This is a genomic window from Streptomyces sp. NPDC003284, assembly GCF_053589675.1.
Genome location: NZ_JBSFSI010000005.1, coordinates 456,677 through 538,543, shown reverse-complemented (window position 1 = coordinate 538,543; position 81,867 = coordinate 456,677). Strand labels below are relative to the sequence as shown.

The 81,867-nt window shown below is 72.8% G+C and carries 82 protein-coding genes, 1 rRNA gene and 2 pseudogenes (1 of these 85 running past the window's edge); 47 read left to right on the top strand and 38 right to left on the bottom strand.

Annotation, left to right across the window (positions count from 1 at the left end):
- Together rrf and ACWDYF_RS14835 are read left to right on the top strand one after the other, a co-directional pair.
- Window positions 1-101 (top strand): 5S ribosomal RNA (gene rrf, locus ACWDYF_RS14840); the annotation flags it as partial.
- 68 nt (window positions 102-169) lie between these two features.
- Window positions 170-748, top strand: coding sequence for a GNAT family N-acetyltransferase (locus ACWDYF_RS14835; RefSeq protein ID WP_389463291.1), 579 nt, complete (start codon window positions 170-172; stop codon window positions 746-748).
- 12 nt (window positions 749-760) lie between these two features.
- On the opposite strand, the gene ACWDYF_RS14830 is transcribed toward ACWDYF_RS14835, so the two are convergent.
- From ACWDYF_RS14830 to ACWDYF_RS14805, 6 genes are all read right to left on the bottom strand, one after another.
- Window positions 761-2,269 carry a type IV secretory system conjugative DNA transfer family protein gene (locus ACWDYF_RS14830; RefSeq protein ID WP_389463289.1) on the bottom strand — a complete coding sequence of 503 codons (1,509 nt, stop codon included), beginning with the start codon at window positions 2,267-2,269 and terminating at the stop codon, window positions 761-763.
- 28 nt (window positions 2,270-2,297) lie between these two features.
- Entirely contained in the window at window positions 2,298-3,725 is a 1,428-nt protein-coding gene (locus ACWDYF_RS14825; RefSeq protein WP_018568828.1) for an ATP-binding protein, read from the bottom strand.
- Between the two features lie 14 nt (window positions 3,726-3,739).
- Complete coding sequence (locus tag ACWDYF_RS14820; RefSeq protein ID WP_018568827.1) at window positions 3,740-5,299, bottom strand: SCO6880 family protein; 1,560 nt, start codon at window positions 5,297-5,299, stop codon at window positions 3,740-3,742.
- Complete coding sequence (locus ACWDYF_RS14815; protein ID WP_389463284.1) at window positions 5,296-6,639, bottom strand: hypothetical protein; 1,344 nt, start codon at window positions 6,637-6,639, stop codon at window positions 5,296-5,298. Before ACWDYF_RS14815 ends, ACWDYF_RS14820 begins: the two co-directional genes overlap by 4 nt.
- Window positions 6,629-7,483 (bottom strand): hypothetical protein, encoded by an 855-nt coding sequence (locus tag ACWDYF_RS14810; RefSeq protein ID WP_389463283.1) that lies wholly within the window; start codon window positions 7,481-7,483, stop codon window positions 6,629-6,631. Before ACWDYF_RS14810 ends, ACWDYF_RS14815 begins: the two co-directional genes overlap by 11 nt.
- Window positions 7,484-7,737: 254 nt before the next feature.
- Window positions 7,738-8,046 carry a hypothetical protein gene (locus tag ACWDYF_RS14805; protein WP_014673544.1) on the bottom strand — a complete coding sequence of 103 codons (309 nt, stop codon included), beginning with the start codon at window positions 8,044-8,046 and terminating at the stop codon, window positions 7,738-7,740.
- Window positions 8,047-8,516: 470 nt separating this feature from the next.
- On the opposite strand from ACWDYF_RS14805, the gene ACWDYF_RS14800 reads away from it, so the two are divergent.
- From ACWDYF_RS14800 to ACWDYF_RS14790, 3 genes are all read left to right on the top strand, one after another.
- Window positions 8,517-9,314, top strand: a complete 798-nt coding sequence (locus ACWDYF_RS14800; protein ID WP_389463281.1) for a trypsin-like serine peptidase — start codon at window positions 8,517-8,519, stop codon at window positions 9,312-9,314.
- Between the two features lie 228 nt (window positions 9,315-9,542).
- Window positions 9,543-10,544 (top strand): C40 family peptidase, encoded by a 1,002-nt coding sequence (locus ACWDYF_RS14795; protein ID WP_381737158.1) that lies wholly within the window; start codon window positions 9,543-9,545, stop codon window positions 10,542-10,544.
- A 252-nt stretch (window positions 10,545-10,796) separates the two neighbouring features.
- Window positions 10,797-11,501, top strand: a complete 705-nt coding sequence (locus ACWDYF_RS14790) for a phosphatase PAP2 family protein (RefSeq protein WP_018568822.1) — start codon at window positions 10,797-10,799, stop codon at window positions 11,499-11,501.
- A 53-nt stretch (window positions 11,502-11,554) separates the two neighbouring features.
- On the opposite strand, the gene ACWDYF_RS14785 is transcribed toward ACWDYF_RS14790, so the two are convergent.
- Entirely contained in the window at window positions 11,555-13,138 is a 1,584-nt protein-coding gene (locus tag ACWDYF_RS14785) for an FAD-binding oxidoreductase (RefSeq protein WP_389463276.1), read from the bottom strand.
- A gap of 489 nt (window positions 13,139-13,627) precedes the next feature.
- Here ACWDYF_RS14785 and pstS point away from each other — a divergent pair, with 489 nt between their 5' ends.
- The 4 genes from pstS (at window position 13,628) to pstB (ending at window position 17,774) form a co-directional block, all read left to right on the top strand.
- Window positions 13,628-14,755, top strand: a complete 1,128-nt coding sequence (gene pstS, locus ACWDYF_RS14780; RefSeq protein ID WP_381737162.1) for a phosphate ABC transporter substrate-binding protein PstS — start codon at window positions 13,628-13,630, stop codon at window positions 14,753-14,755.
- 103 nt (window positions 14,756-14,858) lie between these two features.
- Entirely contained in the window at window positions 14,859-15,872 is a 1,014-nt protein-coding gene (gene pstC / locus ACWDYF_RS14775) for a phosphate ABC transporter permease subunit PstC (RefSeq protein WP_381737163.1), read from the top strand.
- Window positions 15,869-16,921, top strand: coding sequence for a phosphate ABC transporter permease PstA (pstA, locus tag ACWDYF_RS14770; protein ID WP_389463273.1), 1,053 nt, complete (start codon window positions 15,869-15,871; stop codon window positions 16,919-16,921). The genes pstC and pstA overlap by 4 nt, the downstream gene beginning before the upstream one ends.
- Window positions 16,922-16,997: 76 nt before the next feature.
- A complete protein-coding gene (gene pstB / locus ACWDYF_RS14765; protein ID WP_018568816.1) occupies window positions 16,998-17,774 on the top strand; it encodes a phosphate ABC transporter ATP-binding protein PstB in 777 nt (258 codons plus the stop codon).
- A gap of 123 nt (window positions 17,775-17,897) precedes the next feature.
- Here pstB and ACWDYF_RS14760 read toward each other — a convergent pair whose 3' ends face one another.
- Window positions 17,898-18,896 carry an inorganic phosphate transporter gene (locus ACWDYF_RS14760; protein WP_018568815.1) on the bottom strand — a complete coding sequence of 333 codons (999 nt, stop codon included), beginning with the start codon at window positions 18,894-18,896 and terminating at the stop codon, window positions 17,898-17,900.
- A 7-nt stretch (window positions 18,897-18,903) separates the two neighbouring features.
- Window positions 18,904-19,524, bottom strand: coding sequence for a DUF47 domain-containing protein (locus tag ACWDYF_RS14755; RefSeq protein ID WP_026252685.1), 621 nt, complete (start codon window positions 19,522-19,524; stop codon window positions 18,904-18,906).
- Window positions 19,525-19,775: 251 nt separating this feature from the next.
- Here ACWDYF_RS14755 and ACWDYF_RS14750 point away from each other — a divergent pair, with 251 nt between their 5' ends.
- Window positions 19,776-20,150, top strand: coding sequence for a metal-sensitive transcriptional regulator (locus ACWDYF_RS14750; protein ID WP_018568813.1), 375 nt, complete (start codon window positions 19,776-19,778; stop codon window positions 20,148-20,150).
- Window positions 20,151-20,191: 41 nt separating this feature from the next.
- On the opposite strand, the gene ACWDYF_RS14745 is transcribed toward ACWDYF_RS14750, so the two are convergent.
- Complete coding sequence (locus ACWDYF_RS14745; RefSeq protein ID WP_018568812.1) at window positions 20,192-20,368, bottom strand: hypothetical protein; 177 nt, start codon at window positions 20,366-20,368, stop codon at window positions 20,192-20,194.
- A gap of 136 nt (window positions 20,369-20,504) precedes the next feature.
- A complete protein-coding gene (locus ACWDYF_RS14740; RefSeq protein ID WP_389463264.1) occupies window positions 20,505-21,338 on the bottom strand; it encodes a hypothetical protein in 834 nt (277 codons plus the stop codon).
- A 141-nt stretch (window positions 21,339-21,479) separates the two neighbouring features.
- On the opposite strand from ACWDYF_RS14740, the gene ACWDYF_RS14735 reads away from it, so the two are divergent.
- Complete coding sequence (locus ACWDYF_RS14735) at window positions 21,480-21,638, top strand: hypothetical protein (RefSeq protein WP_199790778.1); 159 nt, start codon at window positions 21,480-21,482, stop codon at window positions 21,636-21,638.
- 46 nt (window positions 21,639-21,684) lie between these two features.
- Here the strand turns inward: ACWDYF_RS14735 and ACWDYF_RS14730 are convergent, their stop codons facing one another.
- From ACWDYF_RS14730 to ACWDYF_RS14720, 3 genes are read right to left on the bottom strand one after another with little or no spacing between them, the layout of a single operon-like run.
- Window positions 21,685-22,128 (bottom strand): NUDIX hydrolase, encoded by a 444-nt coding sequence (locus tag ACWDYF_RS14730; protein WP_018568809.1) that lies wholly within the window; start codon window positions 22,126-22,128, stop codon window positions 21,685-21,687.
- Between the two features lie 14 nt (window positions 22,129-22,142).
- Window positions 22,143-23,426, bottom strand: a complete 1,284-nt coding sequence (locus ACWDYF_RS14725; protein ID WP_389463262.1) for a CHAD domain-containing protein — start codon at window positions 23,424-23,426, stop codon at window positions 22,143-22,145.
- Window positions 23,407-25,770, bottom strand: coding sequence for an RNA degradosome polyphosphate kinase (locus tag ACWDYF_RS14720; protein WP_389463260.1), 2,364 nt, complete (start codon window positions 25,768-25,770; stop codon window positions 23,407-23,409). The genes ACWDYF_RS14725 and ACWDYF_RS14720 overlap by 20 nt, the downstream gene beginning before the upstream one ends.
- Window positions 25,771-26,875: 1,105 nt before the next feature.
- Here ACWDYF_RS14720 and ACWDYF_RS14715 point away from each other — a divergent pair.
- The 5 genes from ACWDYF_RS14715 (at window position 26,876) to ACWDYF_RS14695 (ending at window position 31,568) form a co-directional block, all read left to right on the top strand.
- Entirely contained in the window at window positions 26,876-27,427 is a 552-nt protein-coding gene (locus ACWDYF_RS14715; protein WP_389463258.1) for an RNA polymerase sigma factor, read from the top strand.
- A complete protein-coding gene (locus ACWDYF_RS14710; RefSeq protein ID WP_389463256.1) occupies window positions 27,424-28,311 on the top strand; it encodes a zf-HC2 domain-containing protein in 888 nt (295 codons plus the stop codon). Before ACWDYF_RS14715 ends, ACWDYF_RS14710 begins: the two co-directional genes overlap by 4 nt.
- Before the next feature lie 106 nt (window positions 28,312-28,417).
- The gene (locus ACWDYF_RS14705) at window positions 28,418-29,278 is read left to right on the top strand and encodes an ATP-binding cassette domain-containing protein (protein ID WP_037895686.1); all 861 of its coding nucleotides are present in this window, start codon (window positions 28,418-28,420) and stop codon (window positions 29,276-29,278) included.
- Window positions 29,278-30,858, top strand: coding sequence for an ABC transporter permease (locus ACWDYF_RS14700; RefSeq protein ID WP_389463254.1), 1,581 nt, complete (start codon window positions 29,278-29,280; stop codon window positions 30,856-30,858). The genes ACWDYF_RS14705 and ACWDYF_RS14700 overlap by 1 nt, the downstream gene beginning before the upstream one ends.
- Window positions 30,846-31,568: an ABC transporter gene (locus ACWDYF_RS14695; RefSeq protein ID WP_389463252.1), complete on the top strand. Its 723-nt coding sequence runs from the start codon at window positions 30,846-30,848 to the stop codon at window positions 31,566-31,568. The genes ACWDYF_RS14700 and ACWDYF_RS14695 overlap by 13 nt, the downstream gene beginning before the upstream one ends.
- On the opposite strand, the gene mshD is transcribed toward ACWDYF_RS14695, so the two are convergent.
- The 8 genes from mshD to ACWDYF_RS14655 form a co-directional block, all read right to left on the bottom strand.
- Window positions 31,546-32,466 carry a mycothiol synthase gene (gene mshD, locus ACWDYF_RS14690; RefSeq protein ID WP_389463250.1) on the bottom strand — a complete coding sequence of 307 codons (921 nt, stop codon included), beginning with the start codon at window positions 32,464-32,466 and terminating at the stop codon, window positions 31,546-31,548. The genes ACWDYF_RS14695 and mshD overlap by 23 nt on opposite strands.
- A 63-nt stretch (window positions 32,467-32,529) precedes the next feature.
- A complete protein-coding gene (locus tag ACWDYF_RS14685) occupies window positions 32,530-34,317 on the bottom strand; it encodes an immunity 49 family protein (protein ID WP_389463248.1) in 1,788 nt (595 codons plus the stop codon).
- Window positions 34,318-34,405: 88 nt separating this feature from the next.
- Window positions 34,406-35,860, bottom strand: coding sequence for a HAMP domain-containing sensor histidine kinase (locus ACWDYF_RS14680; protein ID WP_389463246.1), 1,455 nt, complete (start codon window positions 35,858-35,860; stop codon window positions 34,406-34,408).
- The gene (locus tag ACWDYF_RS14675; protein WP_018568797.1) at window positions 35,857-36,606 is read right to left on the bottom strand and encodes a response regulator transcription factor; all 750 of its coding nucleotides are present in this window, start codon (window positions 36,604-36,606) and stop codon (window positions 35,857-35,859) included. Before ACWDYF_RS14675 ends, ACWDYF_RS14680 begins: the two co-directional genes overlap by 4 nt.
- A gap of 132 nt (window positions 36,607-36,738) precedes the next feature.
- Window positions 36,739-36,978 (bottom strand): hypothetical protein, encoded by a 240-nt coding sequence (locus ACWDYF_RS14670; protein WP_355479457.1) that lies wholly within the window; start codon window positions 36,976-36,978, stop codon window positions 36,739-36,741.
- Between the two features lie 113 nt (window positions 36,979-37,091).
- Window positions 37,092-38,273, bottom strand: a complete 1,182-nt coding sequence (locus ACWDYF_RS14665) for a S1C family serine protease (RefSeq protein WP_389463244.1) — start codon at window positions 38,271-38,273, stop codon at window positions 37,092-37,094.
- A 135-nt stretch (window positions 38,274-38,408) separates the two neighbouring features.
- On the bottom strand, window positions 38,409-39,431 hold the full coding sequence (locus ACWDYF_RS14660) for a LacI family DNA-binding transcriptional regulator (protein WP_078510108.1): 1,023 nt from the start codon (window positions 39,429-39,431) through the stop codon (window positions 38,409-38,411).
- Between the two features lie 117 nt (window positions 39,432-39,548).
- A complete protein-coding gene (locus tag ACWDYF_RS14655) occupies window positions 39,549-40,334 on the bottom strand; it encodes a response regulator transcription factor (RefSeq protein ID WP_389463242.1) in 786 nt (261 codons plus the stop codon).
- A 238-nt stretch (window positions 40,335-40,572) separates the two neighbouring features.
- Between ACWDYF_RS14655 and ACWDYF_RS14650 the strand changes: the two genes are divergently transcribed.
- From ACWDYF_RS14650 to ACWDYF_RS14615, 8 genes are all read left to right on the top strand, one after another.
- Window positions 40,573-41,538, top strand: a complete 966-nt coding sequence (locus ACWDYF_RS14650; RefSeq protein ID WP_389463241.1) for an alpha/beta hydrolase — start codon at window positions 40,573-40,575, stop codon at window positions 41,536-41,538.
- A gap of 46 nt (window positions 41,539-41,584) precedes the next feature.
- On the top strand, window positions 41,585-41,839 hold the full coding sequence (locus ACWDYF_RS14645; RefSeq protein WP_389463239.1) for a MoaD/ThiS family protein: 255 nt from the start codon (window positions 41,585-41,587) through the stop codon (window positions 41,837-41,839).
- Between the two features lie 3 nt (window positions 41,840-41,842).
- The gene (locus ACWDYF_RS14640) at window positions 41,843-43,186 is read left to right on the top strand and encodes a hypothetical protein (RefSeq protein ID WP_389463237.1); all 1,344 of its coding nucleotides are present in this window, start codon (window positions 41,843-41,845) and stop codon (window positions 43,184-43,186) included.
- Between the two features lie 189 nt (window positions 43,187-43,375).
- Complete coding sequence (locus tag ACWDYF_RS14635) at window positions 43,376-44,101, top strand: LmeA family phospholipid-binding protein (RefSeq protein WP_389463235.1); 726 nt, start codon at window positions 43,376-43,378, stop codon at window positions 44,099-44,101.
- Between the two features lie 187 nt (window positions 44,102-44,288).
- Window positions 44,289-44,369 (top strand): Ms5788A family Cys-rich leader peptide, encoded by an 81-nt coding sequence (locus ACWDYF_RS14630; protein WP_350751515.1) that lies wholly within the window; start codon window positions 44,289-44,291, stop codon window positions 44,367-44,369.
- A 129-nt stretch (window positions 44,370-44,498) separates the two neighbouring features.
- Window positions 44,499-45,344 (top strand): sulfurtransferase, encoded by an 846-nt coding sequence (locus tag ACWDYF_RS14625; protein ID WP_389463233.1) that lies wholly within the window; start codon window positions 44,499-44,501, stop codon window positions 45,342-45,344.
- A 42-nt stretch (window positions 45,345-45,386) separates the two neighbouring features.
- Window positions 45,387-45,674, top strand: a complete 288-nt coding sequence (locus tag ACWDYF_RS14620) for a DUF1416 domain-containing protein (protein WP_004986406.1) — start codon at window positions 45,387-45,389, stop codon at window positions 45,672-45,674.
- A gap of 97 nt (window positions 45,675-45,771) precedes the next feature.
- Window positions 45,772-46,029 carry a DUF3099 domain-containing protein gene (locus ACWDYF_RS14615; protein ID WP_026252680.1) on the top strand — a complete coding sequence of 86 codons (258 nt, stop codon included), beginning with the start codon at window positions 45,772-45,774 and terminating at the stop codon, window positions 46,027-46,029.
- 53 nt (window positions 46,030-46,082) lie between these two features.
- On the opposite strand, the gene ACWDYF_RS14610 is transcribed toward ACWDYF_RS14615, so the two are convergent.
- A complete protein-coding gene (locus ACWDYF_RS14610; RefSeq protein ID WP_381737190.1) occupies window positions 46,083-46,445 on the bottom strand; it encodes a DsrE family protein in 363 nt (120 codons plus the stop codon).
- A 101-nt stretch (window positions 46,446-46,546) separates the two neighbouring features.
- On the opposite strand from ACWDYF_RS14610, the gene ACWDYF_RS14605 reads away from it, so the two are divergent.
- The 6 genes from ACWDYF_RS14605 to ygfZ all read left to right on the top strand — a co-directional run bounded on the left by ACWDYF_RS14605 (window position 46,547) and on the right by ygfZ (window position 51,374).
- Window positions 46,547-47,305 (top strand): hypothetical protein, encoded by a 759-nt coding sequence (locus ACWDYF_RS14605; RefSeq protein WP_389463231.1) that lies wholly within the window; start codon window positions 46,547-46,549, stop codon window positions 47,303-47,305.
- Window positions 47,302-48,144, top strand: a complete 843-nt coding sequence (locus ACWDYF_RS14600; RefSeq protein ID WP_389463229.1) for a hypothetical protein — start codon at window positions 47,302-47,304, stop codon at window positions 48,142-48,144. The genes ACWDYF_RS14605 and ACWDYF_RS14600 overlap by 4 nt, the downstream gene beginning before the upstream one ends.
- Entirely contained in the window at window positions 48,141-49,127 is a 987-nt protein-coding gene (locus tag ACWDYF_RS14595; RefSeq protein ID WP_389463228.1) for a hypothetical protein, read from the top strand. Before ACWDYF_RS14600 ends, ACWDYF_RS14595 begins: the two co-directional genes overlap by 4 nt.
- A gap of 226 nt (window positions 49,128-49,353) precedes the next feature.
- On the top strand, window positions 49,354-49,929 hold the full coding sequence (locus tag ACWDYF_RS14590) for an FABP family protein (RefSeq protein ID WP_381737196.1): 576 nt from the start codon (window positions 49,354-49,356) through the stop codon (window positions 49,927-49,929).
- Window positions 49,930-49,960: 31 nt separating this feature from the next.
- Window positions 49,961-50,398 carry a Fur family transcriptional regulator gene (locus ACWDYF_RS14585; RefSeq protein WP_018568780.1) on the top strand — a complete coding sequence of 146 codons (438 nt, stop codon included), beginning with the start codon at window positions 49,961-49,963 and terminating at the stop codon, window positions 50,396-50,398.
- A 10-nt stretch (window positions 50,399-50,408) separates the two neighbouring features.
- Complete coding sequence (gene ygfZ, locus ACWDYF_RS14580) at window positions 50,409-51,374, top strand: CAF17-like 4Fe-4S cluster assembly/insertion protein YgfZ (protein WP_381737197.1); 966 nt, start codon at window positions 50,409-50,411, stop codon at window positions 51,372-51,374.
- An 18-nt stretch (window positions 51,375-51,392) separates the two neighbouring features.
- On the opposite strand, the gene dtd is transcribed toward ygfZ, so the two are convergent.
- Complete coding sequence (gene dtd, locus ACWDYF_RS14575; RefSeq protein WP_381737198.1) at window positions 51,393-51,818, bottom strand: D-aminoacyl-tRNA deacylase; 426 nt, start codon at window positions 51,816-51,818, stop codon at window positions 51,393-51,395.
- A gap of 149 nt (window positions 51,819-51,967) precedes the next feature.
- Between dtd and ACWDYF_RS14570 the strand changes: the two genes are divergently transcribed.
- The 3 genes from ACWDYF_RS14570 to ACWDYF_RS14560 all read left to right on the top strand — a co-directional run bounded on the left by ACWDYF_RS14570 (window position 51,968) and on the right by ACWDYF_RS14560 (window position 55,275).
- Window positions 51,968-52,654, top strand: a complete 687-nt coding sequence (locus tag ACWDYF_RS14570; protein ID WP_381737199.1) for an RsiG family protein — start codon at window positions 51,968-51,970, stop codon at window positions 52,652-52,654.
- Window positions 52,655-52,747: 93 nt separating this feature from the next.
- Window positions 52,748-54,013 (top strand): GNAT family N-acetyltransferase, encoded by a 1,266-nt coding sequence (locus ACWDYF_RS14565; protein WP_389463224.1) that lies wholly within the window; start codon window positions 52,748-52,750, stop codon window positions 54,011-54,013.
- 347 nt (window positions 54,014-54,360) lie between these two features.
- The gene (locus tag ACWDYF_RS14560; protein WP_389463223.1) at window positions 54,361-55,275 is read left to right on the top strand and encodes a winged helix-turn-helix domain-containing protein; all 915 of its coding nucleotides are present in this window, start codon (window positions 54,361-54,363) and stop codon (window positions 55,273-55,275) included.
- Window positions 55,276-55,293: 18 nt separating this feature from the next.
- Here ACWDYF_RS14560 and ACWDYF_RS14555 read toward each other — a convergent pair whose 3' ends face one another.
- Window positions 55,294-55,482 carry a hypothetical protein gene (locus ACWDYF_RS14555; protein ID WP_381737202.1) on the bottom strand — a complete coding sequence of 63 codons (189 nt, stop codon included), beginning with the start codon at window positions 55,480-55,482 and terminating at the stop codon, window positions 55,294-55,296.
- Between the two features lie 150 nt (window positions 55,483-55,632).
- On the opposite strand from ACWDYF_RS14555, the gene ACWDYF_RS14550 reads away from it, so the two are divergent.
- From ACWDYF_RS14550 to ACWDYF_RS14540, 3 genes are all read left to right on the top strand, one after another.
- On the top strand, window positions 55,633-56,511 hold the full coding sequence (locus ACWDYF_RS14550; RefSeq protein ID WP_381737204.1) for a FadR/GntR family transcriptional regulator: 879 nt from the start codon (window positions 55,633-55,635) through the stop codon (window positions 56,509-56,511).
- Complete coding sequence (locus ACWDYF_RS14545; protein ID WP_381737206.1) at window positions 56,511-57,230, top strand: HAD family hydrolase; 720 nt, start codon at window positions 56,511-56,513, stop codon at window positions 57,228-57,230. Before ACWDYF_RS14550 ends, ACWDYF_RS14545 begins: the two co-directional genes overlap by 1 nt.
- 213 nt (window positions 57,231-57,443) lie before the next feature.
- Window positions 57,444-58,625, top strand: coding sequence for a phosphotransferase (locus ACWDYF_RS14540; RefSeq protein WP_389463221.1), 1,182 nt, complete (start codon window positions 57,444-57,446; stop codon window positions 58,623-58,625).
- Here ACWDYF_RS14540 and ACWDYF_RS14535 read toward each other — a convergent pair.
- Window positions 58,559-59,431: a nitroreductase/quinone reductase family protein gene (locus tag ACWDYF_RS14535; RefSeq protein WP_381737209.1), complete on the bottom strand. Its 873-nt coding sequence runs from the start codon at window positions 59,429-59,431 to the stop codon at window positions 58,559-58,561. The two genes, ACWDYF_RS14540 and ACWDYF_RS14535, sit on opposite strands and share 67 nt — an antisense overlap.
- A 254-nt stretch (window positions 59,432-59,685) precedes the next feature.
- Here ACWDYF_RS14535 and ACWDYF_RS14530 point away from each other — a divergent pair, with 254 nt between their 5' ends.
- From ACWDYF_RS14530 to ACWDYF_RS14515, 4 genes are all read left to right on the top strand, one after another.
- Complete coding sequence (locus ACWDYF_RS14530; protein ID WP_389463219.1) at window positions 59,686-60,333, top strand: RraA family protein; 648 nt, start codon at window positions 59,686-59,688, stop codon at window positions 60,331-60,333.
- A 98-nt stretch (window positions 60,334-60,431) separates the two neighbouring features.
- Window positions 60,432-60,908, top strand: a complete 477-nt coding sequence (locus ACWDYF_RS14525) for a helix-turn-helix domain-containing protein (protein ID WP_381737211.1) — start codon at window positions 60,432-60,434, stop codon at window positions 60,906-60,908.
- Window positions 60,909-60,988: 80 nt separating this feature from the next.
- Complete coding sequence (locus tag ACWDYF_RS14520) at window positions 60,989-61,690, top strand: hypothetical protein (protein WP_018568767.1); 702 nt, start codon at window positions 60,989-60,991, stop codon at window positions 61,688-61,690.
- A 112-nt stretch (window positions 61,691-61,802) separates the two neighbouring features.
- Window positions 61,803-62,156: a DUF2516 family protein gene (locus ACWDYF_RS14515; RefSeq protein ID WP_037873825.1), complete on the top strand. Its 354-nt coding sequence runs from the start codon at window positions 61,803-61,805 to the stop codon at window positions 62,154-62,156.
- A gap of 86 nt (window positions 62,157-62,242) precedes the next feature.
- Here ACWDYF_RS14515 and ACWDYF_RS14510 read toward each other — a convergent pair whose 3' ends face one another.
- From ACWDYF_RS14510 to ACWDYF_RS14500, 3 genes are all read right to left on the bottom strand, one after another.
- Entirely contained in the window at window positions 62,243-63,505 is a 1,263-nt protein-coding gene (locus ACWDYF_RS14510) for a PP2C family protein-serine/threonine phosphatase (protein WP_381737213.1), read from the bottom strand.
- A gap of 654 nt (window positions 63,506-64,159) precedes the next feature.
- Window positions 64,160-65,284 (bottom strand): C40 family peptidase, encoded by a 1,125-nt coding sequence (locus tag ACWDYF_RS14505; protein WP_389463215.1) that lies wholly within the window; start codon window positions 65,282-65,284, stop codon window positions 64,160-64,162.
- 297 nt (window positions 65,285-65,581) lie between these two features.
- Window positions 65,582-66,331: a class I SAM-dependent methyltransferase gene (locus tag ACWDYF_RS14500; RefSeq protein ID WP_389463331.1), complete on the bottom strand. Its 750-nt coding sequence runs from the start codon at window positions 66,329-66,331 to the stop codon at window positions 65,582-65,584.
- Between the two features lie 419 nt (window positions 66,332-66,750).
- On the opposite strand from ACWDYF_RS14500, the gene mshA reads away from it, so the two are divergent.
- Both mshA and ACWDYF_RS14490 read left to right on the top strand, forming a co-directional pair.
- Complete coding sequence (mshA, locus tag ACWDYF_RS14495) at window positions 66,751-68,088, top strand: D-inositol-3-phosphate glycosyltransferase (RefSeq protein ID WP_018568762.1); 1,338 nt, start codon at window positions 66,751-66,753, stop codon at window positions 68,086-68,088.
- On the top strand, window positions 68,081-68,710 hold the full coding sequence (locus tag ACWDYF_RS14490) for a type III secretion system chaperone family protein (protein ID WP_389463214.1): 630 nt from the start codon (window positions 68,081-68,083) through the stop codon (window positions 68,708-68,710). Before mshA ends, ACWDYF_RS14490 begins: the two co-directional genes overlap by 8 nt.
- Here the strand turns inward: ACWDYF_RS14490 and ACWDYF_RS14485 are convergent.
- Window positions 68,664-69,431, bottom strand: coding sequence for a helix-turn-helix transcriptional regulator (locus ACWDYF_RS14485; RefSeq protein ID WP_389463329.1), 768 nt, complete (start codon window positions 69,429-69,431; stop codon window positions 68,664-68,666). The two genes, ACWDYF_RS14490 and ACWDYF_RS14485, sit on opposite strands and share 47 nt — an antisense overlap.
- 176 nt (window positions 69,432-69,607) lie before the next feature.
- Here ACWDYF_RS14485 and ACWDYF_RS14480 point away from each other — a divergent pair, with 176 nt between their 5' ends.
- Window positions 69,608-70,093 (top strand): DUF2000 family protein, encoded by a 486-nt coding sequence (locus tag ACWDYF_RS14480; RefSeq protein WP_389463212.1) that lies wholly within the window; start codon window positions 69,608-69,610, stop codon window positions 70,091-70,093.
- A 67-nt stretch (window positions 70,094-70,160) separates the two neighbouring features.
- Here ACWDYF_RS14480 and ACWDYF_RS14475 read toward each other — a convergent pair whose 3' ends face one another.
- Window positions 70,161-71,534 (bottom strand): MDR family MFS transporter, encoded by a 1,374-nt coding sequence (locus ACWDYF_RS14475; RefSeq protein ID WP_389463211.1) that lies wholly within the window; start codon window positions 71,532-71,534, stop codon window positions 70,161-70,163.
- Window positions 71,535-71,753: 219 nt separating this feature from the next.
- On the opposite strand from ACWDYF_RS14475, the gene ACWDYF_RS14470 reads away from it, so the two are divergent.
- Window positions 71,754-72,515: a phosphoglyceromutase gene (locus ACWDYF_RS14470; protein ID WP_381737224.1), complete on the top strand. Its 762-nt coding sequence runs from the start codon at window positions 71,754-71,756 to the stop codon at window positions 72,513-72,515.
- A gap of 148 nt (window positions 72,516-72,663) precedes the next feature.
- Here ACWDYF_RS14470 and ACWDYF_RS14465 read toward each other — a convergent pair.
- Window positions 72,664-73,461, bottom strand: a pseudogene (locus tag ACWDYF_RS14465) (PP2C family protein-serine/threonine phosphatase); the annotation flags it as partial.
- 318 nt (window positions 73,462-73,779) lie between these two features.
- Window positions 73,780-74,520: pseudogene (locus ACWDYF_RS14460) on the bottom strand (serine/threonine-protein kinase); the annotation flags it as partial.
- A gap of 653 nt (window positions 74,521-75,173) precedes the next feature.
- Between ACWDYF_RS14460 and ACWDYF_RS14455 the strand changes: the two are divergent.
- The gene (locus ACWDYF_RS14455; protein ID WP_389463210.1) at window positions 75,174-75,593 is read left to right on the top strand and encodes a DUF6578 domain-containing protein; all 420 of its coding nucleotides are present in this window, start codon (window positions 75,174-75,176) and stop codon (window positions 75,591-75,593) included.
- An 858-nt stretch (window positions 75,594-76,451) separates the two neighbouring features.
- On the opposite strand, the gene ACWDYF_RS14450 is transcribed toward ACWDYF_RS14455, so the two are convergent.
- Window positions 76,452-76,592 carry a hypothetical protein gene (locus ACWDYF_RS14450; protein ID WP_389463209.1) on the bottom strand — a complete coding sequence of 47 codons (141 nt, stop codon included), beginning with the start codon at window positions 76,590-76,592 and terminating at the stop codon, window positions 76,452-76,454.
- 367 nt (window positions 76,593-76,959) lie between these two features.
- On the opposite strand from ACWDYF_RS14450, the gene ACWDYF_RS14445 reads away from it, so the two are divergent.
- Window positions 76,960-77,241 carry a hypothetical protein gene (locus ACWDYF_RS14445; protein ID WP_389463208.1) on the top strand — a complete coding sequence of 94 codons (282 nt, stop codon included), beginning with the start codon at window positions 76,960-76,962 and terminating at the stop codon, window positions 77,239-77,241.
- Window positions 77,242-77,260: 19 nt separating this feature from the next.
- On the opposite strand, the gene ACWDYF_RS14440 is transcribed toward ACWDYF_RS14445, so the two are convergent.
- Entirely contained in the window at window positions 77,261-78,496 is a 1,236-nt protein-coding gene (locus tag ACWDYF_RS14440; RefSeq protein ID WP_389463206.1) for a helix-turn-helix domain-containing protein, read from the bottom strand.
- Complete coding sequence (locus ACWDYF_RS14435) at window positions 78,486-78,800, bottom strand: putative quinol monooxygenase (protein ID WP_389463204.1); 315 nt, start codon at window positions 78,798-78,800, stop codon at window positions 78,486-78,488. Before ACWDYF_RS14435 ends, ACWDYF_RS14440 begins: the two co-directional genes overlap by 11 nt.
- 211 nt (window positions 78,801-79,011) lie before the next feature.
- Here ACWDYF_RS14435 and ACWDYF_RS14430 point away from each other — a divergent pair, with 211 nt between their 5' ends.
- A complete protein-coding gene (locus ACWDYF_RS14430) occupies window positions 79,012-79,443 on the top strand; it encodes an ATP-binding protein (protein WP_451584281.1) in 432 nt (143 codons plus the stop codon).
- A gap of 273 nt (window positions 79,444-79,716) precedes the next feature.
- Here the strand turns inward: ACWDYF_RS14430 and ACWDYF_RS14425 are convergent, their stop codons facing one another.
- Both ACWDYF_RS14425 and ACWDYF_RS14420 read right to left on the bottom strand, forming a co-directional pair.
- Window positions 79,717-80,274: an SMI1/KNR4 family protein gene (locus tag ACWDYF_RS14425; RefSeq protein WP_389463201.1), complete on the bottom strand. Its 558-nt coding sequence runs from the start codon at window positions 80,272-80,274 to the stop codon at window positions 79,717-79,719.
- Window positions 80,275-80,293: 19 nt separating this feature from the next.
- Window positions 80,294-81,867 carry the 3' portion of an ATP-binding cassette domain-containing protein gene (locus ACWDYF_RS14420; protein WP_389463199.1) on the bottom strand. It continues 853 nt past the right edge of the window, so 1,574 of the gene's 2,427 nt are visible here — the last part of the coding sequence; the start codon falls outside the window, past its right edge; it ends in the stop codon at window positions 80,294-80,296.

Below are 81,867 nucleotides of genomic sequence, written 5' to 3'. Positions count from 1 at the left end.
TGAGGGAAACGCCCGGTTACATTCCGAACCCGGAAGCTAAGCCTCACAGCGCCGATGGTACTGCAGGGGGGACCCTGTGGGAGAGTAGGACACCGCCGAACAATCATTCAGAAAAGGCCCACACCTCACGGTGTGGGCCTTTTCTTTTGTCTGCATTACCGTAGGCCCCATGAGCACCTCCGACAGGGTCGACAAGCACGACGAGAAGTACCTGGTCCGCGCCATACGCGCCGACGAGTGGCCGGCCGTGAAGGCATTGCGGCTGGAGGCGCTCCAGGACCCGGTGGCGCACCTCGCCTTCCTGGAGACGTACGAGGAGGCCGTGGAGCGGCCCGACTCGTTCTGGCGGGAGCGGGCGGCCGGGGCCGCCGAAGGGTCCACCGAAGTACGGCAGTTCATCGCCGAGGCACCGGACGGGACCTGGGTCGGATCGGTCACCCTGCTCATGGAGGAGGCCGGTACGACCGACTGGGCCGGGTTCCCGATCGAGCGGCGCCAGGGACATCTCGTGGGCGTGTACGTACGGCCCGAGCACCGGGGGTGCGGGCTCACGGAGGTGCTGTTCGACGAGGCGCTGCGCTGGGCCTGGGAGATCGGTGCGGAGCGGGTGCGGCTGATCGTCCACGAGGAGAACGGCCGGGCCCAGCGCTTCTACCGCAGGGTCGGCTTCCTGCCGACCGGCCGGACGGTCCCGCTGGCCTCCGCGCCCGACGCGAACGAGCTGGAGTATGTCCTCGAACGCCCCTGAAGCACCGTGAGGTCAGGCCGGGAGTTCGTCGTGCGGCCAGCGGGCGCGGGCCTGTTCGCGGGAGCGGATGAGGGCCAGCGTCGGCAGGCCGCGGTCGGCGCCGCGGGCCAGCAGCTCGGGGAGCTGGGGCAGCGGGGCGACGGCCGCCACGTCGTCGAGGACGAGCGTGAGTGGTGGGTCGAGCCGACCGGAGGATGACCGTTCGGCCATGCGCCGGCCGCGCTCGACCACGCTTGCGGCGAGTGCCGTGAGGAGGGGCATGGCACCCGGGTTGGTACGAGGATCCTCGATGGATTCCCCCACCAGGTAAAGCGTTCCCCCTTCATTGACGAAGGAATCCAAGGCGACCGCATCATTTCGGTGCGGTGTGCACGCCTCGCGGATGTTCACCGTGGAGAGGGCGGCCAGGGCGCGGCCGGTCAGCTCCTGGGCCAGGTCGCGGCGGTCGGGGTGCGCGGTGAGCGCGGCCTCCAGTTCGCCCGCCGAGCCGGTCGCGGCCTTCGGGTTGGTGCGCAGGATCCTTACGGCTTCCTGGAGTTGGGTGCCCTGCGACCAGCGGTGCACATGACGGACCGTACGGCCGTCGACGGCGGCGGCGTGCAGATAGCACCGCAGGAGCGTGCGGGCGGTGTCGTTCAGCGTCTGGTCGATCTTCGCGGTGGACTGGACCGGGGCGAGCAGGGCGGCGGCGCGTGCCACCGCCGTGTCCTTGTCCGCGCAGCCGGTCAGGGGCGACCAGTGCAGCCTGGCCGGGGTGTCGCACAGGTGGGCGGGATCGTAGAGGAGGACCGGGCCCAGTTTGGCTCTGGCGTCCTTGGTGTCCTGCCACAGGGCGGGGTCGGACGTGACGACCAGGGCGGGTCCGGCGGCGTCGAGGACCGCCTGCGCGGCCGTCGCCCGGCGGCTCTCCTTCGGCGCGACGGCGAGCGTGGGCCGTGTGACGGTCTCCACGGCGACTTCTGCGGTCGGCTGCGGCGGTGGCGGTGGCGGTGGCGGTGGCTCGGAGGCTGCCGGTACCGGTACCGGGACCGGTGCGCTGGGGACCTCGTGGTGTGCCGGTGCGGGTGCGGCTTCCTGCCAGGGGGCGGCCGTCTCGGGCGGGGCGGGAGCCGCCGCCGGGCGGGTGCGGGCGGCCCTGGCCTCGGCGCGTCGCCGGGCCCGGCCGGCGCGCCAGCGCGTGGTCGTGCCGATGGCGAAGACGGTCAGCACGAACAGCACCATCAACTGGCCGATGAACAGGCCCCAGAACAGCCCGTAGCCCGAGAGGCTGCCGGGCGGGGTGTCGGGCCAGGCACCGGGGACGTCGTGCGGGTCGGTGGCGAGGTGGCGCATGGCCAGGGGCGTACGGGGGAAGCTGACGCCGGACGGCCAGGAGCCGTGCGTGAACAGCCCGGCCAGGCCCGTCGCCGTCCACACCAGCACGGTCATGCCGAGCAGGAAGGCGAGCAGGCCGACCAGCAGGCCGTCCGGGATGCCGCCCTGGCTCCGGCCCCTGCCCGGGGCGCGGTCGTCGGGTCTCACCTGCCTGCCTCTCCTGTGCCACCGTCCCCTATGCCACCGTCGACTCGGAGGAGCCGCCCAGGTCGGGGACGTGCTGTTCCACGAAGGCCGCCGCCCGCTGCTCGGCCTCCAGCTCGGCGGCGCGCAGGGCGTCGTCGGAGGCGAGGCGGTCGTGCGAGGACTCGGTCATGGCGCGGTCGGTGAAGACCAGCGGCCGTTCGGTCTCGGTGATCAGGTGTTTGACGACCTGGACGTTGCCGTTGACGTCCCACACGGCGATGCCCGGGGTGAGGGTGGGGATGATCTCCACCGCCCACCGGGGCAGGCCGAGGACCCGGCCGGTGGCTCTCGCCTCGTCGGCCTTCTGGGCGTAGATCGTCCTGGTGGAGGCCATCTTCAGGATGGCGGCGGCCTCCTTCGCCGCGGCGCCGTCGACCACGTCGGACAGGTGGTGGACGACGGCGACGAAGGACAGGCCGAGCCGGCGCCCGAACTTCAGCAGCCGCTGGAACAGCTGGGCCACGAACGGGCTGTTGATGATGTGCCAGGCCTCTTCGACCAGGAAGATGCGCTTCTTGCGGTCGGGGCGGATCCAGGTGTGCTCCAGCCACACGCCGACGATCGCCATGAGGATGGGCATGGCGATGGAGTTGCGGTCGATGTGGGACAGGTCGAACACGATCAGTGGCGCGTCCAGGTCGATGCCGACCGTGGTCGGGCCGTCGAACATGCCGCGCAGGTCGCCGTCGACCAGGCGGTCCAGGACCAGGGCGACGTCCAGGCCCCAGGCGCGGACGTCGTCTATGGCGACGTTCATCGCCTCCGCCGACTCCGGTTCGGGGTGGCGCAGTTGCTCGACGATGTCGGACAGGACCGGCTGGCGCTGCACGATCGTCTCGTTGACGTAGGCGTGCGCGACCTTGAGGGCGAAGCCGGAGCGCTCGTCCAGGCCGTGGCCCATCGCGACCTCGACGATCGTCCGCAGCAGGGCGAGCTGCCCGGTGGTGGTGATCGACGGGTCGAGCGGGTTGAGGCGGATGCCGTGGTTGAGGGCGGCCGTCGGGTCGAGGCGGATGGGGGTTATGCCCAGCTCCTCGGCGATGAGGTTCCACTCGCCGACGCCGTCCTCGCCCTGGGCGTCCAGGACGACGACCTGGCGGTCGCGGAAGCGCAGCTGGCGCAGGACGTACGTCTTCTCCAGGGCCGACTTGCCGTTGCCGGACTCGCCGAGGACCAGCCAGTGCGGGGCGGGGAGCTGCTGGCCGTACAGCTGGAAGGGGTCGTAGATGTAGCCCTTCCCGGAGTACACCTCGCGGCCGATGATGACGCCCGAGTCGCCGAGGCCGGGCGCGGCCGTGGGCAGGTAGACCGCCTGGGCCTGGCCCGTGGAGGTGCGCACCGGCAGCCGGGTCGTCTCGACCTTCCCGAACAGGAAGGACGTGAAGGCGTCCGTGAGTGCGGTCAGCGGGTCCCGCATCAGAGCATCAGCCCCTACCGTCGGATTCCGGTGGCGAACGGGAGCGTGTTCACGAAGGCGCGGTGGTGCTCGCGGTCGCACCACTCCAGCTTCAGATACGACTTTCCGGCGGAGGCGCGAATGGTCCGCTTGTCGCGGGCCAGGGCCTCGGGGGTGCGGGAGGAGACGGTGATGTAGCCGACGAGGTTGACACCGGCCGCGCCGCTGGCGAGGTCGTCGCCGCGCTGGTCGAGGCGGTGGTGGGCCTGGACGTCGCGGGGGTCCACGGTGCGGTTCATCTTGGCGGCGCGGCTGGCCTCGGCGACGTCGTTGGTCTTCTCGGTCAGCATGCGCTCGATGGCGACCTCGGTGGGCTCCAGGTCCATGGTGACGGCGACCGTGCGGATCACGTCCGGGGTGTGGACCAGCAGCGGCGCCAGGAAGTTGACGCCGACCGGGGTCATCGGCCACTCCTTGACCCACGCGGTGGCGTGGCACCAGGGCTCGCGGGTCGCGGACTCGCGGGTCTTGGCCTGGAGGAACGTCGGCTCCATGGCGTCCAGCTCGGCCGGCCAGGCGTTGCGCTGGGTCATCGCCTGGATGTGGTCGATCGGGTGGTCCGGGTCGTACATGGAGTGGATCAGCGAGGCGAGGCGGCCCTGGCCGAGCGGCTGGCGCACCCGGATGTCGGCCTCCTGGAGGCGCGAGCAGATGTCGGTCAGCTCGCGGGCCATGACGACGGCGAGCCCGGCGTCGCGGTCGAGCCTGCGGCCCGAGCCGGGGCGGGCGGCGCGGGCCATCGCGTGGGCCTCGGCCGCCAGTTCGCGGCTGAAGTGCATGCAGGCGACGAGGTAGGCGCGGTGCTGCTCGCTGCTGGTGGACACCATGGACTGGAGCTGCTCGTACGAGCCCTGGAGCCACTGCGGGGCCCGCTCGTCGCCGCGCTGGGAGACGTCCTTGGCGTGCGCGTCCGGGTCGGCGGGCAGGGTGCGGGCGAGCATCTGGAGGCGGGTGACGAAGCCGTCGCCGTTGGCCACGTGCTTGAGCAGGGTGCCGAACCGGTCGACGAGGGCCTCCTGGTCCTCGGAGTCGCGCAGTCCGACGCCGGGGCCCTCGATCTCGATGGCGGCGGTGACCGTCTTGCGGTCGGCGTGCAGCAGGACGGCGATCTCGTCCGGGCCGAACGGCGCGGCGAGCCAGGTGATCCGGCCGATGCCGGGCGGCGGGCCGATCTCGATCTCCCGGCCGTCGCTGCGGGTGCCGGCCTCCATCACACCGGAGCGGTAGACGGTGCCGCGCTTGACGGTGCGCTTGAAGCTGCGGTTGATCTCGAACCACTTGTAGAAGGTCCGGTGCTTGTAGGGCACGTAGACGGCGGCCAGGGCCAGCAGCGGGAAGCCGGCCAGCAGGACGATGCGCAGGGACAGCACGGGGACGAGGAGTCCGCAGAGCATGCCGAGGGCGGCGCCGGCGATGATCAGCGCGATCTCGCCGGTCTCGCGGTTGCGGCCGACGATGGCGTTCGGCCGGGCGCGGCCGATCAGATATGTACGGCGGGGCGTGACCGCGGGGGACACGTGGGACTCGGTCGTCAACGCCCTTCACCTCCCGTGCGATGGGTGTTGCTGTTGCGGGTGCTGCTGGCGTGGGGGGTGTTCACCGGGCTGGGGGCGCGGGGAGCGGGGGCGGCGGAGGGGACGGAGCCGCCGCTGTCGCCGGCGCGCGAGCCGTGCGCGGCGAAGCCGCCGGCGGTCTGGTTGGCGGGGCGGGGCGCCGAGGCGCCGCCGCCGGCCGCGCCGCCGCTGTCGGCCCGGGTGCTGTGGGTCTTGATGCCCTGGGCGACGAGGCTCGCCGGGGAGCTGATGACGGCCGCGGCCTTGCCTTCGGCGCCCTGCATGATGCGGTTGTTGCGGCCGGCGGCGATCTCGTCGCCGAAGCCGGGCACGAAGCGGTAGATCATGGCGCTGGCGAAGATGGCGAGCAGGATGATGGCGAGGCCGGAGACGACGGCGGCGAGTGCGTCGGGGCCGTCGTCGGTGGAGAGCGCGCTGGCGAGGCCGAGCACGATGACGATCACCGGCTTGACCAGGATGACGGAGATCATGATGCCCGCCCAGCGGCGGACGTGGCCCCACAGGTTCTTGTCGACGAGCCCGGAGTAGACGACGACGCCGAGCAGGGCGCCGACGTAGAGCAGGATCGCCCGCAGGAACAGCTCCAGGTAGAGCACGCCCGCGGCCAGGATCGAGATGATCGAGACCAGGATCAGCATGATCGGGCCGCCGCCGATGTCGGTGCCCTTGTCCAGGGCGCCGGCGAACGTGCCGAAGAACGTGCCGGTCTGGTCGCCCGTGGCCTTGGCGAGGACGTCGCTGACGCTGTCGGTCGCGGAGACGACCGTGTAGAGGATCAGCGGGGTGAAGGCGGAGGCGAGCACCGTCAGCCAGAGGAAGCCGACGGCTTCCGAGAGCGCGGTGGACAGCGGTACGCCGCGCACGGCCCGCTTGGCGACGGCCAGCAGCCACAGCAGGAGCGTGAGGATGGCCGAGGCGGCGAAGACGATGGCGTACTGCTGGAGGAACTTCTGGTTGGTGAAGTCGACCGCGGCGGTCTCCTGCACCGCCTTGCTGAGCTGCTTGACGGTCCAGGAGGCGGCGTCGGCACAGCCTTTGGCGAGGGAGGAGAGGGGGTCGAGGGTGGAGGGCGGGGTGGAAGTGGAGTCTCCGCCGTTGCTGCTCGCGTTGCCGCGCTCGCAGTACTGCCGTGCCCGGCCGACGATCAGGTTGCAGTTGCGGCCGCCGCCCGAAGGGGACGGCGACGAAGTGGACGAGGGTGAGGGGTCGGCGACGGCACGGGTAGCCAGCAGCACCACCGATGTCTGTACGGCCGCCACGACTCCCGTGAGCTTGAGCGCGCGCTGCCTGCTACCGGGCATACGTGAACCCTCCGTACTCTTCGATGGCCTTGCGGATCTGGTCGGAGGTGGCGGCTCTGTCGTCGCCGGGGACCGGAGCCGGGCCGTTCTGCTGCGTGTCGGAGACGATCTTCCAGTCGTTCTGGTTCCACCGCAGGTCGAACGTCCACGTCTTCCAGGACGAGGTGATCGGGTCGGTCGTGGCGGTCTTGGACATGCCGATGAGCCCCATGTACCAGACCGAGACCCGGGCGTCGGTGGCGCTGTACTGCCGGACGGCCGTGCCGACCGGAGTCGCACGGGAGACGAAGGTGCTGCCCTTCGGGGAGTTCCCGTCGGCGTCCAGGCCCATTCTGGCGAGGAAGTCGGCCGAGTAGGCCTGGTCCATGGGGCCCTGGAGCTTGGCGGCTGCCTCGGGGGTGTAGAGGAGGTTCACGATGGCGTGCCGGCTGTCCTTCTTGAACATGCCGGTCGAGCCCAGCGTCACCGCGTAGTTCGCCGCCGCGCTCTGCGCCCCCTGCTCGTCGTGGGCGAAGCCGGAGGGGAGGCCGGCGGATCTGGTGGTGACGGGGCGGGTGCCGGTGGGGGCGGTGGCCGCGGCCTCGGCGCGGGCGCCGGAGCCGCCGCGGGAGGCGCTGCCGGAGGATCCGCTGCCGCGGTTCGCGAAGGCGATCGCGGCGATGAGGAGGACGACCACGGCGACCACCGTGACCACGCCGCGCGAGGAGGAGCGGGCGCCGCGGCGGGCGCCGCCGTAGGGGTCGCCCGTCCGGTCGGGCAGTCTGGTGCGGGTCTGGCCGCCGCCGTACGGGTCGGTGTCGGCGCGTGCGGAGTCGCCGTGTCCGTGCTCGTCTCCGAGACTCATGCCCGGTACGCCCCCTCGTCCTTGACCTCGGCCTCGTGGCGGAACGCGTGGAAGTACGACGGTAGTCGCGCTGGTTCCCGCGCGGGCGCGGTGTGGTGACTCGACATCAGGGAAACGCAACCTCGGCCGGTCGGCACGGTGGGTGGGTGGGGGCAACGGGGGCACCGGACGCGCCCGGACGGGACGGCCGGCGGCTGGAACGGCGCACCGTGCGCGGTGTGCGCGGGTGTGCGCCGTCAGATGGGTCGCACGGTCTACACCGCCATGCCGTACACGATGGTGAACAGGGTGCCGAGGGAACCGATGATGAAGACCCCGGTGAGACCGGCGATGATCAGGCCCTTGCCCTGCTCCGCGCTGAAGGTGTCGCGCAGGGCGGTCGCGCCGATCCGCTGCTTGGCGGCGCCCCAGACGGCGATGCCGAGGCAGAGCAGGATGGCCACCGCCATCACGACCTCGATCATCACCTTCGCCTCGTTGCCCAGGCTGCCGAAGGGCCCCCAGTCCGGAGCGATCCCGCCGATGATGGTGTTGATGTCTCCCTTGTCGGCCGCAAAGAGCATGTAAGTCACCGCCCCTGGTGGGTAGTTCCACGGCCTCTGCGGGCACGCAGAGGTCAGGCCTCATTGTCCCTGACAATGGCGCCCGCGGATGTCGACTTGGCGCCATCGGCTGGCGAGTTTCGTACGTATGGTCACTCTGTGTATCACGGCAGGTCACGCCGGGCAATGAGGTCGTACCGGAACCTGTGGTGTGGTTCCGTCGTTGTCACTTTTCGTCGTTTTCGTTTCCCCGCCCGGTTTCTGACGGCCGGTCGGGTGAAGCGGACGTTCCGATGGTCTCACGGTCCGGGCCGGCCGGGGTGCGGTAGTCCCGCGTGCGCGCTGCGCGGGCGTACGTGTGCGTGGTAAGAGCAGGCGGCGGGACAAGCCGGGCGATGCGGGGCGAAGTGTGCGGTGAACGGGGGTTTCACAGGAAAATCTCAGCGAAGTCGGGATCCCTTTCTCACCTTCTTGAGACACAGTGGTGACCGATGAAGCGCACCTCAGGTATCCCGAGCCCCGTACATCACGGACGCCCGCGTGCCCGCGCCCGCAACCAGGCGCTGTTCGTGGGCCTGATGCTGATCGCCGTGACCTCCGCCTCCGTGGCGGCGGCGGACGACGGCCAAGGGCCGCTGGGGGTGACCGCCGTCGCCTCGGTGACCCCGTTGAGCGCGCGCGTCGGCGCGCTGTTCGACGCCGGTGACGCGGGCTCGCTGCGTGGCGGGCACTTCTGCACCGCCTCGGTGGTGCACAGCCCGGACCGCAATCTCATCCTCACCGCCGCCCACTGCCTGGCCGACGACAGCGACCTCGTCTTCGTGCCGGGCTACCGGGACGGCCGGGCGCCCTACGGGAAGTGGAAGGTCGAGAAGCGCTTCCTGCCGGGCGGCTGGACCAAGGACGAGGACGAGGACAGCGACCTGGCCTTCGCCGTACTGGCCCCGCTGGACGGGCAGGAGGTCGAGGACCGGGTCGGGGGCAATCGTTTCGCCGCCGGTACGGCGACCGGTGCCACCGCGGTGACCGTCACCGGCTACCCCGACTCCGCCGAGGATCCCATCAGCTGCCTCAACCGGCCCAGCGAGCACAGCAGTACCCAGCAGCGCATCGACTGCCCCGAGTTCACCAGCGGCACCAGCGGCAGCCCGTGGGTCAACCGGCGCCGGGAGGTCGTCGGGGTGCTCGGCGGCCATGAGATGGGCGGGTCCACGGCGGACACGTCCTACAGCGTCGCCTTCGGCACCGAGGCCGCCGAGCTGTACCGGGACGCCGCGGGCGATCCCTGAAGGACGCGCCGGGGCCCCTGGCCGCTGGGCCGTCCCCGGTAGATGCCCGGCCGGAGCGGGCCGGAGCCGTCCGGGGGCGGCGGGGCGCCGTCCGGAGGCGGCCGGGGCGGAAGTGCGGGGTACAGGCGGTTTTCGGCCTGTTTTCGGCGTGTGTGATCATCCCGGAAACGGGCGCCGCGCCTCTAATATGTCCCCAGCGGACTCCTGGGCGGCGAGGGGTGGTTGACGGTGCGTAGGGCATGGGTCGTGGGGATCGCCGCCGTCAGTTCCGTGCTCGCCTTCGTGCTGGCACTCGTCGTCGGGGTGTACCTCACCGCCGGGAATCTGGCGGGCGGCATCGGCAGCGGGGCCGTCGGGCTCGCCAAGGGCGCCGTCCCGGCCGCCTACAGCAGCCTCGTGCAGAAGTGGGGCAACCTCTGTCCCGCGATCAACCCCGCCCTGCTGGCCGCCCAGTTGTACCAGGAGAGCGGCTTCAACCCGAACGCCCGGAGCCCGGCGGCGGCCGAGGGCATAGCGCAGTTCATCCCCGGCACCTGGGCCACCCACGGCGTGGACGGCGACGGCGACGGCAAGCGGGACGTCTGGGACCCGGACGACGCGATCCCCTCGGCCGCGTCCTACGACTGCGAACTCGCCGGATATGTGAAGAGCGTGCCCGGTGACGCCACGCACAACATGCTCGCCGCCTACAACGCGGGCGCGGACGCGGTCATCAGGTACGGGGGCGTGCCGCCGTACTCCGAGACGCAGAACTATGTGAAGACGATCACGACGCTGGCGCAGAGCTTCGCGGCGCCGGTGGCGCGAATCGATCCCTCCGAGCAGGCGGCGGGAGCCATCTCCTACGCGCAGAGCAAGCTGGGCACGCCGTATCTGTGGGGCGGCGAGGGGACCGCGGCGCAGGGCGGGCGGTTCGACTGCTCGGGGCTGACGCAGGCCGCGTACCACAGCGTGGGGATCACGCTGCCGCGCGTCGCCAACGACCAGTACAACGCCGGGCCGCACCCGACGCGGGAGGAACTGCTCCCGGGCGATCTGGTCTTCTTCTCCGACGATCTGACCAACTCGCGGGCCATCCGGCACGTGGGCATCTACGTCGGCGGCGGCTACATGATCGACGCGCCGCGGACCGGTGCCGTGATCCGCTTCGACCCGATCGACACCCCCGACTACTTCGGCGCCACCCGGGTCACCGAAGATGGCGCGAAAGCACTCCCCGTCACGGCGTGAACCCAGCGTGAACCTGCCCCCTGAGCTGCGGAGATGAGTCTCTCTTCGGTAACGTCTGCGTGATCTTTCGGTGGAGTGTGGAACGTATGAAACGGGGTCGTGCGTTCCTGTTGACGTAGCCCGGCGGATGTCTGACGGAGCGCGCGTCACCCACGCGCGCCGGCGGCGGAGACGGACCTACGACCACGGGGGTGGCAGGAGCGGCGCACGCAGGGTGCGGCCGGAGGGACACGACGAAGGGGCCGCAGCACGATGGCTGGACTCGCCGAATCCGGGTCGAACCCCGACGTCGACCTGCTCTACGACATCAACGGCCTCGCCAAGGACGCACCGCGCTGGTTCGACCGGACCATGGAGTTCGTCGGGGAGTACGGGCTGCTGCTGGCCATGGTGCTGCTGGTGGTCTGGTGCTGGTGGTCGGTGCGGCGGCGGGGCGGGCCGGACGCCGCCCCGACCGTGGCCGCGCTGGTGTGGGCGCCGCTCGCGGCCGGCCTCGCGGTCCTGGTGAACGTGCCGATCCGGGGCTTCGTGGAGCGGCGCCGGCCCTTCCTGGACCACCAGGGCCTCGATGTGCTCGTGCCGGGCAAGACCGACTTCTCCTTCGTGAGCGACCACGCGACGCTCACCATGGCGATGGGCGCCGCGCTGTTCGTGGCCGACCGGCGGTTCGGTCTGGCCGGGATCGGGCTCGCGCTGCTGGAGGGGTTCTGCCGGGTGTACATGGGCGTGCACTACCCGACCGACGTGGTCGGCGGGTTCGCGCTCGGCACGGCGGTCGCGCTGCTGCTGTCCCCGGTCGCGACGGCGCTGCTCACTCCGGTGCTGCGGGCGGTCGAGGGGACGCGCTGGGGCGGCTGGCTGGTGCGCGGGCGCCGGGACACCGGGGTGAACCCGGTGCTGCCCGGGGCGCGCGGCGAGGAGCACGCCTCGGCGCAGGAGCGGGACCTCGCGGCGTAGGACCTGTCCGGCCACCTGTCCGGCCGCGGCCGGACAGGTGGCCGTCGCCATCGCTACAGGCTCTGCGGGGACGAGAAGAAGCGGTCCGGGTCGTACTGCTGCTTCACCTTCACCAGGCGGTCCGCCGCGTCGCCGTAGTAGGCCGTGCGCCAGTCGGTCAGGGACGGGTCGGTGTAGTTCTGGTACGCGGCTCCCGAGGCGTGGGGGCGCATCGCGCCGTGCGCGGCGGTGAGCCACGACCGGGCCGCCGTGCCCGGGGTCCCGGGGGTCCAGGACGCGATGTACTGGGCGAGCATGCGGGAACGCCGGTGCACGAAGGCGGTCGCGGTGGGGGAGACCCGGTTGACGGCGCCGCCGAGCGCGGTGAACGCGACGCTGCCGGGGCCGCCGGTGACCGCCTCCACCTGGGCCAGCAGGGTCTGGACGGCGGCCGGGGAGAGCGAGCGGTCGAAGAAGTCCGAGCGGGCCGCGTAGGTCTCGCGGCCGAGCGCGCCCTGCGGGGAGCGGCCCGGGACGGCGCCGGGCAGATGGCACTGGGGTTCGGCGGCGAAGGACGAGCAGCCCGCGTAGGACTCCATGGCGCCCTCGTAGGAGTGGCGGTTGAGCGAGACGGCCGACGCCGCCCCGCAGCGGTCGGCCAGGCGGTCCACCGCGTTCTGCAACTCGCCGTAGGTGCCCAGTGAGAAGGCGGCCACGGACACCTTCGGGGCGCCGCCCGGGGTGTTCTCCAGGTGCAGCGAGGACCAGATCTCGTCCGGCTGGTCCGGGCCCCACTCCTGCCAGGCCCGCACCACGTCGGCCGCCCGCGCCCACGGCCAGCTCAGATAGGCGGAGACCGCCTGGGGCGCGGGGTGGGTGCGGAAGCGCAGCTCGGTGACGACGCCGAAGTTGCCGTTGCCCGCGCCGCGCAGCGCCCAGAACAGGTCCGGGTTCTCGGCGGCGTCCGCGGTGAGCTGCCGCCCGTCGGCCGTGATCAGGGTGGCCTGGGTCAGGCTGTCGCAGGTCAGGCCGTAGGCGCGGGAGACGACGCCGTGGCCGCCGCCCAGGACCAGGCCGGAGACGCCCACGGTCGGGCAGGAGCCGGCCGGTATGGTCACGCCCTTCGCGGCGAGTGCCCGGTAGACGTCGATGAGTTTGGCGCCGGCGCCGACCACCGCCGAGGTGCCGCTCGCCCGGACCGCGGCGAGCTGCGACACGTCGACGATCAGGCGGCCGTCGCCGGAGGACCAGCCCGCGTACGAGTGGCCGCCGTTGCGGATCGCCACGCGCAGGCGGTGGGCGCGGGCGTAGGAGAGGGCCGTACGGATGTCGTCGGGGTGCGCCACGTAGGCGACGGCGGCGGGCCGCAGGCTGTCGAAGCGGGTGTTGTAGAGCCGCTGTGCCGTGGTCCAGCCGGTGTCGCCGGGGCGGACCAGGGTGCCGTCGAGGGACCGGGCGAGCGCGGACCAGTCGGCGGGGGCGGGGGTGCCGGTCGTCCGGGTGCCGCTCGCGGGGGCCGGGGTCGCCGTGCCCCGCCCGGTGCCGGTGCCGCCGGGTGCCCGGGGCGCCGCTCCGTCGCCACCGCCGCCGCTGCACGAGGCCGTGGCGAATGCCGCGACCACCGCCGCGCCGCCCGCCATGAACCCACGTCGTTCCATGCTCCGCGCCTCTCGTCAGCCCCCCGGAACCGAGACGAGCGCGAGGGGCCGGAGGGTTCCCTCGTGGGGGCGGGCACAGGAGCCCGCGGGGGCGCGGGGGCGCGCGGGGCGTGTTCAGCCGGTGGCCGGTGTGGGGACGGCCCGCCACCGGCCGGACCGTCGCCGTCGCCGTCACCGCGGCCGGTGGCTGGCCTGCTGGCTCGTGGGCTCGGTGGTGCGGGGCGGTGCACGGACCGAGGCCCCGCCCCTCCGCGCCCCCGGAGAGACCCCATCGGGATCAGCGCGTGTTCTCCCCGTGAGCGTTCCGTGACCTCACCGCACCGACGGCAGGGGTTCACCCCGCGTTCACTTCCGGCCATCGGCCGCTTCATCTGTTCTGCCTAATTTCGGCCTTACCCGGTGCTGATGCGCGCATCTCGGCGCATCGGTGCCAGTCATTCTTCGCACGCCGCCGATCAGGACGGCGGCTCCTGGAAGGAACTCCCTCAAGTGAAGCTTCAGCGCAAGAACCGGCGGGCACTCGCTCTCGGCGTCCTCGCCGTCTCCGGCGCCCTGGCCCTCACGGCGTGCGGTTCGGACGACACCGGCGGTAAGAGCGACGCCTCCGGCAGCGGCAGCACCGCCGCCTCGAACAGCTCCGTCAAGTGCGACGGCGCGAAGGGGCAGCTGCGGGCTGACGGCTCTTCCGCGCAGAAGAACGCGATCGACGCCTGGGTCAAGCAGTTCAGCCAGGCCTGTGGCACGCAGATCAACTACAAGGGCGGCGGCTCCGGCGCCGGTGTCACCGCGTTCGGCCAGGGCCAGGTCGCCTTCGCGGGCTCCGACTCCGCGCTGAAGCCCGAGGAGATCGAGGCCTCGAAGAAGGTCTGCACCGGCGGTCAGGGCATCGACCTGCCGATGGTGGGCGGCCCGATCGCCGTCGGTTACAACGTCTCCGGCGTCGACGACCTGGTCCTGGACGCGCCGACCCTGGCCAAGATCTTCGACGGCAAGATCAAGACCTGGGACGCCCCGGAGATCAAGCAGCTCAACCCGAAGGCGAAGCTGCCCAGCCTGAAGATCCAGGCGTTCCACCGTTCGGACGAGTCCGGCACCACGGACAACTTCACCAAGTACCTCAAGGCCGCAGCGCCGAACGACTGGAAGTACTCGGGCGGCAAGGCCTGGCAGGCGAAGGAAGGCCAGGCCGCTCCGCAGTCCTCCGGTGTGGCGCAGCAGGTCAAGCAGACCGAAGGCGCGATCGGCTACTTCGAGCTGTCCTTCGCCAAGGGCCTGAGCACGGTCGCCATCAACACCGGTGCCGCCACTCCGGTCAAGGCCACCGTCGAGAACGCCAGCAAGGCCATCGCGGACGCCCAGGTCGTCGGCACCGGCGGCGACCTGGCGCTCAAGCTGAACTACAACACCAAGGCCGAGGGCGCGTACCCGATGGTCCTGGTCACCTACGAGATCGTCTGCGACAAGGGCAACAAGTCCGACACCCTGCCCGCCACCAAGGCGTTCCTGCGCTACATCGCCAGTGAGGACGGCCAGAAGATCCTCACCGCCAACGACTACGCGCCGATCCCCGACGCCATCATCGGCAAGGTCCGCACCACCATCGAGGGCCTGAGCTGATCCGCGTGCGGTCCGGCCCCCGCACCGGGGCCGGACCGCACCGTCCGGTGCACCGCCGCCAGGAGCCGCGCCCCGCGCACGGCTCCGCAGACCGGAGAACCCGATGGACATATCGACACAGAAGACAGACGCTGACGCACCCCCTCTCCCGCCCAGCCCCGGCCCGGCCGAGCACAAGCGCACCGGCCGCGGCGTCACCCGCCCCGGAGACCGGATCTTCCTCGGTCTCTCCCGCGGCTCGGGCATCCTGCTGCTCGTGATCATGGCCGCCATCGCGGCCTTCCTGACCTACCGCGCGTGCCTGGCCATCAGCAAGGACGACGGCAACTTCCTGACCACCTTCGAGTGGAACACCGGTGTGCAGCCGCCGGTCTTCGGCATCGCCGTGCTGGCCTTCGGCACCGTGGTGTCCTCGGTGGTCGCCATGGTCGTCGCGGTCCCGGTCGCGGTCGCCATCGCGCTCTTCCTCACCCACTACGCCCCGCGCCGGCTCAGCGGTCCGATCTCGTACGTGATCGACCTGCTCGCCGCCGTGCCGTCCATCGTGTACGGCCTGTGGGGCGCCCTGATCCTGGTGCCGCACCTGGACGGCCTCTTCAGCTGGCTGAACGACTATCTGGGCTGGACCGGCATCTTCTCCTGGGAGGGCGGCGCCCCCCGGTCGATGCTCACCGTGGGCATCCTGCTCGCCATCATGATCCTGCCGATCGTGACCAACGTCAGCCGTGAGGTGTTCCGGCAGGCGCCGCGGATGCACGAGGAGGCCGCGCTGGCCCTCGGTGCCACCCGCTGGGAGGTCATCCGCATGGCGGTGCTGCCCTTCGGCCGCTCGGGCGTGATCTCCGCCTCGATGCTCGGCCTCGGCCGCGCGCTCGGCGAGACGATCGCCGTCGCCACCGTGCTCTCCCCGACCTTCGACATCAAGGCCAGCCTGCTCGACCCGGGCGGCGGCACCTTCGCCCAGAACATCGCCAGCAAGTTCAGCGAGGCGACCGAGTTCGGCCGGGACGCGCTGATCGCCTCCGGTCTGGTCCTGTTCGTCATCACCCTGCTGGTCAACGGCGCGGCCCGGCTGATCATCGCCCGCCGCAAGGAGTACTCGGGGGCCAACGCATGAGCACCGCGACCACCGCCGCCCCGCGTCCGAGCAGCCTGCGCGGCAACCGCCTGCCCCGGTGGACCCCGTGGGCGACCGCCGCCGGATCCGTCGTCGTGGCCGTCGTCATCGGCGTCGTCGGCGACCTGCACAGCCGTGTCCAGTGGGGGCTGATCGCCGCCCTGCTGTTCATCCTGGGCACCTACGGTGTCACCGCCCGCGTCGAGGGCCGCCGTCAGGCCAAGGACCGGGTCGTCACCAGCCTGGTCTGGGTCTCCTTCCTGATCGCCCTGGTGCCGCTGATCTCCCTGGTGTGGACGACGGTGCGGCGCGGGGTGAAGGTCCTGGACTTCTACTTCCTGTCGCACTCCATGGGCGTCGTCGCCGACACCGAGCCGGGCGGCGGCATCTACCACGCGATCATCGGCAGCCTCGAACAGGTCGGCCTCGCCACCGCGATCGGCGCCCCGATCGGTGTGCTCACCGCGATCTACCTGGTGGAGTACGGGCGCGGCGGCCTCGCCCGCGCGGTGACCTTCTTCGTCGACGTCATGACGGGCATCCCGTCCATCGTCGCGGGCCTGTTCATCCTCAGCCTGATGCTGATCTTCGACATGGAGCCGTTCGGCTTCGCCGGTTCGCTGGCCCTGGCCATCCTGATGATGCCGGTCGTGGTCCGCTCCACCGAGGAGATGCTCAAGCTCGTACCGAACGAGCTGCGCGAGGCCTCGCTCGCCCTGGGCGTGCCCAAGTGGCGGACGATCCTCAAGGTGGTCCTGCCGACCTCGATCGGCGGCATCACCACCGGCATCGTGCTGGCCATCGCCCGGATCGCCGGCGAGACCGCCCCCGTGCTGCTGCTGGTGTTCGGCAACCCCTTCATCAACACCAATCCCTTCGAAGGGGCGCAGGCCTCGCTGCCGCTGTACATCTACCAGCAGTACGCGAACAGCGCGGGCTCCGGTGCGGCGTACGACCGGGCGTGGGCGGCCTCGCTCACCCTGATCGCCGCGGTGATGATCCTCAACCTGGCGGCCCGCGGCATCGCCCGCTGGAAGGCCCCTCGTTAACCCTGTGCGGCTACCGCCGCGTGGCCGGTCGCCAAGCGACCCCCTCGGCGACTGAGACGGAAGTGAAGAAGTAGTCATGGCCAAGCGAATCGACGTGAGCGGGCTCACCGCCTACTACGGCTCCCACAAGGCGATCGAGGACATCTCGATGACGGTCGAGCCGCGTTCGGTGACGGCGTTCATCGGGCCGTCCGGCTGCGGCAAGTCGACGTTCCTGCGGACCCTCAACCGGATGCACGAGGTCACCCCCGGCGGCCGGGTCGAGGGCAAGGTGATGCTGGACTCCGAGGACCTGTACGGCACCGGGATAGACCCGGTCTCGGTCCGCCGCGAGGTCGGCATGGTCTTCCAGCGGCCGAACCCGTTCCCCACCATGTCGATCTTCGACAACGTGGCGGCCGGGCTGCGGCTGAACGGCGGCCACAAGAAGAGCGAGCTGGGCGACATCGTCGAGAAGTCGCTCAAGGGCGCCAACCTCTGGAACGAGGTCAAGGACCGTCTGAACAAGCCGGGCTCGGGCCTGTCCGGCGGTCAGCAGCAGCGGCTGTGCATCGCCCGCGCCATCGCGGTCGAGCCGAAGGTGCTGCTGATGGACGAGCCCTGCTCGGCGCTCGACCCGATCTCCACCCTCGCCATCGAGGACCTGATCGGCGAGCTGAAGGAGCGCTTCACGATCGTCATCGTGACGCACAACATGCAGCAGGCGGCCCGTGTCTCGGACCGTACGGCGTTCTTCAACCTGGCGGGCGTGGGCCAGCCGGGCCGGCTGATCGAGATCGATGACACCGAGCGGATCTTCTCCAACCCGTCGGTGCAGGCCACGGAGGACTACATCTCCGGCCGCTTCGGCTGATCCCCCGAACCCCTCGCGGTGCTGCATGGCGGTGCCACCGCGAGGACGCGAAAGGGCCCGCCCCCGGTCGACCGGGGGCGGGCCCTGTGCGTGCCTGCGGCGCGGTGGCGCGGTGGTGCGGTCCTACAGGAACGCGAGGTCGATCAGCCAGAACGCGACGGCCGAGACGATGGCCGCGGCCGGCATGGTGATGAACCAGCCGAGGACGATGTTCTTGGCCACGCCCCAGCGGACCGCGTTGACCCGCTTGGTGGCGCCCACGCCCATGATCGCCGAGGTGATCACATGGGTGGTGGAGATCGGGGCCTTGAAGAGGAAGGCCGTGCCGAACATGATCGAGGCGCCGGTCGCCTCGGCGGCGAAGCCCTGCGGCGGGTCCAGCTCGATGATCTTGCGGCCCAGGGTGCGCATGATGCGCCAGCCGCCCGCGTAGGTGCCCAGCGACAGCATCAGCGCGGAGACCAGCTTCACCCACACCGGGATCGGGTCGCCGTAGGTCTCGACGCCGCCGATGACCAGCGCCATCACGACGACGCCCATGGTCTTCTGCGCGTCCTGGAGGCCGTGGCCGAGCGCCATGCCGGCCGCCGACACCGTCTGCGCTATGCGGAATCCCCGCTTGGCCTTGTGCGGGTTGGTCCGGCGGAAGATCCACATGATGGCCGTCATGACCAGATAGCCGACGATCAGGCCGACCACCGGCGACAGGAACATCGGGGTGACGACCTTGTCCACCACCCCGGACCAGTACACGGTCGTACCGCCCGCGAGCGCGGCGCCGACCAGGCCGCCGAACAGCGCGTGCGAGGAGGACGAGGGCAGGCCGAAGTACCAGGTGGTCAGGTTCCAGACGATGGCGCCCAGCAGGGCCGAGAAGAGAATCCCCATCCCCTTGCTGCCGGTGGGCGTGTCGATCAGTCCCTCGCTGACCGTCTTGGCGATGCCGCTGCCCAGGAAGGCACCGGCGAGGTTCATCACCGCGGCCATCGCCAGCGCGGCGCGCGGGGTGAGCGCGCGGGTGGAGACGGAGGTGGCGATGGCGTTGGCGGAGTCGTGGAAGCCGTTGGTGTACGCGAAACCGAGCGCGACCAGGATGGTCAGAACCAGAGCGAAGGTGTCCATGGACGCCTCAGGACTCCTTGACCGCGATGGTCTCCACCGTGTTCGCCACGTGTTCGAAGGCGTCGGCCGCCTCTTCCAGCACGTCCACGATCTGCTTGAGCTTCAGCACCTCGATCGCGTCGTACTTGCCGTTGAACAGGTGGGCGAGCAGCTTGCGGTGGATCTGGTCCGCCTGGTTCTCCAGGCGGTTCACCTCGATCCAGTACTCGGTGAGGTTGTCCATGGTCCGCAGGTGCGGCATGGCCTCGGCGGTCAGCTCCGCGGCCCGCGCCAGGACCTCGATCTGCTGCTCGACGCCCTTGGGCAGCTCCTCGACGTTGTAGAGGACGACCAGGTCGACGGCCTCCTCCATGAAGTCCATGATGTCGTCCAGGGACGACGCGAGGGAGTAGATGTCCTCGCGGTCGAAGGGCGTGATGAACGAGGAGTTCAGCTGGTGGAAGATCGCGTGCGTGGCGTCGTCACCGGCGTGTTCGGCGGCCCGCATACGCTCTGCGATCTCGGCTCGGGCGGATGCGTCCGCCCCGAGCAGTTCCATCAGGAGCTTGGAGCCCGTGACGATGTTGTCCGCGGACGCGGCGAACATGTCGTAGAAGCTCGTCTCCCTGGGGGTCAGACGAAAGCGCACGTGGGGTCCTCGGGGTGCTTCGGTTTCGGTCAGGGTGATGCTAAGCGCATCATCCGGCCACGGCTAAGGGGCCGTCCCCCAGTGTCGCCCATCAGGCACAGTGGTCGGCACGGGGGCGGGCGAAGGGCCCTTTACCCGGAAAAATTCGTTAGAATATACCCGGTAGGGGTATGCCCGAGGCGTGCCCGGGGTGCGCCCGGGGCATGCTCTCCGGTTTTCCGTTTGTTTTCCGTTCCGAGCGGGAGGACGCGATGACGACCACCGAGGCGGGCGCCACGGCGCCCCTGGGGGCCACCGGAGCGGAGCCCACCGCGCCGTGCGAGACCGAGGGCCACGACCACGCCACGTACGGCTACCACAAACAGAAGGGCGAGCATCTCAAACGGCTGCGCCGGATCGAGGGCCAGATCCGCGGGCTCCAGCGGATGGTCGACGAGGACACGTACTGCATCGACATACTCACCCAGGTGTCCGCCTCCACCAAGGCCCTCCAGTCCTTCGCCCTGCAACTGCTGGAGGAGCACCTGCGGCACTGCGTCGCCGACGCGGCCGTCAAGGGCGGCGCGGAGATCGACGCCAAGGTCGAGGAGGCCACCAAGGCCATCGGCCGGCTGCTGCGCACCTGAGCCCCGCCCGCCGCGCGCACGGGCTCACGCCCCGGCGCGGATCACCGGCCCGCGGGGCCGCGGCGCTCCTCCGTCACCCGCAGCACCTCGTCGATGTACTCCAGGCTCAGCCGCTCCCGGGCGGCCGAGGCGGCGATGATCAGCTCGCCGCACAGTTCGATCTCGGCGAGGGCCACGTGGTCCTGCACCGCCGTACCGCCGACCGGGGCCACGCGCATCACCTCTTCCCTGCGTCACCGGGCGCGGCGACCGCAGACCCAGAGTAGGGAGCGGCGCACACCCCGCGCATGGCACGGACGGGCTAGTCCACCGGTCGATTCCGGCCGTGCGCCGGGTGCGCCCCCGGCGCACGGGTCACTCCTCGGCCACCCGACCGGTGAAGATGTCCTTCTCGCGCGGCAGGGTGACGGTCACCTTCGTCCCGAAGGCGTACAGCAGTGTGGTGGAGAACACCTCCACCGTGCCCTTCCGGCGGGCGTTCACAAATGCGTAGCTCTGCCGGAGCTTGCGCACGCGGCCCTGGTCGTCGAGATAGGCGTCGAACGGCACCTCGGCCGTGGCGAACCCTTTCGCCGCCGCCCGCAGCGCGCCCCGGCCGTCCGCCGAGGCGCCGTCCGCCGCCAGGACGAGATCGGCGGTGCCCCGGAAGTGCCGTACCGCCACCCCCGCGACCTGGGTCCGGCCCATGTACCGCGCCGTCCGCGTCCCGCGCAGCACCTCGGCGGCGGCGAACGGGTCGGTGGCGCCGCCGGTGACCAGATTGCCGTCGGAGAGCGTGGCCGTCGCCACCCGCACCCACTTGTCGGCGGGCACGCCCGCGCCCCGGTTCTTCATGTACAGCGCGCCCGGCGCGAGCAGTTCGACGATCGGCGGGTGCCCGGTGGCCCCGGCCGGGTCCTGCGGCAGGATCACCGTCAGCTGCCCGTGCTGGGTGCGGAAGTCGTAGGCGCCCTCGCCGCGGATCGTCACCCGGGTGCCGCCTGCGGCCATCTCCATCGACGTACGCGCCTGGGAGCTGCCCGCCCGCAGCAGCGCGTCGGGGGCCTGGCGCAGGGTGTGCACCGGATCGTCGGCGGCCCGCGCCTCCTCGGCCGCCATGCCCCTGCCGGAGCATCCCGAGGCGCCCGCGCAGAGCAGCAGCCCCGCCGCGAGCACCACCGCCCCGCTCGCCTGCCGCCGCTTGGTCATCGCCTGCCTACCCCCAGCTGCCGCGTCCGTACCGGGCCCCTGTCGTTCGGTTAACGACGGGTAGGGAGCCCCGTCACGCGCGGGGGCGGACGGCGGCAAGGCGGCACCGGGCGTTCACCCGGGATGGGTAGCGTGGGTGCCGTGGCGCAGGACGAAGCAGGGCAGCGGGAACACCGCACGACCACCGTCGAACAGGGCCGTTTCTGTCTGGCCCGGTGCGACTGCGGCTGGCGCGGGCCCGCCCGCAGGGCGCGCAGCCTGGCCCGCACGGACGCGGAGGCGCACGCGGCGGGCGGCTGAGGCGCACACGGCGGGTGGCGGGCGGCGGACGGCGGGCGGTCGAGGGTCACGTGGTGGGCGGCCGCGGGGCGCTCCCCTCCAGCGTGCGCAGCAGCTCGCCGACCAGTTCGCGGTCGCGGGCCCGGGTGAGCCGGTCGCGGGCGGCGGCCGGAGCGAGCCAGCGCAGCCGGTCCACCTCCCGGCCCGGCACGAAGCGGCCGGGCCCGGCCTCGGCGGCCCAGTAGCGCACCCGCTTGGGGCGCCCGTCGGCCAGATAGGCCACGGTGCTCAGCTCCGGGCCGGGCACGGCGGGGTGCCCGGTCTCCTCCAGGACCTCGCGCAGCGCCCCCGCGAGCGGGTCCTCGCCGCGCTTCAGCTTGCCCTTGGGCCAGGACCAGTCGTCGTACTTCGGCCGGTGGATCACGCAGAGTTCGAGTGTGCCGTCCACCGGCGAGCGGCGCCACAGCACACAGCCGGCCGCCGCCACCACGGTGTCCTTCGCGGATGCCACCCGGTCCTCCGCCCTCAGCCCGCGCCCACGGCCCGGACCGGCCAGGACTGCTGGAAGACGAACCGGGCCGCCTCCACCTCGTGCCGCTGGTCGGCGTGGAGCACCCCGAGCGCGTACGCCGTCGCCGGGGCGATGCGCGGGGTGCGGGCCGCCGAGGCCGCCGCCGCGGCGGCCTCCGAGGCGTCGCGGTGCCGGTCCAGGGCCCGGCCGGCGGTCGGCAGCCGCGCACCGGCATCGGCACCGTCCGCGCCCGGTTCCGGGGCGTCGAGGGAGTCCGGGCTGTCCGTGCCGTCCGGGCTGTTCCGCCCGTCGGCCGGGAGCCCGCCGCGCAGGGCCTCCTGGGCGTAGCGGTGCAGCCGCAGCAGCAGGCGCACCTGGTGCCAGGGGGCGTCCTGCGGGTGCGGGGCCGGGTCCGGGGACAGGCCGTGGATCAGCGCCTCCGCGTTGTAGGGGCTGCCCGCGGTGACCAGCGGCAGCGCGGCGACCGCGTCGGACAGGCGCTCCTCGGCGGCCGCGGCCAGGGCGCGCAGGTCCGTGGTGTGCGCGGCGGGGGTGAGGGGCACGTCGCTGGCGAGGACGGCGACCTTGTCGGCGACGGCGTGGAAGCGGCTGGAGCCCAGTGCCTGGAGCGCGGTGGAGTGGGCGCGGGTGCGGGCCAGGGTGAGCTGGCGGTCCAGCAGCGCGCCCGCCTTGGCGGCGCCCACGGTGAGGCTGCCGCGGTCCGCCGCGGGCGCCGCCTGGAGCCCCACGGCGCCGGAGGCCGCCGGGGCGGTGCGGCCGCCCGGCACGGCGGCGCTCCGGCCGGCCGCGGCCAGGTCGGCGCGGCCGCCGCCCGCGGCCGCGGCGCCGGGGAAGCCGGCCGGTCCGGCCGGTCCGGCCGGTCCGGCCGGTCCGGCTGGTCCGGCCGGACCGGAGAGCCGGTGCAGCGCGGCCAGCAGCCGGTCCAGCCGGGCCTGGCAGGCGTGCTCGCGGGCCAGGGTGCCCGACAGCCAGGCCAGTTCGGGGCGCAGCTCCTCCGCCCAGGTCTCGTCCAGGGCGCCGCGGAAGGTGTGCAGGCTGCCGCTGATGCGGCGGGCCGAGCGGCGCAGGGCGCGCGCCGCTTCGGCGGCCTCCTCGCCGGCGCCCGCCGCGGGCCCCGCCTCGCGGTGCAGGCGCAGTGCCCTCAGGAACTCCGTGGCCTGGGCCCGCAGATAGGCCGCGAGGGCGTCCGCGCCCGTGCCGCCGCCCGGCCCGGCGGGTCCGCCCGGCGGCCCGGCGGCGGTGGGGTTCTCCGTCGGGTCAAGGTGTTGCTGTGCCACGCCGGCGCCTCCGGGCGTCTATGAGCGTCTCCTGGATGTTGCGCAGGGGCTGGCCGTCCGCGTCAGTCGCGTGCCGGGTCCAGTCGCCGTCCGGGCCGAGGTGCCAGGAGGACGTGGTGTCGGCCATGCCGGTCTCCAGCAGCCGGTTCAGGGCCGCCCGGTGCCCCGGGTCGGTGACCCGGACCAGCGCCTCGATACGGCGGTCGAGGTTGCGGTGCATCATGTCGGCGCTGCCGATCCACACCTCCGGCTCGCCGCCCCCGCCGAACGCGAAGACCCGGGAGTGTTCCAGGAAGCGGCCGAGGATCGAGCGGACGCGGATGTTCTCCGACAGGCCCGGCACGCCGGGGCGCAGGGCGCAGATGCCGCGCACCCACACGTCGACGGGCACACCCGCCTGGGAGGCGCCGTACAGCGCGTCCACGACGGCCTCGTCGACCATCGAGTTGACCTTGATGCGGATGAAGGCGGGGCGGCCGGCCCGGTGGTGCTGTATCTCCTTGTTGATGCGGGAGATCAGGCCGTCGCGCAGGGACTTGGGGGCGACCAGCAGCCGGCGGTAGGTCTCCCGGCGGGAGTAGCCCGAGAGCCGGTTGAACAGGTCGGAGAGGTCCGCGCCGACCTGCGGGTCGGCGGTGAGCAGCCCGAGGTCCTCGTACAGGCGGGCGGTCTTGGGGTGGTAGTTGCCGGTGCCGACGTGGCTGTAGCGGCGCAGCGTGTCGTCGCCCTCCTGACGGACCACCAGGGACAGCTTGCAGTGCGTCTTCAGGCCGACGAGCCCGTAGACGACATGGCAGCCGGCCTCCTCCAGCTTGCGCGCCCACTTGATGTTGGCGTGCTCGTCGAAGCGGGCCTTGATCTCGACCAGCACGAGGACCTGCTTGCCGGACTCGGCGGCGTCGATGAGCGCGTCGACTATGGGGGAGTCGCCCGAGGTCCGGTACAGGGTCTGCTTGATGGCCAGCACGTCCGGGTCGGCGGCGGCCTGCTCCAGGAACGCCTGCACGGACGTGGAGAACGAGTCGTAGGGGTGGTGCAGCAGCACGTCGCGGCTGCGCAGCGCGGCGAAGATGTCCGGCGGGGTGGACGACTCGACCTCGGCGAGGTCGCGGTGGGTCCCGGCGACGAACTTGGGATACTTCAGCTCGGGCCGGTCCAGGCTGTGGATGCGGAACAGGCCGGTGAGGTCGAGCGGGCCCGGCAGCGGGTAGACCTCGGCCTCGCTGATCTTCAGCTCGCGCACCAGCAGGTCGAGCACCTCCCGGTCGATGGACTCCTCCACCTCCAGGCGCACCGGCGGCCCGAAGCGGCGCCGCATCAGCTCCTTCTCCAGGGCCTGGAGCAGGTTCTCGGTGTCGTCCTCCTCCACCTCCAGGTCCTCGTTGCGGGTGAGGCGGAAGGTGTGGTGCTCCAGGACCTCCATGCCCGGGAACAGCTCCTCCAGATGGGCGGCGATCACGTCCTCCAGGGGGACGTAGCGGCCCGGGGAGCTCTCCAGGAAGCGGTTGAGCAGCGGCGGCACCTTGACGCGGGCGAAGTGGCGGTGCCCGGTGACCGGGTTGCGCACCACGACGGCCAGGTTCAGGGAGAGGCCGGAGATGTACGGGAAGGGGTGCGCGGGGTCCACGGCCAGCGGGGTCAGCACCGGGAAGATGCGCTGCCGGAACAGCGTGAACAGGCGGGCCTGCTCCTTCTCGGTCAGCTCGCTCCAGCGGACCAGGTGGATGCCCTCCTCGGCGAGCGCCGGGGCGACGTCCTCGTGGTAGCAGGCGGCGTGCCGGGCCATGAGCTCGCGCGAGCGAGCCCAGATCATCTCCAGCACCTCGCGCGGCTGGAGCCCGGAGGCGGAGCGGGTGGCCACCCCGGTGGCGATACGGCGCTTGAGGCCGGCCACCCGGACCATGAAGAACTCGTCCAGGTTGCTGGCGAAGATCGCGAGGAAGTTGGCCCGCTCCAGCAGCGGGGTGTCCGGGTCCTCGGCCAGCTCCAGCACGCGTTCGTTGAAGGCGAGCCAGCTGCGCTCCCGGTCGAGGAAGCGGCCCCGCGGCAGCCGCTCCTCGCCGTCCCCGCCTTCCCCGGGCTCCTCGTAGGCGTCCAGATCGGCGTCGATGTCGGGTTCCAGATCGGAGACGGCCGCGGCCACGGTGTGCGGGCGGTGGGCCGCGAGGGCGCCCACGGAGGGCTGGGGGTGCGGGACCTGCTGCGCTGCTGCCTGGGCGTCTGGCTGGCTCATAAATCCATTCTTCCGCGCGAGGAGGGGGACAGGCGCGTCGGAAGGCGCGGGCGGGAGCACGGCTGCGGTCCCCTCCGGGGGCGGCGCAGGCTCAGGCTCGGCGGGTCTCATTGACCGAGCGTCGCAAGCCCGTCTGAATCAACGGTTACGGAGACATGACGTGCGGGATATCGGGGGGCGGCCTGCGGGGGCGGGGCCCTCCGGGGGTGGGGCGGTGGCGTTTGCCGGGGTGGGACGGCGGCTCGTGCCTGGGTGGGGTGAGGGCCGGGCTGTGCTCCTGCCTGCCGTCACGGCTCCTCCGGGACGACGCCGTTCTCCGGGCCGTTGTGTACCGGCTGTGGTCCGGTTCGGTGTCCGGGCGGCCCGCACCGGCCACGACCTGGCCTGCCGGAGCCGGGGGGCCTCTGCCGGGGAAGGCTGGTGGCTGGGGTGACGGCTGGGCCGTCGTCCACCCCGGACGTCAGGCCCTCTCCGGGGCGACTGGCCTCCGGCTCTGCCGCCCTCCGGGCCTGCCGTGGGCCCCGCTTGTGGGACGGTCCGGGATCCGCTGGGCCTGCGCCGGGTCCGCGCGGAGTGTCCCGGAACCGCTGGGGCACGGCCTGGCCCGGTCCGGCCCGGTGTGTCTCGAACCTGACATGGACCGTTCCCGGTCACGTCGAGGACCGGCCGGGGACCTGGCGGCACCGGCCAGGGGGCCTCCCAGCGCCGCCGTGAACCGGCCCGGACCTGCCGGGCACCACCCGGGGGCAGCCCTGAACCGGCCCGGCCCCGCTGGGGCCGTCCCGACCGGTCGGGGAGCCTTGGCGGGCCCTGCCGTGAGCCTGCCGGGTCCCGCCGGACGCCGTTCCGGCCCTGCCGTGAGCCTGCCCGGCCCCGCCGGAGACCGTCCCCGCCCGGTCGGGGAACCTGGGCGGGACGGGACCGGCCACCGACCGTCCCGGACTGTCCGGGCACCGCCCCGACCGGCCGCGCCCGCCGGGTACCGCCCCGCGCCCGCCGTGGGCGGCCGCGCCCCACCGGGGGGCCGCCCACGGTCCACCGGGGAACATGGCCGGTCCGCCGGGGAACATGGCCGGTCCCCCGGGGAACATGGCCGGTCCGCCGGGAAACGTGGCCGGTCCGTCGGGAATCGTGGCCGGGCCGCCCCCGGCCGGCCGGCCGAAAGCCTCCCGCACCCGTCGTGAACCGGTTCGCGGGGTCCGTCCGAAGAGGAGATGTGAGCGGAACGAGAAGCGACGGGGAACTGCTGCGGGCCATCGCGGCGGACCGCGACCGGCGCGCCTTCGAGGAGTTGTACCGGCGGTACGCGCCCTGGCTGGCCGCCCGGCTGCGCGGACGCTGCGCCGACCCGGCGATGGTCGACGACGTCGTCCAGGAGACCTTCCTCGCCGTGTGGCGCGGCAAGGCCCGCTACCGGGAGGAGGCCGCCGCGCAGGACGCGGCCGGCTGGCTGTGGCGGATCGGCTCGCGCCGTCTGATCGACGCCCTGCGCGGCGACGGCGCGCGCGGCAGGCTGCGCCAGGCCCTGACCCGGCTGCGCCACCGCGACGAGGCGTCCGCCGAGGAACGCGTCCTCGCGGGCGTGGAGCACGGGGACCTCGCGGGCGCCCTCACCCGGCTCTCGCCGGAACTGCGGGCCGTGCTCCAGGCCACGGTCGTCGACGGACTCACCACCCGGGAGGCGGCCGTCCTGCTCGGCATCCCGCCCGGCACGGTCAAGACGCGGGCCCTGCGCGCCCGCAAGCAACTGCGGGAGGCGCTGGCATGAGCGGCGGAACGACACCCCGGAAGACCTGGCACCTCGCCGACGAGGACCTGCGCGCCTACGACCGCGGCGAACTCACCGCACCCCTGCTGTGGTCCGCCGACACCCACCTCGCCGACTGCGCCGGGTGCCGGGCCCGGCTCGCCGCGCTCGCCGACCCGGTGGCCCTGGACGAGGGCTGGGCCCGGCTGGACGCCGAACTGGACGCGCCCCGCCCCGGCCCGCTGGAAGTGCTGCTGGTGCGCTGCGGCGTCGCCGGTCACACCGCGCGGCTGCTGGCCGCGACGCCGGTGCTGCGCCGGTCGTGGCTGATCGCGGTCACCGCGGTCCTGGTGATGACGGCGGCGGTCTCCGACACCCTGCGCGGCCCGGACTCGCCCACCCTGTTCCTCGCGCTCGCCCCGCTCCTCCCGCTGGCGGGCGTCGCCCTCGCCTACGGGCCCGCGTTCGACCCGGCGTACGAGATGGCCGTGGTCGCCCCGATGCACGGGTTCCGGCTGGTGCTGACGCGTGCGGTCGCGGTGCTGGTCGCCGCGCTCGGCGTCAACGGCCTCGCCACCCTCGCCCTGCCCGGCTACGGGCCGCGCGCCCTGGCCTGGCTGCTGCCCGCGCTCGCCCTCACCTCGACCGGCCTCGCCCTCACCCCCCGCCTGGGCCCGCTCCTCGCCCCCGCCCTGACCGGCGGCGCCTGGACCGTCCTCCTGCTGGTGGCGGAGGCGACCCGGCACGGGGATGCGCCCCTGCCGCCGTTCACGGCCGCCGGCCAGGGCACGGCCGCCGCGGTCGCCGCCCTCGCCGCCGCCCTCCTCTACCGGCTGCGCGACCGCTTCGACGTGGCCGCGGCCCGCCCCCCGCACGGGGACCTGCCGTACGGGAACCGGCCATGAGGCCCGCGGCACGGCCCGCGACCGCCGTCACCCCGGATCCCGCCCCCGCCCCCGCCCCTGCCCCCATGAACGCCACCCGCTTCGATCCCCCGCACGGGAGTGCCTCGTGACCGTCACCGTCTCCGCCTCCGGGCTCACCCTCCGCTACGGCGGCGTCGCCGCGCTCGACGACGTGTCGCTGCGGCTGGAGGAGGGCATCACCGGGCTGCTCGGGCCCAACGGCGCCGGGAAGACGACCCTGTTGCGGGTGCTGGCCACGGCCGTGCCCGCCGACCGGGGCGCGTTCACCGTGCTCGGCCACGACCCGGGCACCACCGCCGGCCGTCTGGCTCTGCGCCGCCTGCTCGGCTATCTGCCGCAGAACCCGGGACTGCACCCGGACTTCACCGCGTTCGCCTTCGTCGACTACGTGGCGATCCTGAAGGAGCTGACCGACCGCGGCGCCCGCCACCGCGAGGTGCGCCGCGCCCTGGAGGAGGCCGGGCTCGGCGACGTACGCGGACGGCGCATCAAGAAGCTCTCCGGCGGCATGCGCCAGCGCGTGGCCCTCGCCGCCGCGCTCGTCGGCGCCCCCCGCTTCCTGGTGCTGGACGAACCCACCGTCGGCCTCGACCCCGAGCAGCGGATGCGCTTCCGGGACCTGGTCACCCGTACCGCCGAGGGCCGCACCGTCCTGCTGTCCACCCACCAGACCGAGGACGTCGCGATGCTCTGCAACCACGTGATCGTCATGGCCGGCGGCCGGATCCGCTTCGAGGGCACCCCCGCCGAACTGACCGCGCAGGCCGCGGGCCGGGTGTGGAGCGGCACCGAGCGCGACCCGGCCGCCCGCGCCGGCTGGCGCACCGGCACCGGCGACTTCCGCAACGTCGGCGATCCGCCCGAGGGCGCCCGCCTGCTCGAACCCACCCTGGAGGACGGCTACCTGCTGGCCCTCGACGACTCCGGCAGCAAGGCGGCGGCCTGATGACGACAGCCACCGCCCGCCCGGCGCCCCCGGCCGCGGCCGCCGCCGACGGCGGCCCGCACGGCCCGCGCGCCCGCGCCGTCCTCGCCCTGGCCCGCGCCGAGACCCGCGAACTGGCCCGGCACCCCGTGGTGCTGGTCTTCTTCGCGGTGTACGTCGCCGCGACCGCCTGGCAGATCTACTCCGGCCACACCGGCTGGCACGAACTGACCGGCCGGGAGGGCATGGCCGACCACCCCGCCCTCCAGGACGCCGACCGGGCCGCCCAGAGCGGCGGACTGCTGCTCGGCCTCGCCCTGTTCGTCTGCGTCGACCGGGCCGTGCTGCGCTCCCTGCGCCGGGGCACCGACGAGCAGTTCGGCGTGCTGGTCATGGAACCGTGGCGGCGCACCCTCGCCCACGCCCTGTCCGTCGTGCCGTTCGCCCTGCTCACCGCCCTCGTCGTCGCCGCCCGCTTCACCTCGGACGCGCTGGAGCCGGGCGCGGTCGGCCACGGCTCGCTCGCCGAGCTGTCGGTGGCGCCGCTGGTGACCCTGCTCGGCGGGGTCGCGGGCGTGCTGCTGGCCCGGCTGGTCCCCTCGGTGCACGCCGCGCCGCTCGTCGTCGTCGGCGTCCTGCTGGCCGGTCTGTTCCTCACCACGGCGACGGGCGGCGCCCACTGGAAGCGCTGGCTGTCCCCGGTCGTCACCGAGAGCGGCGCCGACCCGTTCCCCTCCGACCTGGTGGGCCGCCCGGCCGCCTGGCATGCCCTCTATCTGGCGGGCCTCGCGGTCCTGCTGCTGGGTGCCGCCCTGCTGCGTTCGGGCGGGCGCTCCACCGGCGTCGCGGCGCTCACCGTGCTCGCGCTCGCCGCGACCGCCACCGGCATCACCGGCCAGTCCCAGGGACCCTCCGCCGCGCTCCGGGCGGCCCGCGCCGAGGTGTCCGCGCACCCGGAGACCGTCGAGCGCTGCACGGCGCGCGGCGCCACCACGTACTGCGCGCTGCCCGAGTGGACCGGCCGCACCGAGGTCTGGGCGCGGACCACCGACCGCGTCCGCGCTCTCGCCGGGGGCACCGCCGCCACCCGCCCGCTGACCGTGCGCCAGCGCGTCGAGGCGCGCTACGGCCTGGACGACGACCCCTCCTACGACCCGTCCACCGTGCCCGGCACGGTCACGGTCGGCACCCGCTGGGGCGGCAACCGCGTCCCCGAGTACGCCGTGGGCCTCGCCTCCGTCCTGGTCGCGGGCGACGAGCACGCCGGGTCCGAACTGTGCGACGGCCGCGTCGTCACCGTCCTGTGGCTCGCCCTGGGCGGGGTCTCCGACCCGCTCGCCTCCCTGCGCGACGTCCGCATCGACGACAGCGTCGAGGGCGGCGCCGTCGTGCTGACGCCCACCGGCAACCTGCTGATGAGCGCCGGGCAGACCGACGTCGTCCGCACGCTGCTCGGCCGCCCGCACGCGGAGGTCGCCTCCGCCGTACGCGGCCACTGGAAGGAACTGACCGCGCCCGGCACCTCCACGGCCCGGGTCGCCGAACTGCTGCATGTGCCGGGCATCGGCCACGGGAAGGACACGGACTCGTGCGAGAGGTGACAAAAGGCCGGGAGCGGGGCGCCGACGGGACGCCGCGCCGGGTGATCGGCGCGCTGGTGCGGCCGGTGTGGCGGGCGCTGCCGTGGCGGGTGCTCGGCGCGGCGGGCGGGCTGGCACTGCTCTGCGCGGGCGGCACCCGGCTGGTGCCCGACGGCGGTCCGGGCCCGGCGGCCGGAGTGGTCGTGCTGCGGCTGGTCGCGCTGCTCGGCGGGTTCGCGCTGGGGTTCCTGCTCGACGACCCGGCCCGGCACACCACGTCGGCGGTGCCGGTACGGCGGCCCGTGCGCGCGGCGCTGCGGCTGGCGCTCGTCGCCCCGCTCGCCGCGGCGTGGTGGACCGCCGCACTGCTCCTCGTGCCGGAGGGGGCCCGCCCGCCGGCCGGCCCGCTCACCCTGGAGGCGGCGGCGACAGCGCTGACCGCGCTGGCCCTCGCGGCGGCCACGGTGCGCTTCGGCCCCGAGCCCACGCCGGGCACGACGGTCGCGCTCACCCTGCTCGTGCTGGCCGTCGCCCTGCTGCTGGCACCGGAGCGGTGGAGCCTGCTGCCGGCCCCGGGTGACCCGAACTGGGCGGTGGCGCACCGGTGGTGGGCGGCGATCGGCGCCACCGCCGCGCTGGCCTGGGCCGCGTGCCTGCCCGACCCCCTGGGCCGCCGGGGAGCGGCCGGTCACCGGGGCGGCACGGGCCTCAGATCTCCGTCCGGTACATGAGGTCCGTCTCGTACGTCGTGAAGCCCAGCCGCTCGTAGACCGAGACCGCCGCCTTGTTGTCGGCGTCGACGTACAGCATCGCGGTGGGCAGGCCGCGCGCGGCCAGGTGCCGCAGGCCGGTCACGGTGAGCGCCTTGCCGAGGCCGCCGCCCTGCGCGCCGGGCCGCACCCCGAGGACGTACACCTCGCCGAGGCCGTCCTCGGCGTGCACCTTGGTCCAGTGGAAGCCGATCAGCCGGCCCTCGCGCTCGGCCAGGAAGAAGCCGCCCGGGTCGAACCAGGACTCGGCCTTGCGGGCGTCCAGGTCCCGCTGGGTGAGGGAGCCCTGCTCGGGGTGGTGGGCGAACGCCTCCGCGTTCACCGCGAGCCAGGCGGCGTCGTCCTGGCCGGGCACGAACTCCCGTACGGTGACGCCCTGCGGCCACACCGGCTCGGGCAGGTCGAAGCCGGCCAGCGGGCGCCGCATCTGCCGCAGTTCGCGGAACAGGGTCAGCCCGAGGACCTGGGCGAGGTGCCGGGCGGCGGAGTGCCCGCCGTGCGCCCACACCCGCAGCCGCCGTCCGGAGGCGGCCAGCAGCGCCGAGCCGAGCGCCCTGCCGTGCCCGTGCCCGCGGTGCGCCGGGTGCACGACCAGTTCGGCGGCGGGCGCCTCCACCGGGTCGGTGTCCTCCAGCTGCGCGTACCCGGCCAGTTCGCCGTCGACGTGCAGCAGCAGATGCGACACGCCCTCGCGGGCGCCGCCGCGCAACTGGAGCCTGCCCTGCTCGGACACGGCCTGCTGCCCGTCGGCGCGGGCCGCCGCGGCGATCAGGCCGAGGACGGCTTCGGCCTGGTCCGGGGAGAGCGCGGTGACGGTCTCCTGTGAGCGGGCGGTCGGTGCGGTCTCGTCGCTGGTCATGCGTCCGAGAGTACCGAGCGGAGACCGGGCGGCGGAGGTCTCGCGCGGATCGGGCCCCTCGCCCTACGGGCTCTGGAGCGGGCGCGCCGTCCGGAGCAGCCGGGGCGGCAGGTAGGGCGACTCGACCCTGATCTCCCAGCCCCGGCGGCGGGCGTGGCAGGCCAGCGCCAGCACGTCCAGGCTGAGGGTGGCGTCGGGGCTCTCAGCCCGGTCGCCCACCGAGAAGTGGTCGCGGTGGGTCTCCAGGGCGTCCAGCAGGGCCAGGTTGAAGCTCTCCTCGTCACCGCCGGTGAACTGCGAGAGCAGCACCAGCGGCGGCGGCAGGAACGCGGAGCCGCGTATCGCCGCGCAGCGTTGCAGGGCCGCGTCGAGGGCGGGCCGCGGGTCCGCGTCGCTCAGCTGGGCGTGCAGGGCGCGGCGGTAGCCGGTGAGCGGGGTGTCGCCGTAGCGCTCCGCGGGCGGCCCGGCCGCGAGCAGCGGGGCGAGGTCGTCGCGGCGGCCGGAGATCAGGGCGAGGTTCACGGCGAGCTGCCAGGTGCGCGCGTCGGGCCCGTCGTCCACCTTCCAGGCGACGTACCGGACCGTCCTGCCGCCGAGTTCGGCCTCGACCTCGGTGCCGGGCTCGGCGAGGGCCGCGCGGAAGACGGTCGCGCCGCACCGCGAGCCCAGCAGCACGTCGTCGGCGATCGTCTCCTTGGGGTCGGCCGCCCCGCGGGCCCGGCCCCTGACCAGCAGCTCCAGATGGCCGAGGGCGCGCGACAGCTCCCAGGTGGCGTACGGGTCGGCGGGGTCGGGGTCCAGCGCGCCGCGCACCTGCTCACGGAGCCTTGCCTCCGCCTCCGGGAGCATCCCGCCCGGCAGCTCCGGCCGCGCGAACCGCACCGGCCCGGCGCCCGGTTCGGCACGGGCGCCGGGCCGTACGTCCCGTCCGTAGGGTCCGACCCGCGGTCCCTCGCGCTCGAACCCGGTGACCGGCCCGTACGGCAGATAGTCGCTCTCGATCTCCGGCGGCCGGCCCTCGTGCCGGTGGGCGAGGGACGCGAGGGCGAGGGGCAGCAGCGGCAGCAGGGTGCGCGGAGCGGCATCCGGCCCCGCGGCCTCGGCGACCGGCCGCAGCAGCCGTACCAGAGCGTCCCCGAACGCCTCGCGGTCTCCCGCGGCGAGGGCCCGCAGCGCGAGCAGCCCGACGGTCTCCGCCCGGTCGTCCGGCCCGGCGGCACCGCCCCCGCCGGCTCCCGCCCGCACTCGCCCGATCGCCGCGTCGAGCGCGGCCACCTGCTCCTCGCCGGAGGGCGGGTGGCCGTCCTCCTCGCCGCCCGTGTCCCCGAGGACGTACGCCAGGAAGCCGTTGACCAGCTCGTCGTCGGGCAGCCCGGTCCGTCTCTGGGCGGGGGTGCGCCGGGCCCACCACGCGAAGCGGAAGGTCTCCGCGTGGTCCTCGGCCCGCCCGGCCAGCACGGCCAGGCAGAACGCGTCCAGCCACCAGTGCGTCCGGAGGGGGACCGGCGGCGGTTCGCCCTCCTCGCGGTCGTGGCAGACCCCCCAGTTCACATAGTGGAGGAACACGTCGAACGGGTACACCGGGTGGTACGCCGTGTACGCCACCGCCCCCACGGCCGCCTCCGCCGCGTCCTCCAGCACCGCCTTCGCCTCCGGTGACCCGAGCCCCGGATCCCCCGTGGACAGCGCCCCCAGGCAGTCGAGGAACTCCTCCGCGATCAGCCGGTACTCGTACGCCGTCACCGGCCCGGCCTTCGAGAACGAATGCACCAGCCGCCCGATCCGCCCGGCGAACCCCTCCACCGCGGCCGCCACCCGGGCGTCCTCCACCTGATGCCGCTCCACCCGCATCGCTCTGCCCCCCCCCACACACAGCCTGCCGTCCACGCTCAGGGCCCCACCCTAGAAGAGGCCACTGACAGCGGGTCATCTCCGCAGGTCACGGCAGTTCGGGCGGCGGAGTGGGCGCCCCCGGGAGGCGGATCGTGGCGATCATGCCGCCGTCGGGTGCCGGGGTGAGGGTGACCTCGCCGCCGGACTGCTGGACGGTGCGGGCGACGATGGAGAGACCGAGGCCGGAGCCGGGGAGGGCGCGGGCGCCGGGGGAGCGCCAGAAGCGGTCGAAGACGTGCGGGAGTTCGTCGGCGGGGACACCGGGGCCGTGGTCGCGGACGGTGAGGACGCCGTCAGAGAGCCGGACCTCGACCACGCCGCCCTCGGGGCTGAACTTCACCGCGTTGTCGAGGATGTTGACGATCGCGCGTTCCATGGCCGCCGGTTCGGCGCGGACGAACCAGGGCTCGACGTCGGCGGTGATGGTCAGCTCCGGTCCGCGCAGCCGGGCGCGGCGCAGCGCGGACTCGACGGTGTCCTGGAGCGCGATCACCTGGACGCGTTCGCCGCGCTGGCCCTCGGGGCGGGACAGTTCCTGGAGGTCGCCGATCAGCGCGGCCAGCTCGGTCATCTGGGCCTTCACCGAGGCGAGCAGCGCCTTGCGGTCGGCCTCGGGCAGCGGGCGGCCGGTCTCCTCGCTGCGGGTGAGCAGTTCGATGTTGGTGCGCAGGGAGGTCAGCGGCGTACGGAGTTCGTGTCCGGCGTCGGCGATCAGCTGCTGCTGGAGGTCGCGGGAGGACGCCAGGGACGCGGTCATGGAGTTGAAGGAGCGGGACAGCCGGGCGATCTCGTCCTCGCTGTCGTCCTCGACCGGGATGCGGACCGCCAGGTCCTCGGTGCGGGCCACGTGCTCGACGGCCTCGGTGAGCTTGTCGACCGGGCGCAGACCGGCGCGGGCCACCGCGAGCCCCGCGGCACCGGCCCCGACGACGCCTATCCCCGACACGAGCAGCAGCAGGAGCGCCAGGTCGTTGAGGGTCTTGTCGGTGTCCTTGAGGGGCGAGGCGATCAGCAGCGCGTGGCCGGGGTAGATCTGCGGGCCCGCCGGGGAGGCGATGAGCAGCGGGGAGGCCAGCACGCGCACCGGGTCGCCCTTGGTGTCGGTGCTGTCGTGCAGCGTCGACAGGCCCCGGTCGGCGTTCTGGGCGACGGCGGTGTCGGTGCCCGTCACCTTGACCGTGCCGACGGAATTGTCGAAGACGCAGGTCCGGCCGGCGGAGTCGATGATCTGGACGTAGTAGTCGGTGGAGCCGGGGCCCCGTTCGTCCGTGCTGCCGGGCGTGTTGCTGCAACTGGCGAGGAGGTTCTGCACGCTGCGCGAGCCCACCGGGCTCGTGGCCGCCCGCAGGTCGTCGTCGATCTGCTGGATCAGTTTCCCCTGCACGATGAACCAGCACGTCACCGACACCGCGGCCACCCCGAACGCCACCGCCGCCGCCACCAGCAGCGCCAGCCGCGAGCGGATCGGCAGGGAACGGAAGCGGCGCAGGGCCCTGCTCACTCCGCGCCGCCCTGCCGCAGGACGTAGCCGACCCCGCGCACCGTGTGCACCAGGCGCGGCTCACCGCCCGCCTCGGTCTTGCGGCGCAGATACATGACGTAGACGTCGAGCGAGTTGGAGGAGGGTTCGAAGTCGAAGCCCCAGACCGCCTTCAGGATCTGCTCACGGGTGAGCACCTGGCGCGGATGGGCCATGAACATCTCCAGGAGGGTGAACTCGGTGCGGGTCAGCTCCACCTGGCGTCCGCCGCGCGTCACCTCACGGGTCGCCAGGTCCATGCGCAGATCGGCGAAGGCGAGCACGTCGCCCTCGTCGACGGACGCGTCCACGGCCGCCGCGTACGAACTGCGGCGCAGCAGCGCGCGGATCCGGGCGAACAGCTCGTCCAGCTCGAAGGGTTTGACCAGGTAGTCGTCGGCCCCGGCGTCCAGGCCGGTGACCCGGTCGCCGACCGTGTCGCGGGCCGTCAGCATGAGGATCGGGGTGGTGTCGCCGGCGGCGCGGATCCGGCGGGCGGCGGTCAGGCCGTCCATACGGGGCATCTGGATGTCGAGGACGACCAGGTCGGGCCGGTAGGCGCCCGCCTTCTCCAGGGCGTCGGCGCCGTCCACGGCCACTTCGGTGCCGTACCCCTCGAAGGCGAGACTGCGCTGGAGCGCCTCGCGCACCGCGGGTTCGTCGTCGACGATCAGGATGCGCTGGGGGACGCGGCCGTGGTCGTCGCGGTCGCCGTCGGCGGGACTCATCGGTGGTGGTTCCTCGGATTCCTCGGGGCAGTCCGGACCCGGCGGGACGACCGGCCGGTCGCTCCCCGGGCCCGGGGTGGGTTGCTCCCAGATTCCCATGTCCGGCACCTGTCCCGTGCGCCGCGTGTCCGCTCAGGCCGCCACTGCCGTCAGCCGGCCCAGGGGCACCTTGTGCCGGTGCGGGCGGTCGGCGGGCATCCGCAGACCCATCAGGTGCGGTACGGCCACGGAGCCGGCGGCGGCCTCGGGGGCGCGGCGTGCGGGGATGCCGGGGCCGGGGGCCGGGGCCGTGCCGCGCGCGGGGGTGCCGGTGGCGGGAGCGGGGGCGGTGGCGTTCTTCGGGGTCCTCGCGTGGATCAGCTGCTGGATCATGGCGTGCTCCTTGTCGTGCGGGATGCCGTGGTGCCTGCGCGTGTCCCTTCTCGCGGTGCGGTGGGCGGGGCGGCGGGCGGGTCCCGAGGGGGCGCCGCCGTGGCCCGCCGGGGTCAGTTCTGGGCGCCGGAGCGCAGCTTGGCCAGGTCGGCCTTGACGGTGTCGATCGGGATGGCGAAGCCGAGTCCGACGCTGCCGGCGCCGGAGGAGTCGCCCGAACCGGATGTCGCCGCCGAGTACATCGCCGAGTTGATGCCGATGATGTTGCCCGCCGCGTCGATCAGCGCGCCGCCGGAGTTGCCCGGGTTCAGGGACGCGTCGGTCTGGATGGCCTTGTAGGTGGTGGTGGAGGAGCCGGTGTCGCCGTTGAAGTGCCGGCCGCCGAACTCGAACGGCCACTGGCCGTCGCCCTGCCCCTGGCCCTGGCCCTGCCCCTGGCTCTCGTCGGTGGACACGGTCACGTCGCGGTTGAGCGAGGAGACGATGCCGCTGGTGACGGTGCCGGTCAGGCCCTCGGGGGAGCCGATCGCGACGACCTGGTCGCCGACCGCCACGGCGCTGGAGTCGCCCAGCGAGGCGGGCTTCAGCCCGGAGGCGCCCGCCAGCTTGATCAGGGCGAGGTCCTTGGAGCTGTCGGTGCCGACCACCTGCGCGGTGTACGTGTCGCCGTTGCTGGTCCGCGCCTTGATCGTGGAGGCGCCCGCTATCACGTGGTTGTTGGTGACGATCTCGCCGCCGCTGCTGATGATCACACCGGAACCGGTGGACGTCCCGTTGTTGAGCGTCGCGGTGATCTCCACGACGCTGGGGCTGACCGCCTTGGCGATCGCGGCGATGCTGCCGCGCTGGCTGGAGGGCACCACATTGGTGCTGGTGGTGCCGGCGGCGACCGTGTCCTTGCCGGTCAGCTGCTGGAAGGTGTAGGCGGTGCCGCCGCCGACCGCCGCCGCGGCGATCGCCACGGCGGCGAGCAGCGCGAGCGGTCCCTTGGCGCGCTTGCGGGGGGCGGGCGGGGGACCGGCCGGGGCGGCGGGCGGGAGAGCGGTGCCGCCGTCATGACCGCCGAAGCCGTGACCGCCGTAGCCCTGGCCGCCGTGACCGCCGTAGCCGTCAAGACCGCCGTGACCGCCGGTGGCGTACGCCGGGGGAGTGGCCGGGGCGTACGCCGGCGGGGGCGGCCACTCCGGGTTCACCGGGCTCACCGGGTCCACCGGGCTCCCGGAGGAGGCGGTCGGGGTCTGTGCGTCACCCTGGGAGTACTCGTACTCGCCGCTGCGGCGGATGCTCTCGGTCATGTCATTGAGAGTGTCCCGGGATCATGAGAGCTTCGTGAGTCCCCCCTGAAAAGCCCGACAGAACCTCGTATGCCCGATATAAAGGCGCCTCGGGCGGGAGGCGGCGGGGGAGGGAGAGGACCGGCGGGCGGGCCGTCAGCCGCAGCCGCAGGAGGCGCGCACCACCAGCCGGGAGGGGAACACCCGCAGCCGCTCGCGCCGCGAACCGGTGACCCGCACCCCGTCGTCCAGCACCAGGTCCACGGCCGCGCGGGCCATCGCGGAGCGGTCGGAGGCGACCGTCGTCAGCGGCGGGTCCGCGAGCGCCGCCTCCTTGATGTCGTCGAACCCGGCCACGGCCAGCTCGCCGGGGACCTCGATCCGCAGCTCGCGGGCGGCCCGCAGCAGGCCGATCGCCTGGTCGTCGGTGGAGCAGAAGACCGCGGGCGGCCGGTCCGGTCCGGCCAGGACCTCCAGGCCGACCCGGTAGGCGTCGTAGCGGTTGTACGGCGCCTCGAACAGCCGTCCCTCGGTGGACAGCCCGGCCTCGGCCATCGCGCGCCGCCAGCCCTCGACGTGGTCGGAGACCGGGTCGCCCACGGCGGGCGTGTCCGCGGTGCCGCCCATGCAGGCGACGTACTCGTACCCGTGTTCCAGCAGGTGGCGTACGGCGAGCTGGGCGCCGCCCAGGTCGTCGGTGACCACGGCCACGTCGTCGATGGCCTCGGGCCGCTCGTGCAGCAGCACCACGCGGGCGTCCCAGGCGTCGATCTCGGCGGCGGCCAGGTCGTTCAGCGCGTGCGAGACGAGGATGAGGCCCGAGACGCGCATCCCGAGGAAGGCCCGCAGATAGTGGACCTCGCGCTCGGCCACGTAGTCGGAGTTGCCGACGAGGACCATTTTCCCGCGCTCGGCCGCCGCCCACTCGACCGCGTGCGCCATCTCCCCGAAGAAGGGCTGGCGGGCGTCCGGGACGATCAGACCTATCAGGTCCGTGCGCCGCGAGGCCATCGCCTGGGCGACCCGGTCGGGCCGGTACCCCAGCTCCTTGATCGCGGCGAGGACGCGCTCGCGCGTGGCCGGGGCGACCGGCCGGGGTCCGTTGTTGATCACATAGCTGACCACGGCGGTGGAAGTCCCCGCCAGTCTCGCCACGTCGTCCCGAGTCACCTTGGCCACGCGCGGAGTCTACGCGGATGGATCAGCCCCGGGCAGGGCTTATCAAGGCATGGATGTGCAACCGCAACGTCCCGCCCGCGGGGACGGGTGACGGCACGCCGTCCCCGCGCCCCCGGCTCACGCCTGCGCGCGGACCGGCTTGCCCTGATTCCCCGCGCCCTCGGCGTCCTCCGGCCGCGTCTTCGCCGCCCTCGCCGCGGTCTCCGGCGTCTTCTCCGCCCTCTTCTCCGGCTTCTCCGGGGTGACGAAGCGGTAGCCGACGTTCCGTACGGTGCCGATCAGCGACTCGTGCTCGGGCCCGAGCTTGGCGCGCAGCCGCCGTACGTGGACGTCGACCGTCCGGGTGCCGCCGAAGTAGTCGTAGCCCCAGACCTCCTGGAGGAGCTGGGCGCGGGTGAAGACGCGGCCCGGGTGCTGCGCCAGGTACTTCAGCAGCTCGAACTCCTTGAAGGTGAGGTCCAGCACCCGGCCCTTGAGCTTGGCGCTGTAGGTGGCCTCGTCCACGGACAGGTCGCCGTTGCGGATCTCCGTCGGCGAGTCGTCGTCGACGAGCTGCCGGCGGCCCAGCGCGAGCCGCAGCCGGGCCTCCACCTCGGCGGGACCCGCGGTGTCGAGCAGGACGTCGTCGATGCCCCAGTCGGCGGTGACCGCCGCGAGGCCGCCCTCCGTCACGACGAGGACCAGCGGGCAGCCCGGTCCGGTGGAGCGCAGCAGCTGGCACAGGCTGCGCACCTGGGGCAGGTCGCGCCGCCCGTCGACCAGGATGACGTCGGCGCCCGGGGTGTCGACGAGCGCGGGGCCCTCGGCCGGGGCCACCCGCACCTGGTGCAGCAGCAGACCGAGGGCGGGGAGCACCTCGGTGGACGGCTGGAGGGCGTTGGTCAGGAGCAGCAGTGAACTCATCGTGACCACCCTGTCCGGGCCGTCCGCCTCGTATGGTCGTACACGGTTCGCTCGTCCATGGCCTCTGGTTCCTCCTCGGGGTCCCGGCGCTGGGGTACCGCCCGCGTGTCAAGAGCCACCGCGCCCCGGCGACCGGCGTACACCTGCGGTTTCCCGCGTCGTATACAACGCCCGCCGAAAGCACAAAAGGACCCGGGGGCTTCGCTGCCCGAGTCCTCTTCCCAGCAGAATAGCCGACATGAGCGGGGATCCGGCAGGTCATGTGGCGCGTCCGACGATCGTCCCGGACTCCGAGACGCCGCCCCGTACGCAGGTCAGAAGGTTTCTGCGGGCGGCGGACGGGGTGGCGGTCGACGCGCTGTACGAGCCGGGCGCGGCCGGACGGACCCGCCGGGACCCCACCACCGGGGAGCCTGTGGCGGCCGGGAAGCCCGGGAAGCCCGGGAGAGCAGGGACGGCCAGGGCGGCCGGGACGGACGTGCCGACCGGCCCCGCGGCCCCGCGCCCCGTCTTCGTGATCGCACATGGTTTCACCGGTGACCTGGATCGCCCGCACGTGCGTCGTATCGCGCAGGTGTTCGGTGAGTACGGGGCCGTGGTCACCTTCTCCTTCCGCGGCCACGGCGCCTCCGGCGGCCGTTCGACGGTCGGCGACCGGGAGGTGCTGGACCTCGCCGCCGCCGTGGCCTGGGCACGCGGCCTCGGGCACGCGCGCGTGGTCACCGTCGGCTTCTCCATGGGCGGCTCGGTGGTGCTGCGGCACGCGGCGCTGTACGGCCCGGAGGGCGGCGGCGCCCGGGGGCGCGCGGCGGAGCACACCGACGCCGTGGTCTCCGTGAGCGCCCCGGCGCGCTGGTACTACCGGGGCACGGCCCCCATGCGCCGGCTGCACTGGCTGGTCATGCGCCCCGAGGGCCGCCTGGTGGGCCGCTACGGCTTCCGCACCCGGATCCACCACCGCGCCTGGGACCCCGTCCCGCTCTCCCCGGTGGAGGCGGCGGCGCGCATCACGCCCGTACCGCTGCTGATCGTGCACGGCGACCAGGACGCCTACTTCCCCCTCGACCACCCCCGGACGCTGGCCGCGGCGGCCGGTGACCACGGCGAACTCTGGGTCGAGCCGGGCATGGGCCACGCCGAGAACGCCGCCCCCGGGCCCCTGCTGCACCGCATCGCGCGCTGGGCCGTCGCACGGGCGGGCTAGCCTGACCGTGTTCATTGCCGGTCCGACACCGAGTATCGAGGAACGAATGGCAAAGGTCACGGTGCGCTACTGGGCCGCGGCGAAGTCCGCGGCCGGGGTCGCCGAGGAGCCGTACGAGGCGAAGACGCTCGCCGGTGCGCTCGACGCGGTGCGCGAGCGGCACCCCGGCGAGCTCTCCCGCGTCCTGCGGCGCTGCTCGTTCCTCATCGACGGTGACCCCGTGGGGAAGCGCGACCATGAGACGGTACGGCTGACCGAGGGCGGCACGGTCGAGGTGCTCCCGCCGTTCGCAGGAGGGTGAGCGATGACCGACCAGCCGTATGAGGGCGCCGGGTACGGCGACCCCCGCCAGGGCGCCCCCGAGGGCCACGACCCCTACGCGCACCAGCAGCACGGGCAGCGGTACCAGCAGCAGCCCGACGGCCGGTACGACCAGTACGGGCAGCAGCACAACCAGCAGTACGGCCAGCACCAGCAGTACGACCAGTACGACCCGTACGGACAGCAGGCCGCCCACCCGCAGCAGGTCTGGCCCGGCCAGGAGCAGCAGCCGTACGCCGATCCGTACGCCGCTTCCCAGAGCCAGGCCCAGGCGCAGGCCCAGGCCCAGAGCCAGGGCTACGGGCATGGCCAGGACCTGGACCACACGCAGCAGTGGCAGGGCCAGACCTGGGACACCCAGACGCACGGGCAGCCCGTCGTCACCGGGCGGGAACCGGCCGCCGCGCCGGAGCCCGCCGCCGCGCGGACGGCCTACCTGCCCCCGCTGGCCCCGGAACCCCAGCTCCAGCCCCGGCCCCGGCCCGCCGCTCCGGCCCCCGCCCCGGCGGATGAAGGACCCGGCGCCGAGTCCGGCGGCTACGGCCCCGCCACCCTCGGCGGCAACACCCGGGTCACCGACGCCCAGCGGGCCCGTGCCGAGGGCCGCTCGCCGATCATCGACCCCGGGATGCAGCCCGCCGGGCTGACCGCGCTGCTGGGCCTGCTGCTGGCCGGCGCGGCCGAGGCCGGCCCGTACGCGCTGCTCGTACCGCTGGTGGTGCTCCAGGCCGTGACGGCGGCCGGGTGGTTCCGGCTGAACGGCATGTGGCCGGCCCGCCAGGGCATCGCCCTCGCCTTCGCGGGCGCCCTCGTCTCGGACGCGGCCGTGCTCGGCGCGGGCCGGGCGCACGCCCCCGCGGCGATCCTCGGCACGCTCGGCGTGTGGGTGCTGCTCTCCCTGGTCCTGCAACTGCGCTCGCACGCCGAGCCGGACGAGCGGATGTACGGGCTGATGGCGACCGTCGCCTCGGCGGCGCTGGCGATCCTGGCGACCGGCTATCTGGGCGCCGGCGCGGACGCGGTCGCGGTGGGCGCGGTGGCGGTCGCGGCGGCCGTCGTGGCGCGGGCGCTGCCGCTGCCCGGTGCCGCCTCGGTGGTGGTCGCGCTGCTCGCGGCGGCCGGTGCGGGCATCGCGGTGGGCGGGCTGACCGGGATCGGCGCCCAGGGCGCGCTGCTCGGCGCGGGCGCGGGCGTGTGCGCGCTGGTCGGGCACCGGGTGGCCGCCTACGACTACCCCTCGCGTTTCGTGCACTTCACCGCCGGGGTGGCGCTGCCCCTGTCGGCGGCGGCGCCGGTGGTGTGGCTGCTGGGGCGCGCGCTGGGTTGAGCGCACGGGCCGGGCGCTCAAACTGGGTGCTCGGGCCGGGCGCAGCGCTGGGTGCTCGGGCCGGGCGCGCCTCGTAACAGCTGGTAACAGCTGGTCGACAAAGTCCGGGCCGGGCCCGTCCGGCGGGTTACGCTCGCGCCTGACGGCCGTCCGGGGCCGTCGGGAACCGCCGAGTGGGGGAAGCACGGGATGCGCGCGCTGCGAATACTGCTGATCGTCGTCGTGGTCCTCGGCGTGCTCTTCGCGGTGGCCGACCGGGTGGCCGTGCACTTCGCCGAGCAGCAGGTCGCGGACAAGCTGCGGGAGACGGAGCACCTGCCGAGCAGCCCGGACGTGTCCATCAAGGGCTTCCCGTTCCTGACCCAGCTGGCAGGCGGGAAACTGGACGACGTCGAGGTCGGCATCGAGCACTACGAGGCGGACGGCGGCGAGCGGGGGCAGAAGATCCGGATCGACGACCTGAAGGCCGACATGAAGGGCGTCGAGTTCTCCGGGGACTACAGCTCCGCCACGGCCGCCGACGCGACCGGCACCGCGACCATCGCCTACGACGAGCTGCTGAAGACCGCCGGGGCCGAGTCCACCCAGGTGCTGCCGGGGGTGACCACCCGGGTGGTGGGCCTCGCGGACGGCGGCAACGGCAAGATCAAGGTGTCGGTGAAGGTGTCCGCGCTGCCCGCCCCGATCCAGGTGCTCAGCTCCGTCAGCGTCGAGAACAACAAGGTGCGCGTCAAGGCCGACGGCCTGCCGGACCTGGCCGGTCTCGCGCTCGCCGAGGGCCGGATGCGGTCGGTCACCGACTTCCAGCAGGCCATCGACCAGCTCCCCGGCGGCATCCGGCTCGCCTCGGTGCGGGCCGCGAAGAACGGCGTCGAGATCACGGTGAAGGGCTCGAAGGTCAGGCTGGCCGGATAGCGTCCGACTGGCGAGACACGCCCGTCCGCACCGCAGATGGACACCCGGCGTCGACCGGGGAACCGCCCGCCCCGACCCCGTACCCGCCGTTACGTCACCACCCCTCCATCCCGCATTGCGGACGATCCCGTCTCATCATGCGACATGCCGGTGACATGGCCGCCTGTCCCTCCCTACGATCGAGGCCATGAAGCGACAGGCGGATCTCACCAAGCGGCGGGCAGTGGACCTGTGCCGCGTTGCCGCCATGCTCTGTCGCCCCTTCTGAGCGGACGCCCCGCGAGGCTCCGCGTCTCCCGCCCGCCCTGCCGGCCGGGCCCCCTCATGCGCCGCTCGCCCCGCGAGCGCGCAGCCACGCACTCTCACGCCCCCGCGACTGCCCCGGAGGAGATGGAACATGAGCCGCAGCGACGTCCTGGTCGATGCCGACTGGGTCCAGGAACACCTGGACGACCCGAACATCGCCCTCGTCGAGGTGGACGAAGACACGTCCGCCTACGAGAAGAACCACATCAAGAACGCGATCCGCATCGACTGGACCAAGGACCTCCAGGACCCGGTCCGCCGTGACTTCGTCGACCAGGAGGGCTTCGAGAAGCTCCTGTCGGAGAAGGGCATCGCCAACGACACCCTGGTGATCCTCTACGGCGGCAACAACAACTGGTTCGCCTCCTACGCGTACTGGTACTTCAAGCTCTACGGCCACGAGAACGTCAAGCTGCTCGACGGCGGCCGCAAGAAGTGGGAGCTGGACGCCCGCGAGCTGGTCGACGGCACCGACGTGCCCGAGCGCGCGAAGACCGCGTACAAGGCGAAGCCGCAGAACACCGCGATCCGCGCCTTCCGCGACGACGTGGTCAAGGCCATCGGCGCGCAGAACCTGGTCGACGTCCGCTCGCCCGACGAGTTCTCCGGCAAGCTGCTCGCCCCGGCCCACCTGCCGCAGGAGCAGTCCCAGCGTCCGGGCCACGTCCCGTCCGCCAAGAACATCCCGTGGTCCAAGAACGCCAACGACGACGGCACCTTCCGCTCGGACGAGGAGCTGAAGGCCCTCTACGCCGACGAGGACGTCGACCTGGGCAAGGACACCATCGCCTACTGCCGCATCGGCGAGCGCTCCGCGCTGACCTGGTTCGTGCTGCACGAGCTGCTGGGCGTGGAGAACGTCAAGAACTACGACGGCTCCTGGACCGAGTACGGCTCCCTGGTGGGCGTCCCGATCGAGCTGGGCTCCGGCAAGTAACCGCCCGACCGACCTCTCAAGACCTCTCTTCAGGAGTACGCCATGTGTGGAGCGAAGGCCGGCGGCCCCGACGCCTCGACGATCAAGCCCGGTGAGACGACGATCCAGGGGCAGGTGACCCGCGACGGTGAGCCGGTGACGGGTTACGTGCGCCTGCTCGACTCGACCGGTGAGTTCACCGCGGAGGTGCCGACCTCCGCCACCGGCCAGTTCCGGTTCTACGCGGCCGAGGGCACCTGGACCGTGCGCGCCCTCGTTCCCGGCGGCACCGCCGACCGTACGGTCGTGGCGCAGCAGGGCGGCCTCGCGGAGGTCGCGATCGCGGTCTGAGACCGCCGAGCACGCGAGGGGCCGCACCCGGGGTTGGACGCCAGGGGTGCGGCCCTTCGGCCTGCTCGCGCGGGCCCGGCGGACCTACCCTGGACACATGTACGCACGCCGTCGTCACGCGTATTTCGCCATGATGGGCACCTGCATCGGGCTGTTCGTCCTGGCCTGGGGAGTCGTGCGCATCTGGTCCGTCCCGGCCGCCGTCGGCATGTGCCTGTTCGCCATGGTCATCCCGCCGGTCGCCGCCATGGTCGCCAACCGGCGCGGTCCCGAGGACCGCTGGTGGGACGACCCGTCCGGCGACCCGAAGTCCGACGAGTGGTGGGACGAGCTGGACGGCAAGAAACGCCACTGACACCGGCGGTGCCGGAGGGGCGCGGCGCCAGGGCGCGGGGTGCGCGGGGCCGCTCAGTAGACGAGCGCCTGCGTCCCGTCCCCCAGCGCCTCCTGCACGAAGAGCTGTGCCCCGGCGATCCGCACGCCCTCGATCACGTCCTGCTCGGTGATGTCCCGGCGGGCCGCGCACTGCGTGCACAGCGTGATCCGCCCCGCCGCGAGGATCGCGTCGATCAGATCGGGCAGCGGCGCCGCGTGCGGCAGCTCGAACTCGGCCGCCCGCCCCGGCAGCGCGAACCACGAGGACTCCCCGGTCAGCCACAGCGACACGTCCACCCCGCTGGCCACGGCCACCGACGCGACCGTGAACGCCTGCGAGCACCGCTCGGGGGCGTCCGCCCCGGCCGTCACCTTGATCACGAGCTTCTTCGCCATGACTGAATCGTAATCAACTCCCTTACAACTCCATGCATGACCCATGTGTCTCCTGTGCAGCGCGCACACGAAAGGCGCGCTTCATTCTGTGGGGGCACGTCGTGGAAGTACCGGAAAGACCGAGTTACGCACCCGAGAGGGCGCCGGACCGACCACCGCGCCGGCTCCGGCGCACCCTGCTGCTCGTCGCCGCCGCGGCCGTCCTCGGCGTGGTCGCCGGCACCTGCACGGGCTACGCCGTCCAGGCCCACCGCCCGCCCACCCCGCTCCCGCCGCTGTCCCAGCCGGTGGTCGAGCGGGCCAAGGGCGAGGCGGAACCCCTGCCGGGCGCCCAGGACCGCCGCGTGAAGACGGACGGCGACCTGCGCAAGCTGCTGGTCGACCGCCCGAAGGGGGCCAAGGACGGCCGGCTCGCCCGGACCGGGGACGGCTGGCTGGGCCTGCTGGAGTACGCGGACGAGTTCACCAACCCGAAGAAGGCGTTCAGCAACAACATCGCGCAGCAGTTCCGGCGGGCGGCCGTCGTCCGGTGGGAGACCGACGGCACGCATCAGGTCGAGGTCCGTCTCGTGCAGTACCGCCAGGAAGAGGAACTGACCGCCGAGGACAGCGCGGAGGGGGACATCTACTGGGCGGATCGGGAGACCCACGGCCACCGCTGGCCGATCCCGGGCACCGGCGCGGGCATGGCGTTCGCGGACACCGAACCGGACCGTAGGCCGGGCTACGTCCCGGTGTACGGGGCCGAGGCGCACGCCTGGCGCGGCGACATCGTGATGGAGATCTACGTCTACGACACCAGGCCGATCACCAAGAAGGAGATCATGAGTCTGGCCGAGCGGCAGATGGGGCGGCTGTGAACGAGAACCACCCGGACCAGCCCGCACCCGCGCCCTCCCCGGACCGTCCGGACCAGCCGGACCACCGGGACCCGGCGGCCGCCCCCGCACCGCGCCGTCGCCGGGCGGGCCTCATCACCGGATGCGCGGTGCTGCTCCTGGCGCTCGTCGGCGGCACCGGCTACACCGTCGCCGTCGTGCGCGACGCCGACCGTTCCCCGGGGGCGCCGGTCTGGCGCATGCCGGAACCCGCGGCCGCCGGGCAGCGGCAGGACGCGGCCACCGGCCTGAAGGGGATGCTGCTGCCGTACGGCACCCAGGAGTTCGTGCGCGGCCCGGACATCGGTGAGTTCGGGGCCGACGCGGAGCTGAGCGGGGCGCAGGCCACCGAACTGCGCAAGCAGGCGTTGCGGAACCTGCCCCTGTCCCAGCGTCGCCAACTGGCGAAGGAGATCGACAAACAGCAGGTCAAGGGCATGGTGATGCGCAGCTACCTCAGCAACGGCGACGCGGTCCACGGCGCCTACTACGCCGACCACGCCTTCACCGTCGAGATCGTGCTCGCCCGGATGGGCAGCAGCCGGACCGTGCGCTCCGTCGCCGGGTTCCAGCAGCAGCTCCTCGAAGGCCTGAAGGTCTTCCGGGCCGGTCCGAGGATCGAGGGGCACAAGAACGCGCGGTGCTTCCTGATGCCCACGGACTCCAAGGAGAAGCTCGACGCGATGACCTGCTCCGCGTACGAGGGCGACGTCCTGGTGAGCGCGACCATGCAGGCGGCCAAGCCGCTCGACACGAAGGGCGCGGCCGAGATGCTCCGCGACCAGCTCGACCGCATCAAGGAACCGGGGCAGGCGGTATGACCGAACAGAGCACGGACCAGAACGCCCGGAGCACCCCCGCCCCGGCGGCCGCCACCGAACCGGCCACCACCGAACCGGCCGAGACCGTGACCGGCCCGGAAGCCGTGTCCGGCGCCGCGACCGCGACCGTGACCGGCCCGGATGCCGTGTCCGGCACCGAGGCCGGAAGCGCGCCCGAGATCGCGCCCGCCCCCGCCGGACCGCCCCCGCCCGTCCGCAAGGACCGCCGACGGCTGCGGGCCCTGCTGCGGTGGACCGCCGCCGTCGCCGTGTTCGCGGCGGCCGGTGCCGGGACGGCGTACGGCGTCACCCGCATGGACCGCACGGACGTCCCCGGTCTCGCCACCGCCTCCGACGGCCGCTGGGACTACCCGTCGGTCGTCAAGCCGCCCTTGCTGCCCGGCCGTCCCGCGGTGGACGACGCCGACAACACCACCGGGGCGCACTACACCGACCTGCGCGCCCTGGTGCTGCCCGCGCCGCACGGCGCCCACGAGGACACGGCCCTGCGGGGCACCGGCGGCTGGCTGGCGACGAAGGACTTCCTGACCGCGTACGCCCGCCCGCAGGACCGGGAGAAGTTCGGGCAGCAGCTCACCGACCACGGGCTGCGGCACGTCGCCGCCCGCGGCTGGACCACGGCGGACGGCACACGGACGCGGATCTACCTGCTTCAGTTCGACACCGCGCCCGTCGTGCAGCACCTGTACGACGACGGGCTCTCGCAGTCCGGCGGCCCCGGGTACGAGCTGGCGGGCGTCGAGCGGTCCGTCTTCGACAACGGGTTCCCGGCCGGGGCCCGGGTGGACGGCGTCGAACGCGTCGCCTACGCCGAGGCCAAGCCCTACGGCGCCGAGCAGACCCGTCAGGCGTACCTCCGCGCGGGTGACGTCCTCGCCCTGGTCGTGCAGTCCCGCAAGGGCTCCGCGGCCACCGTCCCCTTCCAGCAGACGGTGACGCTCCAGAGCGAACTGCTCGGCTGAGCCACCGGGGGAGCACCTCGCCGAGAGGGCCGGGCCCACGCCTACTAAGCTGGGGTCCGGCCCTGAGTACGTACGTACCGCACCGCGCTCGACAAGGAGCACCCCGTGGAGATCTTCTTCGAAACCCTGCTGGTCCTGGTCTGCGTCGGCGTCCTCGCCTTCGCCTACCTGACCGTGAAGAAGCTGTACCAGGGCCAGCGCTGACGACGTCCAGGAGTCCCCGCTCATGATCGAGATCCCGTCCGACCTCCACAAGGACCTGGTCCCCCTCGCGTTCCTGCTCGGCGACTGGGCCGGCGCCGGTGTGCACGACTTCCCCGGGTCCCAGAAGTGCAACTTCGGCCAGGAAGTCTCCTTCACCCATGACGGGCGGGACTTCCTGGAGTACCGCTCCCACACCTGGGTGCTGGACGACGAGGGCAACAAGGTGCGCCCGCTGGAGTCCGAGTCCGGCTTCTGGCGGATCGACGCCGGGCGCAAGGTCGAGGTCACGATGACCCGCGACGACGGCGTCATCGAGATCTGGTACGGCGAGATGGCCGACAAGAAGCCGCAGATCGACCTGGTCACGGACGCCGTGGCCCGCACCGCCGCCTCCGCCCCCTACACCGGCGGCAAGCGGCTGTACGGCTACGTCAAGAGCGACCTGATGTGGGTCGGCGAGAAGCAGACCCCCGAGGTCGAGCTGCGCCCCTACATGTCGGCCCACCTCAAGAAGGTCGTCACCCCGGAGGATGTCGAGCGCTGGGCCAAGGCCCTCCCCGACGACCTCCCGGACGACGGCATCGCCTTCTTCAAGTAGGGCCCCCGGCCCCAGGGCCTAGACTCGTGGTGTGGTGAGCACCGACTGGAAGAGCGACCTCAGGCAGCGCGGCTACCGGCTGACGCCGCAGCGGCAACTCGTGCTCGAAGCCGTGGACACCCTCGAACACGCGACCCCCGACGACATCCTGTGCGAAGTGCGCAAGACGGCGTCGGGGGTCAACATCTCCACCGTCTACCGCACCCTGGAGCTGCTGGAGGAGCTGGGCCTGGTCAGCCACGCCCACCTCGGGCACGGGGCGCCGACCTACCACCTGGCCGACCGCCACCACCACCTCCACCTGGTCTGCCGCGACTGCGACAACGTGATCGAGGCGGATGTCGAGGTGGCCGCGGAGTTCACCGCGAAGCTGCGGCGGCAGTTCGGGTTCGACACCGACATGAAGCACTTCGCGATCTTCGGCCGCTGCGCGGACTGCTCCCGGAAGGGCGCGGACCCGGCGTCGTAGGCTTGCCCGTATGAAGAGCCCCCTGCTGTCGCTGCCCGGCGCCGTCCCCGCCGAAGGTGTGGACGAAGGCGTCGCCGCGCACTACGGCGACCTGTTCCGCGAACAGCGCTCTCTCGCGGACGGCGCCGGGTTCGTGGACCTCTCGCACCGCGGTGTGCTCGCCGTCTCCGGCGAGGACCGGCTGAGCTGGCTGCACCTGCTGCTCACCCAGCACGTCAGCGATCTGCCCGCCGGCCGGGCCACCGAGGCGCTGATCCTCTCCGCCCACGGCCACATCGAACACGCGCTCTATCTGGTCGACGACGGCGAGACCGTCTGGGCGCATGTGGAGCCCGGCACCCAGGAGGCGCTGATCGCCTACCTGGAGTCGATGAAGTTCTTCTACCGCGTCGAAGTCGCCGACCGCACGGCCGACTTCGCCGTGGTGCACCTGCCGGCCGGTTCGATCGCCGGGGTCCCCGAGGGCGCCGTCGTCCGGGAGACCCCGTACGGCCGTGACCTGTTCCTGCCCCGCGAGGACCTGGAGTCCTACGCGGCCGAGGCCGGGCCGCCCGCCGGGATCCTCGCCCACGAGGCGCTGCGCGTCGAGCAGCACCGCCCGCGCGTCGGCTTCGAGACCGACCACCGCACCATCCCGCACGAGCTGGGCTGGATCGGCACGGCCGTGCACCTCCAGAAGGGCTGCTACCGGGGGCAGGAGACCGTCGCCCGGGTGCAGAACCTGGGCAAGCCGCCGCGCCGCCTGGTCTTCCTCCACCTCGACGGCAGCGAGGTGCGCCTGCCCGCGCACGGCACCGAGATCCGGCTCGCCGACGAGGGCCCGGACGGGCGCCGCATCGGTGTGATCACCACCTCGGCGCGCCATCACGAGCTGGGCCCGGTCGCCCTCGCCGTGGTCAAGCGGAACGTCCCGGTGGACGCCCGGCTGATGGCCGGGGACACGGCGGCGGCCCAGGAGACCGTCGTCGAGCCGTAGGCTCCCGCGCCGCGCGGCTCAGATCTCCAGCAGGACGGTGAACGGGCCGTCGTTCGTCAGCGACACCCGCATCCGGGCGCCGAACCGGCCCGTCGCCACCGTCGCGCCCAGCGCGCGCAGCCGCGCGACCACCTCGTCGACCAGCGGCTCGGCCGTCGCGCCGGGCGCCGCCGCGTTCCAGGTGGGGCGGCGGCCCTTGCGGGCGTCGCCGTAGAGCGTGAACTGGCTGATCACCAGCAGCGGCGCGCCGGTGTCGCTGCACGACTTCTCGTCGTGCAGCATCCGGACCGACCACAGCTTGCGGGCGAGCTGCGCCGCCTTCTCCTCGGTGTCCTCGTGGGTGACGCCGACGAGGACGCACAGCCCCTCGCCCTCGATCGCCCCCACCGTCTCGCCGTCCACGACGACGCTCGCGCCGTCCACCCTCTGCACCACTGCACGCATGCCGACCATGATGCCCGACGTCCATATCGTGCTTCTTTATGCTTCGTAACCCCCCATCTGGGGCGGATCGGGGGCACTCGGTCACATACTGGCCACTCGGGGTGGCACGATGCTTCCGTACGCGCCGGTCGAGGGGACGGTTGAGGCGCATGAGCACATCGAGTACCGAGCAACAACCGCAGTCCGGGGCGGTGCCGCCGCTGTGCGCGGCGGTCGCGGAGCCCACCGCTCACCGGCCGCCGGTGCAGCGTACCGACAGCCCGCCCGTGGTGGACCCGCGTCCGGTGCGGGAGACGGAGGATCCGGCGGACTGCGACCTGACCGTGCTGAGCCTGCCGGAGCTGCGCGCGCTGCGCCGGGCGGCGCAGCGGGACGAGGCCGACCTGAGCTATGTACGGCGGCTGCTCCAGGGGCGGATCGACATTCTGCGCGCGGAGCTGGCGCGGCGCGGCTGCCGGGACCGGCTCTCGGAGGGCGAGGCCGGGTTCGTGTCGGCCGTGGAGGGCGCCGGGGCGTCCGTCGTCGAGCGGCTGGCGGAGATCCTGCGGGACGCGCCCGCCCGGCAGCGCTCCTCGGCCCGGCACGTCACCGTCGGCACCCCGCACGGCGAGGAGTACCGGCGGCTGTCCGCCGAGATGCTCGCCGAGGTCGAGCTGTCCGATCTGGACGCGCGCACCGATCTGGAGCTGGGCGCGGGGATGGCCCGGCTCGTGCGCTACGAGCAGCGGGTGTCCGTCCGCCGCCACCGGCTCCAGCGCACCGCCGACGGATGCAGCGCGGAGATCGCCCGCAGATACCGCGACGGCGAGGCCCAGGTCGACGACCTGCTGCTGTGATCCGAGGGGGCGCGCGCGGGCCGGGGCGCGCGTCCGCCCCGGCCGCCGGAAAAGCCCGCGACACCTCCTGTCCGTACGGCCTACGGTCGGACCATGGCCACCGGCGAGCAGTTCCCCCTCGACGTCCGCCCCGTCACCGAGGCGGAGATCCCCGACTGGATCCGCGCGCTGAACACCGGGTTCCTGCGCAGTCCGGAGGTCTCCGACGCGGAGATCGCCGACCGCCGTTCGTACCTCGAACCGGCCCGGACGCTGGGCGCCTTCGACCGGGGCCGGTGCGTGGCGACCTTCCGGTCCTTCGCCCAGGAGCTGACCGTGGTCGGCGGTGCCACCGTCCCCGCCGACGCCGTCTCCAGCGTCACCGTGACCTCGACACACCGCCGCCGCGGCCTGCTGACCCGCATGATGGCGCGGGACCTGTCGGCCGCCCGGGAGCGCGGTGACGTCGTCGCCACGCTGATCGCCGCCGAGTACCCGATCTACGGCCGCTACGGCTTCGGCCCCGCCACCTGGGCCACCGAGTGGACGATCGACGTGCCCCGGGCCGGCCTCGACGCGCGCCGCCCGGCCCCGGACGGCGGCGGCCGGGTCGACCTCGTGGACGCCGACGACGTCCGCAAGCTCGGTCCCGAGCTGCACGAGCGGCTGCGCCGCCTCCAGCCCGGCGCGATCGACCGTACGGACCGCTGGTGGCAGGTCAACACCGGAGCGGTGCGCCTGGACCGCAGCCCGTGGACGGAGCCGTTCCACGCCGTGTACCGCGCGGCGGACGGCACGGTCGAGGGGCTGGCCGCCTATGTCTGCGATGACACCTGGACGGACGCCAAGCAGCCGCTGAACACCGCGACGGTGAAGAATCTGATCGCCGTCTCCCCGGCCGCCGAGCGCGCGCTCTGGCTGCATGTGTGCGCGACGGACTGGGTGGTGAAGGTCAAGAGCGGCCAGCGCGCCCCGGACGACCTGCTCCCGTTCTTCCTGCCCGACCCGCGCGCCGCCGTGATCACCACCCAGGCCGACTGGCTGTGGGTGCGGATCCTGGACGTCGTACGGGCGCTGGAGGCGCGCACCTACGCGGGGCGGGGCTCGCTGGTGCTGGAGATCGCGGACGAGGCGGGCGGCTGGGCGCGGGGCCGCTGGCTGCTGGAGGCGTCGCCCGAGGGCGCGTCCTGCACGCCGACCGCGCGCTCCGCCGATCTGGCGCTGGACGTCCGGGAGCTGGCGCCGCTGTGGCTCGGTGACGAATCGGCGGTGCGGCTCGTGGCGCTGGGCCGGGTCCGGGAAGAACGAGCGGGCGCCGCCCGGCTGGCCGACGCCCTGCTCCGCACATCCCGGCGACCGTGGTGCCCGGACATGTTCTGAACGCTCCTTCCCGCCGGTGACCGAGGCAGGGGTGGCGCATCCGTAGCGTGCTGTTCTGTTGTGGCTGTGCGGGTGGACCTTCTTCAGTTGTGGCTGTGCTGCCTGCGCCCTCGGCGCGGCTGTTCAGTTGTGGCTGTGCGGCGTCGCGACCGTGCTCCCGGCTCCCCTCCGGAGGGAAACGCGGTCCGGCGTCGTTCTCATGTCACCGTGGAGCCAACCAGCCGAAGCTCCGACCAGGTCGGCCGAGTTGGCTGCCAACTCTACTTTTCTTATCTCCACTTGGGTGCGACTTATAACCACCTTCCGGGGAACTGCCCCAAGATGGCGAGAAGTTGTACGGTGCGGACGTGGACCCCGAACACGCCTTCGGCCCGGGGCGGGAGAGCACCCCGCGGCCGCGGAGACCGCCGCGCGAGGTAGCCGACGAACTGCGGCAGCGGATCAGGAGCGGCGCGCTGCCCCTGGGTACGCGCCTGCCCGCGCAGGCGGTGCTGGCCGCGGAGTTCGGCGTCGAGCGCGCCACCGTGCGGCAGGCCCTGCGCACCCTGGCGGCGGAGCACCTGCTCTCCCAGGTCACCCGGGGCAGACCGGCGTTCGTCACCGGCCACCCGGAGCGCGCCGGGGCCGGTGTCCCCGCGCCCCCGCTGCCCACCACCGCCGCGCTCGCGCCCCGGATCACCGCCGCCTTCGCCGCCCCCCATGTGCGGGTCGACGCGCTCTGCCTGACCGCCGTCTCGCTGACCCTCGCCCTCGGTGAGCCGCTGCGCCAGATCCACGCCGGACGGCTGAAACCGGCCACGATCGACGTGCGGGTGCTGGTGCCCTCGCGGAGCATCCCGCTGGCCTTCCCGGTGCCCGTGGGGGGCCGGGGGAGGGGCGGGCCGGACGACGCGGTCCACCGGCGCTGGCTGGAGATGCGCAACGCCCAGGGCCGGGTGCTGCGGCACAGTCTGCTGTCCCTGCGCGCCACCCACGGCATCGACGTGCGCGTCACCTTCCGCGCGCTGCCCTTCACCCCGCCCGTCAAGCTCTACCTGCTGGGCGGCGAGGAGGCGCTGTTCGCGTACTACACCGTGGGGTGCCGCGAGGAGGAGATCGACCACGCGCCCCGGCCGCTGTACGACGCGCAGGGCACCCGGTCGGTGCTGTTCTCCTTCACGGCGGGCGCGGGCCCGCGCGACACGGCGTTCGTCGAGCAGTCGCGGCTGTGGTTCGACGCGCTGTGGGGCACGATCAGCTCGGAGGTGGCGCTCACGGGCTGACCGCGTCCGGCGCCCGGCTCACAGGGCGGGCCCGGCGAGCAGCAGTGCCAGGAGCACCGCGCCGGCCGAACTGACCGTGTGGTTCCTCGCCTTGGTGCCGACGGTGAGCAGCACGAGGCCGACCATGCCCGCGGCGCCGTACCGCCACTGGACGAACTGCTCGAAGCCGACGGCGAGGACGGCGGAGACAAGAGCGAGGACGGGCACGGTGGTTCCCCCTTACCTACCTGGCTGGCCGGAAAACTCCCACCAACTCACCCGAGTTGGCAACCAACTCACTTCTAGTTGTCCCCACTTGGTCGATATCGATAAACAAGTTTCGAACAACTCCCGCCAGGTGGATCAAAGTTGTACCGTTTGGTCGTGACCCATGAGGACCTGGCCGTGGACGGCAGTCGGAGACGCTCCGCGCAGGAGATCGCCGACACCCTGCGCGAACGGATCCGGGCGGGCGAGCTGAGGCCGGGCGACCGCCTGCCCACCCAGGCCGAACTCGCCGAGGAGTTCGGCGTGGAGCGCGGCGCCGTGCGCCAGGCCCTGCGGGCCTTGCAGAGCGACGGCCTGCTCAGCAACGTCAGCAAGGGCAGCCCGCCGAGGATCGCCGACGCCGCCCCCGTACGCGAGGAGCCGCAGCCGACCATGGTCGGCCTCGCCCCCCGGCTGACCGAGGTGTTCGCCGGCCGCCGGGTGCGCATCGACGTCGTCTGCCACACGGCGGAGACCCTGATGGTGGCCATGGGCGAGCCGCTGCGGCTGATCCACGAGGGCCGTATGCGCCCCGACTCGATCGACGTACGCGTACTGGTGCCCTCCCGGAACATCGCGCTGGCCTTCCCGGTGTCCGTGGACGGACCGGGCGAGGACGACGCGGTCCACCGGCGCTGGCTGGAGATGCGCAACGCCCAGGGCCAGGTGCTGCGGCACAATCTGCTGTCCCTGCGCGCCACCCACGACATCGACGTGCGCGTCACCTTCCGCGCGCTGCCCTTCACCCCGCCCGTCAAGCTCTACCTGCTGGGCGGCGAGGAGGCCCTGATGGGCTACTACACCCTCACCCGGCGCGCGGAGGACTGGGGCGAGCAGACCCTCGACATGTACGACGCCCTCGGCTCCAAGTCCCTGCTGTTCTCCTTCACCAGACGGGCCGGGCACCGCGACGCCGCGTTCGTCGAGGAGTCCCAGAAGTGGTTCGACGCCCTCTGGGAAACCATCACCACGGACCTGACACTCTCCTAGTGACTTCTGACACGAAGCAGACGGAGAGCAGGGCGCTGCGGGAACTGGTCTCCCGGGCGCAGGTGGTCCTCTGGGACTTCGACGGCCCGGTCTGCCGGCTCTTCGCGGGGCACTCCGCGGAGCGGGTGGCGCACGGCCTGCTGGACTGGCTCGGCGAGCAGGGCCTGCACGGACTGCTGAGCGAGGCCGAACGCGAGCCGCTGGACCCGCACGCCCTGCTGCGCGCGGTGGACCGCCGCCGCCCGCGCAGCGACCTGGTGACGGAGCTGGAGGAGCGCCTCACCCAGGAGGAGCTGAAGGCCGCCGCCAGCGCCATGCCGACCCCGTACGCCGATCCGCTGATCCGCACCTGGACCGCCGTCGGCGCCCGGCTCGCCGTCACCAGCAACAACTCCCCGGCCGTGGTGCGCGCCTACCTCCAGGGCCGCGGGCTGCTGCCCTGCTTCGCCCCGCACCTGTACGGCCGCACCGCCGAGCTGCGTCACCTCAAGCCCCACCCGCACTGCCTCCAGCGCGCGCTGAACGCCATGGGCGCGGCCCCCGCCTCCGCCCTGATGATCGGCGACACCCCCACCGACCTCCGGGCCGCCGAGCGGGCGGGCGTCCCCTTCCTCGGCTACGCCGGCACCCCGCGCAAGGGCAGGATCCTCGCGGAGGCGGGCGCGCCGATGATCGTCCACTCCTTGGACACCCTGCTGACGGCGCTGCGCCCCGCGTGACCTCGGGCGGGGCGCGCGACGGGGGCGTACGGGGGGCGCGCCGGGGCCCGGGGACGGGACACGAGTGAGACGCGAGAGGTTCGCCGCGCGCCGCGTGCCGGGTGGGGGTAGCGTGTTCCCACTTCTGCACCCTTCGGCGGGGTTCGCCCCTTCGGCAGGGCTCGTTCCTCCAGAGGATCCACGCAGAGGGTCCACGGCGAGAGAGAACGGGCGATGCCGCTCGAACTGGCTTCCAGCGCCCGGCTGCACGCGGTCGAGGCGAGTGGTGACGAGAGCAGGGTCGAGGGACCGCTGCGGGGCTACCACCACGAGACCTATGTGTTCCCGCTGGCGGGCGAGGCGGGCGCGCTGCGCCCCGGCCGGTGGAAGTGCCGGGAGCCGCGCGGCGACCTGCTCTGGTTCGACCGCCGCTGCTTCGCCTCCGAGGAGCAGCTGCTGTCCGCGCTGCGGGGGCGGATCGGCCGGATCCCGGAGCTGATCGAGGTCGGCGGCACCCGGCTCCAGCGGTTCATCGAGGGCCGCACGCTCGGCGCGCTGTGCCCGTCCGGCAACGCCGTACCGGGCGATCTGTTCCGGCAGACCGCCGCCCTGTTCGGCGAACTGATCGCGGTGACCCCGGGCATGCTCGCCGTGGAGCGCCGCTGCGCGGCCGAGGACCGCCCGGCCGACGGGGACACCGCCGCCTTCCTGGAGCGGCTGGTCCTCTTCGCCGAGGAGCGGGTCTACGCCCGCAACCTCGCGGAGTTCGGCGGCCTCTTCACCGATCTGCGGATCGACGCGGAGGTGTTCAAGCGGCTGCGCAAGCACCTCAAGGGGCTGCGCGAGCGCCCGTTCTGCCTGCTCCACGCCGATCTGCACCGGGAGAACTTCATCGTCGACGCGGAGCGCCGGCTGTGGACCATCGACTGGGAACTGGCCATGCTCGGCGATCCGCTGTACGACCTCGCCACCCATCTGTACCTGATGCGCTACCCGCGCTGGCAGGCGCGCCGGATGACGCAGGCGTGGTGCCGCACGGCCGAGGCCGTGCGCCCCGGCAGCTCACGCGGCTGGGAGCACGACCTCGGTCTCCTCGTGGACTTCAAGCGGGCCCAGTCGGTCTTCACCGACGTGATCCGTACGGCGCTGTCGCTCGGCTCCGGAGCGGAGCCCGACCGGCGCGGCCTCGCCGCGCTGGGCGGCAGGCTGCACCGGATCCTGGCGGCGGCCGCCCTCCCGCTGGCGCTGGAGTCGGTACCCTCACCCGCCCGCGTCGCGGCCGCCCTCGCACGCTGGCACCGTACGCACGGACCGCACGCGCCGCACGCGCGCCCGCTGCCGTTCCGAGGTCAGGCCGGAGGGCCGGACGCACCAGGACCGGCATCGAGCAGGGGCAGCAACTGCTCCTCCTCGTAGGTGAGATGCGCCTCCAGCTCCTCGGTCAGCCGGACCACCTCGGCGCGGGCGCCCGCCGCATCGCCGTCGCCGGACCCGGCGCCCGACACCGCCCGCCGCAGCCGCTCCACCAGCTCGGCGATCCGCACGTGCTCCGCGCGCAACCGGTCGAGCACCGGGCCGTGTTCCGGGTACCGCTCGCCGAGGAACGGGAACAGCATCGTGTCCTCACCGGTGTGATGGTGGTGCAGTCCCCGGCAGAAGGTGAGGCAGTTGACGCGCAGCTGGGCGCCGAGCGCGCTGCCGCCGGTGGTCATCTCCCGCCGTATCAGCGCGAGTTCGCGGCGGAACGCGTCGTGCACCACCTTGATCGCCTCGCCGGGCGAGGAGGCGTTGACGGGTGGCGGCCCGCCGCGCCCGGCCTCGTACAGGGCGACCACGGGAATGATCCGCTCGGTCTTCTCCTGGTAGGCGGCCCAGCCGGGATCGGCCTGCACCGCCCGCGCGAAGGCGCGGTCGCGCTCCTCTCCGGCCAGCACCACCGCCCGCGCCTCGTACGTGAACGCGCCGCTCTCCACGGTCGCGTGCGGACGGGCGAGGAGGTTGCGGTACCAGTCCGGGTGCCGCGGCGAACCGCCCGCCGAGGCGATGACCAGGACGCGGTCACCGCCGTCCGGGAGGTAGCCGACGGGGGTGGTGTGCGGGGCGCCGCTGCGGGCGCCGGTGGTGGTCAGCAGGAGCAGCCGGGCGTGTTCGAAGGGGCCGGTGAGGCGTCCGCGGTGGGCGCGGAACTCGTCGATGACGTGCTGGTTGAAGTCGTTGGGCATGCGGTGCGGTGTCTGCTTTCTCCGTCGTGGGCTTCCGGCGCGCTGCGCGCGCCCCGTGGTGCTGTGGGGAAGACACGGAGAAAACGGCGGGCTCCGGGCCCGCCCGGACCTCACTCGGAGGCCGGGTACCCGACTCGCTCACGGCACAAGGCCGACCCGGCAGTCATACCGCTGACCGTAGCCGGGCGGCCGGGCGCGGGCAACGTACTTTCGGCGGAAGCCTCTTGGGAGTACGGCGGACTAGGGTCACCCGCATGACCGACGCAGAGACGACCACCGCCGCGGACTTCCGGGACGTCCCCACCACCACCCTCGCCGACCTGCTGGGCCGCGAGCACGTCATCGACCCCGGGATCCACCCGCTGTGGCAGCCGGTGCCGCGGGTGGCGGGACCGGCGTTCACCGTGCGGTGCCCGCCCGGGGACAACCTCATGCTGCACGCCGCCATCCACCGTGCCGCGCCCGGCTCGGTGATCGTCGTGGAGTCCGGCGACCGCGAGTACGCCCTCGCCGGCGGCAACGTGTGCGCCGTGGCACAGCGGCGGGGCATCGCCGCGTTCGTCGCCGACGGCCTCGTCCGCGACCTCGCCGAGGTGCGCGAGCTGGGCTTCCCGGTCTTCGCCCGCGGCACCGTCCCGATCCCCGGCGCCAAGTCGGCGGTACGCCCCCTCAACGAACCCGTGCGCTGCGGCGGCGTCCTCGTCGCGGCGGGGGACGTCGTCGTCGCCGACGGGGAGGGCATCGTGACGGTCCCCGCCGCCCGCACCACCGAGATCCTCACCGCGGCCCGCGCCCGCCTCGCCAAGGAGGCCGCCCAGTCCCTGGACGACTGGGAGAAGGACCACCGCACCCGCATCGACACGATCCTCGCCGCACAGGGCTTCCAGGAGAGCTTCGAGTAGACCGCGAGCGGCCCCGCCACCCGGCCCGGGAGTGCCTCGGAACACTCTTGCAAGCGGCGTGCTTGCAATTGTTAGCAAGGGTGGTGCATGGTGGAGGCATGGCATCGCTCAACGTCGGCAATCTCGGTGAGTACCTGCGCGAGCAGCGGCGCAACGCGCAGTTGTCGCTCAGGCAGCTCGCCGATGCCGCCGGGGTGTCCAATCCGTATCTGAGCCAGATCGAGCGCGGGCTGCGCAAGCCGAGTGCGGAGGTGTTGCAGCAGGTCGCCAAGGCGCTGCGGATCTCCGCCGAGACGCTGTACGTGCGGGCCGGCATCCTCGATGCCGAGCGCGACCGCGACGAGGTGGAGACGCGCGCCGTCATCCTGGCGGACCCCACGCTCGACGAACGGCAGAAGCAGGTACTGCTCCAGATCTACGAGTCCTTCCGCAAGGAGAACGGGTTCGGGGGCGCCCGCCCGGACGGCCCCGGCGCCGACGGCGATGTCATACCGTCCGGCCGCCCCGCGTCCGCCGAGCGCCACGACCGTACGTCCGGCGGCAGTGACGACGCACCGCGGGAGACGGCCGACTGACCCCGGGGCCCGTACGGGCCCGGCGGCCGACCGCGGGACAGACCACCCTCATCCGAAAGCGATCCGGGAGGATCATCACCATGGCCATCGCCGACGACCTGCGCAAGACCCTCAGCGACCCCACCCCCCTCTACTTCGCCGCCGGTACCGCCGACCTCGCCCTGCGCCAGGCCCGCAAGGTGCCCGCCCTGGTGGAGCAGCTGGCCGCCGAGGCCCCGGCCAGGATCGACGCCGTGCGCAACACCGACCCGAAGGCCGTGCAGGAGCGGGCGACCGCCCGCGCGAAGGAGGCCGGCGCCCGCGTCAAGGAGACGCAGACGACCGTCCAGAGCCGGGTCACCGAGTTCCTGAACTCGCTGGACACCGACCTGAAGAAGCTCAGCACCAACTTCGACGCCGACCTCAAGCGGCTCGGCGAGAACGCCCAGGACCTCGCCCTGCGCGGAGTCGGCGTCGCCGCCGAGTACGCCGTACGGGCCCGGGAGACCTACGAGAAGGTCGCCGAGCACGGCGAGAAGACCGTCCGCACCTGGCGCGGCCAGGCCGCCGAGGGCATCGAGGACATCGCCGAGGAGGTCGAGGAGCTGGCCGTCGCGGTCGAGCCCGAGCCCCGGCGGACCCGCCCCGAGCCGGTCGTGGTCAAGGACGAGAAGCCCGCCGCCGCGGCCGGACCGGCCGCCAAGCCCGCCGCCGCGAAGAAGGCGCCCGCGAAGAAGGCCCCGGCCGTGCGCCGGACCACCGGCGCCAACGCCCGCAAGACCACCCCGCCGCCCGCGAAGTAGAAGCAGAAGCAGCGGACCGCCCGGACCGGCGGGCCGGGCACCCTTGGGGTGTCCGGCCCGTTCTCCGGGTACGGTGGCCGCACAGGAATCGGAGAGACGGGCGGTGGACGGCATGCTGATGTTGGGCTTCGCGGGGTTCCTGGGGATCCTGAAGATCCTGCTCATGGTCCTGGCCGCGTTCGGGCTGTGCGACGCCGCGATCCGGCGCGAGGACGCGTTCCGCGCGGCCGACAAGCAGAACAAGGCGTTCTGGCTGATCATCCTCGCCCTGGCGCTCGTCGTCAGCTATCTGTTCTCGATCCTGTCGTTCCTGCCGATCATCGGCGTGATCGCGAGCATCGTCTACATCGTCGACGTACGGCCCGCGGTCAAGCAGGTCTCCGGCGGCGGTGGCGGCGGCTGGGGCCGCCGACGCGGCGGCAGCAGCAGCGACGGTCCGTACGGGCCGTACAACGGCGGCCGGTAGGACCGCCGACCACCCGCCGACCGCGGCCGACGGGGACGGACCGGGGAGAGCAGCGCCGCGGTCTCCCGCGGCCCGCTTCCCGCTTCCTACGGCTCCCGGTCCAGCAGGACCACCGCCACGTCGTCCGTCAGCTCCCCGCCGTTGAGGGTGCGGACCTCGTGGACCGCCTCCCGCAGCAGATCCTCGCCGCGCAGGCCCTCGGCCAGCTGACGGCGGACCACCTCCAGCATGCCGTCCTGGCCGAGCCGCTCGCCGCCCCGACCGGTCCGGCCCTCGATCAGACCGTCCGTGTAGAGCATCAGGCTCCAGCGGGGGCCCAGCTCCACCTGGAGCCGCGGCCAGCGCGCGCCGGACAGCACACCGAGCGCGGGGCCGTTGTTGTCGTAGGGCAGCAGTCTTGCGGGCCGGTCCGGTGTCATGACCAGCGGTGACGGATGCCCGGCCAGACACAGGCCCGCGCGGCGCCCGTCCGGCGCGATGTCCACCGTGCACAGCGTCGCGAAGATCTCGTCGTCCGAGCGCTCGTGCTCCAGCACCTGCTGCAACGTGTTCAGCAGATCGTCGCCGCACAGCCCGGCCAGCGTCAGCGCCCGCCAGGCGATACGCAGCTCCACGCCGAGCGCCGCCTCGTCGGGTCCGTGCCCGCAGACATCGCCGATCATGGCGTGCACGGTGCCGTCGGGGGTGCGGACGGCGTCGTAGAAGTCGCCGCCGAGCAGCGCGCGCGAGCGGCCGGGGCGGTAGCGGGCGGCGAACCGCAGCATCGAACCGTCCAGCAGGGGCGTCGGCAGCAGACCGCGCTCCAGGCGCCGGTTCTCCTGCGCGCGCAGCCGGCCCTCGGCGAGCCGCCGCTCGGCCGTGTCGGAGCGCTTGCGCTCCACCGCGTACCGGATCGCCCGGCTCAGCAGCGGTCCGTCCAGCTCGTCGCGGAGCAGATAGTCCTGGGCGCCGACGCGCACCGCCTCGGCGCCGCGTTCGGCGTCCCCGGACGCGGTGAGCGCGAGCACGGCGTGCCGGGGCGCCAGCTCCAGCACGTGCCGCAGCACGGCCAGCTCGTCGTCGTCCGCGCCCGAGCGGCCCGGGGCGGGCAGCGCCAGGTCCAGCAGGATGCAGTGCACGTCGTCGGTGAGCAGCCGCTCGGCCTCGGTGAGGTTGCGGGCCGTGCGGACGCGGATCGGCTTGCCGGACGCGTCGAGCAGTTCGGGCACGATCGGCGAGCCGCCGGGGTCGTCCTCGATCAGCAGCAGCGTCAGCTGCGCGCCGGAGGGGCCACCGCCGTGGGACACGGTCTGCGCCTGGCCGCTCTCCGCGGCCGGGATCTCTCTCTGCCGCGGTACGGGCACGGGCATCGTTTCGGTTCCTTCCCTCCCCCCGAGGGCATGGCGGGCACGAGGGACCTCGTTCCACCGACGGGGACCATAGCGGTAGTCGGCGCCGCGGGGGAATGGTGTGAGGCGCGTCGCTCGCGCTTCGGCCGCTGGCATATGCCGCGATCCGTACCGGAGTTGGTCAGGCCGCCGGCCGCCCCGGAATGACGAAGGTCACGTCCAGGGGGGTTTGGCGGTGGCCGGGGGTGCGGTGGATCACATGGCCCAGGTCACCGGTGCGGCACCGCGCGCGGCGCGGCGGGCCGGGAGGCGGGCGGCGTACCGGGAAAACGCGTGGCGGGGGACGCGGGGCGGGGCGCGGTGTCCGCCGGGGCGGGGCAGGGGCGGGGCCGGGGGCGGCCGGAGGCGGGGAGGCGTGCGCCGGTCCGCCCGGCCGGGTGTCGCTCGGGTGTCGTTCGGGTGCTGTTTGGCCGGTTCCGGCTTCCCGGTCCCGGGCTTCGGAGCTTCCGGGCTTCCGGGCTTCCGGGCTTCCGGGCTTCCGGGCTTCCGGGCTTCCGGGCTTCCGGGCCAGAATTCCCGGTCCGGGTTCTCGGTGCTGGATTCTCGGTGGTGGATTCCCGGTCCCGGCCGGGGCGTGCGCCGGGCTGCCGGACCCCCTCGTACGAACCCGTCCTCTCAGGACGCGTCCGGGCGTACGACCCCCAGGATCGGCATCGTGCCCGCGCCCGCGAGGGTCACCGTGCGGCCGGGGCGCGGGGCGTGGACGATCAGGCCCTTGCCGACGTACATCGCGACATGGCTGGCGTCGCCGAAGTAGATGATCAGGTCACCGGGCCGCATGTCCTTCACGGACACGTGCTTCAGCTGCTTCCACTGCTCCTGCGAGGTGCGCGGCACCGGATGACCGGCCGCCGCCCAGGCCTGCGAGGTCAGCCCGGAGCAGTCGTACGTCTTCGGGCCCTCGGCGCCCCACTCGTACGGCTTGCCCATCTGGGCCGTGGCGTACTGCACCGCCTTCTTGCCGGCCTCGGTCGCGCTGCCGCCGATCTCCTTGAGGATGCCGGTGCCCAGCCAGGCGGCCTGCGCCTGCTGGGCCGCCTCCCGCTCCAGCTGCGCCAGCCGCTCCTGCTGCCGCTTCTCCAGCCGGGCCTCCAGCTGCTCCGCCTCCTTGACCCGCGCCTGGATCCGCTTCTGCGCGGTGGCCTTGGCCTTGCGGTTGTCCTCCAGCTTGTGCAGCTGGTCGGCGGCGTCGGCGGCGTACTGCTGGAGGTCCTGCTGGGTGCGGGTCATCTCCTGGAGCAGGCCGCTGGTGGCCCGCTCGCCCTCCAGGACGCGGCCGGCCCCGTCGAGGAAGTGCTGCGGGTCGTTGCTCAGCAGCAGCTGGGCCTGGGGCGGCAGCCCGCCCGTGCGGTACTGGGCGCGGGCGGCGGCACCGGCCCGGTCCTTCAGCTCGTCCAGCTTCCGCTGCTGCTCGACGATCTTCTGGGACAGGCCGACGACCTCGGCGGACTGCCGCTTCGACTTCTCCTCGGCGGCGTTGTACGCGTCCGTGGCGACGGCGGCGTCGTGGTACAGCTCGTCCAGCTTGGTGCGGACGGCCTCCAGGTCCTGGTCCGGCGGGGCCGTGACGGGCGGGGCGGAGGGCGTGGAAGGTGTGGTGGCGGCGGGCGCCGTGGCGGTCGAGGTCGGCGCGGGGTCCGGTCCCGCGCTCGCGAACGCCGTGCCCGACGCCCCCAGTACGGTGACCGCGCAGACCACGGTCACGGCCACCGCGAGCACATTGCGCCTGCCCCGTCCCATACCCCGCTCCCAACTGATTTACCGTCAGTAACATGTGCCGTCCGGGGGATAGTGCCACGACGGCGCCCAAAACGACAGAGGCCGGTCGCCGATGCCCGCCCGCGCCGGTCCTCCGCCTGTGTGACGCGCGGCCCCCGAAGATCGTTCCCCGCAGGCCGCCACAGGCGCGACGGGCGGAGGTGAAGGAAGCACGGGAGGGGGCGCGCGGGGCGCGCGAGGCATGCGGGATCCGGCGGTGTGCCTCGGGGCGGGCCACGGAAGACGCACCGGGGGCGGCTGAAGTCCGGCGCTCCCGGCTCAGCGGCGCGGCGCCAACGCCCCCCACTCCACCGTCACTTCCCCCTGCCGCCAGCGCCCCGGCCCGTCCATCACCGGCCAGTCGGCCGTGAGGTCGCGCACCGCGCGGATCCAGCGCTGCCGCGCGCCGTAGGAGGCATAGGGCGCGGCGGCGGCCCAGGCGCGGTCGAAGTCGCGCAGGAACGCGTGCACCGGCTCGCCCGGCACATTGCGGTGGATCAGTGCCTTGGGGAGCCGCTCGGCGAGGTCGGACGGGCGGTGCAGGGAGCCGAGCCGAGTGGCGAAGGTCACGGTGCGCGGCCCCTCCGGGCCGAGCGCCACCCAGACGTGCCGACGCCCGATCTCGTCGCAGGTGCCCTCCACGAGCAGTCCCCCGCGCGGTCCCCCGCGCGCGTGCCCGTCCGCCGGGGCGAGCCGCGCGCACAGCCGTTCCCACACGGCGGCGACCTGGTCCTCGTCGTACTGCCGCAGCACGTTCGCCGCGCGGATGAGCTGCGGGCGCCGCGCGAGGGGCACCTCGAAGCCGCCGTGCCGGAAGTCGAGCCCGTCGCGCTCGTAGGGGAGCGCGGCGGCGACCCGCGCCGGTTCGATCTCGACGCCCACCACGCGCGCGCGTGGAGCCACGGTGCGCAGCCGCTGGAGGAGTTCGACCGCCGTCCAGGGCGCGGCGCCGTAGCCGAGGTCGACGGCCACCGGCTCGTCGGCGCGCCGCAGCTCGGCGCCGTGCATGGCCGCGATCCAGCGGTCCATGCGGCGCAGCCGGTTGGGGTTGGTCGTCCCGCGCGTCACCGTCCCGACGACGGGAGCCCGCCCACCCGAACCGCCGTCCGAGCCGCTCCGGCCGTCCGGAACGCCCGCGCGGCTCGCACGGAGCCGGGCGCGGGGGGCGGACGCTGCACGGGATGTCATGGATACGAGGGTATGGGGGCACTCGGCCCGGGACACACGCCGTACACCGCGTACACCGCGCGCATGCCCCCCGTACGTGCCGCCGAACATGCCGACCGTCGAACAGGCGTACGCACCTCACCATCGAACGGTTGATCGAGATTGGTAATGATTGTGCAAAGACCCGGGCATCGGGAAGGGAGCCGCCCCCGACGGCGTTGCCCCCTGAAGGGCGCACCGCGCCCCGGGTCCGGCATGCCCGCAGCAAGGAGGAACGCCACGTGAGCCAGTACGTCGGCAGGCTCGGGCGCCGCTCGTCGTCGGCTCCCGCGCGGCTGCGGCTCTACCGCAGGCCCCGGCGCGTCGCCATGCTCTCCGTGCACACCTCACCGCTCCACCAGCCCGGCACCGGCGACGCCGGCGGCATGAACGTCTACATCGTCGAGCTGGCCCAGCGCCTGGCCGCCCAGGGCATCGAGGTGGAGATATTCACCCGGGCCACCACGGGCGGCCTGCCGCCCCGCGTCGACCTCGCGCCCGGCGTCCTGGTCCGCCATGTGGACGCCGGTCCGTACGAGGGACTCGCCAAGGAGGAACTGCCCGCCCAGCTGTGCGCCTTCACGCACGGCGTGATGCAGGCCTGGGCGGGCCACCGCCCCGGCCACTACGACCTCGTCCACTCGCACTACTGGCTCTCCGGGCACGTCGGCTGGCTCGCCGCCCAGCGCTGGGGCGTCCCCCTGGTGCACGCCATGCACACCATGGCCAAGGTCAAGAACGCCAGCCTCGCCGACGGCGACACCCCCGAGCCCGCCGCCCGCGTCATCGGCGAGACCCAGATCGTCGCCGCCTCCGACCGGCTGATCGCCAACACCGAGGACGAGGCCGGTGAACTGGTGCGCCACTACACCGCCGACCCGGCCAAGGTCGCCGTGGTCCACCCGGGCGTCAACCTCGACCGCTTCCGCCCCGGCGACGGCCGCGCCGCCGCCCGCGCCCGCCTCGGCCTGCCCCAGGACGCCCTGATCCCGCTCTTCGCCGGCCGCATCCAGCCGCTCAAAGCCCCCGACGTGCTGCTCAGGGCCGTGGGCGTGCTGCTCGACGAGCGGCCCGACCTGCGCTCACGCATCGTCGTACCGGTGGTCGGCGGCCCCAGCGGCAGCGGCCTCGCCAAGCCCGAGGGGTTGCAGAAGCTGGCCGCCCGGCTGGGCATCGCCGATGTCGTACGGTTCCGGCCGCCGGTCGGGCAGGACCAGCTCGCCGACTGGTTCCGGGCCGCGTCCGTGCTGGTCATGCCCTCCTACAGCGAGTCCTTCGGGCTGGTCGCGATCGAGGCCCAGGCCACCGGCACCCCGGTGCTCGCGGCGGCGGTCGGCGGCCTGCCGGTGGCCGTCCGGCACGGCGAGACCGGCTTCCTGGTCCAGGGACACGAACCGGCCGCCTACGCGCGCGTGCTGCGCGAGTTCGCCGACCACCCGGAGCTCGTCGACCGCACGGGCGCCGCCGCCGCCCGGCACGCCCGCTCCTTCGGCTGGGACGCCTCGGCGGCGGCCACGGCCGAGGTGTACACGGCCGCGCTCCAGTCGTACCGGCGTCGCGTACGCTCCCACCATGGCTGAGACGGACGAGGCGGGCGGGACGGACGGTCACACCGGCGCGGATGCCGGAGCAGGTACGGATGTCGGTGCGGGTGCGGGTGCGGGTGCGGGTGCGGGTGCGGCTGCCGGAGGCGAGGCGGAGCGCGCCGCGCGCACCCTCGAAGCCGCCTTCGAGGACACCGGCCTGGACTGGGAGAGCCCGCGGCCCGGCACCTATGTCGTCAAGCTTCCCGGCACCCGCAAGCTCTCCACCACGGTCTCCTTCCTGGCGGGCCGCCACACCCTCTCGCTGAACGCCTTCGTGATCCGCCACCCCGACGAGAACGAGGCGGGCGTCCACCGCTGGCTCCTCGAACGCAACCTGCGGATGTACGGCGTGAGTTACGCCGTCGACCGGCTCGGCGACATCTACGTCACCGCCCGGCTGTCCCTCGCCGCCGTCACCGCCGACGAGATCGACCGGCTGCTCGGCCAGGTCCTGGAGGCGGCCGACGGCGCCTTCAACACCCTCCTCGAACTGGGCTTCGCCTCCGCGATCCGCAAGGAGTACGCCTGGCGGACCTCCCGCGGGGAGTCCACGCGGAACCTGGACGCGTTCACCCACCTGATCGAACGCCAGGCCCCCGGAAACGCCCCGGAGTGACCCCGACCAGCCACTTGAAGTGCCGGGTCAGATGGGCCTGGTCGTAGAAGCCGGTCACCGACGCGACCTCCCCGGGCGGCAGCCCGTCCAGCAGCAGCCGGCGCGCCCGCCCGACCCGGCGGGACATCAGGTACTGGTGCGGGGCGATGCCGTACGCGCCGCTGAACGCCCGTACCAGATGCGCCGGATGGGCGTGCAGCAGCCGGGCGGCCTCCTCCAGCGGGACACCGGCCACCACCCGCGCGTCGAGCAGCTCCCGCAGCCGCCGCGCGAGCACCGGGTCCCGCCGCTCCAGGCGCGCGGCGGCGTCCGTCCGGTGGCGGCGCAGATGGTCCCGCAGCCGTCCGCCGACGAGCGCCAGACGGCTCTCCGCCTCCAGTTCGTCGCCGCGTCGGCCGAGGGCGGAGTGCAACTGCCCGACGCGCCGCCGCAGCACCGGGTCGCGCAGCTCGGGCCCGTCGACGGCCGCCCCGATCAGCTCCTCGCCCAGCCGGCTGCTGTCCAGGTACACGACCCGCTTGCGGAAGCCGCCCGGCGCGGCCGGTGAGCCGTTGTGCGGCACGTGCGGCGGCAGCAGCGTCACCGTGTCGTGCGGGGTGCCGTGCTCGTGCCGGTCGAGGTCGTACCGTACGGCGCCGTCGTCCACGACCAGCAGCGTCCACGCCTCGTGCACGTGCATCGGGTAGGCGTAGCCGGTGAAGTGCGCGTGCAGGACCTCCACGACGCCCGGGACACCGGGGCGCCAGGCGGAGACGTCCCGGCGGGCGGCCGGGTCCGCCCGGACCGCCGGGGCTTCCTGGGGGTCCTGGGGTGCCTGTCGCTGGTCGGCCACGGGTCGAACGTACCGCGCAAAGAACGTACAAGACGACGGCGTACGCGGCCCGGGAGCCTCGTCCCATGAACGAAGAGCCCACCCGCCCCGAGCCCGCTGCCCCCGAGCCCGCCGCGCCCGAGGCCACCGCCCCCGCGCCCGTCCGCTTCGACACGAAGATCGCCGTACTGCTGCGCGAGGACCTGGAGACCTGGCAGCGCCTGAACGTGACCGCCTTCCTGGTCAGCGGCCTGGGCACCACGGTCCCGGAGGTGGTCGGCGAGCCGTACGCGGACGCCGACGACGTGTCCTACCTGCCCATGTTCCGCCAGCCGGTGCTGGTCTTCGAGGGCACCAAGGAGACCCTGGCGGCGGCCCGCACCCGGGCCCTGTCCCGCGCCCTCCCGCGCGCCCTGTTCACCACCGACCTCTTCGCCACCGGCAACGACCGCGACAACCGCGCGGCGGTACGGGCCGTACGGACCGCCGACCTGGATCTGGCGGGCCTGGCGGTGTACGGCCCGCGCAACGCGGTGGACAAGGTGATGAAGGGGGCGCGGATGCACCCGTGAGAGGAGACGCCCGTCGGGGCGCAGGTCGCAGGTCGCAGGTCGCAGGTCGCAGGTCGCAGGCCACAGGTCACGCGGTACCGGCCTCGGCGGAGGGGCGGGCGTCGGCGGAGGGGCGGGCGTCGGCGATCGCCCGATCCATCGCACCGGCACCCGCGAGCCCCTTGTCGCCATCCTGGCCGCTCTGGCCGTCGAGGTACGGACGGTCGTCCTCCTGCGGCAGGCTCCGCATGAGGGCGCCGTACCCCACGGCGGCGGCGGTCCCCACGACCGCGCACATCCCCCACAGCCACTGGGCGCCGAGCCGGTCGATGACCGCGCCGGACATCAGCGGGGCGACGAGGGCGGCCAGCGACCAGGACAGCGTGTAGACGCCCTGGTAGCGGCCGCGCCCGTGCACGGGGGAGAGGCGGACGACCAGCCCGGTCTGGGTCGGCGCGTTGATCATCTCGCCCAGCGTCCAGACGCACACGGTCAGGGCGAAGACACCGACCGACCCGGCGAAGGCGGTGAGCCCGAACCCGTACCCGGCCAGCAGGGACGAGACGACGAGCAGCCGCTTGGGGTCCCGGTGCTCGATGAGCCGGGTGACCGGGATCTGGAGGGCGACGATGAGGATGCCGTTGACGGCGATGGCCAGACCGTAGTCGGCGGGCGTGAACCCGGCCCGGCCCATCGCCACCGGCAGCCCGACAGCCCCCTGCTGGAAGACCACCGCCACCAGGAAGGACAGCCCCACGACGCTCATGAAGCGGCGGTCGCGCAGCACGGCCACCAGCCCCACGGACGCCTCCGCGCCCGCCTCCCGGCCGGACTCGCCGCCGTCGCTGCCGGGCCGGGACTCGGGCAGCTTGAGGAAGACGACGATCGCGCAGGCCAGGGTCATCGCGGCCTCGATCAGGAACCCGGCCAGATAGCTGAACTCGGCGATGAAACCGGCGGCCATGGAGGAGACGGCGAAGCCGAGGTTGATCGCCCAGTAGTTGAGCGAGAAGGCGCGCACCCGGTCCTCGGGCCGCACGATGTCCGCCATCATCGCCTGCACGGCCGGACGGGAGGCGTTGGAGGCCATGCCGACCAGGAAGGCGACACCGGCGATGGAGACCGGGTCGCGCACGAAGCCGAGCAGCGCGACGGAGAGGGCCGTCGACGCCTGCGCGATCAGCAGGGTGGGCCGCCGCCCCAGCCGGTCGGCCATCACGCCCCCGCCGAGCGACGAGACGACCCCGCCCAGCCCGTGCAGCGAGGCGACCAGACCGGCGTAGGAAGCGGAGTACCCCCGGTCGAGGGTGAGGTAGAGCGCCATGAACGTGGCGACGAAGGCGCCGAGCCGGTTGACCAGGGTGCTCGTCCACAGCCACCAGAACTCGCGGGGGAGCCCGGAGACCGTCTCGCGGGCGGCACGCCGGAGACCGGCGGCGCGTCTGGGACTGGTGACGGACATGGACGACCCCCGGATGTAAGTGGCTGCTGCTCGTAGCGCGACTTACGCGCCCGCCGTACGCACAACCTACGAGCCGGGCCCGCCGCCCAACCAGTCAATTAACAGAAGCCGTCAACTGTCGGCGGCACGCCCCGGCGGACCACCTCCCCGGGACCGGCCCCCTGTCCGCCTGCCGGGCGCACGGGCGGCGCGCCGAATGCGTGGATTAGGCTCGGAGACATGGCCGACGCACCGTACAAGCTGATCCTCCTCCGCCACGGCGAGAGCGAGTGGAACGCGAAGAACCTGTTCACCGGCTGGGTGGACGTCAACCTCAACGAGAAGGGCGAGAAGGAGGCGGTCCGCGGCGGTGAGCTGCTCAAGGACGCCGGCCTGCTGCCCGACGTGGTCCACACGTCCCTCCAGAAGCGCGCGATCCGCACGGCCCAGCTCGCCCTGGAGGCCGCCGACCGCCACTGGATCCCCGTCCACCGCTCCTGGCGCCTGAACGAGCGCCACTACGGTGCCCTCCAGGGCAAGGACAAGGCCCAGACGCTCGCGGAGTTCGGCGAGGAGCAGTTCATGCTCTGGCGCCGCTCCTACGACACCCCGCCGCCGCCGCTGCCCCGCGACGCGGAGTTCTCGCAGTTCGACGACGCGCGGTACGCGACCCTCCCGCCGGAGCTGCGCCCCCGGACGGAGTGCCTCAAGGACGTCGTCGCCCGCATGCTGCCGTACTGGTTCGACAGCATCGTCCCCGACCTCCTCACCGGCCGCACGGTCCTCGTCGCCGCCCACGGCAACAGCCTGCGCGCCCTGGTCAAGCACCTCGACCAGATCTCCGACGCCGACATCGCCGGCCTCAACATCCCCACCGGCATCCCCCTCGCCTACGACCTCGACGCCGACTTCCGCCCCCTCAACCCCGGCGGCACCTACCTCGACCCGGACGCGGCCGCGGCGGCGATCGAGGCCGTGAAGAACCAGGGCAAGAAGAAGTAACACCCCTGCTCCAGAGCCGCCTGCCCACGGAACCGCCGTCCGCGGGCAGGCGGCTTTCGTCTGCGTATCGTGCTGGTCAGGTGGCGGGGAGCTGGTACGCGAGGACGTAGGCGTCGGCGGCCATGGCGGTGTCGCAGAACGTTCAGTACTGGTTCTCGGTGACTGCGCCGACGATCACCGGGGTGTTGAAAAGCTCCCCCGCGAGGGTGTCGTCGGTGTCCAGGTCGAGGACGTCGGCGACGATGGCGGTGATGTTGTCGGGCCCGCCGCCGTGCAGCGCGAGCCGGATGAGTTCCGTGACGGCGTCCTGCGGTCTCTGGTAGCCGGCGAGCGTGTCCTGCAACGACTGGTGGGAGCCGGCGCCGGACAGGCCGTGGGAGCAGATCAGGTACCGGTCGCGGGCGCGGACCTCGCGGATCGAGAGGTCGGGTTCCATGTTGTTGCTGCTGCCCAGCGTGCGCAGCAGCAGGGAGCGCTGCGGATGGGTGGCGGCCTCCTCCTCGGTGATGTGCCTCTCGTCGACAAGACGCTGCACCCAGGTGTGGTCCTGGGTGATCTGCGTCAGGACAGAGTTCCGCAGCAGGTACGCGCGGGAGTTGCCGACGTGGGCCAGACCGAGCCGTTGGCCGGTCCACAGCAGGGCGGTGAGCGTGGTGCTCATGCCTTCGAGCTGTGGGTCCTCCTCGACCATGGTGCGCAGCTGGCCGTTGGCGCGCTGCACGGCCGTGTGGAGCGAGGTGAGGAGGTCGGCTCCGGGTACGCCGTCTTCGAGCGTGATGATGGTGGAGATCACCTCCGAGGAAGCGATCCTCCCCGCGGCCGGGCTGGCGGCGTGGCCGCGCATGCCGTCGGCAACGGCGAGCAGGCGCGGAGCGGCGTAACCGGAGTCCTCGTTGCTCTCCCGGACCAGCCCTCCGTGCGAACCCGCGGCGAAGGACAGCACCAAGCCGGTCGAGGCGCGGGCTGTGGGCGTCGGCGCCTCGCCGCGGAAGAAGCGCTTCGTCCTGGATTGTTTTCCAGCGCGGCCGGGCTGCTTCCCGGGTTGGGTGGGCGCCCGATGAAACCCGTCTGGTTCCGGTCGCACGGGTTGCCGGGGCGGGAGGGGCAGCGGCGGCGGCGCGGGTGGAGTGCGCGGACGGGGGATTCCCGCGTGTTCGCGTACGAGTCCGGCAGCCGGGGAGGGCATCCACCCCGGTTCTGTGAGCGAGTGCGTCGAGTGCGCGCCCCCGTGCCCTGGAGTGTCCGAGGCGAATTGCCGGAGGATGTCGGCCAGAGCGGGGCGCTCGCCGGGCTGTTTGGCGAGGCAGGCGGCCACGATGCCACACAGCTCGGGCGGGAGGGCACGGAGCTCGGGGTGCTGGTGCACGGTGCGGTAGTGCAGGGCGTGTGCGCTGCCGGTGCCGAACGGGCCCGCGCCGGTGGCGGTGTAGGCCAGGACCGCGCCGAGGGCGAAGACGTCGCTGGCCGGGCCGACGGGAGCGCCGGTGAGCTGTTCAGGGGACATGAAGCCGGCCGTTCCGATGGCCACGCCGGTACCGGTGAGTGCGCTGGCCTCGCTGGTGATCGAGATCCCGAAGTCGATGACCCGCGGTCCGTCGGCTGCCAGGAGGATGTTGGAGGGTTTGAGGTCGCGGTGGACCACTCCCGCGTCGTGGATGGCTTCCAGGGCTTCTGCCAGACCCGCTCCGAGGGCCAGGACCGCGGAGACCGGCCAGGGCCCGTGTTTCCGGACGGCTTCCCCGAGGGAGACACCGGGGACGTAGACGGTGGCCAGCCAGGCCGGAGAACCGTCCGGGTCCGCATCGACCACCCCTGCGGTGAACGCCCCGTTGACCCGCCGCGCGGCGGCGACCTCGCGGGCGAAACGACGCCGGAAGTCGGGCTCACGCGCCAGTTCCGGGCGTACCACCTTGATCGCGACCGAGCGCCCGCCCGGTGAGCGCGCCAGGAACACCTGGCCCATCCCGCCCACGCCGATCCGCGCCGTGATCTGGTACCGGCCCACCCGTTGCGGGTCCCCCGGCTCCAAGGCTTCCAACACGCTCAACCCGCCTGCCCCCCACCCGTACGGCGCGGCCTCGGGCGACTACCGTTCACGCCGAAATCATGGTGGGTCGCAGGGGTCCGCCATCGTCAGGAACCTACCGGACCGGATCGCCGCTGACACCCCGTCCGAACCGAAGAACGCACGCGTGCGGCAGCGCAGTCGGCTGACCTGACGCCGTGGCCGGCTGATGTCGGAAGAAGAAGTGGGGGGTGGCGTGCCCGCACTGTGCGGCCTGTCGGCAGCAGAGCCGTCGTGCGCGGGCAGGCTGCTTTCGTCTGTGTGCCGGGTCGTCAGGTGGCGGATGGCTGGTACGCGAGGACGTAGGCTTCGGCGGCTGGCAGGGGCGCAGCGAGACACCGGCGCGCTTGGCCAGTTGGCGCGCCCGTCGTCGTAGTTGACTGTGGTCGGCTGAGGTGTGTGCCCCAGCCGTGCCAGGTGCAGCGGTCAGCCACGGTCGACACCGGCGCCCTGCGGTCGAGTAGCCGCTCACTTCCTCGGCCGACGAAGTCGCGGCCCAGGCCCGAGGCCACCCAGCCTCGCTCCTGAAGCCGGTGTCAGAGGTCACGCGCAAGGCCCCGATGGGCTCAGGACGTTGAGAGGACGATCAGCGCATGAAGTTGACGATCTGGATCGATGACTGGCAGATCCAGTGCTGCGGACAGAGCTTTGTGCCAGGGGACGTTGTCTCGTGGACGCTATTGGAGGTCGATCCGGAGGATTACGCCGATGTCGTTGGCAGCGACCGCGCGGATGAGATCGACTTCCGCGAGGAGCATCACGGCCAGGAGGAGGGGCACGCACCCACCTTGGTGGAGGTGTTGTCGATCGCCGAGGTGCACTGCCGTTACGAGGTAGCCCCGGGCGCTACGAACAAGGTGAACCAACCAGTTCCGGGCACGACCGTGCTGGTTCCGGTCAAGGAGGCGGATGGGTGCGCGGAAACCAGGCCGGACGTTAGCTTCGCGGGCTACCTGGTCACGGCCCGGCGCACCACAGACGGGCCGAAAGGTACGGCTGCCTGCGGTCGGTGAGGGAGCTGGCGGGATCGGTTCCCTACCCGCGGTCGCTGTACAGCACCTCCGTACCCAATCGTGAAAGCGAGCAGCCCCGACGCGACCGCCAACCGACCGTCCGCCCGGTTCAGCGCCCCAGCTGATCTCAAATGCCCGCAGCTTCCCAAGTCGAGGGCTTGGCCTGTCGCCGCTGTCAAACGCTGGACGTCGAAACAGGCAGCGTGTCTGAGGTCGGCGGGGGTGCGGCGAGGCACAGACGTGCGTGGTCGGTCGGCGCATCCGCCGTCGTTACGGGCTGTCGTCGGCCGAGGTTCGAACTGGGCGCGTCGAAGGTGCCGACGGTCAAGCGAGCGCGGCAGAGCTGGGCCGTCTCTGGGCTGTCTGGGGCCGCTCGGCAGTGGCCGATGACGACCAACGACGACCACCAAGCGCTCGGGCCCACCGTGCCTGAGCAGGGGGAGCGTAGGTCACCGAGATCTCCCGAAAGACCCAGGGCAAGAGGAATCAAGCCCGGGGCTTCAAGCCCCCTGCCTGCGGTTTCTCCCGCCTGGTGGGGGGCTTTTCGCCAGGTGTGGGGGTGCCGGAGAGCCACGTCCGCCAGACGTGCCGGGTGTTCGGCGTCTCGGGACGGTCGAGGAGTGACAGCACGTAGCTCGCGTGACGCCGTGCCGAAGGGCTATCCGAGCGCTGCGCCTCGCGGAGCCTGTCGCGCTGCTCGTCTCCGTCCACTGCGCGGGCCGCCCGCACGTATTCACGGTCCCTGCACCGGTAGGTTCGCTGGCTGGCCAGCATGACCAGATCCATGAGCTTCGCTCTCAGGTGCTGATCGTGGTCGGTGGCGGCGGCCAGGTCCCGGAGAAGAGTCTGCTTCGCGCCTCACGCCTTGGCGTGCTCCGTCCACTCCTGCGGATAGCGTGCCTCCCATTCCAGGAAGAGCAGTGAAAGGGGCAGCCCCGGCCAGGTGCTGATCTCCCCGCGGCCGTATCCGCTCCCGCTCCACAGGCCCTCGGGAAACATCGACCGGCGGCCTCGCGGTACGCCCGCCATCTGGACCTGAACCGGAGCCTGGGAAACCAGTCCTCGTGCAATCGGCCATACGCGGCGTCGGCCTCCGAGCGGGCTCGGGTATGACACTCAAGGGTGGCAGCGCGCTCAGCGGGATCCGGCGAAACGAGTCCATGGGCCCAGGCCAGATCCTCGACCCGCATATGACCGTCGTCGCTGCCGTTGCCTGCCGCTTCTGCCACGGGTCAGATCATCCCGTGAGGGGGACGGGCCCACTGCTAAATATGTCCGGCTCCCTCAGGCGCCCGGAAGTTGTGCTTACGCGCTGTGCTGACGAGCGATGCCAGGCTCCCATCGGCTGAGAGGCGGAGTTGAACCCATGGACGACGAGACGGTCATCATCAGGCTCACGAGAGACCAGGCATTCGTGCTGTCGGACTGGCTCTATCGAGGGATGTTCGTGTCCGACGACCTAGCGAAGATCGTCCACGACCCAGCCGTCTGGTCGCCGATCCACGCGATATCGGGAGCGCTGGACAAGACGCTGACCGAGATCTTCATGGGCGATTACGACACCCGCCTCGAAGCAGCCAAGAGCCGTCTCCGTCCAGAACCGGACGACGGTTCCGAAGCACGGACGGAACCGAAGGGGACCGGCTGAACGAGACCCGGGGCCGGCGTCAGTTACCGCTTGGCGGATCGTCCACGCCCAACTCCTCAGCCAGCCGTAGCAACGCTTCGGAGGGCGGTCGGCCCATGAGCAGCAGATCTGCCACGAGTTGCCTCACGGACGGCATGGAACTCACCAACTGAGGCGCCGACCCCTGCGCGCGCAACAGAGCTGACACCGCATCGTCCATCTGCCGACGCTGCGCATGGGCTTTGGCGAGGTCGATGTGGAATCGTGCCTGCCGTTCCTCGGAGAGTACCGACACGTCGACCCTCTTCGCGGCTCGGAGAGCCACCCCGGCATCTCCGAGGCCGACCGCCACGGACACCTCATGCACCGACACGTTGGCCGGACCGAACTCGGTGTTGTAGTCGTTGCGCCCTTCGCTGACCTGTTCGGCCAGATCATGGGCGGTGCGCAGGAACGCGTACGCATCATCGGCCAGGTTCAGCCGGGCTGCGGCGAGGGCACGTTGGAGCGTCAGCGCACCGCGTAGCGCCAGCCTCTCGGTCTGCTCGGCGCCCTCCCCATGCGCCAGTGCCTCGGCAGCGCTCCCGGAGACATCGGCCGCCTGCGCGAAGCGACGAGCACCGAGGAAGACGACCGACAAGCGGAACGCACCGGCGGCCATCAGCAAGGGGTCACCAGCCCGCTCGGCGGCGGTTACGGCACGGTCGATCGCGACCCAGGCAGCCTCGGGCTCCGCCATGTTCGCGAGCGCGGCACCGAACGCCTGGTACGTGTCGGCGAGCAACCGGAAGACGTCGGACTGCTCCGCCCCGGTGGCAACACGGGCGGCCGATTCCAGCCGGGGCACCAGAGCCTCCAGCAACTCGGTCAGTTCGGCGTGGACTCCTCGGTGGACAAGCTCCCAGGCCCGCGCGACCTCCCCACCAAGCGCTGTCACATCCACGGGCGCACCATCCCGTGCCTGGCGGACGAGCGCCTTGAGAACATGCGGGGTGCTGAGCAGCAGCCGCAGCCTGTCGGCTCCGCTCGCCGGGTCCTCGGTCGGTGACGCCATGAGAGGCGCCTCGGCTGCCAGCTCCGCCACTGGTACGCCCATGACGTCGGCGACCTTCTCGAGCACGGTCATCCGGTCGATGCGGCGTACGCCTCGCTCCACCTGCGACAGCCAGGCTTCCGAACGCCCCAGCAGCGCGGCGAACTCCTTCTGTGAGAGCCCGCGACGCTTGCGCCCGGAAGCGATCTTGCGGCCGAGTGCCCGCTCGTAGTCACTGCTCAACGCGCACGCCCTTGCCGGAGACGAAGTCAAGGCGGTCGACCTCGGTGGCGGAGAGGTACTGCTCCCGCTCAGCGAGGAAGTGACGGACGTAGTCCTTCGACTCGTGCTCCTGGAAGGCGTCCTCGTCCCGGTACAGCTCGTAGAACATGCGCTCCAAGGGTCGGCCGTCAACACGGTGCACGGCATAGACCACCGTTCCGGGCTCATGCGCACGGATGTGCTCACCCGTCCGCGCCACCAGGTCGTCGAACGCGGCCGCCGCCGCATCGTCCTTGCAGGTGAAACGCACCATCAGTCCGAACATGCGAGGTCCTTCCTCCGTCGGCGTCCACATCGGCAACAAGCTCCAGGGCGACGCTATGTGCCCCGGCACCCGTACGAAAAGTACGGATCCGCATTCCAGCGACCCGTACTTTTAGTACGGTGCCAGTACTGATTCTACGGCTTACCTGCTCCATGCTGGCCGGCGGGCCGTCGTCCAGGAGAACAGCAGGTCACCGCCCATGGAGGACGCCATGCCCACCCACCGACGCAGCTTCCTCGGCGACCCCGGAGAGCTCCGTGCCGCCCGTCAGTGGACGCACGCAATGCTGGACGGCCACCCTTGCTCCGATGACGCCGCGCTGATCGTGACCGAACTCGGGACCAACGCCGTCGTACATACCGCCAGCGGCGGCAGCACCTTCCACGTGACGCTCACCGTCTCCCCGCTGGCCGTCGTCATCGAGGTCACCGACCTCGGAACGTCCGACACCAGCCCCCGGGTCCAGCACCCAACTCCCGATTCCACCCATGGCCGAGGGCTGGGCATGGTCGCCGCACTCGCCGACCGGCTCCAGACCCGAGGCGACGATACCGGCCGCACGGTCACCGCCGAACTCCACGCGTCCGTCCATCCTCAGGAGCCAGCACCCCAGCCTGCTCATTCCGAGGGCCTGCTGCCATGACCGGCATTGCCGCGCCGCGGCAACTGGTGCGAATGCTTGGCCGAGAGTGACAGTCGTACTCCGGACGATCTCCTTGGCCCCCGACGCGGCCGCTTCCGACGAGGCGAGGAAATGAGCGGTACGCGGTCGGCGCTGGCAGGTCACTGCTTGGTCATCGGCTGAGCCCGAACGTCGGTTGGGTCCCGGGCAGGCTCCGGACCGCCCCCTGGCAGATTGGGGATGCAGTCATTTCTTGCGGAGCTGGAACCCCCGGAACCCTCGGAAACCGTTTGTTCAGTGGCTGCGGAGGCTGGGGCAGTCCAGGCAGTCGGGGTGGTCGGGGGGCCGGGGGAAGGTGCGGTTGCCCGACAGCCAGTCGGTCAGCCATTCGGCGAGGGTGAAGCGTTCCTTGAACAGGCGGTGCCGCTCGCAGAGGGTGTGGGGGTCCCAGCCCCACATCTGGCCTTCGGGGCTGCGGAGATCGACGTACCACCAGATCGCGCAGCCCAGGGTCGCAAGGGGGACGATGTGGAGGGGCAGGGGGAAATGGTCCGCGGACATCGGCGTCGGCGTCGGCGTCGAACGGAGGCGGTAGATGTCTAGGAGGGACGCCTCGTCGCTGAAGTACCAGCCGGCGTCGCTGAGGGAGACCACGCTGCCGTCGACGCCGAAGCCGCCGTTGGCCACCTCGCAGTAGAGCCTGCGCAGGAGCGGCGGCATGGGGTGCCCGAGAGCCGCTTCGAGTTCCTCGGCCGCCTCGGTCGGTGCGGGCGGCGGCAGTTCGTTCGCCTGGGCGAAGTCGCGGATGGCGGCGATGAGTTCGCCGTCACCTCTCCTCTCGGCGTCGTTCATGCCGCCCCCTCCGGACCGCTCAGGCCCCCACATACTCCGCCAGATGTTCCCCCGTCACCGTCGACCGCGCGGCCACCAGTTCTGCCGGGGTTCCCTCGAAGACCACTCGGCCGCCGTCGTGGCCGGCGCCGGGGCCGAGGTCGATGAGCCAGTCGGCATGGGCCATGACGGCCTGGTGGTGTTCGACGACGATGACGGACTTGCCGGAGTCGACGAGGCGGTCGAGGAGGGCGAGGAGCTGGGCGACGTCGGCGAGGTGGAGGCCGGCGGTCGGTTCGTCGAGGACGTAGACGCCGCCCTTGTCGGCCATGTGGGTGGCGAGCTTGAGGCGCTGGCGTTCGCCGCCGGAGAGGGTGGTGAGGGGCTGGCCGAGGGTGAGGTAGCCGAGGCCGACGTCGGACATGCGCCGGAGGACGCGGTGCGCGGCCGGGGTGCGGGCCTCGCCCGTGGCGAAGAACTGCTCGGCCTCCTCGACCGGCATGGCCAGCACCTCGCTGATGTCGCGGCCGCCGAGGTGGTGGTCGAGGACGGACGCCTCGAACCGCTTGCCCTCGCACTCCTCGCAGACGGTGGCGACCTGGGCCATCACGGCGAGGTCGGTGTAGATGACGCCGGCGCCCTTGCAGGTGGGGCAGGCGCCCTCCGAATTCGCGCTGAACAGGGCGGGCTTGACGCCGTTGGCCTTGGCGAACGCCTTGCGGATCGGGTCCAGGAGTCCGGTGTACGTCGCCGGGTTGCTGCGCCGCGAGCCGCGGATCGGGCTCTGGTCGACGGAGATCACACCTGCCCCGGCCGGGATCGAACCGTGCACCAGTGAGCTCTTGCCGGATCCCGCGACCCCGGTGACCACGCAGAGCACCCCGAGCGGCACGTCCACGTCGACGTCGCGCAGGTTGTGCGCGCTCGCGCCGCGGACCGGGAGGGTGCCGGTGGGCTCGCGCACGCTCTTCTTCAGGGCGGCCCGGTCGTCCAGGTGGCGCCCGGTGACGGTCCCGGCGGAGCGCAGCCCCTCCACCGTGCCCTCGAAGCAGACCGCCCCGCCCGCCGTGCCCGCGCCGGGACCGAGGTCCACGACATGGTCGGCGATCGCGATGACCTCCGGCTTGTGCTCGACGACCAGCACCGTGTTGCCCTTGTCGCGCAGCCGCAGCAGCAGGTTGTTCATGCGCTGGATGTCGTGCGGGTGCAGCCCGGTGGTGGGCTCGTCGAAGACGTACGTGACATCGGTGAGCGAGGAGCCCAGGTGGCGGATCATCTTGACGCGCTGCGCCTCGCCGCCGGAGAGCGTGCCCGCCGGGCGGTCCAGGGAGAGGTAGCCGAGGCCGATCTCCACGAACGAGTCCAGGGTGCCCTGGAGCGCGGTCAGCAGCGGCGCCACCGTCGGCTCGTCCAGGCCGCGCACCCAGTCCGCGAGGTCGCTGATCTGCATGGCGCACGCGTCCGCGATGCTCACCTCCCCGATCCGCGAGGCGCGGGCCGCCTCGCTGAGCCGGGTGCCCGCGCACTCGGGGCAGGCGGTGAAGGCGACCGCACGGTCCACGAACTCCCGGATGTGCGGCTGCATCCCCTCCCGGTCCTTGGCCAGCATCGACT

Coding starts and splice junctions, on each gene's coding strand:
- ACWDYF_RS14520 (WP_018568767.1), top strand. CDS start 60,989: ATGGCCATCGCCGACGACCTGCGCAAGACCCTCAGCGACCCCACCCCC.
- ACWDYF_RS14630 (WP_350751515.1), top strand. CDS start 44,289: ATGAAGCGACAGGCGGATCTCACCAAGCGGCGGGCAGTGGACCTGTGC.
- mshD (WP_389463250.1), bottom strand. CDS start 32,466: ATGACCAGCGACGAGACCGCACCGACCGCCCGCTCACAGGAGACCGTC.
- ACWDYF_RS14720 (WP_389463260.1), bottom strand. CDS start 25,770: ATGAGACCCGCCGAGCCTGAGCCTGCGCCGCCCCCGGAGGGGACCGCA.
- ACWDYF_RS14790 (WP_018568822.1), top strand. CDS start 10,797: ATGGCTGGACTCGCCGAATCCGGGTCGAACCCCGACGTCGACCTGCTC.
- ACWDYF_RS14540 (WP_389463221.1), top strand. CDS start 57,444: ATGCCGCTCGAACTGGCTTCCAGCGCCCGGCTGCACGCGGTCGAGGCG.
- ACWDYF_RS14435 (WP_389463204.1), bottom strand. CDS start 78,800: ATGTTCGGACTGATGGTGCGTTTCACCTGCAAGGACGATGCGGCGGCG.
- ACWDYF_RS14430 (WP_451584281.1), top strand. CDS start 79,012: ATGCCCACCCACCGACGCAGCTTCCTCGGCGACCCCGGAGAGCTCCGT.
- ACWDYF_RS14490 (WP_389463214.1), top strand. CDS start 68,081: ATGGCTGAGACGGACGAGGCGGGCGGGACGGACGGTCACACCGGCGCG.
- ACWDYF_RS14530 (WP_389463219.1), top strand. CDS start 59,686: ATGACCGACGCAGAGACGACCACCGCCGCGGACTTCCGGGACGTCCCC.
- ACWDYF_RS14620 (WP_004986406.1), top strand. CDS start 45,387: ATGTGTGGAGCGAAGGCCGGCGGCCCCGACGCCTCGACGATCAAGCCC.
- ACWDYF_RS14535 (WP_381737209.1), bottom strand. CDS start 59,431: ATGCCCAACGACTTCAACCAGCACGTCATCGACGAGTTCCGCGCCCAC.
- ACWDYF_RS14500 (WP_389463331.1), bottom strand. CDS start 66,331: ATGGACCGCTGGATCGCGGCCATGCACGGCGCCGAGCTGCGGCGCGCC.
- ACWDYF_RS14590 (WP_381737196.1), top strand. CDS start 49,354: ATGATCGAGATCCCGTCCGACCTCCACAAGGACCTGGTCCCCCTCGCG.
- ACWDYF_RS14685 (WP_389463248.1), bottom strand. CDS start 34,317: ATGCGGGTGGAGCGGCATCAGGTGGAGGACGCCCGGGTGGCGGCCGCG.
- ACWDYF_RS14670 (WP_355479457.1), bottom strand. CDS start 36,978: ATGATCCAGCAGCTGATCCACGCGAGGACCCCGAAGAACGCCACCGCC.
- ACWDYF_RS14515 (WP_037873825.1), top strand. CDS start 61,803: ATGCTGATGTTGGGCTTCGCGGGGTTCCTGGGGATCCTGAAGATCCTG.
- ACWDYF_RS14785 (WP_389463276.1), bottom strand. CDS start 13,138: ATGGAACGACGTGGGTTCATGGCGGGCGGCGCGGCGGTGGTCGCGGCA.
- ACWDYF_RS14480 (WP_389463212.1), top strand. CDS start 69,608: ATGAACGAAGAGCCCACCCGCCCCGAGCCCGCTGCCCCCGAGCCCGCC.
- pstA (WP_389463273.1), top strand. CDS start 15,869: ATGAGCACCGCGACCACCGCCGCCCCGCGTCCGAGCAGCCTGCGCGGC.
- ACWDYF_RS14760 (WP_018568815.1), bottom strand. CDS start 18,896: ATGGACACCTTCGCTCTGGTTCTGACCATCCTGGTCGCGCTCGGTTTC.
- ACWDYF_RS14810 (WP_389463283.1), bottom strand. CDS start 7,483: ATGAGTCTCGGAGACGAGCACGGACACGGCGACTCCGCACGCGCCGAC.
- ACWDYF_RS14625 (WP_389463233.1), top strand. CDS start 44,499: ATGAGCCGCAGCGACGTCCTGGTCGATGCCGACTGGGTCCAGGAACAC.
- ACWDYF_RS14635 (WP_389463235.1), top strand. CDS start 43,376: ATGCGCGCGCTGCGAATACTGCTGATCGTCGTCGTGGTCCTCGGCGTG.
- ygfZ (WP_381737197.1), top strand. CDS start 50,409: ATGAAGAGCCCCCTGCTGTCGCTGCCCGGCGCCGTCCCCGCCGAAGGT.
- ACWDYF_RS14505 (WP_389463215.1), bottom strand. CDS start 65,284: ATGGGACGGGGCAGGCGCAATGTGCTCGCGGTGGCCGTGACCGTGGTC.
- ACWDYF_RS14710 (WP_389463256.1), top strand. CDS start 27,424: ATGAGCGGCGGAACGACACCCCGGAAGACCTGGCACCTCGCCGACGAG.
- ACWDYF_RS14455 (WP_389463210.1), top strand. CDS start 75,174: ATGAAGTTGACGATCTGGATCGATGACTGGCAGATCCAGTGCTGCGGA.
- ACWDYF_RS14425 (WP_389463201.1), bottom strand. CDS start 80,274: ATGAACGACGCCGAGAGGAGAGGTGACGGCGAACTCATCGCCGCCATC.
- pstC (WP_381737163.1), top strand. CDS start 14,859: ATGGACATATCGACACAGAAGACAGACGCTGACGCACCCCCTCTCCCG.
- ACWDYF_RS14640 (WP_389463237.1), top strand. CDS start 41,843: ATGACCGACCAGCCGTATGAGGGCGCCGGGTACGGCGACCCCCGCCAG.
- ACWDYF_RS14825 (WP_018568828.1), bottom strand. CDS start 3,725: ATGCGGGACCCGCTGACCGCACTCACGGACGCCTTCACGTCCTTCCTG.
- ACWDYF_RS14615 (WP_026252680.1), top strand. CDS start 45,772: ATGTACGCACGCCGTCGTCACGCGTATTTCGCCATGATGGGCACCTGC.
- ACWDYF_RS14525 (WP_381737211.1), top strand. CDS start 60,432: ATGGCATCGCTCAACGTCGGCAATCTCGGTGAGTACCTGCGCGAGCAG.
- pstB (WP_018568816.1), top strand. CDS start 16,998: ATGGCCAAGCGAATCGACGTGAGCGGGCTCACCGCCTACTACGGCTCC.
- ACWDYF_RS14470 (WP_381737224.1), top strand. CDS start 71,754: ATGGCCGACGCACCGTACAAGCTGATCCTCCTCCGCCACGGCGAGAGC.
- ACWDYF_RS14650 (WP_389463241.1), top strand. CDS start 40,573: ATGAGCGGGGATCCGGCAGGTCATGTGGCGCGTCCGACGATCGTCCCG.
- ACWDYF_RS14610 (WP_381737190.1), bottom strand. CDS start 46,445: ATGGCGAAGAAGCTCGTGATCAAGGTGACGGCCGGGGCGGACGCCCCC.
- ACWDYF_RS14745 (WP_018568812.1), bottom strand. CDS start 20,368: ATGCGCGTGGCCCCGGTCGGCGGTACGGCGGTGCAGGACCACGTGGCC.
- ACWDYF_RS14835 (WP_389463291.1), top strand. CDS start 170: ATGAGCACCTCCGACAGGGTCGACAAGCACGACGAGAAGTACCTGGTC.
- ACWDYF_RS14445 (WP_389463208.1), top strand. CDS start 76,960: ATGGACGACGAGACGGTCATCATCAGGCTCACGAGAGACCAGGCATTC.
- ACWDYF_RS14675 (WP_018568797.1), bottom strand. CDS start 36,606: ATGAGTCCCGCCGACGGCGACCGCGACGACCACGGCCGCGTCCCCCAG.
- dtd (WP_381737198.1), bottom strand. CDS start 51,818: ATGCGTGCAGTGGTGCAGAGGGTGGACGGCGCGAGCGTCGTCGTGGAC.
- ACWDYF_RS14805 (WP_014673544.1), bottom strand. CDS start 8,046: ATGCTCTTTGCGGCCGACAAGGGAGACATCAACACCATCATCGGCGGG.
- ACWDYF_RS14740 (WP_389463264.1), bottom strand. CDS start 21,338: ATGACCAAGCGGCGGCAGGCGAGCGGGGCGGTGGTGCTCGCGGCGGGG.
- ACWDYF_RS14645 (WP_389463239.1), top strand. CDS start 41,585: ATGGCAAAGGTCACGGTGCGCTACTGGGCCGCGGCGAAGTCCGCGGCC.
- ACWDYF_RS14800 (WP_389463281.1), top strand. CDS start 8,517: ATGAAGCGCACCTCAGGTATCCCGAGCCCCGTACATCACGGACGCCCG.
- ACWDYF_RS14475 (WP_389463211.1), bottom strand. CDS start 71,534: ATGTCCGTCACCAGTCCCAGACGCGCCGCCGGTCTCCGGCGTGCCGCC.
- ACWDYF_RS14570 (WP_381737199.1), top strand. CDS start 51,968: ATGAGCACATCGAGTACCGAGCAACAACCGCAGTCCGGGGCGGTGCCG.
- ACWDYF_RS14815 (WP_389463284.1), bottom strand. CDS start 6,639: ATGCCCGGTAGCAGGCAGCGCGCGCTCAAGCTCACGGGAGTCGTGGCG.
- ACWDYF_RS14595 (WP_389463228.1), top strand. CDS start 48,141: ATGACCGAACAGAGCACGGACCAGAACGCCCGGAGCACCCCCGCCCCG.
- ACWDYF_RS14700 (WP_389463254.1), top strand. CDS start 29,278: ATGACGACAGCCACCGCCCGCCCGGCGCCCCCGGCCGCGGCCGCCGCC.
- ACWDYF_RS14565 (WP_389463224.1), top strand. CDS start 52,748: ATGGCCACCGGCGAGCAGTTCCCCCTCGACGTCCGCCCCGTCACCGAG.
- ACWDYF_RS14750 (WP_018568813.1), top strand. CDS start 19,776: ATGACGACCACCGAGGCGGGCGCCACGGCGCCCCTGGGGGCCACCGGA.
- ACWDYF_RS14510 (WP_381737213.1), bottom strand. CDS start 63,505: ATGCCCGTGCCCGTACCGCGGCAGAGAGAGATCCCGGCCGCGGAGAGC.
- ACWDYF_RS14655 (WP_389463242.1), bottom strand. CDS start 40,334: ATGAGTTCACTGCTGCTCCTGACCAACGCCCTCCAGCCGTCCACCGAG.
- ACWDYF_RS14665 (WP_389463244.1), bottom strand. CDS start 38,273: ATGACCGAGAGCATCCGCCGCAGCGGCGAGTACGAGTACTCCCAGGGT.
- ACWDYF_RS14450 (WP_389463209.1), bottom strand. CDS start 76,592: ATGTTTCCCGAGGGCCTGTGGAGCGGGAGCGGATACGGCCGCGGGGAG.